This window comes from Mycobacteroides sp. H001 (genome assembly GCF_001440005.1).
GTDB lineage: Bacteria > Actinomycetota > Actinomycetes > Mycobacteriales > Mycobacteriaceae > Mycobacterium > Mycobacterium gwanakae.
Genome location: NZ_LJYH01000028.1, coordinates 1 through 115343, shown reverse-complemented (window position 1 = coordinate 115343; position 115343 = coordinate 1). Strand labels below are relative to the sequence as shown.

Below are 115343 nucleotides of genomic sequence, written 5' to 3'. Positions count from 1 at the left end.
CAGCCGTTCTTCACGGGGCGGATGTCGCTGTCAGGGGCTCGCGGTACCGGTCCAGTACCCTGACTGCACGTGACCGGAGAAAACCAGCAGTTCGACCTGATCGTTGTCGGATCCGGGTTTTTCGGCCTCACCATCGCTGAGCGCGCCGCGACCCAACTGAACAAGCGAGTCCTCGTCGTCGAGCGCCGTCATCACATCGGCGGTAACGCGTACTCCGAGCCCGAACCTCAGACGGGTATAGAGGTGCATAAGTACGGTGCGCACCTGTTCCATACCTCTAATAAGAGGGTCTGGGACTACGTGCGGCAGTTCACCGAGTTCACCGGGTACCAGCATCGCGTCTTCGCGATGCACAACGGGCAGTCCTATCAGTTCCCGATGGGCCTGGGGCTGGTGTCGCAGTTCTTCGGCCGCTACTTCACCCCCGACGAGGCGCGGGCGCTGATTGCCGAGCAGGCCGCCGAAATCGCCACCGAAGATGCCACCAACCTCGAGGAAAAGGCGATATCACTCATCGGGCGCCCGCTGTACGAGGCGTTCGTGAAGGCGTACACCGCCAAGCAGTGGCAGACCGACCCCAAGGAGCTGCCCGCGGGCAACATCACCCGCCTGCCGGTGCGCTACACCTTCGACAACCGGTACTTCAACGACACCTACGAAGGTCTGCCGGTCGACGGGTACACCGCCTGGCTGCAGAACATGGCCGCCGACGACCGTATCGAGGTGCGCTTGGACACCGACTGGTTCCAGGTGCGCGACGATCTTCGCGCCGCGAACCCGTCGGCCCCGGTCGTGTACACCGGCCCGCTGGATCGCTACTTCGACTATGCCGACGGCCGATTGGGCTGGCGCACACTTGATTTCGAGGTTGAGGTGCTCGAGACCGGAGACTTCCAGGGCACCCCGGTGATGAACTACAACGACGCCGACGTGCCATTTACCCGGATCCACGAGTTCCGTCACTTCCATCCGGAACGGGCTTACCCGACGGATAAGACCGTCATCATGAGGGAATTCTCGCGGTTCGCCGAGGGGAATGACGAGCCGTACTACCCGATCAACACCGAATCCGATCGGGCCACTCTGACCGCCTACCGCGCCCGCGCCAAGCAGGAGACAGCTTCATCGAAGGTGCTGTTCGGCGGACGGCTGGGTACCTATCAATATCTCGATATGCACATGGCGATCGCCAGTGCGCTGAGCATGTACGACAACGTGCTTGCGCCGCATCTGGCCGACGGTGCTCCCTTGTCCGGAGGTGACGAATAATGAGTGACATCCCATTCGGTCCCATCGATTCGACGGAATCGCATGCGGTGAGCCTGCTGTCCCGAGTGATCCTGCCCCGGCCGGGCGAGCCACTCGACGTGCGCAAGCTCTACATCGTCGAGTCCGAGACCAACGACCGGCGTGCACACGCACCCACCCGCACCACGCTGGAGATCGGCGCGGAGTCCGAGGTCTCGTTCGCCACCTATTTCAACGCGTTCCCGGCAAGCTACTGGCGGCGCTGGTCGACGCTGGAGAACGTCGTGCTGCACATCGAGCTGTCCGGTGCCGGCCGCGTCGACGTGTACCGGACCAAGGCCACCGGTGCGCGAATCACGGTGGGCGGCACTCAGTTCAGCGGTGCCAATGCGGTGATCGAATTCGAGATCGGCCTGGATGCGTTCGAAGACGGTGGCTGGATCTGGTTCGACGTCACCACCGACACCGAGGTGGCGGTGCACAACGCGGGCTGGTACGCCCCGACCGCCGCACCCGGCCGGGCCAGCATCACCGTCGGCATCCCCACCTTCAACCGGCCGAACGACTGCGTGAACGCGCTGAAGGCCCTTACCTCGGATCCTTTGGTGGACAAGGTGATCACCGCCGTCATCGTTCCCGACCAGGGCGCCAAGAAGGTCAAGGACCACCCGGAATGGGCGGCTGCCTCCGGTCCGCTGGAGGGCAGGCTGCGTGTGCATGACCAGCCCAACCTCGGCGGTTCGGGCGGCTACAGCCGGGTTATGTACGAGGCGCTCAAGAACACCGACTGCGAGCAGATCCTCTACATGGACGACGATATCCGCATCGAACCGGATTCGATCCTGCGGGCGCTGGCGCTGAGCCGATTTGCCAAGTCCCCCATGCTCGTCGGTGGCCAGATGCTCAACTTGCAGGAGCCCTCCCACCTGCATGTGATGGGTGAGATGGTCAACCGTGACAACTTCATGTGGAGCAAAGCGCCGTTCGCCGAATACGACCACGACTTCGCCAAGTTTGCGCTCGACGACATAGAACAAGACCGCAGCAAGCTGCTGCACCGCCGCATCGACGTCGACTTCAACGGCTGGTGGATGTGCATGATCCCCCGCGCTGTCGCTGAGGAGCTGGGCCAACCGTTGCCGCTGTTCATCAAGTGGGACGACGTCGAGTACGGGCTTCGCGCCAACGAGCACGGCTACGGCACGGCATCGATGCCGGGCACCGCGATCTGGCATATGGCCTGGAGCGACAAGGACGACGCCATCGACTGGCAGGCCTACTTCCACCTGCGTAACCGGCTGGTGGTGGCGGCTCTGCATTGGGACAACCCGATCCGCGGTCTGCTTGCCAGCTCGCTGAAGGCCACCCTCAAGCACTTACTGTGCTTGGAGTACTCGACCGTGGCCATCCAGAACCAGGCCATCGACGACTTCCTGGCAGGGCCTGAGCACATCGCGTCGATCCTCGAGTCGGCACTGCCCGACGTGCGCAAGATGCGTCAGCAGTTCCCGGACGCCGTCGTACTCCCGACAGCCACCTCGCTGCCCTCGCCTTCCGGGCGCCGCAAGGTGCACAAGCCGCCGGTTTCCTTGCCCGCCATCGGATTACGGCTCTCCCGCGGCGTGATTCATCAGCTGAAGAAGGAAAACCCCGAGCATCACGTGCGCCCGGAGCTGAACGTGGCGACCCAGGATGCCCGTTGGTTCCTGCTGTGCCGTGTCGACGGTGTCACCGTCACCACCGCCGACGGGCGTGGTGTGGTGTATCGCCAGCGCGATCGGGCCAAGATGTTCGAGTTGCTGCGCGCGTCGGCGCGTCGCCACCTGCAGCTGATGCGTAATTTCAACAAGATGCGCAAGACCTACCGCAACGCGCTGCCGACGCTGACCAGTAAAGAGCAGTGGGAGAACATCCTGGGCATTGGTAAGGACAATTCGGCGGCCCAGTCCGTGAATCCCGGGGTGAGTGCATGACCGGTCTGCTGCCGGGCGAGGTGACCGCGCCCCAGGGGGAGACCGCGGTTCTTGTCGCCGTGCAGTCGGCCCTCGCTGGTCGGCCCGGGGTGCTGAGCACCGCCCGCGGTCTGTCCCATTTCGGTGAGCACAGCATCGGCTGGGTGGCTGCGGCGCTGATCGGCGCCGCCATCAACAGGCGAGACAAGGCCCGTAGGCGCAGCTGGTTGGCCGCGGGTGCGGGCGCCTTTGGCGCCCACGCCGCGTCGGTGATCATCAAACGTGTGGTGCGCCGGCGTCGTCCCAGCCATGAGGCGGTGCGGGTGAACGTCGGTACCCCGAGCCGGTTGAGCTTCCCCTCCTCGCACGCGACCTCGACCGCGGCCGCCGCGGTGCTGTTGGCGCCGCTGACCGGATTGCCGTTGCCCGCGCTGCTGATTCCGCCGATGGCGTTGTCGCGGTTAGTTCTTGGCGTGCACTACCCCACAGATGTGGCCGCCGGCGCTGCCTTGGGCGCGCTGATCGGCACGGCCGTTCGCCGGGCGGACTCGCGCCTGGCGCTCAAGGAGGAACAGGTATGAGCGAGGAGCCGGCACCCACCGCAGGCCCGCCCAAGAATCTCGTCTCGGGGATCATCAAGGCGGTACGTCCGCGTCAATGGGTGAAGAATGTCCTGGTTTTCGCGGCGCCTTTGGCGGCGCTCGGCGACATTTCGCCGCACGACTACCGGGGTATTTTCATCCGGGTCGCTATCGCCTTTGTTGCCTTCAGCATGGCGGCGTCGTCGATCTACCTGATCAACGACGCCCGCGATGTCGAGGCCGACCGGCAGCACCCCACCAAGCGGTTCCGGCCGATCGCCGCAGGGGTCTTGCCGATACCCGCCGCGTACGGGCTTGCGGTCGTGTTGGTTGCCGGGTCATTGGGCATCGCCTCTCGGGTCAGCCTCAATCTGGTCATCGTGATAGCGATCTATATCGCCATCCAGCTGGCCTACTGTTTTGGCCTCAAACACCAGCCGGTCATCGACATCTGCATCGTCTCATCGGCGTATCTCATTCGGGCGATCGCCGGTGGTGTGGCCGCTGGCGTGTATCTGTCGCAGTGGTTCCTGCTGATCATGGCCTTCGGGTCGCTCATGATGACCGCGGGTAAGCGCTATGCCGAATTGCAGATCGTCGAGAAGACCGGCGCCAAGATCCGTAAGTCGCTCGAGGGATACACATCCAGTTACCTGCGGTTCGTCTGGACGCTGTCGGCCACCGCGATCGTGGTCTGCTACGGACTGTGGGCCTTCGAACGTGACCACCGCGCCGGATCCTGGTTTGTGGCATCGATGATCCCGTTCACCATCGCCATCCTGCGCTACGCGGTCGATGTCGACGGGGGCGAGGCAGGCGAGCCCGAGGAGATCGCTCTGGGGGACAGGGTGTTGCAATTCCTGTTCGTCGCATGGATCGGATCGCTCGGTGCGGCCTTCTACTTCTCATAACCCCCAACCCGGCCCGGGCGCGAATGGCCTGACCCGCTTCACGGTGTGGGTCAGCGTTCTCACCGTGACTGTGTTGTTCGGCTGGGGGGCCTGGCAGCGGCGCTGGATCGCCGATGACGGTCTCATCGTGCTGCGTACCGTGCGAAATCTGCTGGCGGGCAACGGACCCGTCTTCAACAAGGGAGAACGGGTAGAGGCCAACACCTCCACGGTGTGGACCTACCTGACATATCTGGGTGGCTGGGCCGGCGGAGGTATTCGCCTGGAGTACGTGGCGTTGGCCTTGTCGCTGGTGCTCAGCCTGGTCGGCGTCGCGCTGGCGATTCTGGGCACCGCCCGGTTGTATGCGCCGCTGCTTGCCGGACGTGCCGCGGTCATGGTGCCCGCCGGAATGCTGGTGTACATCGCGATCCCGCCGGCCCGTGATTTCGCCACCTCCGGCTTGGAAAACGGTTTGGTGCTGGCATATTTGGGCGGACTGTGGCTCATGATGGTGATCTGGGCGCAGGCCGTGCGCGCGCCCGTGACCCTTGATCGGCGCGGCGGCCCACACCAGCCGGTGGATCCACGGATCGTGCATGCCGGCCGTAAAGATCAGAAAGACGTTCTCAGTAGACGATTCACGATAGGGCTGGCCTTCATGGCCGGGCTGAGCGTGCTGATCCGTCCGGAGCTGGCTCTCGTCGGGGGTGGCTTCCTGGTGATGATGCTGATCGCCGCCCGCGGGTTCACCAGCCGGGTGTACATCGTGGCGGCCGGCGGAGCGCTGCCCGTGCTGTACCAGATTTTCCGGATGGGCTACTACGGCCTATTGGTGCCGAGTACAGCCATCGCGAAGGACGCGTCGGGCTCCAAATGGGGGCAGGGCTTCGTCTACCTGCAAAACATGAACTCCCCGTATCTCATATGGGTGCCGGCGGTGCTGCTCATCGCCCTCGGTGTGGCCGCCTACCAGGCCCGTCGCGGTCAATGGTGGGTGCGCCAGGTGGCCGCCCCGGGTTACGGGTGGCTGGCGCGGCTTGTCCAAAACCCCACCGCCGTAGTTATTTTCATGCTCGCCAGCGGATTCATCCAGGGCCTGTACTGGATACGCCAGGGTGGGGATTTCATGCACGCGCGTGTGCTGTTGACCCCGGTGTTCTGCATGCTGCTGCCCATCGCGGTGGTTCCGCTGGCAGCGCCGGACAGCGCGGCCTTTACGCCCAAGCAGGCTCGTCTGCTCACCGGGGCCACCATCGGACTTTTCGCGGGTATCGCCGGATGGGCATTGTGGGTGGCCAACTCGCCGGGAATGGGGGGTGACGGCACCAAGGTCACCTACAGCGGCATCGTCGACGAACGGCGCTTCTACGCGCAGGCGACCGGCATCGCGCATCCGCTGACCGCCGCGGACTACCTGAACTACCCGCGCATGCGCGCGGTGTTGGTGGCGATCGACAACACCCCGGATGGGGCGCTCCTATTGCCCTCGGGGAACTACGACCAGTGGGATGTGGTGCCGGCCATCCCACCGCCGCCCCCGATCCCGCACGATTACCGTGGGCCGCACGCGGTTCTGTTCACCAACTTGGGCATGCTCGGCATGAACCTGGGCCTGGATGTGCGGATTGTGGACCAGATCGGGTTGGCCAATCCGCTGGCCGCGCACACCACGCGCATCACGGATGGACGCATCGGCCACGACAAGGATCTGTTCCCGGAGTGGATGATTGCCGACGGACCCTGGCTTAAGCGCTACCCGTATATCCCGCGGTATCTCAGCCAGGACTGGGTCGCCGAGGCCGTGGAGGCACTCAAGTGTCCGCGGACCGAAGCGATGTTGGGTTCGATACGCCGGCCCCTCTCACCTCGGCTTTTCGTGTCGAACTTGCTGCACGCCGCCGAGTTCACCACCTACCGGTTCGACCGTGTGCCGCGTCTTGAGCTGGCCCGATGCGGTCTGCCGATGCCGAAGCTGGATACCCCCCCGTACACTGGGCTTCCGGCGACCGGTCCCTAGAGGAGCGTTCCCGTCCGGGTCCTCGACGTGATCGTGCATGCGGGCTTCTGTGTCCGAATCGAGATCCCAATTAGGTAACGCCGCGGCCCCGTCGTCGCGATACGAAGACGACCGTGTCAGACACTTCAGACGCAATGTTGCGTTACAGAAGTGACAGTTGTGACTTTCCCCAATGAAACGGATGGACCCCAGATGAGCGTGCGCGTGAGAGCCCGCCGCGTGCTGACGGCCCTGTTAGCGGCGTTTGTGATGCCCGTGGCGATGGCTGCGGGCTTGGCGGTCAACCCCGCCACCGCGCATGCTTTTTCGCGCGAGGGACTTCCGGTCGAATACCTGGACGTCTACTCCAATTCAATGGGACGCAACATCCGCGTCGAGTTCATGGGTGGGGGACCTAAGGCGGTTTACCTGCTCGACGGACTTCGCGCCCAAGACGACTTCAATGGCTGGGATATCAACACCGCGGCCTTCGAGTGGTTCTACCAATCGGGGATTTCGGTGGTCATGCCCGTAGGCGGCCAGTCGAGTTTCTACACCGACTGGTATTCGCCGTCGGCGCTCAATAAGCAGCCGTACACGTACAAGTGGGAAACGTTCCTCACTCAGGAATTGCCCGCCTATCTGGCCACCAATAAGCAAATATCGGCCACGGGTAATGGCGTGGTGGGACTCTCGATGAGTGGTGGCGCGGCATTGATCCTGGCCGCCTTTCACCCCGCGCAATTCAGATTCGCGGGCTCGCTTTCGGGGTTCCTCAATCCGTCGACCATCTTCATGACCAACGCGATCCGGGTCGCGATGCTCGACGCCGGTAGTTACAGCGTCGACAACATGTGGGGCCCGCCGTGGGATCCGGCGTGGCGGCGCAACGACCCCACCGTGCAGGTCCAGGCGTTGGTCGCGGCCGGGACTCGCCTCTACATCTACTGCGCTCCTGGTGGTTCGACACCCATCGACGAAAACGCCGATGCCGGTGTCGCGCTGAGCGCGAGCAGCTTGGAGTCGCTGGCAGTCAGCGGTAACAAGAGGTTCCAACAGGCGTATGCCGCAGCCGGCGGCAGCAACGCCACATTTGTCTTCCCCTCGTCCGGGAATCACTCCTGGCCGTATTGGGGACAGCAACTGCAGGCCCTCAAGGGTGATCTGATTGCCACGATCAATGGCTAGGGTCTCGGGGCACCTTGAGAAGGTCCGCAGGCGCACATAGTGATGGTGCTGCAGGTCCTTCAGATGTGGTTGACTACCGCGCGAGTATGCGATGGGCGTCCATCAAATCCCTTGACCTGCGCGTGGGAAATCGATTGAAACAGATGGGAAAACGAAGTAAATGAAGCTCTTTTCGAAGATGCGTGGTGCTACCGCGCGTCGGCTGGCTGTAGTTGCCACGGCCGCGGCCGTGCTGCCGGGTCTTGTCGGCGTCACCGGTGGTTCGGCGATTGCGGGCGCATTCTCGCGTCCCGGGCTTCCGGTCGAGTACCTGCAGGTGCCGTCGGCGTCGATGGGCCGCGAGATCAAGGTTCAGTTCCAGCCCGGTGGCACCAAGGCTGTCTACCTGCTGGACGGTCTGCGTGCGCGCGACGACTTCAGCGGCTGGGACATTGAGACCACCGCGTTCGAGGACTACTACCAGTCCGGTATCTCCATGGTCATGCCCGTCGGCGGACAGTCCAGCTTCTACACGGACTGGTACAACCCGGCCAAGGGCAAGGATGGTGTCTGGACCTACAAGTGGGAGACCTTCACCACTCAGGAGCTCCCGGCGTACCTGGCTGCGAACAAGGGCATCTCGCAGACCGGTAACGCTGTGGTCGGTCTCTCGATGGGTGCCTCGGCCGCGCTGACCCTGTCGATCTACCACCCGCAGCTGTTCGTCTACGCGGGTGCGCTGTCGGGCTTCCTGAACCCGTCGGACATGAAGTTCCAGATCGGTATGGCCATGGGCGACGCCGGTGGCTTCAGCGCATCGGACATGTGGGGCCCGGACAGCGATCCGGCCTGGCAGCGCAACGACCCGTTCCTGAACATCCAGAAGATCATCGACAACGGCACGCGCCTGTGGATCTACTGCGGCACCGGTGACTCCACCGACCTGGACGCCACCCGCAACGGTTTCGAGAACTTCACCGGTGGCTTCCTTGAGGGTATGGCCATCGGTTCGAACAAGAAGTTCGTCGAGGCCTACACCGCGGCCGGCGGCAAGAACGCCCACGTGGAGTTTCCTCCGGGCGGTATCCACAACTGGACCTACTGGGGCCAGCAGTTGCGGGCCATGAAGTCTGACATGGTCGCCTACCTGCAGAGCCACTAGGCGTAAGCAGTCAAAAGAGCGGTGGCCACCCTGTCTTTGGCAGGTGGCCACCGCTCTTTCGTCTTTTCGCCGGATTGTGTCTCAAGACCACATCGGTCCGGTTGCGGAGCACCAACAACCGTGACGGGATGTGTTGACAGCCGCCCTGATGTGGTTGACTACCTCGGGGACCCCACAGGATGTCTGTCGGCCTGACATGTAACGCCGACTGAAGCAGACGGGATACTGAGGTAATGAAGCTCTTTACACATATGCGTGGCGCGACTGCGCGTCGACTTGCGGCCGTGGCCGCCACTGCGGCTGTTCTACCAGGACTTATCGGCGTCGCCGGTGGTTCAGCGGTAGCGAATGCCTTCTCGCGTCCGGGTCTCCCTGTTGTAGACCTGCAGGTGCCGTCGGCATCCATGGGCCGCGACATCAAGATCCAATTCCAGGGAGGCGGCGCCAAGGCCCTCTACCTGCTGGATGGTCTGCGCGCACGCGACGACTTCAACGGCTGGGACATTGAGACCACTGCGTTCGAGGACTACTACCAGTCCGGTATCTCGCTGGTCATGCCCGTCGGTGGACAGTCCAGCTGGTACACCGACTGGTACCAGCCCGCCAAGGGCAAGGACGGCGTCTTCACCTACAAGTGGGAGACCTTCCTGACCCAGGAGCTGCCCGCGTACCTGGCTGCCAACAACGGTGTGTCCCGGACCGGTAACGCTGTCGTCGGCCTCTCGATGGGTGGCGCGTCCGCCCTCACGCTGGCCAACTACCACCCGCAGCAGTTCATCTACGCCGGTGCGCTCTCGGGCTTCCTGAACCCCTCGGACATGAAGGGTCAGGTCGGTATGGCCATGGGCGACGCCGGCGGCTTCAGCGCCCAGGACATGTGGGGCCCGGACAGCGACCCGGCGTGGGTCCGCAACGACCCGTTCCTCAACATCGACAAGACGGTGGCCAACGGCACCCGGCTGTGGATCTACTGCGGTAGCGGTGACGCGACCGACCTGGACGCCACTCGCAACGGTTTCGAGAACTTCACCGGTGGCTTCCTCGAGGGCATGGCCATCGGCATCAACAAGAAGTACGTCGATGCCTACACCGCCGCCGGCGGCAAGAACGCCCACGTGGAGTTCCCTCCGGGTGGTCTGCACAACTGGACCTACTGGGGCAACCAGCTCCGTGCCATGAAGTCCGACATGGTGAGCTACCTCGGTAGCCACTAGTCATCACTGACAATCGCAAAAGCGGCGGCCACTTCGGTGGTCGCCGCTTTTGTCGTTTCGGGATCGCCGACGGCCACAATCGAGTAACGAATTCTGTGCTGTGACGATCATTTGCGCAGGTGCGGGTGGCATCGGTTCGGTAGCCTCGCTCGGGGCTCCCGGTACCGTGGAGCAAGCTGCGAGACCGCACGTCACGAACGGCCAGGAGACACATGCCCAAGACCTCGAGTAGTAAACGGCACCGGATTCTCGGTTTGGCCGCGGCGCTGGCCGTTGCCGTCGTCGTCATCCTGGTGATCGCGATCATCGTGGTCATCGTCCGCAGGCCCGACGACGTCACGCCCCCCGCGGGGCAGGTGACGACGACGACACCCCCGCTGACGCGTCCCGGCCAGAAGCCGCGGCCGGCCTTCCAGAGCGCCGACTGCCCCGACGTGCAGGCGCTCATCATCCCGGGTACCTGGGAGTCGTCACGCACCGACGACCCACTCAATCCGACCGAGTTCCCGCGGTCACTGCTGCTGAACGTGTCCCGGCCGATCACCGAGAAGTTCGATAAAGCCCGGCTGGAGACGTGGACGGTGCCGTACACCGCCCAGTTCCACAACCCGTTCGCTAATGACAATCAGATGTCGTACAACGACAGCCGCAAGGAAGGCACCGACCGGGCGGTCAAGCAGCTCTCCGAGATGTACGACCGGTGCCCGCTCACCAGCTACGTTCTGGTTGGTTTCTCGCAGGGTGCGGTGATCGCCGGTGACATCGCCAACCAGATCGGAAACGGCGAGGGACCCGTCGATCAGGACCTGGTGCTCGGCGTGACATTGATCGCAGACGGCCGCCGCCAGGACGGGGTCGGGCTGTCGCCAGGGCCCAACCCGCCCGGACAGGGCGCCGAAGTCACCCTGGGCGATCTGGGGGTGTTGGATTCCTTCGGTCTGAAGATGTCGGGGCCGCGTCCCGGCGGATTTGGTGAGCTCAACGATCGCACCAACCAGATCTGTGGAACCGGGGATCTCATCTGCGCGGCGCCGCCGGACGCCTTCAATATCTCCAACCTGGGTAAGACGCTGGACATTCTGTCCGGGGGCGCAGGTGCCCCGGTACACGCGCTGTACGCCACGCCGGAGTTTTGGCAGATCGACGGCCAGCCGGCGACGGTATGGACCACCAACTGGGCCGAGGGGCTCATCGAGAAGGCGCCCCACCCCAAGCACGGCTGACAAGTGTCGATGTCATCTTCGCAACAGGGCGCCGAGATATTTGGCGGGCACGGTACGCTCGCCTAAGATTAAGAGAAAAATAAGACTGCAAGTCGTTCGTGAGGTTGAGTGATTTTGGCTGGCTGACGCTGACCGATAATCTCGTCGCGAATGGCCGCCTGAGCTGCCGTAGTACGCGATCGCCTCTCGGTAGGATCATCGAGGATTTGACGTTCGCGATGACGCGTGCTCGCGAATGCCTCAGGCCCGCGAAACGCGCATCATGCGCCGTCATAGGAGAGAAGCACACATGGCGTTCGACAACCCGTTCCTCGACTCGGCGGGCCACATCAAGTTCCCCGAGGACGGGAGCATCGTTGGCCACGTTGAGGGTTGGGCGGAGTCGCAGGGCGACAGCCTGGCCTACCGGTTCCTCGACTTCTCGACAGAGCGCGACGGTGCCTATATCGACATCACCTGGTCGCAGTTCGGCGCGCGCAACCGCGCCGTGGCGGCCCGCCTGCAGCAGGTGACCAAGCCGGGTGACCGTGTCGCCATCCTGGCCCCGCAGAGCCTCGACTACCTCGTCGCTCATTTCGGCGCGCTCTATGCCGGCGCGATCTCTGTGCCGTTGTTCGATCCCAGCGAGGCCGGCCATGCGGGCCGTCTGCACGCTGTCCTCGACGACTGCCAGCCGTCCGCGGTGCTCACCACGACCGATTGCGCCGAGGGCGTGCGCAAGTTCTTCCGGAATCGCCCGCCCAAGGAGCGTCCTCGCGTCATTGCCGTCGATGCGATTCCCGAAGACGTGGGTTCGACCTGGGTTGAACCGGTGGCCACCAAGGACACCATCGCCTACCTGCAGTACACCTCCGGCTCGACCCGCGCGCCCGCCGGTGTGCAGATCACGCACCTCGGCCTTGCGACCAACCTGCTGCAGCTGATCGACGCGTTGTCGGCCAAACAGGGACAACAAAGCCATGAAGATCTGCGCGGAACCACCTGGCTGCCGTTCTTCCATGACATGGGCCTGATCACGGTGATGGTGCCGTCGATGATCGGCCGGTACATGACGGTGATGAGCCCGGCGGCGTTCATCCGCCGCCCCCTGCGTTGGCTGCGCGAAATGGCCGTCAAGGGCGACGATCACGGTGGAACTTTCTCGGCGCTGCCCAACTTCGCCTTCGAGCATTGCGCATTGCGCGGTGTGCCTAAGGAGGGCGAGCCGCCGCTGGACCTGTCGAACGTGTACTCGATCATCAACGGTTCCGAGCCGGTGTCCACGGCCTCGATCAAGAAGTTCTGCGATGCCTTCGAGCCGTACGGCTTTGATCCCAGGGCGATTCACCCGTCGTACGGCATGGCCGAGGCCACTCTGTTCGTGACCTCGACCATTTGGAACACGGAGCGGGCGCGCGTGCTGCACGTGGACCGCACCGAACTCAACGCCGGGCGCATCGTGCAGGTGGAGCCGGGTGCCGACAACTCGGTGACTCAGGTGTCCAGCGGCCGGATGGCCCGGGATGAATGGGGCGTGATCGTCGACGGCGAGACCGCGTCGGAACTCCCCGACGGGCAGATCGGCGAGATCTGGTTGCACGGCAACAACATTGGGTCCGGCTACTGGGGCCGTCCGGAGGAGACCCGCGAAGCGTTCCACAACACGCTCAAGTCACGGATCTCCGAATCGCACGCCGAGGGCGTGCCCGATGACGCCAACTGGCTCAACACCGGCGACCTCGGAGTATGGGTCGACGGCGAGCTGTACATCACCGGCCGCGTCAAGGACCTCATCATCGTGGACGGACGTAACCACTACCCGCAGGATGTGGAGTTCACCGCGCAGGAGGCCAACAAGGCGCTGCGCCCGGGATACGTGGCCGCGTTCTCGGTACCGGCCAACCAGCTGCCGCAGGTGGTCTTCGACAATCCGCATGCCGGTCTGAAGTACGACCCGGAGGATTCCTCGGAGCAGCTGGTGATCGTGGGCGAGCGCAGCGTGGGCGGACACAAGTCGGACAACCAGGCGGTCGGCGACGATGTGCGCGCCGCCATCGCGGTGCGTCACGGCGTGACAGTGCGGGACGTGCTGCTGGTGCCCGCAGGCTCGATCGCCCGGACCTCCAGCGGCAAGATCGCCCGCCGCGCCGCCCGGACCAGCTATCTGGACGGCAGCCTGCGCGGCGGATACCAGCAGACCGCATTCCCCGACGACCGGCAGTAACCGTTCACACACGGTCGTCCGTACGCAACACCCCGGAGAGGGCTCGAACATGACTGATACGCAACAGGATTCGACACCAGAGACCGAACCCGAGGCTCCGGAGGCGACAGATGGCGGTGCCGGTTCGGACGCGCCTCCCGCGGGCGGGGCACCGCAGGGCGAGCTGACCATCCCGGAGATGCGCGCATGGCTGCGCGACTGGATCGCCAAGGCCACCGGGGTGAGCCCCGACCGTGTCGACGAGTCGGCGCCCATGGTGGAGATGGGCCTGTCCTCGCGCGACGCGGTGGCGATGGCTGCCGATATCGAGGACCTCACCGGGGTCACGCTGACGGCCACCGTCGCCTTCCAGCACCCCACCATCGAGTCACTGGCCACCCGGATCATCGAGGGTGAACCGGAGCTGCCGGACGCCGGTGAAGAGGACTGGTCACGCGATCCCAACGTTGCCGCAGGCGAATTCGACATAGCGGTGATCGGTCTGTCGACGCGCCTGCCCGGCGATGTGAACTCACCGGCGCAGCTGTGGGAGGCGCTGCTGGAAGGCCGCGACGCCATCACCGACCTGCCCGAGGGGCGTTGGGAAGAGTTCACCGTCGAGCCGCGCATCGCCGAACGCGTTGCGCAGGCCAGCACCCGTGGCGGATACCTCAAGGACATCAAGGGATTCGACGCCGAGTTCTTCACGCTGTCCAAGATGGAAGCCGACAACATGGATCCGCAGCAGCGGATCGCTCTCGAATTGACCTGGGAGGCACTGGAAAACGCCCGTATCCCGGCGTCTGCGCTCAAGGGTCAGAGTGTCGGTGTGTACATCGGCAGCTCCAACAACGACTACAGCTACCTGTCGGTGGCCGACCCCACCGTCACGCACCCGTACGCCATCACCGGCAACGCGAGTTCGATTATCGCGAACCGGGTTTCGTATTTCTATGACTTCCGCGGGCCAAGCGTCGCCGTCGACACCGCATGTTCTTCGTCGCTGGTCGCGGTGCACCAGGGGGTCAAGGCCCTGCGGTGCGGCGAGGCCGACGTGGTGGTGGCCGGTGGTGTCAACGCGCTCATCACCCCAGTGGTAACGGTCGGATTCGATGAGGTCGGCGGCGTGCTCGCGCCGGATGGCCGCATCAAGTCGTTCTCGCAGGATGCCAACGGCTACAGCCGTTCCGAGGGTGGCGGCATGCTGATACTCAAGCGGCTCTCTGATGCGCGGCGCGACGGTGACCCGATCATGGCGATCATCGCCGGGTCCGCGGTCAATCACGATGGCCGGTCCAACGGTCTGCTCGCGCCCAACCCGGATGCTCAGGCAGAGGTACTGCGCAAGGCCTACAAGGACGCCGGTATCGATCCGCGCACCGTCGACGTCATCGAAGCGCATGGCACCGGCACCATCCTCGGCGATCCGATCGAGGCAGACGGCCTGGGCCGGGTGGTGGGCCGTGGCCGCGACGCCGACAAGCCCGCGCTACTGGGCTCGGCGAAGTCGAACTTCGGGCACCTGGAGTCCGCGGCCGGCGCCGCGAGCTTGTCGAAGATCGTGTTGGCCTTGCAGAACAACAAGGTTCCGCCGTCGATCAATTACACCGGCCCCAACCCGTACATCGACTTCGACGCCATCCGCCTCAAGGTCGTCGATCAGGTTTCCGACTGGCCGCGCTACAGCGGCCACGCCATCGCGGGTGTCTCCGGTTTCGGATTCGGCGGCGCCAACGCCCACATCGTGGTGCGTGAGGTGCTGCCCATCGACCTGGTCGAACCGGCGGACCCGTCCGAATCCGATGAGGACGCCGACGTCAATGGCAAACACGCTGCGGCAGAGGAAGATACCGACGGCAGCGGTGACGACTCCGTTGCTACCCGCTTTGACGAGTACGGCGAGTTCCTGGGCGGGTACTCCGACGAGCCGGCAGAACTGCCCGGACTGACCGATGAGGCCAAGCGTCTCCGGGATGAGGCACTGGCCGCGCTGTCGAATGAAGAGCCGGTGACTCCCGTTGTGCCGCTGTTCATCTCAGGCTTCCTTTCCTCGCGCAAGAAGGCCGCTGCGGCGGCCCTGGCCGACTGGATGGAAACCGAAGAGGGGCAGTCGTACTCGCTGGAGTCCATCGGCCGTTCGCTCTCACGTCGCAACCACGGCCGCTCGCGCGCGGTGGTGCTGGCACACGACCACGAAGAGGCCGTCAAGGGACTGCGCGCCGTCGCCGAGGGCAAGCAGAAGCCCTATGTGTACTCCGCCGACGGACCCGTCAGCAGTGGCCCGGTGTGGGTGATGGCGGGATTCGGTGCGCAGCACCGGAAGATGGGCAAGAGCCTGTACCTGCGTGATCCGCTCTTCGCCGAGTGGATCAACAAGGTCGACTCCTACGTGCAGGACGAGCGGGGCTACTCCGTCGTCGAGCTGATCCTCGACGATTCGCATGAGTACGGCATCGAAACCAGCAACATCGCCATCTATGCCATCCAGATCGGGTTGGGCGAGGTGCTCAAGGCGCACGGCGCCAAGCCCACCGCAGTGATCGGGCAGTCGCTGGGCGAGCCCGCCTCGGCCTACTTCGCGGGTGGCTTGTCACTGGCTGACGCCACCCGGGTCATCTGCTCGCGTGCTCACCTGATGGGTGAGGGCGAGGCAATGCTGTTCGGCGAGTACATCCGGCTGATGGCTTTGGTCGAGTACTCGGCCGATGAGCTGAAGACGGTGTTCTCCGATTTCCCGGACCTCGAGGTGTGCGTGTACGCAGCCCCGTCGCAGACCGTCATCGGCGGTCCGCCCGCGCAGATCGACGCGATCGTGGCGCGCTGCGAGGCCGAGGGCAAGTTCGCCCGCAAGCTGCAGACCAAGGGCGCCGGCCATACCTCCCAGATGGACCCGCTGCTCGGCGAGTTCGCCGCAGAGTTACAGGGCATCGAGCCGACAACTCCGACCGTCGGGATCTTCTCGACGGTGCACGAGGGCAACTATTTCCGCCCCGGCGGTGAGCCGCTGCACGATGTCGATTACTGGAAAAAGGGAATGCGGCATTCGGTCTACTTCACCCACGGCACCCGCAATGCCGTCGAAGCCGGCCACACCACTTTCCTGGAGCTGGCGCCGAATCCTGTGGCGCTCATGCAGGTTGGTCTCACCACCATGGCGTCCGGTCTGCCCGACGCGCAGCTGATCGCGACCCTCGCCCGCAAGGAGGACGAGGTCGAGTCCCTGGTCAAGACCATGGCGCAGCTGTACGTGCACGGCCACGCCCTGGATCCGCGGACACTGTTCGACAAGGCCGCCAAGTCGTCGGACTACGCGCCGATTCCCGCCACAGAATTCAAGCGCAAGCCGCACTGGCTGCCCGCTCACTTCAGCGCCGACGGGTCGACCCGCATCCCGGGCACGCACGTCTCGCTGCCCGATGGCAAGCATGTCTGGGAGTGGAGCCCGCGAGAGACCGCCGGGGTCGATTTCGCCGAGCTGGTGAAAACGGCGGCGACATCGGTTATTTCGGGTGCACAGCTCACTGCCTTTGAACAGCGGGCCATCCCGGGCGAGGGATCCACGCTGGTGACCACGCTGTCGCGGCACCCGGGTGGTGCCACCGTGCAGGTACACGCCCGCATCGGTGAGTCGTTCACGCTCGTCTACGACGCAGTGGTCTCCCGTGCCGGTCAGGGCGGTGCCTTGCCGTTCGCGACCGCCGCGGGTGTGGCCACCAACGGTTCGGCGACGGTGACGGCTGCCCCGGCACAAGCGGTCGCGGTCGTGGAAGACGAAGTGCCCGAAGAGATTCACGACAACCTGCTCTCCGGGGCGGGCGCGGGCGCCGACTTCAAGAAGTGGAGCAAGGAGTCCGGCGAACCGGTTATCGAGCGCCTGGCCGCGATCGTGTCGCTGGCCATGGGCTACGAGCCCGAGGACGTGCCGCGTGAGGTGCCGTTGATCGAGCTGGGTCTGGATTCGTTGATGGCAGTGCGTATCAAGAACCGCGTCGAATTCGACTTCGACCTGCCGCCCATTCAGCTGCAGGCCGTGCGCGATGCCAACCTGCTCGATGTCGAGCGGCTGGTCATCTACGCGTTGGAGAACCCGGACGCCGTGCACGAGCTGCACGACTACCAGCAGACCGATGAGTTCAAGGAGGCCGCGCCGACAGGCGGCATGCTGTCAAAGGCTGATCTGGAGAAGGTGCTGGATGCGGTGCCGCAGCCGGCGGAGCCAGAATCCTCCAACGAAACGGTCGACAGCGCTCCCGCCGCGGAGTCGGCCCTTTCGGCGGAGACGTCGGAATTGGCCAAGGCCGCTGCCGCGATGAACCAGGAGGCGATCGCCGAGGCACTCAACGCTGATGTGCCGCCGCGTGATGCGGCCGAACGCGTGGCCTTCGCCACGTGGGCCATCGTTACCGGTGAGTCGCCGGGCAGCATCTTCAATGCGCTGCCCAAGATCGATGACGCAACGGCAGAGAAACTCGCTGAACGCCTTTCGCAGCGTGCGGACGGCGAGATCGGCGCCGAGGAAGTCAAGCTCGCGCCGACCATCGAGGCACTCGGCGAGGTTGTCCGCAGCCGCCTGGAGGCCGGCAAGATCGACGGTTTCGTGCGGACGCTTGCACCCCGGCAGGAGGGTTCCGCCACGGTTCCCGTCTTCGTGTTCCATCCTGCGGGTGGTTCGACAGTGGTCTACGAGCCACTGTTGAAGCGGCTGCCGGAGGGCACGCCGATGTTCGGCTTCGAACGTGTCGAAGGCACCATCGAGGAGCGGGCCGCCCAGTACGTGCCGAAGCTGCTGGAGTTGCACAAGGGCCCGTTCATCCTCGCCGGGTGGTCACTGGGTGCGGTACTGGCGTACGCCTGCGCGGTGGGTCTTAAGGAGGCCGGCGCCGAGGTCGCCTGGGTCGGCAATATCGATGGGGTGCGCCCCGGGACGCCGATCCTGACGACCACGGAGGAGACGCGCAAACGCTGGGATCGCTACGCGAAGTTCGCGGAGAAGACCTTCAACGTGCAGATCCCGGAGATCCCCTACGAGCAACTCGAGGAGCTTGACGACGAGGGGCAGGTGCGGTTCGTGCTGGAGGCCGTCAAGGCCGCCGGCGTGGAGATTCCGGGCGGCATCATCGAGCACCAGCGCACGTCCTACCTGGATCAACGGGCCATCGACACCTCGACGCCGGTGTCCTTCGACGGGCATATGACGCTGTACATGGCCGACCGGTATCACGATGACGCCATCACCTTCGAGCCCGCGTACGCGACTCGCCAGCCCGATGGTGGCTGGGGCGAGTTCGTCTCCGATCTCGAGGTGGTCCCGGTTGGCGGGGAGCACATCCAGATCATCGACGAACCGTTCATCGCTAAGGTCGGTGCTCATATGAGTCAGGCATTGCGTTCCATCAATGCGAAGAACCAGGAAGGCTAGACGTGTCACCACATACAACTGCGGAGAAGGTCGCCGACCTGCGTGAGCGGATTGCCCGCACACAAGAGCCGGGTGACGCCAAGGCCATCGCCAAGCGTGATGCCAAGGGCATCCCGAGTGCGCGTGCCCGCATCCACGCACTGCTCGACAAGGGCAGCTTCCTGGAGCTCGGCGCATTTGGGCGTACCCCAGGTGATCCGAATGCCCCGTACACCGACGGTGTGGTGACCGGATTGGGCCGCATCGACGACCGTCCGGTGGCAGTCTTCTCGCACGATCAGACGGTGTATCAGGGAAGCGTGGGCGAGATGTTCGGCCGCAAGGTCGCCAAGCTCATGGAGTGGGCGGCGACCAACGGCTGCCCGGTGATCGGTATCAACGACTCGGCGGGCGCCCGCATTCAAGACACCGCCACCTCGTTGGCCTGGTACGCCGAGCTGGGCCGTCGTCACGAGATGCTGCGCGGCATGGTTCCGGAGATCTCGTTGATCTTCGGCAAGTGTGCCGGCGGCGCGGTGTATTCGCCGATCCAGACCGACCTCGTGGTCGCGGTGCGCGATCAGGGCTACATGTTCATCACGGGCCCCGACGTCATCAAGGACGTCACCGGCGAGGACGTCACATTCGACGAACTCGGCGGCGCGGACGTGCAGGCTCAGCGTGGCAACATCCACAAGGTGGTCGAGGACGAAGCGGCCGCGTACCAGTACGTGCGCGACTACCTCAGTTTCTTGCCTTCCAACACGTTCGACTATCCGCCGATCGTGAATCCGGGCCTGGAGCCCGAGATCACCGAGGACGATCTGTACCTCGACACGATCATCCCGGATGCCGATAACCAGGGCTACGACATGCACGAGGTCCTGCTGCGGATCTTCGACGACGGCGACGTCTTCGAAATCGCCGACCAGCGCAGCCCGTCCATGATCACCGCGTTCGCCCGTGTCGATGGAAGCCCGGTCGGCGTCATCGCCAACCAGCCGATGCACATGTCCGGAGCGGTGGGCAACGAGGCCTCCGACAAGGCGGCCGGTTTTATCCGCTTCTGTGACTCGTTCAATCTTCCTTTGGTGTTCGTTGTCGACACCCCGGGCGCCATGCCGGGTGTGGAAGAGGAGACGAACGGCGTCATCAAGCGCGGCGGCAGGTTCTTCAATGCCGTGGTGGAGGCCGATGTGCCCAAGGTAACCATCATTACCCGCAAGGCCTATGGCGGCGGGTACGCGGTCATGGGCTCCAAGCAACTCTCAGCCGACTTGAACTTCGCCTGGCCCACAGCGCGTATCGCGGTGATCGGCGCCGAGGGTGCCGCGCAGCTGCTGGTGAAGCGATTCCCCGATCCGACGGCTCCAGAGGTGCGGAAGATCCGACAGGACTTCATCGACGGGTACAACAAAAACCTGGCCACGCCGTGGATCGCTGCCGAGCGTGGCTACATCGACGGCGTGATCGAGCCGCATCAGACGCGGCTGCTATTGCGTCAGTCGCTGAAGCTGTTGCGGGACAAGCAGAATCTCGGCAAGGTGCAGCGCAAGCACGGCCTCACCCCGATCTAACGATCCGCCATCAGAAGGCCCCCGCACGCGACGCGTGGCGGGGGCCTTCTGCTTGTCGGAGTTTTAGTCGCGCAGCACCAGGGCGCGGCTGCCCGCGTGCGCCCACACCATGGCGGCGGCGATCGATATCAGCATCGTCATCCAGGAAAACCAGGTGACGTCGATACGCGGACCGGAGATGAAGCTGTCTTGCACGGCCGGCCAGTACGTCGGCATGAGGTGGACATAACCGAGCCCGAGGACGCTGGCGGTGCCCACCACCACGGTGGCCTCCGGGGCGTGCTTGCGGTGGCGCAGGATCATCGTTACCGCAATCGCGATCAGCACTGCGTGCGTGGCCGAGAGGTACGTGAGCGTGGGCGGTGCCGCCGCGATACCGCGGCGCAGGTGGTCGATGAGGTCCAGTGCCCAGCCGATGATGAAAGCAACGGTGGCGACCCGCAAAAATCTGTCGGCGCGAGTGGTGAGCTCTGTCATCGCGACCTCCGTTGGTCTACTACAAACGATAGTAGATACCTAACCCTTGCCGGGCAACATGCTTTCGCCCGAGCGGTACGGCTCTCCATGGGGGTCGAGGCAGTGTGTGGAGGCCTCGGTGTCCTCGTGGTCGACCTGCAACGTGGTGTGGTCGATGTCGTACTGCGTATGGAGTAACCCTTCGATGTCGCGCCGTATTCCATGGCAGTCCGCATCGGGGGCCACCAGGATGTGGGCGGACAGTGCGGGCTGGCCGGAGGTGATCTGCCAGATGTGCAGATCGTGCACTTCGGCGACGGATGGCAACGCTGCGAGTTGGGTGCCGATGGCCTCGGGATCCATGTTCGCCGGTGCGGCTTCAAGGAAGATGCGGCCCGATTCACGCACCAGGCCCCAACCGGCCTTGAGCATGAGCGCGGCGACGACGAGGGCGGCAATGGCATCGGCCCGGGTGAACCCGGTGAGCCACACCACGGCACCGGCGACGGCGGTGGCGATGAAGGCGTACAGGTCGTTGAGGATGTGCTGGAAGGCCCCCTCGACATTGAGGCTGGACCGGTTGGCCTTGCTGATGCACCAGGTGGCTGCCACATTGACGGCGATACCCGCGAGCGCCGTGATGAACACAAGCAGCCCCGACACCTCGGGGGGAGTGATAAGGCGGCGGATGCCTTCGTAGATGAAGAAGGCGGCAAGCAGGAACAGGGTGACGCCGTTGGCCTGTGCCGACAGGATTTCGGCGCGTTTGAGTCCGTAGGTATAGCTGCCGCGAGCCGGGCGGGAGGCGAGGCGAATAGCAATGAGCGCCAACACGATCGATGCCGCGTCGGTCAGCATGTGCCCGGCATCGGAGATCAGCGCCAGCGACTGGGCGATCACACCGATGACGACCTCGATGGCCATGAATCCGCCGATCAGGATCAGGGCTATGGTCAGCCATTTCCGATCGGCGTCGGCACTCACGCCGTGGCTATGCGAGTGCCCGGCTCCGTGCTCGTGTGCGTCGGTGGACATGGCCACTTCCTTTCTTAGATTCATGCAAACATATGCATGCTAGCATGTGTCATGACAAACGTTCAGCCCTTGACCTGTCCCAAGTGTGAGTCGCAGATGCTCTCGACGAAATGGTTTGGTGTCCGCACATTCCAATGCACGGGCTGCGCCGCCGTGCTGGTGGAGCAGGAGAGTCTGCAGCAGTTCGTGGACGGCGCCGCACGCTTCGGCCCGTCGGCGCATATCGACCAGGCGCCCCCCGTGCAGCCGTATCCACCCGCCCCGCAACCGTATCCGCCCGCGCCACCGCAGCAGGACTACCGCGGCGTCATGGGTGGACTATTCGGTGGAGGAGGCCACGGCTATCGGCGACGGGGCCACCACTAGTCCCCTACGTGAGGTGGGTTAGGGCTTGATCCGGATCTTGTTCGGCTTCCACAGCCCGCTGTGTACCTCGGACCCGTACTCGATCTGGGCGGGTTGGGCGTCGACGAGGGTCTCGAACTTACGCAGCGAGCCCCAATCTCTGCCCCAGTCCTTGGACAGGTAGGTGGGCATCACATGCGCGCGCAGGAGCAGATCGCTGATCCCCAGCAGGCCGCCGTTCTCGCCGTCCTCCCAGGTATCGGTGTCCTTGCGCTTCTGGTCGTAGTCCGGGGTGATGCGGAACTCGGGGATCTCGGTGATCCCGTACTGGTGCAGCATCGGCTGCTGGCAGGGGAAGACGAGCCCCACGGTCCAGTCCATGAGCACCGGCCGCTCACTACCCACGTACTCCTGCAACGACTTCAGCTCGGGCACCCGCGGCGGGGCGAAGGCTAGCCAGTCGCCCGGACTCAGCGAGAGGTCAACGGCCACGATGCGTACGGCGGTGGCGGTATCCGGGATATCCGAACGCGCGAAGCGCAGATTGCGCCATGACGGCGCGGGGCCAAGGTCATAGGGCGTCAGCCGTCCGGCGGGTGCGAAGGTGCCGTCCGGTCCGGCCGTGCCGTACTCCAGTTCCAATGTCTGCCCGGCGACGGCGCCCTTGACGTTCTTGGCCGCAATCGTTCCGGCAGCTGTCACCACCACCAGCGGGTGGGCGGCGTCACGGGCCGGTAGCTCATACCAGTCGGAGGTCGCCTTTGCCTGCTGTTGCGGGCCGACCCGGTAGGTGCCCACGATCGGCACTCGCGCTGGGTCCAGCCCGTAGGGCAGGCGCACGGTGGAGCCATTGATTCCCGGAGTCTTGTTGCGGTCCTTGGAGTCCCAGTCGTAATCGGTGCCCGGGCGCGAGTCGTTCATCCGGATCGACTCGGCGACGATCTTGTCCGGTACTCCGTCGGGTGTGAATCCGGACGGACTCGCGCCGCCGAGCGGGCCCAGGGGGCCAGACGGTGCGCCAATGGCCTGCAGCAGACCGGCATTCGCGTCGGATTCGACCAGAACGTCGTCGGCCAGCCCGCATCCGCCGGCCAGTTCACGGATGTTGGCCCAGCCGTTGGAATACGACGGGTACTGACGAACGACACCGATCGCCAGCTGGCAGATGGACGTCAGCACCATGAACCCGGCCGCCCAGGCCACCGGGGCCGAGGTGATGGACCTGGTCACCCGGTTGTCCTCGTGCCGGGGTGAGAAGTGCAGCCATGCCGCGTAGGCCACAGCGAGCGCGAACAGCGCGAAAAATATTGTGCTGACGCTTATTCCGGCGACCTTCGGCATGCTGCTGTTGAAGGGCACGCCGAAACTCGAGACGTACCACCAGCCGGCCGCACTGGCCCAGCTCAGTGCCAGCACGAACAGCACGGTCGCTACGACCGCCATCCTGTTGCGGCTCCAGCGCAGTACCTGGGGCGATACCAGCACCGTGGCCAGCGCCGCCACCGCGGCTCCCAGGGCGGCGAAGAGCCCGAAGTGGTGCACCCACTTCGTCGGCGCGAACATCAGGAAGAAGATGGTGCCGAAGACGACGCCCAGCACGCGCCAGGCCGGTCCCCGGGCGACACCGGGAACCCGCTTGCGGCGCAACAGGATGAACATCGCGATGAACAGGCACGCGGCGATGAGCAGGAACCCGAAGCGTCGCGATACCGAGCCGTCCACGGTCGGCAGGAACATGTAGTAGTACCGCAGGTTGTCGGTGTACCACGCCTGGGACGGACCGATCGCGGTGCGAATCCGGGTGGCCTCGACGACCGTCGCCAGGGTCTGGTCGGAGAAGATCACAGGCAGGATAACTGTTCCCGCGGCCAGCATGGGCGACACCAACGGCCAGGTGCTCACCTGACGATGCTTCGTCACGATGATCCGCAGAATCGGCCGGCCACCGGCGAGCAGGGCGGCGACGGCGATCAGACCCGTCGGCTGGATCCCCAGGGTGAAGGCCGCGGTGACGATCGCCAGCGCGGCCGGGGTCAGCCGGCGCGAGGTGATGGCGCGTTCGATGAGCACCCAGGTGATCAGCGATCCGACGGCGATCTGGCCCTCGGGGCGCAGGCCATTGTTGAACGGGAACCACGATGCGAGCAGCACAAAGCCGGCTGCCCAGGCCGCGGGCTTGCTGCGGGCGACGGCGGGCCCCAAGCGGGGCAGCACTTCCCGGCTGATCAGCAGCCAGCAGACCAGTGAGGCCACGAGGTCGGGCAGCCGGATCCACAGGCTGATATCGCTGAACTTCGTCATGATGGCCAGCAGGTTGTAGTACCAGCCGAAGGGATCCTCGGGGCTGCCGAACCAGCGGAAGTAGTTGGCCATGTACCCGGCATGCTCGGCGGTACGCGCCATGCCCATCTGGTAGCCGTCGTCCGAAGATCCCGCGCCGATCACGTACCAGAGCACCAGGCTGCTCATGATGACGGTGTCGGTGAGATCGAAACGGCGCCATCGGGTGGGGATGACCCGCCGCATGCGATGACCGTCGGTCTGGTCGATTCGCCACAGGGCCAGCAGCGCGATGATCGTGGAGACGATCGCGCCCACCATCGCCGCCAGCTTGAGAAGCGTTGGGCTGGAGGAGAACCTGTTGTCGATATGGGCGGTGAGGCTCAGTCCTGCCGGAGCCGGACCGGTGAGCTGAGTGAAGACCCCGACGATCTGCGGGCGCAGATTGGGATCGGGGAATCCCGACTTGAGGTCAGTGCTCTTGTCGGCACCGTCGCCGCGCAGGCCCTCGAATGTCGCGTATGTGCCCTTGTCCGAGGAGGTGATGACGATCTGCCGGCACTCGGGCGAGGCCACCTTGGCGCGCGGAGCGGTCGCGATGACCACGTTGCGGTCGGTGATGTCGACGCGTTCCTTGGAGACCTTGACGAACAGGCCCTGTAACGCAGCCTCTTTGCCTTCGGGAGGTGCGGTACCCAGGATCACCGCGCCCTCGGCGGGTGCCGAGTTGATCACCGCGCACGGCACGGTCGCGGTCATGTCCATCGGTGTCTGCGCGATCAGCGGCGCGGTGACGTTGTTCAGCTGTCCCTGCTGCGGCCAGTTGAGGGTCGCGGTGGACACCTCGACCGGCAGTAGGGGGATGGAGACACTCAATACGAACCCGAGCAGGCCGAAAACGGTTGCCGTCCAGCGTGCGATGTTCAGCTTGCGGGCCTCAGGGGAGGGGTCTGTCACGGAATGCTGTGTCATGGCAGGGCTCGAATCGGTCCGTTGCGGGTCCAGCCGTTCACCACGACGGTGCCCTCAGTGAGTTGTGCGTTGGGTGCCAGATCTGCGGGGATGACGGGCTCGTACTTCTCGATCGAGCCCCAGTCGCGATACCAGTCATTACGCAGATAGGCCGGAACCGAGGAGGTCCGCAGCAGCGCGGTCGTGAACATGAACGGTCCGCCGTCCTCGGCCGACATCCACATATTCGACGACGTCGCGACCTGCTTGTGCTCGGGCATCACCCGGAACTTGGGCAGCTCGGCGACCCCGAGGCGCTCGCTGAACGGCCGCTGGCAGGGGAAGTTCTGCGCCACGGCCATATCCAGCAGCACCGGAGTGTCGGAGCCCAACAGATCCTGTGCGGTCTTGAGGGTGGGTACCCGGGGTGGGGTGAACGCCAACCACTGGTCGTTGGACAGGTTCGGGTCGTCGGCGACTATCCGAACCACGTTGGCCCCTGCAGGAGCGGTCTTGGTAGGGAACCGCAGATTGCGCCAGACTCGCTGCGGCCCAATGTCGATCGGGTAGTCCTGGCGAAGCGCACGGATGCCGCCGGGACTGCTCTGGTCGCGGATTCCCCACTCCAGCTTGAGTGACTGGCCGTAGTTGATCTCCGGACTGAAGGTTCCGTCTTGCTGGAACGACCAGATCGCTCCGGCGGCCGAGATCACCACCAGTGGGCGATCCGGGCTGGGCGGGGGAAGCTCGTACCACGAGGACTTCAGATGCGCGGCAATCGAATTCTCGCCGTAGCTACCCATCACCGGAGTGCGGGCGGGATCGAGTCCGAACGGCAGCAGTGCGTTGGAGCCGTTGATTCCGACGGGTCCGATACCGCCGGTGGTCCCGGCCGCATCGCTGACCTCCATGATCGGCGCGTTGGGTGAGGCATCGGAGTTCACCAGGCCCGGCTTGCCGATGACGGGCAGCGAGGTCATACCGGTCTCCACCGCATCGGGGGTGAAGCCGATGGGATCGGTGCCGCCGAGGGGTCCGTACTTGCCCGCCGGCTGGCCCGGAACGGGTTGCAACAGGCCCTCATTGGCGTCGGGTTCGACAAGGACGTCGTTGGCCATCGCGCACGGGCTGCCGGCCAGGGCCAGCAGATTGGCCTTGCCGGTGGTGTAGGTATCGCTGCGTGCGTAGACCCCCTTGGCCATGGAGGAGACCTCGAGTATCACCATGATCGCCGCCACGATCATCAGCGGTGTGGAGGCCAGAAGCCGGTTCCTGCGGGTGTTCTCGACCTCGGTGTGCCCGGCGTAGTCCAGGCGGAAGTGCAACCAACCGGCCAGCAGGGCGGTGACGATCGACAGCGCCAAGAAGATCGTGGTGACCGGTTGTCCGGCGATGACCGGTTGCTTGTCGAACCACGGCACGCCGTAGTTGCCGACGTAGAACCAGCCGTTGATGCCGGAGGTCGACCACGCCAGGATGAACAGCAGGGCCGTGACGTACAGCGCCAGGTTGCGTCGTGAGTGCAGTCCGACCCGGGCGAACGTGAAGGCCGCGACCGCGCCGAGTGCACCGGCCAGCCCGGCGAAGACGCCGAATTGGATCGCCCATTTGGTGGGGGTGAAGGTGAGTAACAGCAGCCCGATCGCGGTGCTGCCGAGGAGCCGCCACACCGGTCCGCTGGCCAGACCCGGAAGTACCCCGCGGCGCAGTAGCACCGCGAGTGTGCCGAAGAGGCAGAGCAGCAGGGTGAAGGCCGCGATGCGGCGTGTCAGCGAGCCGTCGACATTGGATTCGACGGTCAGGAAGTAGTAGCGCAGAAATTCCTGATACCAGGCGATTGTCGGGCCCACCACGTACTTGATGCGGGCGGATTCGGCGACCGTGGCCAGTGTCTGGTCCCGGAAGGTGAAGGCCAGCACGCCTGCGACCGATGCCGCCAGCACGGTGACGGGGGTGAATCGTCCGTACCGGACCCGCCGCACCGAGATCACGCGGGCAATGGCCCGTCCGCCGGCGAGTAGCGGTCCCAGCGCGATGAGGCCCTGCGGAGCAACGGTCGCGGTGAGCAGCGCCGTCACGATAGCCAGAGCGGCGGGGGATAGGCGCCGGGTCGCGATGGAGCGCTCCACCAGGATCCAGGTGACCACGGTGCCGAACACGATGATCGGTTCGGGCCGCAGGCCATTGTTGAAGGGCAGCCAGGCAGCCAGGAAGACCAGTGCCGCGGTCCATACCGCGGTGCGGCTCGCGGCGAGCTGCTCACCGAGGCGGGGCAGCATCTTCTTGCGCAGGATGTACCAGGTGCCGATACCCGCGAGAGTGGCCGGCACGCGCATCCAGACGCCCACCGTGCTGACTTGCGTAAGCCAGCTCAAAAGGGTTGCGTACCAATCGAATGGGGAGGCCGTGGCGCCAAAGTAGCGGTAGTACTCGGTGACGTATCCGGCCTGGTGGGCCACGCGCGCCTCGACCAGGACATTGCCGTCGTCGGAGGTGATGGCGCCGATGACATGCCAAAGAAGAAGTGTGCCAACGACTCCGACATCGGCGACGCCGTTGGTCAGCAGAGCCGCGCGGTCAGGCAGCTTGAACGAGCGCCGGGTGGGTCTACGTGCACCGCGGTCCAGTACGGCTAGTGCTCCGATGGCGATGGCCACCGCGGCAAGGCCGAGAATCAAGGCCGCGAGCTTCAAAGCGGTTGGGCTGGTGATGAACCGGGTGTCGACCACCACGTGGGCTGTCGGCCCGCCCGCTGCGGGCACCTTCAGGTCGGTGAACAGGCCGGTTACCTGAGGCTTTTTCTCGATGGGCAGGGTTCCGTTGGCGCCGGGGAGTCCGGCGAAGTTGGCACCCACACCGCCGGCATTGGCCCAGATGTCTAGCGAGGTGCAACCACCGGATTCCACCGCCTTGCGTGGGGCGACCGTCGCGACGTTATCGCGGAAGGCGACTACCACCAGGTCGGAGGTCGCACGGACGAACAACGCGTGCCGGCTTGCCTCGAGCCCGCCGTCGGGACTGGTCGACAGCACCACACCGCCGCTGGCGGGCAAGGTCGCGATGGCAGCGCAGGGGATGTGCGCCTCGAAGGACAGCGGTGCGCCCGACACCAGCGGTGCCGTGATGCTGGTGATATTCCCGTCGGCCGTGACTCCCTGAGGCCAGGTGATGTCGACGGTGGACTGGCGGACCGGCAGCAGGGGAACGAGCACGCACAACAGCACACCGATGGAGGCCGCAGCCAATGAAATCAGACGTGCCCGCTGGGCTGTACCTGCTGTCGCGGACTTTGAAAGCGGCGAAGGCACGAGGGCGATGGTATGTGACGAAGCTTCGGGCGCCTCAATGCAGCGCGCCCGGTTGGCCGGATTGAGACCGGACGCATCTGATACTTATTGATACCTTAGTAGGAGTATCAATAAGTATCCACGCTGTCGGACGCATCTGATACTTGTTGATACAAGTCAGCTCAGTATCGATAAGTATCAGGTGGAACACGTATGCAGCCCAGCCCGTACACACCAGGTCAGGTGGCGCGCGATGTGGTCGGGCGCACGGAACAGCTTGCCGAGATCGGTGAGCGGCTGATGTATATGACCGAGCTCGGCCGGCTGATCGGGCGCATCCGCGTCGACACCGGACCACGTGGGGTGGGAAAGACTTCCCTATTGCGCGAGGTGCAGCGCGATGCGGAGGCGCGCGGCGTGGTGACGGTGTGGGTCACTGCCGGAGGAGATGAGCCGCTCGCGTCGGCCATCGCGACGCAGATCCGCGTGCGGGGGGCGACGTGGAAGAAGAAGTCACGCGGCCGCCTGCTTCGCGTCATCGATCAGGTCAACTTCACGGCCGGCGTACCGGGTGTGGCCCAGATCGGTGCCACCGTCAAACCGGCGCAAGGCGGCCAGGCCGAGTCGTCGTTCAAGGAACTGATTGTCGAGACCGTTACGGCCGCCCGCGAGGAGGGACACCGCGGACTGGTGCTGCTGATCGACGAGATCCAGGACGCCGACCGGGCCGGGCTTCGTACGCTGGCCGTGACCTGGCAGGACCTGCAGGCCGAGGCCGCGGCGCTGCCCGCCGGGGTGTTCGCGGCGGGTTTACCGCAGACGCCCGAGATCATCAGTGCTGCGGCGACATTCAGTGAACGATTCGCCTATCGCACGCTGCAGCGTCTTGGCGCCGACGCGTCTCGGGTGGCGCTCGTCAAGCCGGCCGGGGGAGCGGGAGTCGGGTGGGCGCCGGATGCGCTCGATGCCGTTATCGCGCAGACGAGCGGGTATCCGTACACCCTGCAGCTGTACGCCGACGCCGCATGGGCGCGCGCCGGTTACCCGGATCCAGGGGGTCAGATCCGGATCGCCGACGTGGAGCACGCCGCCCGACAGGTCGCCGAGGATATGGACGCGCTGTTTCGCGCGCGCTGGAACAACGCCACACCGGTGCAGCGGCGCTTCCTGTCGGCGATGGCGCAGGCGTTGTCCGATGATCGCTCGGCCAGCCGGGCCGATATCGCGGCCGCCATGGGCCGGGATTCGCGGGCGATCAGCGCCGCCCGCGCCGCACTCATCGACAAGGGCTTGATCGCCGTCGCGGGCCACGGACTTCTCGAGTTCACCATCCCTGGCTTCGCGGGTTTTGTTCGCGCTCAAGAGGGCTGACGCAGCGTCGGCGAATTAATCGTTGTGCGGCGACTTCTCCCGGACCACGCCGGAGCGCTCGCACTTGGGATCGACCTTCACCGGGTGATACGGGCAGGGTTCACTGCCGGCTACGGCAGGGGAGGCCGCCATCAGGGACGTCGTCAAACACACGGCCATCGCGAACTGCCGGACCATCGCAGGAACCTTCCTCTGGGATCTCTTTGGAGACAACCCCATTGAAGTTGGTGAGCCCTGCTACTGGCTTCCGATAAGTTGCCAGTCTCTGTCGGAAATCGGCCAGGTTTCGGCGCTGATGCTGCGCGCTATCGACTCTTACGCAACGGCGCGGGTGTCCAGAGTCCGCTGTGCACAGCAGTTCCGAGCTGTAGCTGTGCCACGGTGGCGTTCCGGTAATACGGCGTAAACCGTTGCAACGCACCCCAGTCGCGGAACCAGTCGTTCTGCAGATAGGTCGGTACCGGAGTGGCCTTCAACAGCAGCTCGGTGATGCCCAGTGGGCCGCCACCGAGGTAGTCCATCACCGGTGAGTTGGCTTCCGCGCCGAAGCGGTCGGGGAGGATGCGCCACTTCGGGATCTCGATGACCCCGTTCTTGTGGTCGAACGGACGCTGGCAGGGGAAGGCAAGGCCCACAAGCCAATCCAGGAACACCGGATCGGCGCCCACAACGGCCTGCAGTGAACGCAACGACGGCACACGGGGCGGGGTGACCGCGATCCAATGTTGCGGTGCCAAGTCGTCATCGGTCACCAGTAACCGGATTCGGGTGGCGCTCGTCGGGATGGCATCGCGAGACATCCGTAGGTTTCGCCAAGCCGGGGAGGGGCCCAGGTCGGCAAATGAGATGGCGCCCATGACCTTTCCGTCCTCACCGGCGAACTGCACCTGCAGCTCTACCGGGTCGAACCGGCCCGCGGCCGCCAATACGACCAGCGGCTTGGTGGCGTCCTTGGGGGGCAGCCGGTACCACGCCGACTGCAGCCGGGCGGGACGTTGACTGCCGATCTGATAGCTGCCCATCACGGGCGTGGTCTCGGGCCTGAGGTCGAAGGGCAGGCGTGCCCGTGAACCGTTGACACCGGCGACGACGGTGGTGCCGCCCTCGGTGCCCTCCTGGCTGCCGTTGACGTTGTTACCGCTCTTGTCGCGTGCGACGAAGCTGTCCGAGGCCTGGGGGTTGTTCTCTTCGTCGGCCGAGACGTCCGAGGGAATCCCGTTGGGATCGAACATGATGTTGGTATCGGCGGCCAGTGCCTGCCCGATCGGGGCGTCGATCGGTTGCAGCATCCCGGCGTTCGGATCCTCCTCGACCAGCACGTCGTTGGCCAGCCCGCAGCCGTTTCCGCGCAGTGCGTCGAGGTTGGAACGTCCGACGGACCAGGCCGGGTACTGGTTGACCATGCCCGCGGTCAGCGAGAAGACCGACCAGATGACGACGATCCAGGTGCCGACGGCCAGAGGAGACTCGGCGATGCGTGCCAGCACCGGATGCACGGGTGTGCGGCCGGGGTGGTCTCGGCCGGTGAAGTGCATCCATGCCGCTGTCAGAATGGCGAGCACCGACAGTCCGAAGAAGACGGTGCTGATGCCGAAGTGCCATTGCGGGAAGGAGTTCGACCACGGCACGCCGAAGTTGGAGACGTACCACCACCCGTTCACGCTGGAGAACGAGAGGGAGAGGACGAACAGCACGATGGCGGCGTACAGCGTGCGGTTGCGTGGTGAGCGCATCGCTGCGGCGGTCACGGCTACGGCGGCCAGCGCGCCCAGTGATCCTGCCAGGCCCGCGAACACCCCGAAGTGGTGTGTCCACTTGGTGGGAGTGAACATGATCGCGATGAACGAGATCAGCGTGATGCCGATGATCCGCCGGCTGGGGCCGCTTGCGGTGCCGGGGATCTTGTTCTTGCGCAATGTCATCGCCACGGCCACGCCGAGCGCGATGAGCAGGGCCAGCACCGGGAATCGCCGGGAGATCGCGCCGTCTGTGGTGGGCAGGAACAGCCGTTCGTAGCGCACGTGTTCGTCGAACCAGTTCAACGACGGTCCCACGGCCGACTTGAGCGCGTTGGCCTGGATCTCACCGACCAGGGTTTGATCCCGGAAGATGACGATCAACGTGACCAGTCCGGCCGCCAGGATCGGTGCCAGCAGCGCGGCATAGCCGAATCGTTTGGCGCGCTTGCCCACGATGGTTCGTAGTGGTCCTATCGCGACCAACAACGCACCGATGGAGGCGATACCCGTTGGTCCGGAGAACAGGGTGAGCGCACCGATGATGCATGCGACCGCGGCGGGAAGGAGCCGGTTGGTGGCGATCGATCGTTCGACCGAGCACCACGTCAACAGGATGCCGACGGCGATGATCGGTTCGGGTCGCAGGCCGTTGTTGAACGGCAGCCAGAACGCCAGGAACATCGCGGCCGCCGTCCATGGCACCACCGGATTGGTGCGCGCGGCGTGGCCCAGTCGCGGGATCACCTCGCGGCTGATGACGGCCCAGCAGAGCACGCCCATGATCAGGGTGGGCAGCCGCATCCAGACGCTGGCGGTGCTGATGTGCGCCCAGAGGGTCAGCAGGTCGTAGTACCAGCCGAACGGCGACTCGGGGGTGCCGAACCAGCGGTAGTAGTTGGCCATGTAGCCCGAGTGCTCCGCGACGCGGGCCATGGTGAGGATGTAGCCGTCATCGGAGGTGTTGGCGCCCACGAAGTGCCACCACACCAGTACCGCGCCGACCAGCGCGTCGAGCGGTCTGGGCTTCCACCAGCCCTCGGGCATGAAGCGCTTGTGCTTGCGCCCGTCGGCCGTATCGAGAGTGTGCAGCGCGATCAGCGAGATGCCGGTCAGCAGGACGCCCAGGATCATCGCGATGAACTTGATGACGGTGGGGGAGCTGCTGTAGCGGGTGTCGACGGTGGCGGAGAGGTGCAGGCCTGCGGGGGCGGGTCCGGACAGGTCGGTGAACACGCCGACGATCTGGGGCCGGAAGTCGTACCCGCCGCGCTCCCCGGCGCGAGGCTGTCCGGGTTTGGCGTCCTTGGGACCTTGCGTCAGGCCGACGAACTGGCCGGTCACCTTGTCCGAATGCGCGATGACTTGGAGTTGTTGGCAGTTGGGGCCGGTGACCTCGGACAGGGGGGCAGAGACCACCGGCACATTGCGCACGATCACCACGAGGTCGCCGCCGATGCGCTGGATCAGCATGCCGCGGTCCACCGCGTTGGGCGCCTGCTTGGGCACGGTCGAGAGCAGCACGGTGTTGTGGCCCTCGAGCCCCTTGGCCGCCGCGCAGGGCACGGTGATCGTGAGGTCAGTGGGTACGTACCCGATGAGGGGCGCGTCAACACTGGTGAGGGTGCCGTTCTGCGGCCAGTTCAGCTCAGCGGTGTCCTGCCGGACCGGCAGCAGCGGAGTGGCAATGGCCAACACTGCGCCAAGAAAACCGGTGACGATCGCGATCAGCCGGGCCCTGCGGTAGTCGCCGTCGCCGTTGCCGGCGACCTTCTCCGTCGCGTTGCCCTGAACCGTCACGGAGGAAGATGTTAGTTGGCTACTTAGAGGGGACCCGCACAACCAGGACGAAGGGCCCTATGGTGCGCACGGTGAACCGCGGGTCGGCGAATAGCTGCTTATTCAGTGTGACGGTGTACCGCTTCACGTTCGGCTGGTTGGGGTAGACGTCCTTGGCGAGTCGCAGGGAGTAGTTGTCACCGGTTTGGCGCATGAGCAGCACGGTCGGTGCCCGCCAGGGCAGCGCGTCCAGTGCACGGATCATTTCGTCGGCGGTGTGCAGGTCTTCCCAGCTCTTGATAGCGGCCGCGCGCTTGTCGAACTGGGCCAGCGGATTCGCGTAGTGCGGGGTGAGCCCCTGGAAACCGTAGTAGGGGTAGAACGCCAGGAAGCTGTAGTCGGCGGTGAGCACCACGACCTCATCGCGCGGCTTGCCGGTGATCTCGGTGATCGCCTTGTCGATGGCGCCGTAGTGACTTTCCGGGCCGGGCGGGCGGCGGTCGGCGCGTTGTCCGGTGCCGTCGGTATCGGCATACGCGATGACGATGTCATTGCGGAGCACATTGGGGATGTCCTGGCTGAAAGCCAGCGCGCCGGCCAGGCCGATCACGGCGGCCACGATCGTCGCGGATTTGGCGCGCACCGCGGCCCAAGCGGCGACTTCGATGAAGGCGAACACGCCCGCCGCGGCGAGCAGCACAGTGAGGGTGGGCACGAGCCGGAAGGAGAGCAGGGTGGTCTTGGCGAGGGTGGCCAGCATCGAGAGCAGCGACCACAGATAGACAGACCCCACGCCAATGGCCAGCGCACCGGCCCGCGCCGAGGTTCGTGCCCGCACCACCAGCCAGACCGTTCCGAGCAGACACAGCCCGCCGAGCATGGTGGGCTGCAGCATCGGGAAGGCCAGTTCGGCACCGTCATTGGGCAAGTAGTGCTGTGCCGATGCCGCCTTTTCCAGAGAGGCCCGGGAGACCGCGATCAGGTAGGGGCCCCAGAACACCAGCGCCACCGCGATGGCGATGCCCGCGATGGCGAGCCAGCGCAGCAGGGGCTCCTTGACGGCGGGCCACCAACCGTCCCGCCGGATGCGGCTGATCGCCACTACCTTGGCGGCCACGGTGATGGCCAACGCGCCGTACGCGGTGAGCAGTGTGTAGAACAGCGCCGCGAACCCCAGGAATACGCCGACACCGGCCACCGCTGCCCAGCCGCTGCCTGCGGGTGCGCGTAATCCGCTGTAGCCGAGCACAAGTACCGGCGCCAGCAGCACCGTGATGATGGCGCCGTACGGCTCGGCGGACGTGTACGCGAGTGTGACGGCGGCCGTCGCAGTAGTCACGATGAGCGCGTACTCGAAGCGAATCATCTTGTTCCACAAAACGAATGCCGCACATACCGCGATCGCCAGCGAGGTGATGGCCCACGGCTTGTACATCTCCCAGCCTGCGGTGCCGGTGAGCGCCGCCAGGCGCCCGCCGATCCAGAACCAGCCTGCCGGATAGAACGGTGGCATGTCCGGGTAGGTCATATCGTGCAGCGCGGGCGAGTCGGTGAACCGTGTCAGGTACTCGGTGCGGAACTGCTGGTCCACCGAGACCCCGAACAGGTACAGCTTGGTGGCTCCCAGTGGCATCCCCAGCGTCACGACGGTGAACGTCGACAAGAAGAGCAGGGAAAGCATTTTCGCGAAGGCCTGGCGTCCTCTGCGCCAGAGAGCCCCGGCAAGTACCAGTCCGGCGATGGCGCCGAACTGCCCGACCGTGGTCAGGGCGTGCAGCTGGTTTGACGATCCGAAGGCCGGCCACTCCACCCGGGCGATCGCGAGGAGTGCGACGACACTGACCGCCGAGGCTGTGACGGCAGCAAGCGCCAGGTCCTTGGTGGTGTCTAAAACGTGCCGACGTGACGCCTCTGCTGTCTGGGCCGTCATCTCGCGCCTAGACAGGCAGCTTGCGGAAAATGGGGCGAGGAACGTGGCGCAGTACCGACATCACAAAGCGCCATTGACCGGGCGCCCAGATCAGCTCCTTGCCCGCGGCGGCCGAAGCCACCACCAGCTCGGCGATCTCTTCCTTGTCGACGGTGAACGGTGCCTCCTTGGCGCCGGTGGCCTTCCAGTGTTCGATCGTCGTGGTGGTACGCACTTGGCCCGGGCGTACCACCAGTACGCGAACACCGAACTCGCGCAGGGCTTCTCCGAGACCGAGGTAGAACCCGTCGAGCCCGGCCTTGGTTGAGCCGTAGACGAAGTTGGAGCGGCGCACTCGCTCACCGGCGACCGAGGACATCGCGATGACCTGACCGAAGCCCTGTGCCTTCATCTTCTGGCCGATCAGCACGCCGACGGAGACGGCGGCGGTGTAGTTGACCTGTGCGCTCAGCACCGCCTTGGCCTGGTTCTGCCAGAGTTCCTCGGCATCGCCGAGGACGCCGAAGGCGACAATGGCGACATCTACATCGCCCTGTGCCCAGGCGGATTCGATCAGAGCGGGGTGGCTGGCGGTATCGACGGCATCGAAGTCCAGGTACTCGACGGACTTTGCTCCGGCAGCCTCGATCTGTGCGATGGCGGCCGCGCGCTTGGGCGCGTTGGGCAGGTCGGCCAGGATGACGCGCGCGTGCGCGTTCTTGAGGTAGCGCTCGACGATGGCCAGGCCGATCTCCGAGGTGCCGCCGAGTAGCAGGATGGTCTGGGGGTTACCCGTTGCGTCAATCATTGTGGGGCGGAAGCCTTTCTAGAGCAGCTCGAGGCGGCGGGCCATATCGGAGGCGAACACGCCGTGGGGGTCGGCCTTGCGCCGGGTGGCGATCCACTCGTCGACGCGCGGGTACATCTTGTGGAACTTCTCGGCACTCACCCGGGAATCCTTGGCGGTGTAGACCCGGCCGCCGAACTCCATGGCGCGGGTGTCGAGCTCGTTGAGGAACTCGTTGACGCCGGGCTTGTTGGGGAAGTCCATCGCGACGTTCCAGCCCTTCATGGGGAAGCTCAGTGGCGCTTTGTTTCCCGGGCCGAACAGCTTGAAGACGTTGAGTGCCGAGTACTGGCCCTGGGTCTGGATCCACCGGATGATGCCCTTGAACTCATCGAGCGCATCGGGCGGAACCAGGAACTGATGTTGCGCGAAACCTGCTGGGCCGTAGGCGTATTGCCATCCGGTGGTGATGTCGAGCATGTGGTAGAACTGCGTCAGATTGACGATCTTGCCCTGGTAGTTGCCGCTCATCCGGTAGAACGCCTCGCCGATCGCCATGAGTGACGGTTTGATCATGAAGTTGACCGGGAAGAGGTCGGGGAAGCCGGGCAGTTGCGGCGCACTGAATTTCAGTGGATCCTTGGCCAGCTTCGGGGGCAGCTGATCCAGCTTCGCGAGACTGCCGCGGCTGACGGCCGCCCGGCCCAGCTTCGGTGCCGGATTGATCAGGTCGAACCACGCACTGGAATAGGTGTACTGGTCTTCGCTGCCGTCCTGGTGCACCGCGATGGTCTCGTCCAGGTCCCGGGTGGCGACGCCGTCGGCGATGAAGTAGGCGGTTTCGGTGCGCGTCATGGCGATGCGTGCGCGAACAACGATGCCCGTCAACCCGTTTCCGCCGACGGTGGCCCAGAACAGCTCGCTGTCGGGTCCGTCGGGGGTGATGGTGCGTACCTCGCCATCGGCCATCAGCAGGTCCAGAGACACCACGTGGTTTCCGAAGCTTCCGGCGCTGTGATGGTTCTTGCCGTGGATGTCCGAGCCGATGGCACCGCCCACGGTGACCTGGCGGGTACCGGGCAGCACCGGTACCCACAGGCCGAAGGGCAGCGCGGCCTTCATCAGCTGATCCAGGCTCACACCCGCATCGACATCCGCGATGGCGGTCTCGGCGCTGATCGAGTGCACCCTGTTCAGCGGAGTCATGTCGACGACGATTCCGCCACCGTTGCACGCGTGATCACCGTAGGAGCGGCCCAGGCCGCGCGCGACGATGCCACGACGCAGGTGCGCGGGGCTGGCGGCGCTGGCATCGGCGACCTGGCGTACCGCCTCGGCGATCACATCGACATCGGGAGTGGAGAGCACGTGCGCGACGGTGGGCGCGGTGCGACCGAACCCGGTCAGTGCGCGCTGGGTCAGCGGGAGGTCTGTAGACATATCAGTCAAAAAGCGTACTTGAGCCGATCGGACGGCAGGAGCGAAGCGACCGGCGGACGACTCAGCGCAGCCGGAAAATCACGGCGCGCTGGACGATGAAGTTGATGACAGTCGCGGTGCCCTGAGCGATGACAAAGGCCACGAGCACCGCGGTGGGCGTGTAGTTCAGCAGCCCCAGGAACAGATGGTTGAGGCCCACCTGGACGAAGAAGGTCGTCAGGTACAGCGCCCACACCGCGATCAGCCGGGCGGTGCTGGGCGGCGCCTGGAACGTCCAACGCCGGTTGATCAGGTAGGCCGTGGTGGTGCCAGCGATGAAGCCGATGGCCTTGGCGAGGTCGGGCTGCACCCCGGCGACCTTGTAGAGCAGCACATAGAGCCCGAAGTCGACGACGGCCGAAAGCCCACCGGTGATGACGAAACGGGTCGCTTGAGTGGTCAGCGACAGCGGAGCCTGCTCGGCTGGGACACCTGACACGGGCCAGAGCCTATGCCAGGTGCCTGGCCACAGCGCCAATCAACGGGCCCTGCGCACGACTTTCCGCGCGCGGGTAGGGTCCCAAAGGGTTCTCTAACAAGATTGCTGGAACATCGATGCGTGAGGGGCAACCATGACGACTCCAGAGCACGGAAGGCACGAGCGGGCCGAAGGCGAAGGACTTGATCCGCTGATCGACCTGTCGCGCGATCCCAACCCGGGAGTCCCCGACCACGCCAAAGACGACGAGTAAGCACTCACACTCGTTGCGGGACGAACGCCTCGATCTCCTTCACCATGAGCTCGGGCTGGTCCTCACTGACGAAGGTGTAGCTGTCCGGTACCTCGACGAGTCGTGCGTCGGGCAGTAGCTGCACCCATCGTTGCGCATGCGCGAACGGGAAGAATGGCAGCTTGCGCGGCCAGAGCAGCAGCACCGGTTTGTCGAAGGTGCGCAGTGTCTCGGCCGCGGCCAGCGTGTCGTGGTAGTCGATACCGCGCAGGAACGCCCGCACATCGCGCCGCACGGCCTTGTTCTGTAGCAAAACCCACTCGCCGAGCACATCCTCGGGGATGGAGTGCTTGGCAAGGGTGTTACCGAGAGCGCGTTGCGCGATCTTGAGCCGGAACGGGCGCAACACGAAATCGGTGCCGGGAATGCGTGCCCAGTACTGGAAGATGCGAATCGACATCGGCAGGAAGTTGTCGAACGAGTCGCAGGGGGTCAGCACCACCCGCCCGATCCGGTCGCAGCCGTCCGCGAGGAGCAGCTGTGTGATGGCGCCGCCGGTATCGGTCGCGACGATGGTGACGTTGTCGAGGCCGAGGGACTCGATCATTTCCCGGATCAGCCCCGCCACCGAGCGTGGGGTGAGGTTCGCGCTCGCGTTCATCGGAGTCGCGTGCGCGCCCAGGGGCAGATCCGGTGCGATGCATCGGAACCGTTGGCTCAGCGGTTCGGTGACCTTGCGCCACATGGTGCTGGTGACGAACAGTCCGTGTACGAAGACGATCGCAGGACCGTCGCCGTCATCGCGGTAGCGGATGGGGCCGGCGGAAGACTCGAAGATGGGCATGCCTCAACCATGGCGTTGACCTGCTGCCATGACGAGGCACGGCACTGCCAGACGGTGCCACTCGGATGTCTGCGCGCTAGAGGCCCGCGGCCGCCAGCACACCGCAGAGCGCGTCGACGGCCGGTGTGAAACCGTGATCGGCAGGTGTGCCGAAGCTGACGACCACCCCGTCCGGATCCGGGATATGCGGACCGGCCTGGGGGTGCCGCAGCCGCGACAGCCCGGCCAGCGCCACCCCCGCCTCTCCTGCTCGATACAGCACGTCGGGTTCGGCCCCGTCGGGCAGCGTCAGCAGCAGATGCAGTCCGGCCGAGAGTCCACGGACCCCGACGTGGTACTCCGAGAGTCGTGCGACGAGTTGGTCGCGCCGGCGCCGGTATCGGCCGCGCATCCGCCGGATGTGCCGGTCGTAGTGGCCACCGGCGATGAAGTCCGCCATGGTCAGTTGCGAGATGGCGTCGACGTACCACTGCCCGCCCCCGGCGGCCGCCACGGCGGCGTCCACCAGGTCCGGTGGCAGCACCATCCAGCCCAGGCGCAGCACCGGGGCCAGGCTCTTGCTCGCCGAGCCGAGGTAGACGACGCGATCGGGGTCGAGGCTTTGCAGCGCGCCGACGGGCTGCCGGTCGTACCGGAACTCGCCGTCGTAGTCGTCTTCCAGGACGTAGGAGTCGGTGCGGCGCGCCCAGTCCACCACTGCGGTGCGACGAGCCGGGTGCAGCGGCAGCCCGTGCGGAAAATGGTGGGCGGGGGTGATCATGGCGGCGCGCACGTCGAGGGTGTCAAGGTCGCTGACCACGGCGCCCTCCTCGTCGAATCCGATCGGGATGCTGGAGCCGCCCGTGGCTTCGATGCAGTCGCGAAAGATGAAGAGCCCGTATGCTTCCAGAGCGATCGGCTGGATCAGTCCATACATGCGGGTGAGGATCTCCACGGCATGACGGGTGCCCGCGCAGATGACGACCGAATCCGGTGAGGTTCGCACGCCCCGCACCCGGCCCACGTATTCGGCGACGGCAGAGCGCAATTCGGGACGTCCGCGTGGGTCGCCCGCACGCAGGGCCTCGTGGGGCGCGTTGCTCAGCGCCCGGCGCACGGAGGTGACCCAGTCGGTGCGGGGGAAGGCGGTGACGTCTCCGGAGCCGGGCATGAGGTTATGGGGCGGCGGAGAGCCCGCTCCGCGTGACCGCGGCGGCAACTGGTTCTGGACCCGATTGACCACCCGGGTACCCGAGCCCTGCCGCGATTCAAGCCAGCCTTCGGCGACAAGCTCCGCGTAGGCCTCGGCGACGGTGTTGCGCGCCAGTCCGAGATCGACTGCCAGGGTGCGGGAGGGCGGCAGCATCGCACCCACCGTCAGACGCCCGGACCGGACTGCCTCGCGGAGAGCGGTGATCAACACATCGCGGACGCCGCGGGTACCGGGGGTGATGGCGTGACGCAGGTCCAGATGCAGATCGTGGCTGAGGGGACGCGGTTCCGGTATTCCCGAATTGGCCCACGAACTCATGGTCAGATTGAACCATGAGTATGGGCCTTTCTGCTCCTACCGTTAAGGCATGACAAGCACCCTGAATGCCCCAAGAATCCGCATGGACAAGGTCTCGCCCGAGGTTTACGAGGCCATGATGGCGTTGAGCATCGCCTCGGCCAAGGACGTCGAGCCCAGCCTTGCCGAGCTGATCAAGATCCGCGCCTCCCAGCTCAACCACTGTGCGTTCTGTCTCGATATGCACACCCACGATGCCCGCAAGCAGGGAGAGACCGAGCAGCGCATCTACCTGCTGAATGCCTGGGCCGAGGCAGGCGACATCTACACCGAACGGGAGAAGGCCGCACTGGCCCTCACTGAGGAAGCCACTGTCCTTTCCGCTGGTGAGCACGTGTCCGATGCGACCTACGCGCGCGCAGCGGCGGTGTTCACCGAGCGGGAGCTGGGGCAGATCATCGGGATGATCCTGACGATCAACGCCTGGAATCGCATCGCTGTCACTACCCGCAACGCACCTCCGAAGCGTGGCTAGATTTGCCACATTCTTCGCCGTCGGCGTGACAGAAGCGTGATCGTTTCGTAATCTGACCGGGTGATCTCGGCGAGATGGCGTGCGAACGACGGTAGGAAGAGGCCCGCGATGCCGCTCTCTCGCGTCGCGGGCCTCGGCCTGTCACTCGTTGCCGGTGCCGCCGTGATGGGGGTAGTGAGCGAAGTCGGGAAGCCGGACGTCCAGCTTTCACTGAAGCCGGAAGAGAAGGCGATCGTCCTGATCGCCGACCTGCCGCGTGCGCAGCGGGACCGGCGCTATGTCTCGGCCGAGGCGCTGGCCCTGGAGGCCAGGGCCAGGGCCATCAAGCCATGCTCGACGGTGTTGGCAGGTGCACAACCGGCGGTGGCGCAAGCGGGCAATTTCTTGAAGACGATGTTCGGCATCGGTGACATCGGCGGTGCCAGCGGGCGTGGCGGCGGCGGTGACCATGGCCGCGGTCTGGCCCTGGACTTCATGACGAGCTCCAACACCACCGGTACGGCGCTTGCGAACTTCGTGCTTGCCAACCGTGATCGGTTGGGAGTGACGTACGTGATCTGGCAGCAGCGGTACAACGACGGCAATGGCTGGTCGATGATGGAGAACCGCGGCAGTCCGACCGCCAATCACATGGATCACGTACACGTCTCGTTCCGCGCAGACGCGAAACCGCCCGCGATCAGCTGCTGATATCAGCCACCCGCGATAGACAGCGCCGAGGGCCCGTGCGCAGATATGTTGAATTCCATGGGTTTCTTTCCATCTCGTAATTCCCTGCGCGGTCTGCGGCAGATTGGTGACGGTCTCGGCACACTCGACCGAGAAGTGTTCGAAGCGATTGCGGAGTCACCGAGTCCGCTGCTCGACACCGTCATGCCCCGGCTCACTCGCGCTGCCGACCATTCCAAACTGTGGATCGGGATCGGCGCCGGGCTGGCCATGTTCGGCAAGCCGGCAATGCAGCGCGGCGCCACGCGTGGCCTGTTGACACTGGCTGTGACGAGTGCGGTCACCAACCAGGTGGCCAAGCGGCTGCGGCGGCGCGCTCGTCCCAACCACCTCTCGGTGCCGCTGATGCGGCGCAGCAGGCGCATCCCCACGTCGTCATCACTGCCCTCGGGCCATTCGGCGAGTGCGGCGGCCTTCGCGGTGGGCGTTGGCCTCGAAAGTCCGCCGGTGGGCTTTGGGCTCTCGCTCCTTGCCGGATTGGTGGGTCTGTCGCGCGTGGCCACGGGTGTCCACTATCCCGGCGATGTGTTCGCCGGATTCGGGATCGGCGCGGGGATAGCAGTGCTGGGTGCACGGGTGGTGCCGCCCATCGCGCCGGCGACGGTGCGTGCGGCAGATCCGCTGCGGGTGGTGACTGCCGCACGGCCCGAGGGCGAGGGCGTGGTCTTGGTGGTCAACCCGGCCTCCGGTGACGGAACCGGGCAGCGGATCCTGGATCAGGTGCGGAAAGCCTTGCCGCGCGCTGAGATCGTCGAACTCGACAAAGACGATGACGTGATCGAGGTGATGCGCAGCGCGGCGGCCCGGGCCGAAGTGCTCGCGGTGGGCGGCGGTGACGGCACGGTGGCGTGCGCGGCCGGTGTTGCGGCTCAGACCGATACACCGCTGGCGGTTTTCCCCGGTGGCACGTTCAACCACTTCGCCAAGGACATCGGCTGTGACAGCGTGGCCAAGACGGTCGATGCCATCCGCAGGGGCAGCGCCAGCCGCGTCGATCTGGTCTACCTGAACGAAGACCAGGTGGTGATCAACACCGCCAGCATCGGTTCCTATCCGAAGTACGTACAGATCCGGGAGAAGCTCGAACGCCGGATTGGCAAGCCGCTGGCGAGTGTGTACGCGATGCTGCACATGCTGCGGCGCGATCATCCAGTACGTATCCGGTTCGATAACAAGACCATTCAGACATCACTGTTCTTCCTGGGCAACTCGGTCTACTTGCCGGCGGGTTTCGCCCCTTCACTGCGAAGCCGTCTGGATGACGGGTTGATCGACGTGCGCATCCTGGAGACCGGCCGCAGGTTCAGCAGCGTGCGAATCCTCTGCGCGCTGGCATTCGGCCGCTTGCAGCGTAGCCCGCTCTATCACGAGCTGCAGGTGCCGGAGTTCACGTTCACCGCGGTGGATGGTCCGACGGTGATTGCGCATGACGGTGAGGCCGGCGACAAATACCCGGAGGCGCGCTTCAAGGTCCGCTACCGGGCGCTGGCGGTGCTCCGCCCGCTGCCCTGAGGCCAGGGCGGCAGCACCAACAGGCAGGCAATGAAGTACGCGTATCCCAACGCCCACCCTGCCAGCACGTCCGAGGGGTTGTGGACGTTGAGCAGAACTCGGCTGACGCCGATCGCCAGAATCAGCACACCACCGAGCACCGCGAGCCAGGGGCGCAGCGCGGCAACCGCTTTCGGCAGGAAGACGGTGAGCAACGCCAGCACACCGACCATGACGCCCAGGGCATGTCCAGACGGGAACGAGGATCCGTACGCATCGACCAACCTGGTCGCCGGGCGCGGGCGGCCCGCGAGCAGTTTCGCCAACTCGGTCACCAGCGCGCTGAGTTCCACGGTGATCAGCAGGAACATCGCCGGGCGTCGCTGACGCTGCACCAGCAGCACGACGATGACGACGGCCACCGCGATGCGGAATGCCCCCGGACCCAAGGCGGTGGCGAACACGTCCCAGGCGGTGACCCAGCCGGGGTGCGCGATTCCGTAGTCATGCGCGGGGGCCAGTGCCGCGATGTCCAGTCGAGACAGCCAATCCCACTGCTGGGCATAGCCGATCCAGAGCAGTGCGAAGACGATGAAGGCGGCGCAGGCAGACACCGGCAGCCATCGGTGTTCCCGCGCGCTTATCTCTGGCATGACTAGACCCAGTATGGGACCCGGGCGCGGTACTGGCGCATCACCAGGATCGCGACGGTCCAACCGACGACGGTGATGGCGATCGCGATGATCCAGTGGTGCAGCTGCTGATCGAGCCCGAGCAGCGGATCGCGGATGATGGCCAGGAAATGCACGAACGGGTTGAGCTGCACCGCGGCGGCCAGTTTTCCGGCCCGCTCATTGAGCATGCTCTCGTTCCAGATGATCGGCGTCATGAAGAACAACAGCTGCACCAGGCTGCCCAGCAGTGGAGAGATATCTCGATAGCGGGTCGCCAGCACGCCGAAAACCAGTGAAACCCAAACACAATTCAGGGTGATCAGTATCAGCGCGGGAATGAAGCTGAGATCGGTGATATGCCAGTGCGGCGGATACACGGCCACGACGACGAGAAAGATGATGATGTTGTGGGCGAACAGCAGCAGCTGCCGCCAGACCAGTCGGTAGACGTGCACGCTCAGCGGTGTCGGCAGCTGCTTGATCAGTCCTTCGTTCGCGACGAAGACGTCCGAGCCCTCCAAGATCGCGGCATTGAACAGATTCCAGACAATCAAACCGATGGTCACGTAGGGCAGATGTTCGGCCAGCGGGAGTTTGAACAGCTGCGAATACAGCAGGCCCATCGCCAGGGCGGTCGAGCCGGTGGCAATGGTGATCCAGAACGGCCCCAGTACCGAGCGGCGGTAACGCTGCTTGATGTCCTGCCAGCCCAGCTGCAACCAGAGCTGCCGGTGCTCGAAGCCTTCCGACAGGTCACGCCATGCACGTTTGAAGGTGCGGGAGTCCGAGGCGAGGTCCTCAATCGTCATGTCGCTCCTGTACTGAGGGAGTCGGGTTGCCGGGCCGTCCGAACTGCTCACGTCGGCCCAAGCGCCGCAACGCGATCCAGTCGCGCAGTCCGGCAACGTCGCGGCGCGTGATCAGGAAGTACCACCCGAAGCGCACCCATTCCTGCGGCAGCAGCTTGCGCATGCCGGGCTGGGACATCAGGTACCCGCGGTTGCGGTAGGTGAAGTACCGCTTGGTGGCATCGTCTGGATACTGGGTGTGCATGCGCCCGCCCAGAATCGGCTTGAACTCGGCGGCGCCGTTGGGGTGCAGGTATGTCGTGTCCAGGCAGGTTCCGAACGGCAGACCCGAGCGCACGAGCCGCCGGTGTACGTCCACCTCGTCGCCGCGCACGAATAGGCGCAGATCAGGAACGCCTACGGCCTCCAGGGTTTCGGCGCGAAACAGTGCGCCGTTGAATAGCGAGGCGATGCCCGGCAACAGGTCTTGGCCCGCCTCGGTGCGCAGTTCCTCGACCCGTCGGCGCCACACCAGTCCGCGACGCAAAGGAAACGCCAGCCGGCCAGGGTCATCGATATCGCACACCACCGGTGACACCTCGGCGAGGCGATGCTTCCGGGCACAGGCCAGCAGTGTCTCGAGAACATCGGTGCTGCCCGGGCGGCCGTCGTCGTCGGCAAGCCATACCCAGGCAGCGCCGAGGGTGAGCGCATGCAACATGCCGAGCGCGAATCCTCCAGCGCCACCGAGGTTCCGGTGGGAACCCAGGTATGTGGTGGCGATGGGTTGGCTGTCGACCAGGGCCTTGACGGCGGGATCGTTGTCGTTGTCCACCACCACAAGATGGTTCGGCGGGACGGTCTGCGTCGTGACGATCTTGAGCGACTCGGCCAGTTCTGCGGCGCGTCGGTAGGTGACGACGACGGCGACAACACCGCCGGTCAAGTCACTCATGGACGTCTTCGGCCAGAATCTGGGCCACGTGATCGCCGGCCTCGTTGCCTTCGTAGGCGCGGACCACCTCTTCTATGCCGCCGCTCATCTTGATGGTGCCGTGGTCGATCCACATCGCCGTGTTACACAGTCGGGCCAGAAATTCGTTGGAATGACTGGCGAAGACGAGCATGCCGGACCGTTCCACTAACTGCTGCAACCGAATTCGGGCCTTTTTCATGAACTCGGCATCAACCGCTCCGATGCCCTCGTCGAGCAGCAGGATCTCCGGGTCGATGCTGGTGACCACGCCCATCGCCAGCCGGACGCGCATACCGGTGGAGTACGTGCGCAGCGGCATGGAGAGGTACTCGCCGAGTTCGGTGAAGTCGGCGATCTCGTCGACCTTGGCCTGCATCTGTTTACGGGTCTGCCCCAGGAACATGCCGCGGATGATGATGTTCTCGTACCCCGAGATCTCGGGGTCCATACCCACGCCCAGATCGAATACGGGCGCCACCCGCCCCTGGACGTACGAGCTGCCCCGGGTGGGTTCGTAGATTCCCGAAAGAAGCCGCAGCAGAGTCGATTTGCCCGCGCCGTTGTGGCCGACGAGCCCGACACGATCGCCCTCCTTGAGAGACAGCGTGATGTCTCGCAGCGCCTCGATGACCACGACGTTCGATTCGTTGCGGCCGATGGCGCCGCCTGCCTTGCCGAGAAACGCCTTCTTCAGCGAGCGCGATTTGGCGTCGAAAATCGGGAATTCCACCCACGCCTCGTGGGTCTGGATACGGACCATGTTCCCGGGGCTTACAGGTACTGGCCGGTGCCGCTGCCGCCGCCCTGCGCGGGTACGGAAAGACCGGGCGGCAGAACACCTTGACGCATCTGCTGTAGCTGCGCGCGCGCCGCCATCTGCTGAGCGAAGAGAGCGGTCTGGATGCCGTGGAACAGCCCCTCCAGCCAGCCCACCAACTGTGCCTGCGCGATACGCAGCTCGGCGTCGGAAGGAATGCTCTCCTCGTTGAACGGCAGGGCGAGGCGCTCCAGTTCCTCGCGGAGTTCGGGGGCCAATCCGTCTTCCAGCTCGGCGATGGAGGCGGCGTGGATCTCGCGCAGCCGGGAGCGGCTGGCATCGTCGAGGGGAGCAGCGCGCACCTCCTCGAGAAGCTGCTTGATCATCGTGCCGATGCGCATCACCTTGGCGGGTTGCTCGACGAGATCCGTGATGGACGGGTCGTCGTCGGCGCTGTCGGCGGCCTTGTCGGCATCGCCGGCGCCCAGAATGATCACCTGGTCGTCGTCATCGTCCTGACCGGGATGGGTCATCTGTCACCTTCCGCCTGTGGTTTCCGATCGCCGACCCACTCGTAGATCTGGGCGGCGCCGTTGTCGTACAGCTTTCTCCATGATCGGGATATGTCCAACGACCTTAGTCCGTCGGGAACCTTGAACCCCTGGACCACGGGAGTACTGGTCATGACGTAGCGAATGTTCAGCGCGTGCACAGCGTCGGTCACGCGCCGATCGGTATCGGCGTCGTCGGCGTAGGCCCAGAAGATGTACCGGTGATAGCCCGGACCCTGTTGCTGCGGGAAGTCGTAGTGCGTCCACAGCGGGTGCAGTCCCGCCACCGCGTACATCCAGCCCGAGCCGTCTACGTTTCCGTCGCCGATGGTGGTGTCTTTGGCACCCGGCAGGGTGGCCAGGTAGGCGAAGGCGTCGAGCTTCTTGGACCCGACCATCACCTGGTCGTGTTTGGCGCCCACGAGGTACTTGTGCGGCAAGAAGTAGTGCCGGGCGGAGAAGGCGCAGACCGCGGCCAACGCGATGGCCGTGGCCACGAGCGCCCATTGTCGGGTGCGTTCCCCTCGCAGCCTCGTCAGCACGGCGTAGGCCAGCGTGAACAAACCGATCCCGGCGGCCGGGGCCAGCAGCAGACACACGATGGCCGACAGCCTGCGCGGGTCGCTGTAGAAGGCATCGGAGAACAGGGCCACCGCGCGGCCGATGAAACCGCCAAAGGGTTTGGAGGAGTGGACAATTGCCACGATCAGCAGCAGCCAGACGGCAAGTGGCCAGTACACCCGCTTCACGATCAGTACGGCAGCGCCGAGAAGGGCCAGCCAGAACAGGGCAGACTGCACCGGGTAGTCGGCGAGGTGGCGGGTGTGCTGGGTGAGGGCGTCCAGCAGCGCACGCTTCTTTCCCCACGGAGTGGTGAATTGGTGTCCGGCGATGATCTCGGACAGCTGGAGCAGGGTGCGCAATTGCGGATAGAGCAGCACCAGAGAGACGACACCGGCAATGGCCAACGGCAAGAACCCATTTCCCACCCGGCGTCGGGGCTTGTGTTCCTTGCCGCGGTATCGGGACAGTGGTGCAAGGAGCCACCAGGCGGCCACGAAGACGACCGCCACGATGGCGCCCGAGGTGTGCACCGAGGCGATTCCCACGAATGCCAGCACCGCCACCGGTATGCGGCTGCGGTCGGCGACCACGCTCGTGACGGCGATTACCGTGGGACCCACCAGGGCGAAGGACATCAGGTTCGGCACGGCTGCCACGTAGAACTCCACGTAGGGCAGCGCCGTGAATGAGGCCGAGAGTGCAGCGGCGGTGGCGGCGCAACCGGCCTGGAAGGTGCGGCTGGCGCGGCCGCGCAGCATCTGCCAGGCCAGCGCCGCGGCGCTGAGCGGGAAGAGCAGCGACCCGGCCACCGCGTACAGCGTGTAACTCGTTGTGGGAGCCGCTCCGGTTAGTTGGCTCAGCACCGCGGCCAGCCCGTGGAAGGCCGACGGGTAGTAGAGCGTCGCGTGTGTCTCGACGTTGCGGAGGTCACCCATCCGGGTCGACGATGCTTGCCCGGTGTCGAGGATGTAGCGGATGGTGTTCCCGTGCCACATCGAGTCCCAGGTACTCGGGACCGATTGCCAGTTGGTCAGTCCACGCACGAATGCGTAGAAGATGAGCCCGGAGCCGATCGCGATGCCGAAGGCGACCGCGATCACTGCCGCACGACTTTGTGACGGGAATTGTTCGGCGTGCTCTTTTGGCCGCAGCCAACGCCACAGCAGCCGAGCGACGACGATCGCGCCCAGGAGCGCAAACCCGGCGGAGACTGAGTTCCACGGTATGCCGATTGAGCCGAAGGTGACGATGCACAGCCCAACTAGCCCATAGGTCAATGCAGGTGCGGTGACGGCGGCCGAATGTGTTGGTAGCCCGAAGGCTCGGCCAATCAGCCAGCCTGGGATGAACAGCAACAGCAGTGCCGTAGCCACCCCGAAAGCGAACGACATTGCTCTAGTATGACTACACGAGACGGCGCCGTTAACCGTCGTCCGTCGGGGCGTGGTGCAACGACGGGTTCAGCGCCGTGACCTGTGGTGAGCATCTAAGGTGTCTGGCATGGCTTATGACGTCGCCCGGGTGCGTGGTTTGCACCCGACCCTCGGCGACGGGTGGGTACATTTCGATACCCAAGCCGGGATGCTCATCCCCGATGCGGTTGCTACGACTGTATCCACAGCGTTCCGGGGATCCTTTTCCGACACGCGGGGTCCGCACCCCAGCGCACGGCGCAGCGCTGCCGTCCTCGAGGCCGCCCGGCACGCTGCCGCCGATCTGGTGGGTGCCGACGCGCGCGGGGTGGTGCTGGGCAGTGACCGCGCCGTTCTGCTCAACTCCCTGGCGGAGGGGTCGTCCTCCAAGGCGGGGCTCGGCTATGAGCTGGTGGTGTCCAGGCTCGACGAAGAGGCCAATGTGCAGCCGTGGCTGCGTTCGGCCAACCGATACGGCGCCAAGGTCAAGTGGGCCGAGGTCGATATCGAGTCCGGTGATCTGCCGTCCTGGCAGTGGGAGTCTTTGATTACCAAGCCGACCCGGCTGGTGGCGGTGACGGCCGCTTCTTCGACCCTGGGAACGGTGCCGGATCTGCAGCAGGCCACCAAGCTCGCGCACGCGGTTGGTGGCCTCGTGGTGATGGACTGTTCCAGCCTGGTGCCGTATCGCGCCTTTGATATCGAGGACCTGGACGCCGATGTCGTCGCCTTCAACGCGACGGCATGGGGTGGACCACCGGTGGGCGCGTTGGTCTTCCGGGATCCTGCGCTGCTGGATTCGATCAGTTCGATTTCGCTCAACCCGTTGGCTAGCGGGCCCGCGCGCCTGGAGCTGGGCGGGCATCAGTTCGCGATGCTGGCTGGCCTGGTTGCCAGCGTGGAGTATCTGGCCGGTTTGGACGAGTCCGCGTCGGGCACCCGGCGTGAGCGTCTGCTGACGTCCCTGACTTCGGCGGGCGCGTATCTGGATTGGCTGTTCCGGTATCTGGTGAGCGCTCTGCGGACTCTGCCACGGGTCATGGTCATCGGGGCTCCGGAGGACCGGATTCCCGCGCTCAGCTTCACTGTGATCGGGATTCCCGCGGATCGGGTGGTGCAGCGACTGGCCGACAACGGAGTGTGTGCGATCGCCAACACCAGCTCGCGGGTGCTCGACGCCATCGGTGTGAACGAGATCGGCGGCGCGATAACGGTTGGGTTGGGGCACTATTCGACGGCCGCCGAGGTCGACCAGCTGGTGCGCGCGGTCGCCTCGCTGGGCTGACCCGCCACCGGGTCAGAGCGTCAGTAGCACTTTTCCCACGATCTCTCCGCTCTCCAGCAGGCGGTGCGCCTCGCCCGCTTGGCTCACCGGGATCTCGGCGCCCACGATCGGCAGGACCTTTCCCGCCTCGACAAGCGGCCACAGGTCCTGGGTGACGGCATCGACGATCGCGGCCTTGCCGGACGGTCCGTCCAGTGGCCGTCCGCGCAGCGTGGTGGCGGTGATAGAGCCGCGTTTGGTGATCAGCTTGGCGATGTTCAGCTCGGCCACCGCGCCGCCTTGCATACCGATGATGACGAGATGTCCGTCATTGCCGAGAGCATCGACGTTCCGGTCCAGATACTTCGCTCCCATGATGTCCAGGATGAGGTCGACCCCGGCACCGTCGGTGAAGTTGTGAACTGCCTGTACAAAATCGGTGGCCCGGTAGTTGATGGCCAGATCGGCACCAAGATCACGACAGGCGTCGAGTTTGTCGGGGGTGCCTGCGGTAATCGCAACCCGAACGCCGAGCGCCTTGGCCACCTGAATGGCATGGGTGCCGATTCCGCTCGAGCCACCGTGAATCAGGATGGATTGTCCGGCAGCCATTCTCGCCGTCATCACCAGGTTCGACCACACGGTGCAGGCGACTTCGGGTAGCGCCGCCGCGACATCAAGGTTGATGTTTGAAGGAATCGGCAGTACCTGGCCGGCCGGTACCACCACCTTCTCGGCGTACCCGCCGCCGGAAAGCAGTGCACAAACAGCTTGTCCTACAGCCCATTCCGATACATCTGCGCCAACCTGGGCGATAACTCCCGAGCATTCGAGTCCCAAGATGTGACTCGCGCCGGGTGGCATCGGGTACAGGCCCTGGCGCTGTAGCAGATCCGCGCGGTTAACTGCGGCGGCCGTTACATCGATCAGTATTTCGCCTGGTCCCGGAGTTGGGTCGGGAACTTCGGTCCAGCACAGCGCTTCTGGCCCACCCGGCTGGTCAACGGTGATAGCGTGCATAGCATCCAGACTATGCCGAGCTATTGGTGGTCGCCGGGTTATCAGACAGTGCGGGTGGAGGCGCGGTCGAGGCCATGGCTTGGTCGACGGAGGGGGATGGTGCATGAGTACACGTTCGGAGAGCGAGGTCCCGGGACTTGACCTCGCCGAATTTCGTTCGTGGCAAAACTTTTGGATAGCGACTAACCGGTTGTATTTTTTGTTGAACCGTAAAATGGTTGCTTCGCACGGTATTTCGTTGACCGACTTTCAAGTGCTTCAGCAATTGTTGCGGTCAGCTAACGGTAGTTGCCGGATGGGGGATATCGCGACCAGTCTGTTGGCTTCGCGTAGCCGGATCACGCACCAGGTGCGCCGCCTTGAGGAACAGGGGCTGGTGAAGCGGGGGTCGATGCCCCAGGACCGCCGGGCGGTCTTGGCGGCGCTTACCGAGCAGGGCCGCACGCTGGGCGAGGCGGCGATGCGTACGTACTCCGAATGTGTCCGCGAGCACTATCTGACTCGCCTGACCCGGCCACAGCAGGCGGCCATCGCCGAGAGCTTCCGGCGAGTGGGTGAGGGGGCCGAAGATGCGCTCCACGACACCGAGAGCCGCGGCGGGGAGTAGATACGCTCGGCGGAGCCGCTAGGCTTGCCGACGGTGGCGTGGCAGAGCGGCCTAATGCACTCGCCTTGAAAGCGAGAGACGGCTAACACCGTCCGGGGGTTCAAATCCCTCCGCCACCGCTCTTCAGGGCGTATTTCCGGTATTGAGCCTGACGCCGGAAATCCCTGAAAGTTGCCACTTTTTGACACGTCCGCCGTGGAATCCTGCGGCGAGGAGTCGGCGTGTCGTCCCGCGAACCGGGTCTTTACCGGAACGCACGATGGGATTGACACATGGCACGGCTCCCCCGTTACATCACCCGCTGCGAAGGCAAGCGCGGCCCGACCTACGAGGCGCGTGTCAGCTACGTCGCGCCCGACGGCACCCGCGTACAGCCGAAGCGCAGGTTCAAGACGGTTGATGAGGCAAAGGACTGGTACTCGAAGACGACCTCCGAGCTGGCCGCAGGCACGCACACCGCGCCGAGTGACCTCAACGTTGGGCAGGCCGTCGAAGCCTGGCTCACCGCGAAGTCGGCACGGGTGAAGCCGACCACCGGCGATGCCTACAGCGCGGCGCTCGCTCCGGTGGTCGACAAGTACGGTGACGTGCTCGCGCAGAAGATCACCAAGCTCGATGTCGAGACGCTAATCACTGAGTTGCGAATGGGTTCCACGGATCGCGGCGTGTGGAAGCGCACCTCCATCAACCCGATGTTGGCCAGGTGGAAGACCGTGTGGGCCGACCTACACGCGCAAGGGGTGTTGGCACGCAACGTCGTCGCTCTTGTGGAACCGCTGCGGAAGCCGAGCGGGGAGCCTGCGATGAAGGTGGACGACAGCCTCACCGAGGAGGAAGTGGAGCAACTCTGCGTCGCCCACGCCGAAGGCGCCGACGAGTACGCGCGCAGGCGTGAGGCGTTCGTGCACTTGGCTCTACTGGGGCTGCGCCGCGCGGAACTGGCCGGGCTGCGTTGGTCTGCAGTCGATCTCGACGCCGAGGCTCCGACGCTCACCGTGCGTGCGACCCGGGTGGCCACGGCCGCGGGCACTGTCGAGCAGTCCGACGCGAAGACCATCTCGTCGGCGCGCACACTGCCTATCCCGCCGCACGTGGTTCCGGTCCTCCGCCGTGCTCGCGTCGAGCAGCTACACACCCAGCTCGCGTCGGGGAACAAGTGGGTCGGCCCAACCGACGGCTACGTCTTCTGCCACGACCTCGGTGCGCCGCTATCGCCGAGAACCTTGAACGCGTGGTGGAAGAAGAGCCTCGAGGATGCGGGCCTTCTGCATCGACGTCTGCACGCATCCCGGCACACGGCCGCGTCGCTGCTGAACCTGCGAGGAGCTCCGGTGACCATGATCGCCGCGTGGCTCGGCCATGCAGACGGTGGAGTCCTGGCGATGCGGGTCTACGTTCACACGCCGGGCGAGGTTCTCACTGAGACCGCTGCGCTGCTGAGTCGGGGAAGTGGAGCGTGTGACCGATCGCGCGGTACGCGCCGCGGCTGGGAAGATCCCATCACTGATTAGTCAGACTCAGCTCAGCGATCCGCGCAGCGCGATGAGTCGGGCGTGATCGTCGAACTCGGTCGTCGCGGAGTCGCCGGTCGCAGGGTCAGTGAGTTCCGCGCGGTCCCAGTTGTCTGTCCAGTCGATGTCCCACCCGGACATCGTGGCGAGACCGTGTACGGCGGCGCGCTGGTCGATGATCGTTCCCGCGCCAAACACCGCGGGCACCCATGTCATGAGTCGGTGGTCGATCCGCGGCTGGGCGAAGGCAAGGTTGTCTCCGAGTAGGAGTACCGCATGCGTGCCGCCGCCCCCAGGGGCGACAACGTAGGTAAGGCCACCGTCGGTCACGGTAGCGGTCACCGCGGCGATCTCGAGCGCGGCGTATAGCGCGGCGGCGTCGGGGTCGTCACCGACCGAGAAGGGCACCTCGTCGGCGAGCAGGCTGGGCAGTCCCTCGGCACGTCCGTGTTCCAGGAGCTTCTGTGCGCAAAACCGACCACCGTTGGGCAGCGCGCGGCCCCACACGATTGTCTGCGGATCGGGAGCCACACTCGCGATCAGCTCAACGGTGGTCTCGATCGCCGCGCCCGTGTTCAGGCCGGTGAAAGCGATGGAATCGGCGCCGAGGTCCACCGCGTAGTCGAAATCCCCGCCGAGCTGTTCCTCCATCCCTTCCTGCAGCAGCTGCTGGCTGAATGCCGCGTACAGCGCGCCGCGGTCGTGCAGCGGTTGCAGGTCTTCGAACGCTCCCATGCCCAGACAGTAATGGGCACAAGCATGCCCCCTCTGCGGCGGTGAGGGTCGCCGGACCGATGCGACTGCCTACCTGCGGCTCGCAAATCGGTGGTGTGAAGGATTTCGACACTATTCGTCGCACGCCGCGTTTCATGTCCACAGCAGAACCCACACGGGCCGGAAGTCCGAGGTCGCTAACAAAGGCCCATACGTAGCCGTCAGTTGACCCTGAAACTAGCCGATTTCGTTACCCAGTAGTCTGTCGGCTCTGGTTCGAAACTGGCTGAATCTATGGATTCGTCTCCGATTCGGAGAGATTCAGCGAGTGCTCCGACGGCCCTGATCGCCTCACGGCGGATTTCGGCGCTCGCGGTGTGTTTGAGGTGGATCTGGCGCGCGGGTTCTGTGAAGGATCAATCGCCAAACCGTGTGCTGTATTCGGGCTTATTCCGCATCGGAGTTGGTATCCGCGTCGTTGTCATCGACCGGGCCAGTTTCGGATTCGGAATCGGCTGCGGGCGAGTCGTCCTCGCCGAGTCCGAGTGCCTCGGACAGTGAGGCTACGGCTCTGATCGATTTGACGGCTCCGCGCAGGTCCTTCGCGCTTACGGCTACGGCGACGGCATAGCCACCGGACTGAAAGCCGGTGGCTATTACTGCGCGCACGTGCCCCTCTAAACCTTTGAGCCGTCGGCCACTGTCGATCTCAAACAGCAACTCTCTGGCCATCTGGAGAGCTGGCGCCGGGATCTCCTTCTGGACTACGGCGACTTCCATTCTCCTAGCGACCAATTGAGCGGTCAGCCGTTTTGCAGTCATCTTCATCGTCTCCAATCGTGGTCAGTCAGTTGCATGCCCTGAAATGCGAAAATGTAAAAATCAGCCAGTCTGGCTGGCATATTCGGCCACGCTGGTTCATTTGGACGTATCGGGTGTCTGAGCAGGGGCCTGAGCGATGTCTTGAGCGGCGCTTTGAGCGCAGGTTTGAGCGCGAGACGGTAGTAACGCCGAAACGCCCCGTGCGCACGCGCGTTGGGCATAAAAGTGTGTGTAGAAGAGCCTGCTCCCAGGGTCGTATCTGTCTGCTGATTGAGCGAGACCCGTGTCGCGGCAGTGTGAGCATCATTGGTTTCTGACTTCCCGTTCGGCGAGCGCTTGGACTACCAGCCGATCGACGGTCGATCGGCCTACTCCCATCGCCGAAGCCAGAGATCTGTGACTGGCGCCGGATTCGACCAGCAGCAACAGCATGGCGCCTTCGGCGTGCTCAATCCCAGCGCGTGCGCGGCGACTTCGCGCCAAGGCCGCAAGTGCCTCGCCGGGGGTACAGGCGGCTTCCAAGTTGTCCAGAAGTGCGACGGCAGCTTTGGTCCGTCCAGCGACGGTGCGGGCGGCCTGCGGTAAGGCCGCTGTCGCGCGCTGAGCTGCTAGATGATCGGTGACCGAGAATCGCGTTGCCACAGACCTACTTCCTTATGAAAAGCCGCGCGAAGATGCCGCGTCGTCGGCTATTTCGGGCCGCTTCGGCCCACGCGGTTTGCATCTCCCCAGACAGCTCAAGGAGCCGCTCTAAGGGATCGATTGCGGGCGTGAGATTGTCACGTCCCCGCGGGTTTGCACTCACTTCTGCGTGCTCTGATGCGCTCATGTGGACGATCGTAGACCCGGAAATTCGAATGATTCGGCACTTAATAGCTTGGTACGCAGAGTATTTGGGGATCAGCGCCGCCTGTTGCCGCTCGGTGCCGCTTCATACAAGGTACGGAGAAAATCTCCCAAAAGCCGCCTGAGACTGGAAGTCGCGCCGCGTGGTGCCGCCCCGTGCCGTGTGGTTCACCATATGCCGCACTACGCACGGAACCACCGTGCTAAGACATGGAAGGGAAAGACGATGGGTACTGCAATTCCCCCGGCGGGAGTCGCCAAGCAAGCTGAACACTTTGATTCAGCAGGCGTTCTCAGTCTTGCGCAGGCAGTGGAAAGGTCGACTTTCAGCGACCGGACGCTGCGCTCGGCGATCTCGGACGGGGAGTTGGTGGCATACCGTCGAGGCCGCAGAATCATCATCTGGGAACAGGACCTAATCCGGTGGCTGCGCGGGTTTGAAAAAGTTCAGGTGACCAGGTGAACGCCCGTTCCATGGATCCACACGAGGCCGGACGGGCAGCCCACGCTGACGTAGAGGCCCAGGCTCAAGCTGCTGCCCGAGCGGTCACACGCTGGCTCCTTGATGTCACTGACTTGTCCCCCGGCTTGACCTCAATCGTGTTGTGTTACGGAGCAATCTATGCGCGTGCGCGTGTGCGTTTCGGAGATGTTCACCGCCGCAACTACCGTTCTTGGTTACTCCTTTTGGAGGGCGAGCTAGTACTTGATCCTCGGGGTTTTGAGGCGGAGGAACGGATCACCCCTGCTGCCAGGGAGAAACTGCATCGGCTCATCGATCACGCGTGGACCGTGATCATGTCGAGCGTGAGCGAGCAGCACCGACAACTTACGGCCGAGGCGGTGCGGCGCGCGGCGCGCGAGCTGGCTTTTGATCGTGGTTATGGTCTCGCTGTGGCCCTGTACTGCGGGGCTGTTGCGGAGGCGCTCATCCGGGGTATCCCTGTCGCCGAGTTGATCCGCGGCGACAGCGCGCTGACACGGGCGCAGGCTGAAACCGAGGCTATCGAAGCTGGAAACACCGCGGCGTGTGAGCGCTGGATCGCTGGCGATGTGTGGACGGACATATGCGAGCGTGCAGGCAATCTGCTCCGTGCCAATGAAATCGGAGCTGCGCAATGAGCGCACGTGCATGGTTCGGATCGACGCTCCTGGCTTCGACCATGGTGAGCCTGGCCGGGAACATTGGCTACACGCTGATAGCCCGCCCTAATGCGCATACGGCCGTGTCCATCGCCGTGGCCGCAGTCGCGCCGCTGGGTCTGGCGGCGGCTGTCCACTCGGTTGGTGTCGCCGCTCGTGCTCGCGGAACGGTGCGGGCGGCGGTGCTGACAGCCGTAGCGGTGGTGGCCGTCTCGGCGTTCGTGTTGTCGTTCGAGGCCCTGGCCGGACTTGCCCGGTTGGTTGGACACACGGGGTGGACCGCGTATCTGCTGCCGGTGGTGGTCGATGTCATGGTGGCCGCCAGCACGACCGCACTTGTGCTGGAGCGACCACGGCAGCTGGCACGAGAAGCGGAGGCGATCACCCGGCCGGTCGCTGTTGACCAAGCACCGGCCGACGCGGTCGCTGTGCCGGCCCCGATGGCAGCTGATGTTCGTAAGTTGGCCGAAGATCAGATAAAGCCGCAGTTCAAGGCGGTGGACGGCCGGGCGGCCACCGCGGATCCGGTCGTGTTTCACTCGGCTAGCGCCGGGATGGTGCAGGACGGCCACCTGTCGGCCGCCGAACAACTGGTGGCGGCCGGGGCCGTCAAAGGCTCGGCGACAGACGTGGCCGTCGCGATGGCCGCGTTGGCCGCTGGCCAGTCGCAGCGCGCGGCGGCGGCCGCTTCAGGGCTCCATCGGACGACCGTGGCGCGACTCAAGAGCGAGGCGGCGAGGCGCTGAAGGAAAACTGTTGGCGGCTCACCATTCTCTAAAACAGAGAATGAAATCCATTGGGACGCTGCGCGACACGCCGAAAGTCGCGAGCATCGCGCAATTTGCATCCCGAGAAATCGGTGGTCTACTCAATTGAAAGCGAACACAATCCACCCAAATTCGAAAGGGCCACGCGATGTCTACTGAAAACGAAACAGAGACAGGGCATTCCAGCGTCAATGAAGTGCTGCGGCCCGACGCCGCAGCCAGAGAGCTCAAGATCAGTCTGCCGGTGCTGATGGATCTGATCAAATCCGGCGACCTACAAGCTGCCCGGGTTGGCCGTCAGTGGAGGATCCGACGTCGCTGGATCTACGAGTACCTCGACCGCGCAGCAGCGGTTGCCTGATCCCTGAGACGAGAAAACCCGGCGCAGGAACGCCGGGCCTCGTATTGAATTCATCCCCCTGCCAAGGAGATAGCCGTGAGTGTATCTGAACCGCCGATCCCCACTAGCGTTGCCGACAGCGACACTCCGACTTGGGGCGACATCGTAGACCCGTACATGACGCGGGTCACCGATTGCGATAGTGGTCAGGCTGTCAGAGTCGAATGCGGCTGCCCTGCATATGAGAGCTACCGCGATGAGCGCTTGGTCGTAGTGACCCACGACGCTGACACCTGCAATTGGGGTAGCGACGTCGCCGATGTTCACCGACGTCCCGACCGCTACGACGTGTACACGCATCCACCGGTACCTGTTGATGCTCCCATGCATCAGCTCAATCGAGCTGAACTGAACGCGATGCTCAGCCGTGTGCCCGTCGAACCTGATGACTCAACAGATCCCATATGGAAGAAGGGAGTTCAAGAAGGTCGAGCTGAGGGAGAGGCGCTTTTTGAAACGCTGCGACAGAACTTGACCGTGGCTGAGTATGACTCGCTGCTCGATGACCTCCCGCTCTCTGATCCAGATTTGGTGACCAAGCGGTTGAAGGCCAAGGTGGCGGAGATTGCAGCGAAGACAAACTACGCGGCTGTGCCGGCACCTGCGGTGCAGCAAGTCCGCCACCTTCTAACTGTGGGTCCGTCGAAGGTCGAGATACCTGCTACCGCCGACGCGTCGATCGGGATTGTTGGCGACCGTTACGTCGATGGAGGATCGTTCGTACTCGATATTCCGGACACAACACCCGCAATATGGGGATGCGGCGATGACGTGCTCTGGGCAGAGGGCGAAGGCGCGATGATCGCCGGGCCGCAGGGCGTCGGCAAGACCACGCTCGCTGGCCTGCTAGTACGTGGCCTTCTTGTTGGCGGCGAGGTGCTCGGCTACCAGGTTAAGGGCGGATACCGAGTGCTGTACTTGGCCATGGACCGCCCACGCCAGATTGCAAGAGCGCTGCGTCGTCAGCTTGGCGACCTCGACCGCGAGGTTCTGGCGGAAAAGCTCGTCGTATGGCAGGGGCCGCCACTGTCTGATCTGGCCAAGCAACCTCAGCTCCTCCTTGGCATGGCGTACTCCGCTCGCGCCAATGTGGTCGTAGTGGACAGCCTCAAGGACGCAGCTATCGGTCTGTCGAACGACGAGGTTGGAGCTGGTTGGAATCGGGCACGCCAGGCGTTAATAGCGGATGGCGGCCAAATTCTGGAGCTTCATCACACCCGAAAGTCAACGCCCGGTGGTGATTCGAGCTCGGCGGTCGACATGATTTATGGCAGCACCTGGCTGACCAGCGGTCTGGGCTCCATCATCCATCTGTCGGGAGAGCCGGGCGACCCGATTGTGAAGCTGCGCCACCTCAAACAACCGGCGAACGACGTCGGCCCGCTCGAAATCCTGCATGACGGATCCGCTGGCTCAATGAGCCTGCAGGGTGAAGTCGATCTGATTGCAATGGCGCGGGAGGCATATCACCAGCACGGCACGGGCATCGTCGCGGCTGCCGCGGCGGCACGCATGCACGAGACGGATCACCCGAACAAAAACGACATCGAGAAAGCCCGCCGCAAGCTTGAGGGCTACGTCAAATCTGGCCGTCTCCGCCGCAATGGTAAGCATTCCCAGACGGGTGCAGTGTTTTACGCGCCGACTGGTCCCACACCGCTTTAATGGGTCACGGCTGGGGTCACGAGAGCTTTTTCTCTATAACAGAGAACGTGACCCCCGTGACTCACAGCGTGACCCACTGAACTGCACTTTTGATCGCGGCGTGATCTGCCGTGACGTTACGCGTGAGGGGGTCACGCGCAGGCCCCCCTTTAAGAGGGGGCCTGCGTGACCCCTATGACTGGAAGAAAGAAATCAATACCTGCCTGGTGGTGTGCTGAGCTGCGATCCAAGCGGTGATATCACTTCACCTCGACGGGGACTGTCACATCCCTCGGTGAGGCGAGAGATCAGCTAGCTAGTCGCGTGCGAACAGCCGGGGACGCGGCGAGGTCTCCGGCCATTGCAAAATCGCCGAGAAGCCACTCGCCGCCGTAATAGCAGCGGGTAGGCCGCTGTCGGAGAATGGCATCGGTTGCTGAACCGCTACTCCCCAGGCGGGGATCCACAACACCCTTCAGGCGCCGCCGATACGCGATCGACACTCGGGCGAAAAGCTTGCGAATCTGGTTGCTGCACGGCAGTATCCATTGCGATGGCCGTCTTGGAGGCCTATCCCCGGTGCCGGGCCACCGCATTTACGGCGCAACACGGGGATCAAGCAGGTGTTTCGACTGCACCATTCGACAAGCATTCTGATCAAGGATTACGCCGGCAACCCAACGGCGCTTCGGTGGCAAGTGCCTGAAAAGGGATGACCGTGTCACACTTTCGTCGATCTTTGAAACAGCGGTGCCTACTCACCGGTGAATCGCCACGCCAGATCCTCCACAAACGCATCGGGAAGCAGTCCTCTCCACACGCTCTCATTCCATCAGCCGTCGGCGATCAGGCACTTCTCGAATCGTGGATGATGGCGCGCTTACAACGGGCGTCGTGGGGAGAGAAAACATATCCAATCGATGCTTGTCGTATCAGGATCCCCGGGCGTGGAACACCGGTCATCCACCTTGACGAACGTCCGACGACCAGCCGAGCAACCGCGCAACGGGTATGCGAAGTGCTGCTCCCGATCAGCGGACCTGAAGGCCCTGTTGAACACGGTGTACCGGGGCTGCGGCTGCTCGGTGTCTCGGGTAGAGACCTGACTGTTGGGCTTATCGGAACGCCAGCGGCAGTTACGATTCGGGCCGCAGTTTCTTAGCGTCCAGTGCTGTCGCTGAGGCAACGAGAACTGGAAGCCGATGGTTGTAGCCCACGCTGGGGTCCCGCGAGCCCGCAGGAATATGAGGACACCATTGTCGATATCCATGCCTGGTGTGCATCGCTGGGATCGGGGCTCCTGCGACGACTCGCCATCTTCCATAGCCTTGGGGCGCCGTACATCGTTGACGGCTGGATTAACCCCGGCACGTGGATACTCGAGTTGACGACCGATGATGTGTCGTCCTGCTCACCCAATCTTGCGACCCGGCATGACGAGTTCCTTGCCCTGCTCTGCGACGAGCACCTGGGGCTCCCGCTGCGCATAGACACCAAATATTGCATCTGTGAGCGGCCCTTCGGATTTAGCGCCGCCTGCACTTATACCCTGGTACCCCGCCACGGCCCGTCACGGCAGGAGCTACAAATCCGCTTCCGTTGGGTTCCTGGTCAGCGTGACTACCCGGAAGCCTTCCAAAGCGCGAGGAGGAATCGCGGGTGACCAGTTCGGCGCCCTCGCGGTGCCCCGCAGGACGCGCGTGATCGGCGTGGTCAGAGATTTGAGCGATATAGACGCCAGTGTCGCGTTGACAATCGTGACGATTGTCAACGGTTATTCTGTTGCAGTGCAGCGGTTCACGGCAACGGAACCGGCATTTTCTGAGGATCTCGAAGTCGTCGAGCGGCACCGCCCGTGTCAAGAGTTCGTCCAAGCAGCGCCCGCGCCCATTTCCTCCCGGGAATCCCGACAGACACGTGCAGCCGTGTGTAGCGTCAGTAATTCATGGCGACGAAGAAAATTTGGCTAGAGGGCCACCTGCTGGACCTCCAGTCTCTCGCGGACCTCCTGCCGGACGGTGACACTAGGGTGATACGCGAAGGCCACGAGTTTTATCTCACCGCGCCGTCCATCGATAACCCGTCAGTGGGCGTGGCCTACTACGACGCTGCAGACCGTCTTCTTGACACGCTCGTTGGACTAGCTCGGGTGAATAACCCTAATGTGCAGCCAGTTTCGGCCAGCGGTAGGTGCACTGAAGGTGACCTCCAGAGTTACGTCGTCAGGCCCAAGCCAGCAGAGATTCGCGTCGGCGGCGGAACACCGACCGTCACCGTCACCAACCCGGAAGGCAACGTCGTCAACGTCCCCGAGGTTCGCTCGCCGTGGCCTGGTTGGCTCGCTACTGCGCAGTCTCAACCTGAAATTGTTGAAGCACTTACGATTATGGCTCGACCAGCGCTGGAGTGGCCCGACCTTTACAACGTCTTTGAGATTATCCGCGCTTCTGTGGTTGATGTTCGTATTCTAGGTACAGCCACGAAACCCCAAGTGTCGAGGTTCACCGGTTCCGCTCAGCCACATCGCCACGCAGGGCGGCGGACAGACGTTCTCGCCAACCCGATGTGTCTCGCGGAGGGACGCGAGTTCGTGAGCAACCTGATGGCTGCCTGGCTAGCTAGTCGCACTGATCGGACTGACAGTTAGCCCACGCCAACACAAGTCGCGCTCAGAAGACTCGACTTCCAGATGCGGAGATAACGAACCCGTGAGTAACTGCGGGTGCGGTGTTCAAGTATTCCGATGACGCCTTGAACACGCATATCAGCGCTGCCGACGCAGGCACCCCACAGACGAACGACTGGGTGCTGGAGAAGGCCCAGAACACAAACTTGTGGCCGGTAGGCAGCAAGACCGGTACCTGCCCGCGGGTGTCCTCGAAAAACTGATCTGGATCAATCCACAGGAACTGGGCGGGACCGTTGGCCAAAGCATCGTAGGTTCCGTGCATGGCCACGGCTCGCGTCCCCGGCGGAGTCCCGGGCATATCTCCGGCACAGATCACCCCGGGAGCTTCCCGGACGACACTTTTCTTGCAGACGATGCCTGACGGGGTGGTGAACAGAAGGTTGGACGTCTGCATGAGCTCTGCGGCATCGCGGGGCAACGGACCACTGTCGTCAATCAACGAATCGACGTCCGGATAGTTGGGCTCCGCTCCGGCGGTCGGCAGCAGCCCAGTCAACACCATCAACGCGAGCACAGCGCCGACCAGGAATCGTCCTCCCACCGTCAAGGACGATGAGATGCCGCAATCGCCCTCACCGCTGCGCCGTTTGTCCTTCGTCATGTGTGACGCCCCCCTACCTGATCCCTTGGATCTCGAACTATGCCAGCTCGCCGCGGCTCTCCCTGCCGCAGCGGTCATCAGTCCTGGACAGCTATGTCACAAATGAGTTCACTGGTGTAGCTCATTCATGGACGGCCGGTGAAGCGTTCTCGCCGGTCCTCATGTTGTCGACAACTACGCAGTGAATGTGCCTTTGAGGTCCGCGCAGAGGTTGTTCCCGAACCGGTAGTCGAGCAGACGCCGCCGGTGCATCTGGTGCACGGCAACCCCCGGAGAGATCCCCACCTGCCTCGCAGCGCGCACGATGTCACCGTCCCGGGTGAGGCCTTGGAACGGTGCGATGCCGCTGGCGCCGAACAGCGTCTCGAAGGCGAACTGGTTCGCTCCCTTCTCGGCGGCACTGGTGCGCTTCTTCTCCGTCTTGAACTCCAGATGCATCTCGCCGCGGGGGTCGTTGAGCACGTGACCGAGTTCGTGGAACAAGGCCCAGATCACGAAGCCGTCCTTGCCCCAGCGACCCGTCTGCTGGATGACCGGCACCTGCTTGTCGATCCACCGTGTCATCCCGAGCAGCGGGAAGTTCTTCGGCGGCTCAACGACCATGAGGACGACGCCGATCTCCGCGAGCAGGCCCGCGATATCGCGGAGCATCGTCTTGTCCGGTCGGGCCGCCCGCGCTCGCAGCTCCGGCAGCGCCGCGCGCAACTGCACCTCGTCGTAGTCGTACTTCCGGCCGCGCTCAAACGGCTCGGTGAGCTCCGCGGCGCGAAGCCACGCAGTCAGAGCTGTCCGCGCTACGTCGGCGCCAGACTCCTTCAACGCCGCGAGCGCGTAGTCACCCTTCGACGCGGTCTCGTGAAGGTGCTGGTAGACCTCCCAGGTGCCGCAGCGATGGAAGGCGAGGAAGTCCGACACCAGGCGACCCGGATTGGCACGCGTCGCAGTCGTGGCGCCGAGGCTCCGCAGGTAGGTCGCGGCGTTCGAGTCGATGGCGTCAGCGTGCTCCGCGAGGTCCTCCTCCTCGGCGATGCGGCTCTGGTCCGCCCGGTATGCCGCCTCGTACCGCAGCCACGCGTCGGCGGGTATCCCGACCACGCGTTCCAATCGCCTCGCCGTGTCCGCGGTGATTGGGGCACGCCCGTGAACGATCTCGTTGACCTGCTTGCGACTGCACCCCAGCATCTCGGCCACGCGCTGCTGGGAGAAGCCCTGATCGTCGATCCACTCTTCCAGGTACTCCCCGGGGGCGACGGCGTAATTGGTTGTGGTCATTGGCTTCTCCTCTCAGTGGTAGTCGTTGATCTCAGTGACTGTCACGGTGACCGCGTCCCAGGGCTCAACCTCGCCTTCGGGCCGGATCAGCAGACGGTAGTTATCGCTGAGCTTCCCGGCCCACTCGCCGGCGCGGTCCTCATGAAGCTGGTGCCAATAGCCCAACGGGTCGATGGTGGCCAGTTCGCCCACCGTCTCGGCCGTGCGCAGCGCGTTGACCCGCAGGCGGAGTTTGTCGGCGATGTCCCCACGTTTCTTCCGCATCTCCCGCTCGTCCGTACACAGCTTCTGGACCTTCCGGTCCTCGTAAAACACTTTCACCAGGTGTCACCGATTTCGTTACAGTCTAACGTCGGCCAACCGCGCGTTATGCCGCATGTGACGAAGAAGGCCCACCGAGATTCGTCAGGCGGATGCCCGCCGGGATATCGGCCCACATCCGTGGAGATCCGAGCGTATCGACGTGGCACGACAGGATGGTGACGCCATGCCGGTAGTCCGTTCGGGCCACGGAGAGCAGTTCGGAATGCATCTACCAGCGCCGGCGCGGATAGGCGGACGCAGTGCCGGGGTGCGTGGCTCCGAGACGAAGTTGGTAACGGCGACAGGTGCACGTCCGTCCGCGCCTCAGCCTAAGTTTTTTCACGCCGCGTGATACACCGCCGCCTATGACCACCACATCACGCGGCCTGGAATGCCGCGCTTTCGGGCACAAGATCCCCAACGCTGAGGTCCGCCGGCACGTCGCCGTGCTGGTCGCCAGCGGCCAGCGGTTCGTTCCTGAGGCCGCCGCACGCTATGGCATCTCAACGGCCACCGTGCGGCGATACACCGCCGCCGAGTTCGGAGGCGACCGGTGAGCGAGGAACCGTTGGATGTGGAGACCGTCGATGAGACCGATGAGACGAAACCCGCAGCCGAACCGAAGGCAGCCGAGAAAGCCGATGGCGCGCAAAAGGCTGCATCGGTGAACGGCGAGGATGCGCACAAGGGCGGCGGTAGGAGCTGGACCCCTGGCCGGGTGGGTACCCAGATGGGTGTTCCACCGTCCGCATTGCGGAAATTCAAAACAGAGCCGGTCGCCGGCGTCAAAAATCTGGCGGCAGCACAGTGGAACGCTGGGCAACATTGGGCGGGCAAGCTGGGCGGCACGGTGGCCACGAAGATGCCGACTGCAGGTGGCAAGGCCGTGGCCAAGGTCCTGGCGCGGGCGATTCCTGGTGTCGGTTCGATTGTCGCTGGTTTCTCTGCGTGGAAGTCGTTCAAGGACGGCGATTATGTGGCAAGCGTGCTCAACCTGATCGGTGTGATCCCTGGTCCGATTGGCTGGCTCGGTATGGGTGCCGCCGCAGCCTGGGATTTGAGCGGTGTTGGGCACCCGGGCGTGTGGGAGGCCCCCGATGGTGTGTCGACGTTCATGCTGCCCGCCTCTGCAAAAGATTCTTCTGGTGTGAAGGAGCTGGATGCGTTGTTGCGTGAAGCTCAGCAGGAGAAGGTGTTTGGTTTCCAGGACGGCCCTGAAGGCACCGTGTGGAATGCAAGCCCACCGGTGGCTTTGAAGCTGGACACCCCGGAGGTAGAGAAGGCGTTCACTAACTGGCTTCGGGGCGTATCTGAATTGTTCGCCGAGGTAGACCGGACGATGAGCCAGTCCGATGAGCCGTACTTTCATCGGTACCGACAAGAACTCGCACCGCATCTGGCGGCGATGGCTGAACTCAAAAGCCAAGTCAAGCCGCTGATGACACAGTTGTCCGCAGTGAGCAAGAGCGGTGCCGCTATGTACCAGGCGGTACTGGATGCCAATAAGACTGCACGCCAACAGCTTGCCAATGACGGGCATCTGTCGGACCAAGGACCCGCGAGCGCGATGAAGGCAAAGTCCGCAGCCGCGCAGACTCAGCTCGAGGCCTCCAACGACAAGCTCAGTCAGCTCTTCGACACCGCACCGGCACCGATCTACACCGCGAAGTCACCGTCGCTAACTGCTCCAGCGGCTCCCAGCACCAAGCCCGCGCCGCTGCCGTTGTCGGCCACTGTTCCGCCTGTTCTTCCTCCACCGGAGAAGAAGCTCGAGTCCAAGGGCGACGATCTGGGCAAGCTGCTCTCGAGCCTGGGAAACAAAGGACTTGGCGGCACTCCTGGCGGATCGCCTTTGGGCGGAAGCCCACTCGGGGGTGGCCACGGTGGCGGTACTCCGCTGACATCCCCGACCTCCAAGCCGGCCGACACCGAGCCCAAGAAGCTCGTCGAGGACAAGAAGGACGACACCAAGAAGCGCGAGGAGAAGTCGCTTCCCAAGCCGTTGCCGACCAACAACCCGGTCGTTCCCGGGGCCCCGGCGCCCAACACGCCCGCGCCCGGCACTCCGGCACCGGGTGCGCCCAAACCCGCTGCGGGACCGCCGGACACGACCGTCGACGTCAAGGGCAAGAAGACTCACTTCCCCGACGCCAAGACCGCGAAGATGGCCAAGCTGCTCGCGGCAGCAGACCCGAACCACCCGATCTCGCTGGCCGACGCCGCGGCGCAGTCGGGGCTGACCCCGCCGGTGCCCGGCCAGGACCCCGGTAAGCAGATCGCGCCCGCCGAGGCCAAGCCCGGTGACTTCGTGGTCGCCGGCGACAAGCACTACATGGTGCTCGGCGACGGCAAGTTCTACGACCTGAGCCAGTACAAGAACGTCGATGCCTCTGAGCTGCCACATGACATGGGTTCGCGCGCAGGCTACTTCCGCCTCGGTGACCCCGGCGCCGCGGCTGCTGGCCAGGGCCCGGTGTCGGGCCCGACCTCCGGCGTGCCGTTCTCGGTGCCCGGAGCCACCGACGCACCCACGGCTCCAGCCGACGCCTCACCGGCAGCCGCTACCCCCGGGCAACCCACGGGCGCAGCGCATCCGCCAGCTGCACCGCCGCAGTCCGTGCCGTCGACCGGAAGCCCCGGTATTCCCAAGGCCGGTGGTTCGGCTCCGGCCAACGCGGCGGCCACGGACACCGGCGGCGGCTCGGCTGTGCCGTCATCGACGGTGCACAACCTCGACCCCGCAGCAGTGAAGTGACCATGACAAGGACACTTGCTGAGATATTCGCTGACATGGAGAACGTGTGGTCAGAGGCGGCGTTCGTTTCTGCTGAGGCCGTTGGCATCGCAATCGACGATCCAGATGACCCGCACGTCGCTGTAGCCGTGCAGGACCAGCAGATCGTCTACATCGGTATCAGTGACGGGATGCTGCGCATGCCGCTCGACCAGCTCCAGGACGTACTCAATGCCTGCATTTTCAACGCATTCAGCATGTGGCAGAAACAATCAAGCGGAGGGCTAGACAGTGCCGACGATTCCTAACGCAGGTCGTGAGATGCAGCTTTACCTGCACACTCTCGGGTCCTCTATCGCCTGCGCGACACAGACCAAGGCCGTCACGCTCGAGCTCGGCGATACGCGAGAGCCAAGCCCGGCAGCACAGAAGGCGAAGGTGTCGCGCCTACTTGATGAGGCAATGGCCTCGCTCGATGCCGTGATCCGGTCCAAAAAGCTCCCATCGACCGACATTCCGGCTGCCACGTTGGGCCGCCGGCTGATTGAACGAGGCGAGACCTACGACGCGGTCAATCGCACTTACACGCCGGGGCCTGGGTTCGCGGCTTACCTCGCCGCGCTGGTCACGGATGAAGTGGCCACCGCGCAGATACAGGCCACGCTCATGAAAGCGGACAGAGAGGGCTGCTAGCTTCTCGTCGAATAGCTTTGACGCATGACGACGCGGCTGCCGCGATCGACTGCAGCCAACCGCGGCGCCCAGTTTCCACATGAGTGCAGGCATCTACGTCCGCCGATGCATCGAGGTCCCTATCATGGCGCTTGCACGAGAGGGGTGGGGTCATGATCAAGGTTCTGCACGGATTACGCGCCAAACTGGTTTCCCTGCATCGGGAGATTGAGCGTGAATTGGGCCAGAAGCCGACAGGGTTAGCCGCTCGCGAGCTGCTGGACGCCTTGGATGCGCAGCTTCGAACGATCACAGACGCGGTTCCTGTCGATGCGCCTATGACGACAAGCATGCTGATGAATGATTCGGAGGACTGGATACGAGTCTCGGTGTTCGTGGAGACTGCGCTACGCGATTTGAGTCGTCTCATTCAGGAATGCGGCAACGTTGTTCACGAACGCAAACAACCGTTCCTACGGTTGATTCGGCGTATCGAGTCCGAAGGCTACGAAGTCGAGGGGACCAGGTTCACCCAGGTAAGTGATGGTCACGATTGGTCTGTTGACGAACTGGACAGCCCGGCGGTCCGGGTTCAGTTAGACGCGGAGCAGATCGCTCGCGCGGAACAAGCAGCCCAGTACCAGCAGCGGCTAGAACGCATGGATGCAGCTATCCAAGAGATCGAATTCGAGTACGCCGACCGCATCCGGAAACTGCCCAAAGCCGTACCTTCGCCGCCAGCGAGCGGTAACCAAATCAGCAGCCTCGAGTAAGACGATGAAATACCGGACCCGCTGCGCCACGCAGCCAAGCGGTGGGTGCTAGGTTGCTGCCTTCCTAGTTTGGAGTCGCGCTTTCGACAGCGGGCTCGTCTCCGATCAGGTTGCTTTCCTTGAATATCTGAAGTCCTGCGCTGTTCACCAGGTAGTAGTAGGTGGCCTCAGTGGTGTTGGTGACCAACCATCCATCGGTAGCGACTTTAACGTTGGACAGTGTGAGAGTGGCGTTATCGCTGAGCCGTAATCCACGGTACGACAGACTGCCAGAGGCGGATCTGCAGATAACTACCGCAGATTCTGTGGTCCGCAAGATGAACTCAGCCCGCGCCCCGGAAACGCACCGAGCGAGCCCGTTGTAGCCGGTAAATCCTCTTGTGTCGGCGTCCGGCAGGACCATTGTGGGTGCTTCGGGTGGCCGGCTCGATGAACGATACGGAGCCTGCGACGGCGTTGGCATGACTGAAACGACGTCGGTCACCATTGGCGCAGTTGGCGTTGACTCAACAGCCTGAGAGGTTTGACCTGCGTCGGATTGACGCATCAGCCATGCCGCGCCCACTACAAGGCATCCCAGAATCAGTGCGCCGCCAATGATGGCAGCGATGAGCGCAGTGTGTGAACCGGATTGCGCCGGGGCCGAACGGCCCTGGGAAGACACCAGGGGTTGCGCGAGCGGCCGAATCTGCGTGGGCAGAGGCCCGTATGCGCGCTGATTGGCCGGGTTGAGCTGTGTGTGGTTCATGTCGGTTGGCGCGTAGCCGGAACGAAGCTGCGTATCGGTATTGCCGGCCAACGCATCGGCAAATTGCCGACAGGTACTGAAACGATCGGCAGGATCGATCGACAGAGCTTTCGCCATGGCCGCGTCATACGCGACCAGTTCTGGTTTGACGTCCGAGAGTTTGGGCGCCGGAGTCCGGACACGCTGAATCAACATGGGAAGGCTGGGGCTCGACATGATCGCCGATCCGGTGAAAAGCTGAAATGCCGTGGCCGCCAACGCATACTGATCGGCGCGCCCATCCAACGTCTGTCCGGTGATTTGTTCAGGTGCCGCATAGCCAACAGTGCCGAGCACCATATTGGTGGCAGTCAGACTGCTCAGCAGATCATCCAGAGGGCGGGCAATGCCGAAGTCTGCAAGGAACATTGACTTCCGCCCTGTGCGGGCGTCGGTGGTCACTAAGATGTTTGCGGGCTTGACATCGCGGTGCAATAGGGATTGACCATGAGAGTAATCCAGCGCATCGGCAATCGCCGAAACGATCTGCAGTACTTCGATAGGCGCTAGGCCGTCTGAACCGCGTTCCTTCAACAGCTCAGTGCAATCAGCGCCGTCGATGTAGTCCATCGACATCCATAGCTGACCGTCATGATCGCCACTGTGGTGGACTTGCACGATGTTGGGGTGGCGCAACTTGGCTGCCAGCTTGATTTCACGCATGAATCGGTCGCGGTAGTCCTCATCTTCGCTGATCTGCATCCGCAGTACCTTCAGCGCTTCAAGACGGTCCAGTCGGGTGTTTCGGACCAGGTACACATCACCCATCCCGCCGCTGCCCAGGAGGGACTGAACGGCATAACCTTCGAAAGCTGTCCCGTTCTCCAAGACCACGGATAGGACAGTACGCAAAACAACCGGCAACGGCAGCGGTTACGGCGACCAGCGTCCCGAAACCGGGCTGCTATGGGCCGGCTCCGATAGGAGGAAGGGCATCTGCAGGGGACACACATAGGCTGAAACCATGTCCAGGAACTGTGCTGAGATCGCGGTGGTCGGGTTTTCGGGCGAGCGCTGTACAAGCGTCGCTTAACGATGCGGACAGTGTGCGCAGCTATCTATCAAACGGGCAGTATCGACGTCCGGGAGAGTTCCGCGGAGGTATCGATGAAGCGGAGTTGCCCAGCCTCGACGTCACATGCGCAATGCAGATAGCTAAGGCCGGAGCGGTGTTCAAGTTGAGTGGGGACCGCGACGATCTAGTTGACCAACTATGCAGGTTGTGCCCGAAGTGCGCGGAGATCGTTGGCGACAAGCGCTGCGTTCATTTCGCGATTGGGACGTCGATCGAATGTCACGGATTCACGTTGTCGGTCGCGGAGTACAACGTTCAGCGGAAACCGCCAGTCACGATTCCTCTAAAGACCAATTGCAACAATGATTTTGACGCAATTTTTCGTTGGTTTGTCGACGTGATGATAAAGACTGTCGATGTGAGTGCGCGCGGCCTATAGGAACACTTGTTGCGGCAGGTCATGGAAGCGGGCTAGCGAGCTTCATGTCGCAGATGCGCGATTGAGCAGTCCTCGAGGGCTCCCTGTTTCGTGCGCTTCATCGAAAGACTAGCCGCTGCATCGCGGCTTATGGCGCGGCTGCGTGCAAGTATCGATGCATGTGCAAACGCCGGTTCGCTCTGACAGCTATTGCAGCCTTGGCTGCGGTGGGTGTGTCGGCGTGCTCTACGACGGGCGTCGCCGGCGAGGCGGTGCCCGCGGCTGATTCGGCAATCACGCAGAAAGCTGCAACACTCGCGCCCGCCGCGCCGCGATACATCGACGTGAGCGGAAAGGTGGTGGTGCCCCGGGATTCGTATGGCAGCCAATACGGAGCCCAGCCATATCCCGGAATCGCCATCGGACAGCACCAGTCCGATGGGTCTACGAAAGACTGCACCCTGGGCCCCTTGGTCACCGGCGCGCGAGGGAAAGGCTTCATCACGGCCGGCCACTGCGACCAGACACCCGGCGGCGAAGTATTCGTCTTCGCCGATACCGATGCGGCCAAACCTGTTTCGATCGGAGTAATCACCGGGGCAGAAGACAAGCCGACCCCGCAGGGGTACAGCGACTCCGCGGTGATCTGGACCGGAAACGTTGATTCGTCTGCCACCAAGATCGCCGGACGTTGGCCTGTGGTCGGGGTGATGACAGCGTCCGAGGTCCGCAGATTGCCAGTAGGAACTCCGATTTGCATCAACGGAGCCTGGAGCGGTGTGGTGTGTAGTCCGCTGATCGCCGCGGACGATCAATATGTCCGCACCCCACGCCTGGCGCAAGGCGGAGACTCTGGCGCGGCCGTCTTTGTGGTCGACCAAAAGGGCGAAGCTCGTCTGGTCGGTATCCACAGCGGATTTGAGAACGGTCAGGACGAAGCAACTTTCCTTGAGCCTGCCCTACAACGACTGGGCGCAACGGCACTCACTGCTCCCTGATCGCGCCGCCTTCGGTCGAGCCTGTCCGCACAGCGCAACATGCCCGCATGACTACTGAAGAGCGTGGCGGCGAAGACACCGTCGCCATCCGCGACCCACAAGCCCTGGCAGAAACAATCGACGCCTTTGATGCCCTGGCCAAAGACGACCCCGCCCCGCGCATCCTCAAACTGCTGAAACTGCCGGCGGCCACCGACGGCTCGTCCACCAATACAGCTGTCATCGAAATCGTGAAAGAGATCGCCGACGAGGCCTCCGCCCGCACCAAGGAACTACGCGGGATCGTCGAGGAGCTGCGCGAGTGGGCCACCGCCGAGGTAGGCACTGATCAGCAGGCCAGCGCGGAAATCAAAGCGACGGAAGGCTGATCAGGCATGAGCGAAGACAAACCCACCGATCTGGGTTCGGCAAGCGCACATGCGGAAGCACTCGCACTCTCGCGCCGCGCTACCGAACAACGGCGTCGCTGCACCGAACTCTCGGGGGAAAACAAGGGCAAGACCATCAACAAGGCCTGCGAACGGCTCATCGCGCAAGCCCAGGCCAACGAGCAGAAGGCCGACCGTCTGAACCTGGTGTCCGAGGCGCTGAAAATGCGGGAGGATGCGGCTCGAATCTGGAACCGCAACGCCCCTCGCGATTCAGAGCTGGCCGACGCCCGAAAGGCGATAGGCGCGGCCAGCGAGGAACTCAAACGGGTAGAGGGGGTCGCGGTGATCGCTGCTGACGCGAAAATGAAAGCAGCGATACAGCATTCAGCTGGTCTGAACGAGCGCCGTAAGCAAGCCGACGAGGACTACGAGCGTGCCGAAAAGCGCGCCAGAGCCAAACTGTCAGAAGTTAAAGGCAAGAAGGGCAAAGACGGCGAGAATCACGGTAAGAAGACGCCCGGGCCCAACCCAACCTCTCAGACCAGATCCACGCCCGGACCCGCAGCGCCTGCTAAACCTTCAGCCGCCGCTCCCGCTCCGGCAACATCTACCAGCCGTGCGCTCAACGCCAGCGCCTCTGTTCCAGACAATTCGCTGAGTGATCTCCTTGTCCGAACGGGTCAGCTTCGGCCGCAGCGGGAAATGCAATCTCCTAATCAGACACCTTTTCAACAGCAGCCCCAGGTTGCCCCAGCGACAGCTGCTGCTGCACCCAGTGCGGTCGTGTCCGCTCGGCCAGACGGCCGGAAAGTCGACGAAGCGCTCAAGAGCAGTGACTTTCCCGATATGCCAGTTCCATTCGCGATGTCATCCTCGCCCGCGCCTTCAACAACTACCGTTGCCGGATCTGCAGCCGCGCAGCCAAGCGTCACCCCAGGAACATGTGCCTCAGGCATGAAGACCGAAAGCAACGTCAGTGGCCGACCAGATGGTCTTCGAGGTGCATTCAGTCCGTCCACGGCGACGTCAGCTGCAACGGCACGGCTTACCAACCTTCAAGGTTTCCAGGCAGCGCAGACGCAAGCCGGTACGGCACAGACGGGTGTGGGGCAGCCGGGAATGATTCCACCGATCGCAGCGGGTGGATCCGGGATTGGAGCGCGCAGGGAATCGCCGAAGATTTACGCCACCGTTGAGTGCACCTATGAGGAAGGCGTCGTACGCGGAGGCACTATCGCAGAGAACCGTCCTGACTTCGACGACAAATGAGCAAACGGTCCGTTCGACGTTGGGGCTACAGGTCAGTTAGTTAGGCCTTTTGGCACTCACGGCCGGAGTGCTCGGTCACGGAGGTGTGCCGGAGATCCGTTGTCGGCAAATCCCCGATATCGTGTTTTGGGTGCTCTCGGATGCGCAGTTGTTGGCCTCATATGTCGGAGGGGACGGGTCGGCGTTCGAGGAGCTATTTCGGCGTCATCACCGTCGTTTGTACCGAGTAGCCTGCACGTTAAGTGTGAATGCTCAGGACGCTGAGGATGCTTTGCAGGAAGCCATGATTTCTGCTTGTCGGGGTGCGTCGCGTTTTCGGCATGATGCGTCGGTTCTCACATGGCTGACTCGGATCCTGATCAACGCGTGTACTGAACGGATGCGCAAATCTCTCAAGGCGCAGACAGCCGACATCGCTGACCTCGCTGACGCGGACCTAGATACGGGTGGTCTGTCAGGGGAGCAGGACACCGCGGTGGTGATTAGCCGCGCTCTGCAGCGCCTACCAGTGGGGCAACGTGCGGCGGTCTTCCTTGTCGATATGCATGGCTACAGCGTCTCGCAGGCAGCCGCAATGCTGGGGGTCGCCGAGGGCACCATCAAAAGCCGTTGTGCACGCGGCCGTCTGTCGCTAGCGGCAGCACTGGGTTATCTCTGTCCGGCACGCGAGGTGTGAAGACTGAATCCAAGGGCGCATCGGCGCGAAATCGGGGCAACGTGCACGTAATCAGGACCATCTGGACGACGTGCCAGAGGCGACTTGTGTTCGGTTCTCAGTATTCGGAAGTAGTCGAGGCGATCGCATCACCACAGGTGCCACCCAATGGTTGGTGTTTGTGTGGGTGTGGCAGCTGGTTTGGACGGCATCGGTCAGCAGGCGCAGGTCGTTTCTGAGCGACGTGGTCAGCTGGGCTACCACGCGTGTGTGATCAATCATCGCGACATCGATGGTGTCCGCCAGGTCGCCGACAGGCAGCTGGTTGCGGACTGCTCTTGTGAACGATTCGCGTGCGGCATCAGCGAAACTGTCGCCGACCGCGCGTATGTGGCCAAGAAACTCTTTGGTGTAGTCGGCATCGATGTTCTCGTCGTTACCTAGTGGGCGCGCGGGCCGCGGCTCAATACACACGTCGGGGATTGGCATCGCTGGCGGTGCTAGGTTGGGTGGCTTGACCCATTTGCCAGTGGTCCCGAAAACTGTCCATGCCGCGGCCACAGCACCCACAGCGGATCTCATTTGTTGGCCCAGATGCTCAAACAAAGGCCGGTATGCAGCCATAATCGTGCCCGTACCTGCCAGCAACAGGTGCACAGCCACTTCGTTCGAGGCCTGATCGCGTGTTTGAATCACCGCCTGCAAGGCTCCGCCAGTCATTTCCCTGATAGAGACAGCAAGAGCATCCATGCGAGTGAGCATGAGGGTGACCACAGGATCCATGCTGGCGAAGACTTGTCCGTGGGGTGCGCCGACGAACTCACCGGAGAACGGATCATCCATCCGCCTGATTGTGCAGGACTCGATCCATGATCGCGACCCATGTGGATACGCATACTTCCAATACTTGCTATGTCGCGTTCTTCGGGCCACTATGGCGGTATGGAGGGATTCGCTGCTCCTCATCCACTCGATGAGTGCATCGGGGAGAACTGTGTGGTCCACAATCCCAGCAGCCACCACATGCGAGGCTGGCCGCAGCGGTGGCAGAACGATGGCGTCTTAAACCGGATCTGTCCGCATGGACAAGCCCACCCTGACCCGGATCAGTTCGGGCTATGGGTGGCCCAAGGCCGCGAGACAAAGGCAGTCCACGCATGTGACGGATGCTGTGCGTCTCCTCTGCAGCCGCAGACGTCTCATCGCACCGCAGCAGATGTTGAGGCCGAACTGTCAATGCTGCAAATGGTGCGAGACGTCCTCCATAACGGCGAAGCGTTAACCGTCCAGCCCACGGAACTGGACGCGACATTGCGTGCCGAACTCGCGCGCCTCCACCACCGCCGGGAGAAGTAAACCGCGCCAGAGGAAACCGGAGCCTCTGGGGCATCTGTCGGTCAATCCTGCCAGCGAGCTTGCGTCCATTCCATCGGGCGACACTCGATGCTCAACGTCCCTGTTTCCCGCGTTGCAGGGGGTCTGCCGCTGGATCCCATTCCTGACCGTCCGCGCCGACATCCCGACGCTTGACCGTCGGGGCCGGCGGCCGGATCAGTTTCTTCAACCCCGCCAGATCCGCGTATCCCGCCCGAAGTTCCTTCGCGCGCGCCGCCAACACGGCATCACCGGATACATCCGCAGCGATCCGCGCGAACACCATGTCCAACTGCCGCAACGCCTCTACATAGGCGTCCGCATACGCCCGCTCGATTGCGCGGCTCAGCGCCTCTGGTTCCACACTGGCTGCTTCCGCGTTCAAGTTCAGCTGCTGCAACTCGCCACGCACCGACACCGTCACCGTGCCGACACTTGCGGGCGGGGGACGCTGAATCTCGACCGTCCCGGCGACCTTGTCTACCCAGCTGCCCAACCACGCAACAAGATCATCACCAGCCAACTCATCGAAGCCCATGGGATACCTCCTCTGCCGAGCCGCTTGGTGTACGGGCCAATACCCGCAACTGATCGCAGTGCATAGCCGGTGCTAGGCCTTCACCAACTCATCCAAGGCATCGAGGGCCCGTCGCAGCTCGTCGACGAGCCAGCTGTCGGTTTTACGTCGGTACACATCAAGTAACGACCGGTAATACCAGAGGTGATCGCCCGGGTCCTTGACGCTGAAACGCTCCCACAACTCTGGCCCTATCTGCCGGAAGTCGCGCAGTATCGCCCGGGCGTTGTCCACCTTGTCGGCGAGCGAGACCAGGATGGTGTCATTGGATGCGTTATCCAGATGTCGGATATAGCTCGCCTTTCTTTCACGCCAAGGAGGTTTAGGGCTTTCAAATGTGTCGCTGCACTCGGCAACGATTCGTTCAACATCAGCTCCGAACCGTTCCCGAATCTCATGCAAGGTCTGCGTGCCGCCCTGATCTTCAGCGGCGTCGTGTAGAAGCGCTGCGATGGCTTGCTCCTCAGTGCCGCCAGCTTCGATCACCAATCCGGCGACGGACAGCAAGTGTCCAATATATGGAATCTCTCCGCCCTTGCGGGTTTGCGTTTGATGCTTGCCTGCCGAATATGTGAGTGCCTCATGGAATTTCGCTGTGAGGCGCGGTGCGCTGGCTTCTGTTGGCATGTCATCCTCTTTGACTGGTGCGATATAGGCGGTGAAGTGCAGTTTCTACGGATGTCTCAATCGTGTTGTGGCTGTCCGTATGACTGCGGCCCGTCCTTGGTGATGATCGACGGCATGGGACTTTCGTAATGAGATTCCGGAGCCGGGTAGTAGGGCGATGACCAGCCCACGTTTACCCCGTCATGGATGCCCCGATGAATCTGGAATCGATACCCGTCTGGGGTGTGCCCGTCCGCGACTCGTGTCTGGGAATCTGCGGGCTCTGCTGAGTCGATCCAACCCCAGCTGTCCCATACTTTGAGGAACGTGTCGAACACCTCATCACCGGTGAGGTCGCCGTATCCCCACACCCAATAGTGAACGAAGAATTCCCATTCGCCCTCGCTGGCCACGCCACTCCACGAGCGCCCGCGCGGGTTGCGACCTGGACGTTGAAACCCCACAATCCAGCCGTCGGGCAGCTGCTTGAGGGTGTGGACGACATGTTCGATAGTGCGTTGGCGCGCAAGGGCGTCGGTGAGCTTAGGGTCCTTTTTCCTGCGGTATTGCCTCGGCGCGCTGCCACCGCTCGATTTCGGCAGATCTCTATCCATCGAAATGCACCACGCAACAAGTGCCAGAACACCGACCAAACCCCACAGAAGGAGTAACCACCCGACCAATCCTCTTGGCACACCGACAACGATGATCAGCGGTACTAAAGATGCGAGATATCCAACGCCACAAGCTATCCCAATCCGGTGAACCATCAAGCGACGCCGCAGCGGAGCGCTGCGCGGGAGCACAAGGGTCTCAATCGTCCCGTCAACGCTGTCACCCATTGCCACCGCGCAAGTCAACAGCAGAACATCAGCCAACACGAATAACGGCCAGGCCGTCATCGGTGCCACGTAACCGCAATAAATGATCCACCCAAATACGAGTGCTGGCATCAACCCCAACGTCACCAGCGAAAAAATCACAGCGAAAAGCGCGTACCAGCCGCCGTACCGCAAACGCGCAGCAAGTGCCAGCGCCACAACAACCACCTGCGAGATCCCAAGCACTACACCGCCCCGCTCACTAGTTCACGAACGCCCAAAGAGAGCACCCGACGCCCGTCTAGGTGTCCCAAATAGCCGATATCTGCTCTGTCATGAATGCCTCAAGCACGATGCGGGTCGTCGTAAGACTGCGGGCCATCCTTGGTGATGATCGACGGCATGAGACCGTCATAACGAGATTCCGGAGCCGGGAAGTAGGGCGACGTCCAACTGGTGCCGACACCATCGTGTGCACCGCGCTGAATATCGAAGTGATACCCGTCTGGCGTGTGCCCATACGCGGCGCGTGTTAGCGAATCTGCAGACTCGGTTGATTCGATCCAACCCCACGAATCCCATACCTCGACAAAAGCTTCGAACACCTCGTCGCCTGAGAGGTCGCCATAACCCCACACCCAATAGCCAACGTCGAAGTTCCACTCCCCGTTGGGTCCGACCGCTCCGCTGCCCGCGCTGAGTGCGTTCCAGCCCGGTCGTTGAAATCCGACGATCCAGCCGTCAGGGAGCTGTTGCAGGGTGTGGACGATGTGCTCGATGGTGCGTTGGCGCGCGAGTTCGTCGGTGAGGTCGGGGTGGATCTGTGGTGCGGTCATGTCAATCACGCTGGGGCTGTTCATAAGACTGCGGCCCGTCCTTGGTGATAATCGACGGCATCACACCCCCGTAGGCAGAGCCCGAAGCGGGGTAGTACGGCGAAGTCCATGTCAATGCGACTCCGCCATGGATGCCCCGGTATATCTGGAATCGATACTCGTCTGGCGTGTGCCCGTACGCAGCCCTCGTCTGAGAATCTGCGGGCTCTGCCGAGTCGACCCAACCCCAGGAACTCCATAACTTGAGGAACGTATCGAACACCTGATCGCCGGTGAGATCGCCATCACGCCATACCCAATACCCAACGTCAAAGTTCCACTCCCCATTCGGGCCAACCGGTCCCGAGGATGCGCTAAGCGGGCGAAATCCTGGTGCCTGGAAACCCACGATCCAGCCATCGGGCAACTGCTGCAACGTGTGGACTATGTGCTCAACAGTGCGTTGGCGCGCAAGTTCGTCGGTCAGTTCGGGGTGGATCTGCGGTGCGGTCATGTCATTTCCCATGATAGTGATCTGCCTTCAATGGTTATCGCCTCATTCCCGCGATGATCTCGCCGATGATGCGCAGGCTCTTGCTGTCGTCCTCCCAGTAGGCGTGGGTGTGGGCCCGCTGGTCTTGGTTTTTGATCAGTAGCCCGGTTTTTTCTGCGATCTCTTCGGGATGTGCTCCAAAGTCTTCGCGGTGGGGCATGCGCCCGTGCGCAACCCGTTCGAAGTTTTCGAGGAATCGTATGGGGTCGTTGGGGTGGATCAGCGCCCATACTGGTGCCTTTCCGGCCTCTAGGTGGACCCCTTGGAGTATGAGTTCTTCGACGGTGCGCGCGTGCATGCCCGCACCGCCGAGAGTGACCAGCGAATGCGCGTTTAGTCCTGCTCCTTGGGCGGCTTCCCCAACCACAACCGCGCCGTAGGAATGTCCGATCACGGTGCGATGCGCGTCCGGTATCTGGTTGGTGTGGTCGAGGCGCTCGAGGAAGTCGCGCAGTCGCGGAGCCCCGGCCTCAGCGAAACTATTCCGCGCCGCGCCGGAGAGCCCCAGCGATTGTGGGGCAAGGTAGTTCTGCCAATCCACCACCGCTGCAGCGGCATTGACGTCGTGCCCTAACGCTATGTCAGTACTGCGCTGGAAGCGCTGGGCGACTTCCATGTAGCCAGTGTTTTCCGCGCTCGGGATGAGTTTGGTTGCGTCGGTGAATGTTCCGGGCACCAGCACGCCGGTGTGCGTGGCTAGGTCGGGGTTGCCTACCGAGGTGATCGAGCGTCCGTCGGTGGGTTCAAATCCCAGCAAGTACCGGCGCGGCATATCGGGGTGGTTCTGTATGGCTTGTTCGATGCTGCGATACAGCGGGTCGTCGGGTAACCGTTCCAGCCAATGACTCAGCGCGTCACGGGCGTACTCGTCACACAGGCTAACGGGTAGTCGGGCTTTGTCGCCGAACATCGGGTCTTGCCGGAACAGGTCCGTGCGTTGGGCAGGGTTGAGGTGGTCCCACAGTTCACGCATCCGGCCCGGATCGGTGGGGGCATCGGAGGCGCCGTCGATGAACTTCTGCACCCACTCAGGCCGCTCGCCAGGCGCTCCGAGAAGGGCTCCGTTGTCAGCGGGTGGTTTTGGTGGTTCACCGCCATCATGTGCACGCCCCGCGGCGGGTGCTGGCTCGGCTGGCCGCTCGGGGCCGGGTCGCACGCCAGCGGGGGAGCGTTCGGCGGGTGTGGGTTCGTGTGCGGCGCGGGCGGCTGCCGGGGTCGCTTCGCCCGGTGTGGCCTTGGCCAGGGAGGGTCTGGACTCCACCGGTGCAGGCGGATCGTGCAGCGGCCGGTTGGGGACAACAGGTTCGCGAATGGGTTCGCGCAGCGGTGTGATGGTGGACGGTTTAACGGGTTCCCCGTGCGCGGCTGGCGTGCTGGGTGCGTGAGGGGTGGCGGGTGACGTCGAATGCGGCGGTGCTGCCGGCCCGGCTGGTGCAGCGGGCCCGGTCGGTGTCGTTGCCGGGGGTGTGTGTTCGCCGGTCGCGGGGGTGTGGGCAGGGAGCGGTTCGCCACGCTCGGGCAGCGCGTTGTGTGGCGCGGGGCCGCGCTCGGACGACACCGGGCCGTCGAGAGGGCGCGGGGTCTCGGTCGGATGCGCTGGTGTGCGCGGGGTTTCCGGTTCGATCGGACGCTCACCGGGTGCCAGGGTCCGCTCACCGGGCGGGGTGCCGTGCTCGCCGGGTGGGGCTGGGCGCTCACCGGGCGGGTGGTCGGCGGATGCGGGGCCGCGTTCTGCGAATTGGGGTGTGGTGGTTTCCGATGGGCCGGGGCCGGGCCGATCCGGCGGTGTGGGATGCGCCGACGAGGGGGTGGGTGTGTGCTCGGCGGGTCCGGCGAGCGCGGGCTCGGCGGCGCGATCCCCCACCGGCACAGGGCGCTCAGCCACAGTGGGCACACCATGGCCCGGTGCTTCGCCATACGCGGGGCCGCTGCCGTGACCGAGCAGTGCGGCATCGTCGGCGGGCCTTGGTTCTGAGCGCTCCAGTGCGGGTGTGCCGTGATGTTCGGCCTGCACCGGGACGCCGCTGCCCTCGGAAACTGGTTGCGCAATCGTGGGTTTGGACTCGGCAGCCGGAACCGCGGGGTGCTCGATCGCGCCGGGTTTAGGTTCGCTGATGGTGGCCGTTGGTGGCGGGTGGATGTCGGTGGGCGGGCCGAGTTTGAGTTCACCCGGATTGATGCCCTCGGGTAGTTTCCCGAGTGTTTCGGTGATCTTGCCGGTCTGGGCCCCCACCTCGGCCACCGGATTGACAGCGGCCACCTCGCGTCCGAGAGCGGAGGTGGTCTTGGTCTCGAGGTTCGCCACGCCTTCGCCGACACGCGCCGCATCGGTGCCCACGGTCGCGGCTCTGGCTGCGCCGCCGCCGGGGACCAGGAACGTGGCGGCAGTGGTGAGGTTGTAGCCGACCGCCTCCCAGGGGTCGCCCTTCTTGACGTCTTCCCAATCCACCAGGGCTTTGACCGTTTCCAGGGTCTTGTCGGTCTGCCCACCGGGATCGGAAACCAGTTTGGAAATCTCGCGGGCGGTAGTGCCGACCGGGTCTAAAGCGCTGCCCACGGTTTTTGCCAGTCCGCCCCAGGCTTGTTGTGCGCCTTGGGTGTCGTAAGCGAATCGGGTGGGATCTAGCCCGGCCACGTATGCCAGCGGTCCGGTGAACATGCCGGTGATGTTTTTCAGCGCCCCGGCATCCATACTCACCAAAGCGTTGATGACCGGTGCCGCTGAGGGAAACTCTTTGGACACCCAGTCTTTGATCGAGTCCTTGGCCGCATCGATCTGCGCCCCGATACCGACCAGATCGGACTTGCGGGCCTCAACTTGCTGGCCGTGATTATCGAGCACGCCCTTGATGTCGCGGGCCACCGCCTTGATTTCGTCTAGGGGTGATTTGCCGTGAAATAGAAAGTCGCCCAACGTATCCAGGACATTCGAGGGCGACAACCGCCGCAACAAATCTCGCACACTGTCCTGGGCGTGCTGCACCTCATCGGCGAACCCCTCCAGCTCACTAGCGAGCTTGCCCGACAGCTGCGCCAGCTGGGTCAGCGAGGACGTGATGGTGTCGATCGCCTTACCGATGGTCTCGGCTTCGGGCATCGTCTGCGCCGACACCCCGGCCTTAGCGGCCTGCATTTGTGCGGCGACCCGAGGAAGCGCCTGCCACAACGCTTTCCACGGCGCCGCGACCGCCCTGGCCCCGTCCGGGTCGCCGTTGGGCCACACATCGCCGACAAAGAACTCGACCACCGACCACAACACCGGGGCCATGACACCGCCGCCATTGGCGGTGGAAATACTCACCGACACCTTCGGGTCATTGATTTTGGCCGGCATGCCGACGGAGGGGGCCGCTTGCGGGATGGTCGCTGCCGCCTCGGCGAGGGCGTAGTTGGCTGCTGAGACCCCGATGCCGTGGCCCACCGAACGCGCAGCGCCTAGCGTTTGGAAAACGGCACCGATGATCTGGTTGGCCTTTTGCACGTACTGTTCGCCGAAATTCTCTCCGGCATCGTCTTGGCCCGCATTGAAACTCAACGTCCCGCCCGAAAGGGCTTGCGTGGCAGCCAACAATCCATCGGCAGCGTGATCGACACTCTTGCCCGCTTCGGCCAGCTGCGGTGGGTCCACATCGAGCTGCGAGCCGCCACCCGCAGACCACATGTCGGCGTTGCGCTTAGTGGCCTGCACATAACCCTCTCGCGCCCCGTGCAGGTAGTCGACGATCTTGCCGAACATCTCCCCAAGCTCACCGTTGGAGCTCACCCACCGCCCGATTGCCTGATCAGCGCTGGTCGCGGTGCGGCCCTCCCAGGCGGCGGCCATCTTGTTCTGCCCGTCGCGGCCCTGCTCGACAGACTCGCCGATCAGCGTCCGCAAGGCTGCGACTGCCTCGGCCATATCGGCCATCGCAGCCGGATCAACCCGGAACCGTGCCCCCATTTAGAGGCGCTCGCTGGCCTCATGCAGTTGTTGCGCGCTACTACGTGCCCGTTCCGTGGTATTCGTCAGGGCCTTCGCCGAATCGGCGGCTTGCTCATGCCAGCTATCCCAGATCGGGGAAAACGAGGACGCCGCACCCCCAGACCAACCATGCCCCAACACTGAACGCACCCGCCCATCAGCGCCGCGCACCCCACCACCGAGCCGGTCGGCAACCCCGCTGAGGATCCCCAGCGCAGCAGAAAGGGCAGCGGCATCGATCCGCAACACCTCGTCAGAACCCGAAGGTCCAGCCATGGCTACACCCCCTACTGCGAAAGCTGGCCAAGGCTACTTTGCCAGCGACAAACCCCCATTAGCTGGCACACTACTACAGACTTAGTGGCTGACATACAGCCAACTGAAAACTGGGCTAAGTCATCACGCCGCGACGAACCTCGTTGTTCGCTTCCTGCAAGTTCACTTGGGCGTGTGAAGCCGAGAATCCCGCGATGATTGCCATCGAACGATCGGGATCCATAGCAGTGCGCAGGCAACTTTCACTGGTCGCCATCGTCTACAGATTTGCCCGTAGGCTGCCAGCATGGGTGTGGTCCACGAGTATTTCGTGCTGGACGATGATGAGCAGGCCGAGGGACTGATCGGTTCGTTCGGCGACGGTGTTCTCGGGGTCGAGGCAACTACCGAGCTGGTGTCTTTGGAAGCGCTGCTGCTGGGCCTGAGCCCACACTGGCCGGCGACCAAGGAACTGATGGACCGCCCGGATCATTCCGTGACGGTCGCGGCGGACGCTGAGGATCCTGCCGATGTCAATGTCGTGGTGTCTAAGGTGGCTGATCACACCACCGCGTTGATCGTCAATGCCACGCCGGAGCGGCTCGCTGCTGCGATGGATCCGTGGTCGCAGACCGAGGAATTCGCTGGTTACCTCTCGGCTGGTGATCTGGCAGAGATGATGGAGCAGGTGTTGCCGTTGTTTAAACAGGCTGCAGCGCAAGGCCAACATGTCTATGTGCGGACCAGCTGCTGATGAGCGAACCATCGGCAGATACGCCTGAGCCGCTGCCGACGGGGCCACTATGGTCGGGACGCGGTCTGTTGGCTGTCGGGCGGGCGACAGCCGAGCTGGCACAGCGTGCGGCTGGTCGGGGACATCAGCTGCTGAACAAGATTCGTTAAAGCGGTTAGTGGAGCGGCTCGTTTATCTGCGCCGGTTGTTGATGCCGGCCGGATCATGGCAAGACAGCGGATCTTTCATGGCCAGTGATCCGAATCCGCGTTGCTTTCTTGCGCTAGAGGTCGCGATCCGATCGCGGTTCGAGCCGAGACCTATAGGCTGGACTGGACCTCCTGCGCCAGATCAACACTGAACGAGACACGCATCGATAGCACCTCGATCGCGAAAATCGTTCCCGCGCAGTCGAAAGCTACCCGATTTCGAACTCGGCCCACAGTGGGTAGTGGTCGGAGATGCGCCATGAGAGTTCGTTCTTGGTGAGATTGGGATAGCAGTGGGGCACGAAGTCGAATGATCCGGCGCGTTTTGTGTAGGTCAGCGATTGCAGGAGCTGGGTGCCGGTGGGGGTGGAGAACCAGGCGATCTGGTCGTAGAAGTGGCGGGTGTGGTCGTTGTCAAAGATGGTGCGGCGGACGTCATTTAGTTCCGCTGGTGGCCACAGGCCGGTTGACAAGAATGCATCGAACAAGGGATCGCCCATGCGGTCGAGGTTGAAGTCGCCCAGTACCAGCAGGTTGGTGTTCCAGTCGGATTTGCGTTTGGCCCAGGCGAGCATCCACTGCGCGAAGGCGGTGAGTTCCGGCAGCCGGTCTTCGGGCGCATCGCCCCAGAGCACGTGGACCGTAGTCAGGATGAACTCGGTGTCGCCGCGCTGGAAGCTGGCAGCGTAGGGGGAGCGGGCGAACTGGCGCACCGGATGATCGCTGATATCAGGTAGTACCAGTTCGCCTACGAGCCCGGATGGTTGAACCCGTTCGGTGTTGTAGACGAAAGCCAACCGTTCATCGTTGCCGGTGTCACCTTCGGTGACATCGGAGACGATGACCCGCCACTCGGGCCCAAGGGTATTCAACAGGAAGCGCAATGCGGTGGGGTCGCGCCGGATTTCTTGCAACGCCACGACATCGCATCGCCGGATCACTTCGGCGATGAACGTGACGGCGCGCCAGTCACGCTTAGGTGAATCGCCTGCGCTGGCTTGCCAGGTCGGACTCAGGCCGCCAAAGGCTCGCAGGTTCCATGTTCCGATGATCAGGTTGGTGTCGGTCTGGGGCGGGATTGTGCCTGCGACGGCACTGCGTAGAGCGGTGCGCTGCGTCACGACATCCTGCGGCACGGAAGCCATGGATACATCGCAGCACAGAACGGGTCGCTCTCGGGCCTGAGTTGTCGATCTCGTCCAAATACTTGCTTGTAGCAAGTTTGAGGTTCGCCGCGGCCTTCTGGCGATCAGGTCGATCCAGCAGTCCGCCACAGCTGAAGTTGCTGTTCACGGCTCCTGGCAAAGATTATGGCATCGGATACCCGTAGGGAATCCGCGACAGTGGTGACACGTGACTCAATGTTTGCTATCTGCGTGGACAGCAGTCGGTGGATAGGCGTAATGTCACGTCCCTGAAGGCTTTGCGGAAGTTGACGGAGGCGATGTGTCGGGGAGCTAGCGATCAACTGAACCGCTGACAGCGGTGACAGAATGTCGCGTTTTGGCCCGTTCGGGTGCGGCGACGCGGGGAGTTGCCTACACGTGATTTTGATCTGCGGCCCGGTGTGGAAAACGATCTCGGTCGCCGGTTGGCCGCTTTCGCTGGCGGAGTTGCCTTGGTTGTCGGCGCGGTGTCGGTTACCCAATTGAAGCCGCTTTCAGGAGGCGTTCGGCATGTTCGTTTGCTGCGGTGGATGTGTGCGCACCTGCATCGAATGCTATCGACAACCACGCCGGGTCGGATTTGCTTACATCGACGTCTGTGAGGAATCGTTCAAGCTCTCCCAGTGTTACGGCGACGATTCCGAGTTCATCCAATGTCTTGATTAGCTCTTTGGCGCTGGCCTTGCCGGTTGAGAAGGCCGTCATGCCATGCTTTTTCAGCTTGTCCCAAGTTGATTTTGGCAGGGCCACCTCCTTCTTGATCCGCTTGGCAAGCTCGTCAGATAGCGGTCCGCTCGCATCATCTAGCAGCGCAATGATCTTTCCCTTGATGGAATTCACATCTGGTGCCGGAGGCGCTGCGGTGAACTGGCCGGTTGCCTTGTAGTAATGGGACTCGACGACAGACCACTCTCCATCATGTGCATTTACCAGAGAACTCAACACCGCTTTGTTGTTCAGTATGTCTAGGTCCGGGCAGCTGATCGTCCTGATGCCGAATCCCTTCAGTCGCCGAACGATTTTGGCAATATTTTGCTTACCGTTGGCCGCGAGGAACATCAGATTGTGGGCTGGGGAATCGGCATCACGAGATTCGTAGAGTGCGTCGATGGCGGCTTCGTAGAACCGTGAATCGCGATCAGCTTCCGTGACGATCACTGCGGAATGAAACAATCCATCAAGGGCGTTGCCGTACCGCAACATTGGGTCTTTCCATAGTTCCGCGACCTCGTCGGCTCGTAACAGGCGAGCGCTGGTTACGTCCCCATCTCGAGTTAGATGGAGTATGTCGACCGGTGTCTCGCTTTCGATTACGCCTTGCAAGATGTTTTTGTCGTGTGTGGCCAGAATGACTTGAGACTTGTTTAGTGCGGCAACGCGGCCGATCTCCGCCCCCATCAGCCGCGCCTGTGGCGGATGGAGATACGCCTCAGGTTCATCGATCAAAGTGATCGGAGAGGGGATAGTGACCATAGGCAAGAGCAGGCCTAGGGCCGAGCGGAAACCGGCGCCCTGTTCATGTAAGGAACGCAACGAACCCACGGCCTGGGCGTATTCGGGATTTAGGTCGTTCGCCACTGGCACGGCGACGTCAGGGTCCCCGATGCGGAATGATAACTCGCCGCTAACTGCATCGAGATATAGGTCGATTCCGAACATCTTGCGCGCCAAGGTGATTACGCTGTTCCGAACTTCCTTGTTGACTAGGACCACATGAAACGGATGAGTTGGCGGGTCGCTGATGGACTTTGGCCGTGTAACTGGCTGCACGTACATATCTCGATTGGTTGGTGGGATGCTGTCTACAAGCCACTCCGTCAGGTGCTCTAGCTTGTCCTGTTCCGTCAAATGCTTGAGCGCCTCGTCGAGGCGTGATCCAAGGCCCTTTCGACTCAGGTGGGTTTGTCCAATGTCGTGGTGGACACGGCAGTGAGCACGTAGCCACTCCTCGATGGCGGCCGGTGTGCTGGGCCACTTGGCATCCAGGCTGGAGAGTATCTGTGGTTTCGACCCCGGCGCAGGTACAGATCTGAGGTTAGTCAAGATCTGATCGATCAAGGTTGACTTGCCTACGTTGTTTGCCCCTACGACTGCAAGCACGCTTCCCGAACCCGAGAGCGTGTGGACTTCGTCGGCAATTGTGATGCTGTGAATGGCAAAGGCGGAATTCTCTGGTTGCGCGCAGTCATCAGGCGGGTTGCTCATCGGTCCACCGTAGGGCCCTCGGATCGAATCGGAAGCCGGTTGCTCCCACGGACCGATTGGTCAAACACCCGTTGGTACGGCCTGGAGGAGTGTCAGATGCCTAGGGCTCCGCGTCCGTCCCCAGTGCCCGGATGCCACAACTTAATCCGATTCACGCGCTACTGTCCCGATGACACCGAGGCCTGGAGTGGTCCACGCACAGCCTCCAGTGAGGTGACACGCCAGCGCCGACGGTGAGTGCTCGTCCCGAAGATCCTGGACCGAGACCACTACCGCTGCCGTATCCAGTACGAGGGCATCTACACAGGGCGAGCCACCGTAGTGGACAAGGAGCAGCCAGCATCGCGCCGGCCAGATCCTGGCGTTCGATCCGAAGAACCTGCGTGCTGCGTGCCAGCCATGCAATGACCACAAGGCCAGGATTGAGGACCGGGCTTAAGGAAACAGTGCTTGTCCAGCCATTCCGCTCTGGTCATCGAGAGGGATTGGCGAGAATCACTTAGTGTCAACAACGCCTCCGCCGCCTCCGCCACTTCCAACTGTGCTACCCGTGCCGACGCCATCGCCGTCACCAACTCAGGCGATTGTGGTGAATATTCCGCCTGAGGTTCTGGACCGAATGGCTCCGCACGAGACGTTATTGAGCCAGCCCGTCGCCACGGTGATAGCGGCGACTATCGCTCTTGCCGCAGCGGCCATTGCTCTCATCGGTGTGAGAATTCAAATCAGCTCGGCAGCACGAGAATCCCAGCGAGACCGCCGTGCAGCATTCGCGCGTGCTCGATCGGACAGACGTGCAGAAGCTGAACTGGCTCGTCAGAGTAGACAATCCGAGCTGGAACTGGCGCGCAATATAGAGCGCCAGAAGATCGTCGATCGCGCCGTTGAGTTGACCCACAGTGTTAACGCAATGTCCTTCTTCGGCCGCGGTGGATCTAATCGAAGACCTGAGTTCGTCAGCGAATACCAGCAGAAGTGCATGGAAGCGCTGCTGCTGCGGGATCAGATGCTTGTCGCCGATATGCATCGCGGCGCTACAGCCATGCGTGAGTTCCTGATTGCCGCTGATGGCCAGTACAACAACGGCGATCCAGACGCAGAGACGGTGGGGAACCTACGCATCAAGGTCCTCGCGCGTATGCGCCGAGACCTCGACACTGGAACGATCGATACGGGCGATGCAACGGCAGGCTGAGCCCGCGGAGACATCCTCTACCCGGGGGCGCCCCCTCCCCGGGCCTGCCTGGGCAGTCGAAACGCACTGTGAATTTCGCCGTGTACGGATCCTTATATTTTCCGGGTCTACTCAGGTCGCACACATTCGATTGTGGCGCAACGACATTCTCGACATAGGAGTCAATCATACTGACATAGGAGTTTGGCCATGTCACGTCAGCCTAAAGACCCCTTTCTACGTGCTCGGCGGAGCATGAAAACTACTCGTGCAGTACTCAAGCCGCGGGTCAACCCGAGCATCCCGGAGTTGCCCAAGGGCACGCGGCGGCATCGGCAGGTGCAGGACTGGTGGAGCCGCCGGCATCTACGGAAACAACGACAGCACCGTGCTGATTGCGTTCGAAAACTGTTGGGGTGGTTTGCTATACGTAACGCTAAGCATCAACCGACGCCATACCCCAGCAGCGCAACGGGCGTGCGTTAGAGGTGGGTGTGACGCAGAGCCCGCCGCCGAACCAGCCGAATTCGCCGGGCATGTTCGGGTACGAATACAGATTGCCGTACGGGTGCTGTGCGAGATGCTTTGTAGCGGTTCAGTCGGCGCGCAGTTGTTTCAGTATTCCGGGTCGGAGTTGGTCGGCGATACGCGCCCATGGCACCACTACGGGGGCGTAGTCACCGGCGACGTGCGCGACGGGCACGTAGACCTCCAGGCCGGCGGAGGTCGGTAGCCACGCATCGGCGAAGTGTGTGTCTGTGAGTTCGGCTGCATACACGCGTTTGGTGAGGTCCAGTTCGGGCAGCAGGCTGCGCAGGCGGTCCAGCGCGGCGGAACGGTCCAGGTACAGATCGTCGACGGTGACCGGTGCGGCCGTCGTGGTTGCGATCACCACAGTGCCCAGGCTGCGGTTAGGGTGCGCTGCGCCCTTGCCGTACCAGAGGAGCACGATCCGCCCCGCTATGGCACCGGCACCGATCCGGGTTACCCCGCTGCGATAGCCGCCGAGGAGCTCGGTGTCGCTGACGCTGGTTTCCTCCGAGGCCAGGGGCATCCCGGCGCGCGAGGCCCTCATCGACTCGTTGAACCTTTTCGTGACCGCGGGATCACCGCCCGAAAGCGTCGGTATGGAAACCTTCTGTCCCTCCGGTGATCCCGGGGTTGAAGTAAGCGACGGAGTGTACCCGTGGGTAGGGGAGGCGAGGGCTCCTGTGGGTGCCGGGCTGGTCCAGTGCGGCGATGATCCGGGTGTGGGGTATGCGGTGGGGGAGGAGGCCGAAGGCGATGCTGCATCCGAGGACGCTGCGGGCGTGGAACTCTGACCGCAAGCTGCAGCGGCGAGGAGCGCTGCGGCGGTGATTGCTGCCACGGCGATCCGCGGGCTCACGGGCGATTCTCCATGCCGGTGCGATACTGGTCGGGTTCAGGCCACGTTGTGTGCACGTAGCCCGCGAGTAGCTGGGCCCGAGCTTGCAGCAGCGGGGGGTAGAGCCACCAAAAAACTGCCATGCCCGTGAAGACGGCAGCGTTGAAGACGGTTGTAAAACTGATCGTCGCTCCGGTGGCTGAAATACCCACCTGGATAAGGACATTGACGGCCATGGATCCGATCAAGAACTTGCGCACCGCTGGCGACATCATGCGCAGCTGACGTTCAACGGCTCTCTGCGCCAAGCGAGCAGCAGCGCGCTGGATCGCCGGGTCGGCAGGTATCGGCCCCGACAGAACCGCCTTGGCGGCCTGCCGATACTGGGCCGGCGTCAGGCCGTCGAGGAGCTGGCGCAGCTGCGGCGCCCTGGACCGCGCGGCCAACGTCCACGCCAGCCCGACGACGAGCGCCACCACGGCGATACCCATCCACCAACCGAGCCATTGCCCCTGTTTGTCTTCGCGGTTGATGACGGCCACAGGAACGCCCGCTGCGATGAAAATCAGGGCCGAATACACGGGCCATTGTACCCACCACGGGGCAAGTGCAAGTCTTATCCACACCAGCACAGTGTAAGCAGACAGCAAACTGGTGAATGTGGGAGGATGAACCGAAGGTTGGGCGATTTACGGGGGGTCAGATGCGAATTGTTGGCGGTGGGGCGAAGCTTGTGTTCGCCGCTGTCGTGATGTGCGGCGCAGCGATGAGTGTGTTCGCGCTTCCGGCTCAGGCGCAGCCGGACGGGTTCCCCGATCTCAGTAAGTTCACCGCCGTATCGCCAGAGCCTTACATCACGCGGTGGTCCAAGGGCGGCACGGACATGAGTTTTCTGGCCTTTGTCACTCCCTACGACATCGGCTGCACATTTGGTGCCCCGAAGGAGCTTTCGGATTCTGGACAAGGCGTCAGGTGCGGAGGTGTACCTGCGGGAGTCGACAGCATCCCCACCACGGACCTAATGAAACGCGAGGTGGCGACTCCGAAATCTGGCGATTGTGTAGTCGGCTCGGTCGGGCCCGGCGACGACAGTGCCGGGGCGCCATATCAACTGTCGCATTACTTCTACGGAGGCTGCGACGGTAAGTCACCGGGACCGACCAACAGGGGATCTCTACTGGCAGTGGGGCAGAAGGTCTCATACGGCCACGTCACGTGTGCGGTCGATACCAATAGGACCGTGGCTTGCCCCGACGCCGTCAGTGGTGAGCATGGATTCGTTCTCAAACCTTCTGGCAGTTGGACATTTTGAGCACCAGAACCGTAGTCCTCACAGTCATGGCGTTCGCGGCAGGAATCGGGCTGAGCATGCTGCTGTGTTTCGTACTGGCGGTGGTCCTGTTCCAGTTCTTCTGGTCCGAGGGCCTTTACTTGGGATTCTGGATCACCTTCGGTATCAGCGCCATACTTGCGACCGTGGCTGGGGCCCGCAGGGTCCGGTTCAATGAACAACTCTGCTACTGGCACGCTGTCTTGGTCGGCCTGTGTTCCCTCACATGGTTCGTGGCAGTCGATACGGCCGTGGAGTACGGCTTGCGGACCCTGCGCCGTTGACGCCCTGAAGGTCTTCTGCGGTAACGGGTGACGCGTGCTTCAACGTAGATTTGCTCGCATGAATTGGTCACAGATTGTTCACTGGATTAGTGAGCATGCGGGTGTTGTATCGGTTGCTGGAATTTTCACTCTGTTCCTGTCGGCGTACTCCGCACATGTGCTAACGAAGGCCCGCGAGAGCCTTAAGCGGATCCGCGATTACGATTCTGTCACTCGAAAGACGATGGTGGACAGGTGTATCGGCCTGCTCAACGTGGCCGAAGAGGTGCGAGCTTGGGTGCCCGTCAGCCGCAAGCAGCTGGCTTGGATGGTGTCGAAAGGTGATGAGGACAAAGCAATCGAACTGATGCACCAGATTGATGCTGGCTTTACAACGCGGGTCTACAAAGTCCAGCATGCCGGTGAGCTCGCTAGAAATTCCTGTCCACCGGATCTCGCGGAGTATCCCGTTCAGCTAACGCTGGATCTTGTGAATCTCTTATCGGTCGCCACTGATCTTGAAGCTGACGACTTGGCTTCGGAGGCTGCAGCTGCTGTACAGGATAGCGTCGAGACGGTGTTTCTTCTTATTCGGGCGCTCTACAACCAAGAGATGTACGACAACCTTGATCCGAGACCGCTCCGGAACGCCATCAAAGTTGGGTTGACAGAGTCGCGTCGGCGTAGATACCGAAAGAGCTTGCCAGCCAAGGTCATCAGTGAGGTGTTGCGTTTGAGAGAGGCGAGGAACCCCAAGCTTGCTGAGCGCCTTGCCGGTGAGGTCTGATCCGACGCCGTACTGGGCCTTGAACAGCCCCTTTACGCCGTCAACTGGCGATTGGTAGAGGTCTTTGGACACTCCGGCGCCGACGGTGTTGGCGATCGCGCCTAGCTTGGGTGTGGGTTTGGTGGCTTCAGTTGTATCGGTCGCCGCGGCCTCCGGTGCTGACGAAGCCGGTGGTGCAGTCGGTTTGGTGTCGTCAGCGTTGGATGTCGATGACGCCGGGTCTGGGGCTTGCCCATGTCGATCCGTCTCAGATGCGTGTTCAGTCATGCTCAGCCTCCTAGGTGGTGGCCGCACATTGGCACGACGTTCACCGCGACATCGACCGCGGCGCGTTGGCTCGTCGTCTGTCCCGCAGTGCCTCCAAGAGCTCGTTCATCACTACGCGAGTGAGACGACCCCGCTTCTGGGCCGTAGCGCCTTCGCCTGCACGAGCATCTCGCTCCTGTGTGCCTGTGTGGCCGTAAAGGTCACGGCTAACAGCGAGGATCGTGGCCTCCTGCCCAGGCAGCTCAACCGCAACGCGGTCTTCTACTTGTCCCCAGCCGGGGTCTAGGCGTGGTTCATTGAATTCGCTTGGCGTGGAGCCAAGTACAGGTTCGCCGAGTAGAGCGCGACGTAATTCCATGACTTCGGGCTCGCCATTTTTTGGCAGTAGGTCTGCTAAACGGTGTGCCGCCCCTGTCAATTCACCCAACGCGGCAGCGAGGGCGCGCATCGTCACCAGGTCAGGTGCAGCATCGCCTGCTTCGACTTGGCCGAGGCGAGCGCGGGACCATCGCACCCCCGCGCGTGTGACCGCCCGCGCTAGCCGATCCTGACTCAACTCAGAGGCCTCACGCAGCGCCCGCACCTGGGCGCCGAAGGCGCTGTTCACGGGGTTGGCCACATTCAGATGATAGCGATCCTTGCAGGTGTCGATAGCTTGTGGCATTCTCATCACAGGTGCAAGAAAGTCTTGCCGATAATAGGGAGGGGTCACCATGAGTCATATCGCCACCGAGATCGAGGCACATCGACGCGAGAGCCGGATTGGCACCACCCAGAGGCACTTTCGCTTAGACCACCCGCTGTGCGGGGCCTCGGATGTGGTCCTAACCCCCGGTGCCGACCGCGTTCGTGTCTATGTCTTCCGCGCCGATCAAGACGGGGAGATCACCGATTTTGACGTCCTATCCACTGTGGATGGCACGACGGGTCCAGAGGACGCACTCGCTCGACTTGGCTACGCCGCCTGACTCATCCGCGCGCACCGACATGCACGTCGTTGCGCGCGTCTAGACCATGGAACGGGACATCTTGAATCCCATCGCTCACATAGTGGAGTTACTGGACTGTCCCTAGAAACAGAGCAACCCCGGCGCGCCGTAGCCATCAACCGGGGTCAGACGGATCGTGGGGCCGAAGCCGCAGAACCCGTACCTTGCTCACCGACGAGTATGCCACTTGCGCTGGGCATCTCGCCTTCTCGCCGCAGATTTTCGGTAAAATGCCGTACTGCGCGATTCTGGGCCCGAGTCTCGGACGCAAGGTCCCTCGGGAAACAGCTAGACCCCCGGATCCACAGGTGTGGGGGTCTGCACGTTCGGCATAACTCTGAATACGCAGAGTCGGGCACACCACTGGTTGGGCTGTGTACACCCGGACGCGGTTAGACGTCGCGATCGAGAATGGCCGCGACGGTTCCGACGACCGTTGTCAGCAGTCGATCTGATGCTGGTTGCCACACGTCGTGGCGTTTCTTCGGTGTGATGTCGACGGGGTCACCGTCGCGCGTGACTTGGCCCGTGGCGATGCTGATTCTGAATCCGTTGACCTCGACGTGTCGTTGGGCAATTCGAACCGGTTCTGCTGACTCCAGCTCGGCCAGGACATGTTCGAGGATTACGCGTCGTGTTGCGAGCACTCCCGCCGGTGACTGGGCGGAGAAGGAGGCGGATTCGGACGCACTCTCGATCGCGACTGTGGAGGCGCTGAGGATCAGGTCGGCCGAGCGGATGATCTCGGACACTGCGGGCAGGTCGTCGCATCCATCGGCAGTAATTGTGACGGAGCCGTCCGCGGCCACCCCCAGCGCTCCGACGCGCAGGCCTACCGCACTGCAAGTCTGTAGTCCCGAACCCGGGTATACCGAGCCGTCGAACCACATCTCCGCGCCTACCGCCCCCGCTCGTCGGCTGATGGTCTCGTGGCCTTCGGATGTCCACCCTTCTGCTCGATACAGACCGGTCAGCTGTCGCACGCTCAGAACCGCGTGACTCGTGACCAGCCGGTCCGCGTCGGCACTGGCGTAGTGCTCGCGGAACACTTGCGCGAACGGCTGCACCAGGTGGTGGTTTCGGACACGCAGGCGCCATGCGTCTCGTTCGCCGGGCGTTGCTGCTGCGGGATGCCACAGTCGGATCCTGGAGGTGGTCGAGACGGGGACCGGGTCTCCAGCAGAGTCGGCGAAGTCGCCCGGACTGCCGAGGAACGTCGGTCCGTCCACGACCTGCCAGACCAGATTGGCGCTGATCGGGGCGACTGGAACGGCGAACGCAGCATCGATCCAGGTCTGATACGGCCACGACGCGCAGGTGAGCCAGCCTGCCTCCAACGACTTGCTCCACGTGGTCAACTGCGCCTTGGTGGGCGAGGTTTCGAACGGCAGCCGCAAGGCGACGTCTGGGCGGCTGGCGAGGGCCCTCCGCGCCTCCTTGATGTACCTGGTGAACTTTTTCTTGATCCCCGCGTGCCGTACGTCCCGGGTCGTGTCCGCCAGACCCGCCACGCTCTCCGGAGTCGGCGCCACCATGATCGCGCGCGCAAGCGCGAAAGCCGCCGCCTGGGACGGAGCCGATTTCGCCGCCGTCTGGGGTGCGATGGCGGCTCGTCGCAGAATTCGAGGGATCGGTTCCGCCCAGTCGGCGTCCAGGCTGAGCGCAACCAGCGCGGCACGCTCGATCACCCGCGCATCATCGGCGCTGAAGGCTTTGTCCGCGATGAACGGCTCTGTTCCATCATGGATGGCCGTCAGACGTGAATCCGAGATCGTCAGAATCTGCCGCGCGAAGCCAAGGTACTCGGGATCCTTGCTGAGCTGCTCGATCAGCGCGCGCAGGACATGGTGGTCCTGCCCGATGAACACCCATCGATCGCGCAGCATCCCCAACGCATTCGCGGCGGGCAATCCGAGACGAACCTCGCCATGGGCTTCCAGTTCCTCGAGGAACCCGTCGGTCATGCTGGAGAGGGTACGGCTCGGCCTGACGGAGATGACGGCACACCATCGGGCGACGGTCATCGCCTGGACGGCCGTTCCTCGAACATGGTGCTGTCACCAGTCGATGACCGCGAGACCGCATTCGCACACCACCCCGCGAACTCGAGCCCGATTTGGGACCGACAACCTCGCTGAACTGTTCGCGGTGTCGCGGCCGCCGGCTTAAATGCTTGCCGCGGACAAGGTGATCCGCGGAGCGACCACTACGAACCCGTCGATGGGTATGCGATCGCCCACCACGCCGCTGTCGGCTCTTGTAGGCGACCCAGCACCACCGCCTCAGGCACGGATGTGTACCGCGCGAGGGCGCACAGATAGGTACGCATCGCAATCGCCGCATAAATGGTGGTTTGCGAGGTGATCTCTAACGTCACGTGCATCTCCGCTGTCGAAACGCCTCCCACTGAAGGGCCGGCAGCCGCGTACCCGATGAGCCCTGCCTGGCTAAAGCGACCGTGCGTCGCCGCGGACAGCAGCGAATACGGCATCCCCGCCAGCTCATCTTGCTGCAACCCCGACGCCAGGTAAAGGTCCTTCACCTGCTGTGTCTCTGGCGGCGGCGCGTCGTCGAGGCCTTGACCCGCACGAGCGAGGACCGGGGCGTCCCACGGCCGCGGTCTCTTGCGGTAGGCCGCTTCGAGCCCCGCCGTCGAGCCGACGGCCAGGTAGTCGGCGGTGCGGTCGTCGCGTTCAGTTGTAGCCTCTTTGTTGTCTGACGGGAACGGTAGGCCGTACAGCGCGGCCAGCTCCTCGTTCAGGTACCGCCGTAGCCGCTCTTCCTTGGACTCTGCGGTGAGGACGTACCACGCCTTGGCGGCCATGACGGCACATGTACGTGCCAATGGGAACGGGGCCAGGGTGACCCGGTCGGTGCGCAGCAGCCCGGCGACGCCGCGGAGAAGGTCGCACTGGTTATGGCCCGCGACGACCTGCTGCGTTGCCAGGGTCAGCAAGGTCTGTTTGGACCGCGTCCCTGGATGGTCATCGCGCGCGGCGGTGTCTCGCAGCGCCTCACTCCCGAAGTTGAACGGGTACGCCAGCTCCCTCTTGAGTAGGTCCTCTGCCGCGTCAGCGAACTGCATCACCACGTCGGCGAAGTGGTCGAACTCTGGCGGTGTCAGGCGCCCACTGAGGGGCGGTGGGATTGTCATCAGGCGCCTAGGTCCTGACCTCACGCACCGGTTGCGCTTGCGTGGCGGCCAGGGTGCGGGCCGGGTTCTGCACCAGCTCCGCCAGCGACCGGAACCGGTCGTGCACGTGCGCGGCGGTGCCGTGAATGCTGCGGACCGCATCCAGCAGCTTGTCGCGCGTCCGAAAGCCCACGGCGGGCGTGTGTTCCTGCTCCATCGCCTGGTTGTACCTACGCTGGGCCGCCCACATCGCCTGATCGCAGGCGTGGTTCGCCTTGGCGGTCGCCGCGGCCTCCGGGTTCCGCTGCGTCAACAGGTCGATGCGGCCTATTCCGTCAGTGCAGGGTCGCTGGGCTTCCACCTCTTCGAGCTCAGTGGTGTACCTAGCGAAGATCTCTCGCGAAGCGATCGACTCCTCCGTGTTCAGATTGAGCGGTATGGCGAGGGTCTGCACGTGCGTGATGACCGATGGCACCACCGCGAGCGAGATCGATCCGGGGTGCTCGTGCACGTTCACGTAGCGCACCACCCGGAACCCCCTCTCGGACAACAGACCGAGCCGGACGTTGCCCAGGAAGTCTGTCGGCTCCTCGCCGAGAGGGGACACCTCGGAGTCGGCACAAGTGATGTGAACCCGGTAGAGGTAGAACTGGCTCTCCGCGTCGGACTCGTGATCCATCCGGCGGAACATGTTCTCAATTGCGGACTCGAACGTCCCCAGGTGCGTCGCGTTCGCTTCGGGAGACTCGTCGGTCGGCGGCCAGTCCGTGCGAGTGGTGCTGTGGTACCAGGCCATCCGCTCGATCTGTGTGGGGTCGGTCGCGGGGTCGGATAGGTCTGTGAGCACCGGATACAGTTCTTGTGCGGAAACCTCTTGCTCGCAGCGACAGCTCCGGGATTCGCCTTTGATGCGGTCCTCGAACGTCATGACCACGCGGTGACCGCACTCGGGGCACTCGAACCAACAAGCGTCGTAGGAGAAGTCGACTGTCCTGTCGAACGTCGCCGTGCTGTCCTCGTTGTGGGTGCGCTTCATCGGTCTACCGGTTGGATGAACAGCGGGCGCCAACCGCCTTCGGGGTGGTTGAAGCGATCCCAGCCGAGGCGCGTCCAGAATTCGTCCGCGTTCTCGCTGTAGGCGAAGAGTCGGCGATCCCGGTGCCGCTTGGCGAGACCCCGCACCACGCGTGTGCCGATTCCCCGCCGACGGGCGGCGGTGGACACCTCGATGAACTGGATCTCTAGCTGGTCGTCCCCGAGCTCAGGTACGTCCGTGTACTTGGGGTTGATACCGCCGGGGTCGTCGAGTTCAACCCGGGCGACCTCCACGCCATCCTCGTCTACCACCTGAACGAACCACGGATCGTTGACGTAATACCGGACTTCGTCCCACCAGTGTGGGTGCTCGTAAGTGATTGCCGTGTCGAATCGAGGAGCCCACGAGTACTTGTCCGCGGAGCCTCGGCGATAGTCGACGAACTCCAGAACCATGGCGAGCAGCCTACGGCTGAACCCCGACGTGTGGGGCCCCGCACCCTTATCGGCGCAGCTCACAGGCCTGATTAAATCCCGATCCTGGTAACCAGACGAAACGCATGAGACCTTCATTCCGCCATTCGCCAGCCTCTCGATCTCCGCGTTTCTCTAGGTCGAATCCGGCTGTCTCACAGTTCATCACAGTCACGACACATCTCTGCGCGATGACCGACGAGAATTTCCATTCCCGCACTGAGTCTGTCGAAGGTGAACACGACAGGGGAGCGGTGCCGCCGTGGGAGGGGAATAGCATTGCCCCATGGGGGAGACTTCTATGGGCAGTGAAGAAGCAGTTTTGCTCGGTGACCAGATCAGTTCGCATTGTGGTCCGCTGATGAGAAACGTCTTCGATACCCGTCGGCCGATCGAAGAAACTATCGCCGACATCGAGCAGATCATTTGGCGCGTTGGATATTTGAAGCCGTACGCGCACCTTACAGACGAACTGGCGCGAACAGTTCGCCAAGAACGTCAGAAAGTGATGCAGTCCTCGGCGTTCTGTACCGTCACTGAATGGGGATTCAACGACAGAGCGGTCGTGTTGGTGTGTCACTGTCGCTCGGGCTTGAGGGTCAAGATGGATCTGGACACAAGCACCGCATTCGTTACGGCGGTGCTCGCCAAAGCCAGTAAAATCGAGCGCTCGAGAATCTGTGGTTCGCATGGTTGCGCGAACCCACCGGTGGGAGTTATTCAGGAAGACACTTCGCTGATTACTTCGCGATACGCTGGACTGGGGATTGGTGAGCGCCTCTATGACAAGGCCTATGCAGCCGTGTATGCGGCTCAAGTTGCAGCATCTGCGCGAAAGGCCGCAGATGCTATCGCGCCAGAGATGTACTCAGAAGCTGCAGAAGAGGCAGTGGAGGCGATGAGACTCGCGGATCAGGTACGCAGCCGAGCCGACAAAGGGGAGTTGGAGGTCTGGCTTTCAGCGGAGACGCTGCGGTTAGCGAGTGAGGCGGCAAAGGATGCTCGGCATGTTGCGGACTTGGCGCTAGTCAAGATTGAGACCCAGGAACGGCTCATAGAACGAGGGCCTCGCATATCTGGGCTACCAGGCACTACATACAGCAAACGTTTACGTGCCAAGTTGCATCGGCAGAACCCCTATATCTGGCAAGACTCCGGCTGCAAGATATGTAGCGAACCCAATCGGAGTTGGAAAGATGTCGAAGCCAACGACATCTTCAGAAGTCATGAGTGGTGAAGCTCGTGGATTTGATGCAGGCATATCGGTTCCTGATTACGGCCATTTCCACCTCTTCCCGAAAATTGCCGGTTCTTTTGCCGTAAACTATTGCAAGGCAACATAACCACCGTCGACAAGCCGTCGGGATGTCAGTGATACTGCACTTGTGTCGACTGATGAGGGCCAGCTCCATCACATCTGCGAGGTCTGCGGTCGTGACGAAGTATTGACCGCGGATGATGCGTTCGACGAGGGTTGGGATTACCCACCGCGCATAGGGCGGTTCGGTGTGGTCAGTGCACGCCTCTGCCCTAACTGCCCGGTGACAGCAACGGTGTGGGCAGCGATCATGCTCGACGGATACACGGCGGACATGCTCAACGAACGCCCGTGGGCGACGATCGCGCGCATCGAGGGCGAGCCGGATTCGATTCTGGTGCGGGAAGATTCACTATGAGCGAACCAGGCCCTGAACCGCATCGCTGGCCCGCGTGCTACTGGCCGGGCTGGGCATTGTTGTATGCGAACCTAATTCGTGACCTCCGCGTCATGGACCCCGATCTTTTCGTCGACAACGTATGGGACGGCGGGATGCTATTGATCGGTCATGTCGTGACCTCTAAGGAGGGTGATGCGGTGTTCGACCGGATCGAGAAGGCCGAACGCTTAGCGGAAATCAGCTGCGTGGTCTGCGGTGAGCTCAGCGACGGTTCTCGCGGTGTGTGGCCGCCGCTATGTGGTGGCCACGCTACAGAGGGGGAGTAGCCGTTTAGTTGCGGAGACTGTCATGGCGAGGTTCATGCGGCGCGGGCGGCGGCGACCACCCGCTCGATCTCCGCTGCCTCGACCAACGTGCGTCTACCAAATTTCACGACGGTCAGTTGGCCGCGCTGACGCATCCGATACAGATACTCTCTTGAGACGCGCAGGATCTCGGCTGTCTCCTCCATGGTGTACAACACCGGTCGCGAGGGAGTTGCATCGTTTTCGCTCATGACGAGTGATGATTTACGGAGTGCCGCGAATTCACGAGTGAGCCGTCACGACACGCCGAAGCAGATCGGTGTTTCGTCAGAAGGCTCGGTTTACGCGAGTGCACACAGTCGACTGCAGCGTCGGCGACCTCGGTGCCTTCGGCCAGACACTCGAAGTTGACACCGCTTTGACACAATCGCCACCTGCGGATGGTCGTCCGGGAAGGTCGCAGTGCACGTCAGTGCACACCGGGATTGTCAGCTACGATCCTGTTTACCCAGTTCGCGCTGACTTGAAAGCGAGAGACGGCTAACACCGTCCGGGGGTTCAAATCCCTCCGCCACCGCTCTTCAGGGCGTATTTCCGGTATTGAGCCTGACGCCGGAAAGCCTGAAATTGCCACACCTTGCGACGATGCCCGCCTTCTCGGTGATGATCGCGGTCCTAGTCGACGGCACCGGTGTTCCGGACACGTTGGTGGAGCATGCCGACGACGCAAACGCGGCGGCCAGTCTGCTAGTGAGCCGGTACGTCGTCACCACAACGCCATCGTTGTACGTCAGATGTATATGGGGTAGTTGCGCCGCTCAGGGGCGATCACGTGGATAGCCCGATACCCCATACTCCGAGCGTGGAGGTGAACCCGCCGTCCGGGGAATCGGGATGCCAGGCGCTGATGTGCACGGCCACTGGCACGAAGGATGCACCGTCGTATTCAGGGGTAGCCGAGTATTGCTCGACCGTTCCATCCAGGATGAGCGGACGGACAATGTTGAGATCGATGCCCGCCTTCGCCGAGGCCAACCAGGCAGGCACGTAAACCACGTTCTCGGGGATGTCCGGCCCACTGAATTCAGCGGGGAGCAGCAGCATGCGCACTAAAGAGCCCTGCGCACAAAGCTGCTGCGCCTTCTGCTCGGAATCGATCAAAGAGAAATCTGGACCCACACCGGAACTCTAGACGCTACGGCCGCTTCTCTGAACACTTCGCATACCCATGCACTACATGCGTTGTACAGTGACATCTATCTGTTAGCTGTGGGGAGGACAGTCGATGACGATCAGGGTCACACCGAGCGAATTGCGGGCGGGCGCGGACAAAATTGATGCAGAAAAAGCAGTAGTCGCGGGAATCACGGTGCCTGACGAGTCCGCAGCCAAAGCGGGGTTGGAAGGGTTTGTGACCGCCGCCAAGCTCTCGGCCGCCGACGATGCGGTGAAGTCAGCGTTGAAGATCGTTGGGGGGCGCGACGAAATCATGGCGAACCTGCTGCGCAACACCGGCAATACGTTCGAGTTGGTTTCCAGCACACTTGCTCCCGGCTTGCTGACACCGCCGTGGATGTCGCAGCAGGTCGCTACCGGGCTCACCGGCATGGGCGATATCAACTTGTCCCGCAAGTAGTCTCATGGGTCGCCCACAAAAGAGTCAGGTGTTCAAGGCCAACGTCAACGCCCTCGGCGATTTGGCCCAACCCCTGCGCGATGCTGCGTCCAAACTTGCCGAGTCAGGGCTGCGGGTGCACACCACGGTGAACAACTTCGACTGGGAAGGTAAGGCCCGCGAATCCGCTGTGGCCCGTAGTGACCGTGAACTGACCCAGAACCGTATCGTCGCCGCCGACCTGAACGCCCTGGCCGACGCGTACGAGAACGGCAAAAAGACCATGGGGCCGATGATTGATAGCCTCAAATCCAAAGCACAAGGCTTGGAAGGCAACAGCTTTGAGGTCACCGAAAACTGGGACGTGATCGACAAATACGACTATGCAGCCGCCCGGAAACTCGCCAAGATGATGGGCTTGGATGACTCCGCAATCACCGACCTGCAAAACCGACGTGCCAACGAGGCCAAAACCGAGGGCGGAAATCTAGGGCGGTTGGCCGACGAGTTGGGCGTCGCCGATGAGAACACCGCCACCGCGATCGGTAACGCTCTCGACGCGCTCGGGGGGGCTAACGGCCCCAAACTGGCACCCCCACCGCTGGCTCCTGGTCAAGTGACTAATCGCGGCGCTGTCGCGGGCACCGATAACCCCAACGCCATCCCTGGCATCAGAGCCGCCGATCTGGGGGAGGTCGTCCAACTCCCCAACGGGCAGTATGTCGCGGTATTCGGGGATTCCTATGGCAATCCTGAAGTAGGTGGGGAAGGCAATCCGCACTACTCCTCGGTGGCAGTGCCGGTCACTTTCGATGAAAAGGGACAACCCCATTTCGGTGCACCGCTGAACGGAACAACGCTCAACCCTGGTTTGCCCAACGAGGTGCAGGGTTCGAGCCCGTTGTTCCCGATGCCGCAAGCAGCTATCAACAACGGAGCCAATAACACGCTGCCCGCAGGCTCCATCACCACCCGCGACGGGCGCACTCTCATGATGGTGGTCGGCACCAATACTAGTGAGGGCCTAAACCCACGGGGTGGCTCTTGGCTAGTTGAAGTGAACAACGACCCCGCCAAAGGCTGGAAACCCATCGAAGGCAGCTACCGTGAATGGACACCCAACAGCGACCCCGGACCAGGCCACGCGGGCGTTGGCACCAGCACCGCCAGCCTCCCGACACAAGTCAGTGGCTATCAAGGTAGCGACGGCAAGGTCTATATCGCCGCCGACGCCTTCGACCGCAGCCAAGGCGTCTCCATGTATCGCGTGGACCCCGAACACATCGCAGACCGGGGCTCCTGGCAGCCCTATAACGGAAACAACACCTGGGGAACCGCCGGACAGCCAGCCACCACCACAATCACGCAGCAAGGCCAGAACTGGGGTGAAATCAGCTTCCGCGAGATCGACGGAAAACCCGTCCTTGCTGGAACAAACTTCAACAGCGAAAACGGCGGAACAGGTATCCCGACCGTCGAAGTTCGCGTCGGCGATAACCCCATCAGTGTTACTGGAGGCAACCCAACCGTAGTGATGAACAATGCCCCCGGGTCTGCGAACAATGTCCCAGCCCCTTACGGCGGCTATATCCTGCCAGGATCAACCCTCGACAACGTTGGGCTCTTCGGCAGCCAGTGGTTCCAGCCCAGAGACGGCCAGGGCCATCCCACAGGCCCGGTGCACTACGACGTACAAGACATCCGAGTCAACACCCAACCCGGACAAAGATGACCACCGATTGGACGGCACGATGATTCGTCTCATAACGGCCCTAATGCTCTTCGCCACAGCAGGGCTAGCGTCGGCCTGCACCGCCACCGCCGACCCACCCACACCAACCACGGATCCGCCCAAATCGGCCGATGCCGCACGGTTCCCGAACATGGACAACTACACCCGGGCCAACCCCGACGACTACACGCAAGAACTCGACAACCCCGGACGCCCCGAAAAACTAACCGTCTATCAATTCAATACTCCGGATGGAATAGCATGCGGTTTCGGACAACCCCCTTCTGCCGGTTGCAGTGGCAATAACTTGCCTGCCATCCCTCCGGCGACGTGCGACCCGGATACGCGGCGCTACAACTACAACTCGATAAGCACCAGTCAAGGCCTACGCCAATGGGCGGACTCGCTTCCAACGTGCCACACGAATACATCGGGCGCGAAGACTCTGCCGCCTTTTCACACCCTGACGGTGTATGGCGTGACCTGTGGGGTTGATGACAAGGCAACTACTGCGTGCAAGGACCCCCAGGGGCAGGCTTTTGTGTTGTCCCCGTCGTGGTCTGGCTGGATACCCAAAGTCTGAGCATGTCTGACATCGCGCATCTTCATCCGCTGATGCAACAAGCGCTGCGCACCGGTGCAGTGCCTTCGCGTGAAGAGTTGGCACGGTTGTTGGGCAAAAAGGTTGAGGACATCCCTGGTCCAGACAACTCGGATGAGAAGACCGCGATAGCGCCCGAGGAACATGACCAGGTGCGGTTCCGTGCCCGCTACCACGCGATGGTGGATGAGAGAATCGCGGACTGGTTAGCTGAACAGCAGGAACGTGATGCGGGTTCTTTATCTGACTTCGGCGACCGAACCGTTCCCGTCCATGTTCGCGAACAGATTGAACAGGACTGCCAACGCCGAATCCAGCAAGAGTGGCGCAGCGCCGTACATCAGCGCGATGATCCCGATGACGATGATGGTGGTAGTCCTACTTCGTGGATGCAATCGGTTTTGTAGGACGCCGTCCATCTCTGCGCGCCGACTGCTGCGCCTCGCTCGTGCGCTGTTCCTCAGACATCGAGCTCCCCATTCCGCGGCTCTGCCTGTCCGCTACCGGGAACCTGTTCCAGTGAAACGGATTTGATGCTTCAGCTGACCGGCGGATACCGGCACCACACCTCGCGTGTGGCGCAAATCACACACATGCATCTGCCTAATCCGTTGCCGACCCGATGCCGGTCGGCATTGACGAGTTCAGGAATGCAATCGGCGGCGGTTGCCGCCAGAGTTGCAGGGCCTGATGCCGGGTGTCGTTGCCGTGAAAACTGTTCCGCCGATGCAGGATTCGTCCGCCGTAGTAATGAAGGCACTTGTGCCGCTACGGATTACGGCACAGCATAGGCACATGACCGAGACTGACACCGGAATACTCACCGAGTACAACGCGATCCGTGACCGGCTCGAATTACTGGGACGTGTCGCTGCTGAAGCATGTAACGATGCCACACGACTCGACCGCGAGGACGCTGACTACCTCGGCATCGAGCTCAAACTCGCCATCAGTGAACGTATCTGGAACCGAGTCTTGGCCGATGTAATGAAACTTGATCGCTGATGCGCGTTGGAGGGCGAACCAATCACCAATCGCTATGTGCCGTGTGACCCGCTGCTCGACAAATCGACGTACTATGGAAATGGCGACCGAGGCAGCCTGACAGAAACGACCGGTTTAGTCACAGTCATCCATCCTCACAACTGCGCCGGTCGCACCTGTCACGACACGCCGAGACAGGCGGGTGGACTGTGGTTGTCGCGGTGGGACCTTGCCACACTCCTGCCACTATCGCGTCCGGCATACACCTTCAGCGGACGGCTGTAGCGCACGTCAGGACATCCCAAGCGACGCAACCTTACTGCGGGATACCCAGTTCGAGGTATCTTGAAAGCGAGAGACGGCTAACACCGTCCGGGGGTTCAAATCCCTCCGCCACCGCTCTTAACGCCGCAGCTGGACGGTGCGCAGCTGGGGGATCTTTCTGGGTCCCGGCCCGGCTCGAACGGGCTGCCTCCCTCGCCGGCTGCGGATGCAGCGGACCGCGCGTACCGGTTAGCGCGGTCTAGGGCGGGGCGCCGCCGATGCTGCCAGAGCGCGTGCGCGCCCGGCAACGGGTTTACGACCGCGGCCGCGTGATGAGTTGTGTACGTACTGGGGTGGAGCCGGTGGTCAGATCCAGCACCGGGCAGTGTGCGTCCACGGCCTCTTGCAGCTCGCGGTACCGCTCGTCGCTGTCCGGCCCCGAGACCGTCACGGTGACGCGGATCTGCTGGAATCCGGGCCGGACACTGTCGTCCAGGCCGAAGAACCCGCGTACATCGAGATCACCCTCGGCGCTGGCGCTGAGCGAATCGACTTGAACCCCTAGTCTTTCCGCCCAGAAGCGATAGGTCACCACCTGGCAGGACAGCAGCGATGCCAGGTAGTACTCGACGGGGTTGGGCGCGGTGTTCTGTCCGCCGAGGCCCGGTGGCTCGTCGACGTGCACGCGGTACTTGCCCAGGGCGACTGCGCTACCGACCGTGCCCTCCGGTTGGGCGGATGCCTTGAACACCACCGTTGCGGCGGCCGGGTTGTCGGCTACTGCCGCGCGGGTCGCATCGGTGATCGCGTTGAGGGATGTCGTCGAGGCAGTCACGCGCGGTCACGTTAGTGGGACCGGTGCCGCGCTGGGAGGTTTGCGTCCGCGGTGAATCCAACCGGCCATGGACGTAGGCCTATTTAAAAGGAGAAGTATCCTCTAAATTGGAGTCATGGCTGACAGAGAAACACTTCCGCTGGCTGGGCGCAGAGACGAAGATCTTCCCGGGCACTGGCTGTTGGCGCGGCTGGGCAAGCGCGTCCTGCGCCCGGGCGGCCTTGAACTGACCACGCGGCTGTTGGCCGCCGGGCAGGTGACTGATGCCGATGTGGTCGAACTCGGGCCGGGTCTTGGCCGGACCGCGCGCGACATCGTGGCGCTGCGCCCGCGGTCCTATGTCGGTGTGGACGACACCGCGGCGGCCACCCAATCGGTACGTGATGTGGTCGCACCCTGTGGTGGGCGCGTGATCGTCGCGGATGCCGCCAGCACGGGCCTGCCGGACGGTAGTGCCGACGTCGTCGTGGGCGAGGCGATGCTGACGATGCAGAACGACAAGGCCAAGCGGGCCATCGTGGACGAGGCCTATCGGGTGCTACGGCCGGGCGGCCGGTACGCGATTCACGAGCTCGGGCTCACGCCGGACTCCGTGGATACCGCCACCAAAGACGAAATTCGCCGTGCGCTGGCTCGTTCCATCAAGGTCAACGCTCGGCCGCTCACCGTGGCCGAGTGGAGCGAGCTGCTCAAGGCCTCGGGATTCGAGGTGGTGAGCACCGACCGGGCGCCGATGGCACTGCTCAACCCGCGTCGCGTCATCGCCGACGAGGGCGTATTCGGAGCCCTGCGTCTGCTGAAAAACGTTCTCCTGCATGGTGCGGCGCGCAAGCGAGTGCTCACCATGCGCCGTACGTTTCGTGAACACAGCGACGCGATGACAGCGGTCGCTTTGGTCGGTGTGCGGCCCGAATGATCGGGAGTCCACAGGTAAGGGAGGCAATCATGGATGTCATGTCGATAACAGACTTGGGGGATGCGCAGGTCGAAATAGCGCGAAGCGCGCATAGCGGCCGGGCTGCACATACCGTGCACGGCGGTAGCGGCAACGCGCTACGGCAGGTGGTCATGGCGCTGGCGGCGGGCCGAAAGCTTGCCGAACATGAGAATCCCGGTGAGACAACCCTGTTGGTGCTCAGTGGGAAGGTGGAGCTGACGGCGGTATCCACGAAGGCCGCGCTGGCCACCGGCGACTACGTGATCGTTCCGCCGGAGCGCCATGACCTCACGGCACTGGAAGACTCGGCGGTGTTGCTGACAATTGTGAGCCGCGCGAGCTGAGCCCGCCGAGCGCATACCAGGCGCAGGGTGTTTCGGTGAGACGCCTGCGTGCGGTATGCGCTCGGCGAACTGAGCCTTACGCCTTGGGCCCTCCGCTTTCGGCCAGCCGCCGCACCGCGTCGATGAAGACGTCGATCTCGTCGAAGGTGTTGTAGAACGCGAACGAGGGCCGCACCGTCTGTTCCAGTCCGAGCCTGCGCAAAATCGGCTGCGCGCAATGGTGTCCGGCACGCACCGCGATGCCGTCGGCGTTGAGCGCCTTACCGACCTCCACCGGATCGTGCCCGTCGAGCACGAACGACAGCACCGATGCCTTGTGGTCGGCCGTCCCCACCAGCCGCACACCGGGGATGGCAGCCAATTGCGGTGTCGCGTACTCCAGTAGCGCGTGCTCGTACTCGGCGATCCGGTCGATGCCGATGCGCTCGACATACCGCAGCGCCTCGCCCAGTCCCACGGCGTCGGCGATGTTTCCGGTGCCGGCCTCGAACTTGTTGGGCGGCCCCTGGAACACCGCGCGCTCCAGGGTGACATCGGCGATCATGTTGCCGCCGCCCTGCCACGGCGGCGTCTCCGCCAACGCGTCTTCGCTGCCGTAGAGCACGCCGATCCCGGTGGGGCCGTAGATCTTATGACCCGAAAAGACGAAGAAGTCGGCACCCAGCTCCTGCAGATTCACCGTGAGGTGCGGCACCGACTGCGCGCCGTCGATGAGCACGCGCGCGCCGTAGCGGTGCGCGATCTCGACGATCTGCTTGGCAGGCGTCACCGTCCCCAGCGCGTTGGAAACCTGGGTGGCTGCAACCAGTTTGGTGCGCGGACCGACCAGATCCTCGAGCTCGGAGAGCAGCAGATTGCCGGCGTCGTCCACCGGAGCCACCTTGATGACGGCGCCGGTCTTCTTCGCGATCAATTGCCACGGAACGATATTGGCGTGGTGCTCCAGGTGGGTGATGACGATTTCATCCCCGTGTCCCAGGTTCTTACTGCCCCAGGCATGCGCCACCAGGTTGATGGCCTCGGTGGCGCCGCGCACGAAGATGATGTTCTCGTCGGCCTCGGCGCCCAGGAACTTGCGGGCCGCGCCGCGCGCATCCTCGTATGCATCGGTGGCCCGTGCTGCCAATTCGTGTGCCGCACGGTGGATGTTCGAGTTCTCGTGCTGATAGAAGTGCACCAGGCGATCGATCACTGACTGCGGCTTCTGCGTGGTCGCGGCGTTGTCGAACCAGATCAGCGGCTTACCGTTGACGGTCTCGGACAGGATCGGAAAATCTGCCCGTATCGACGCGACGTCGAAGGCGCGTGCGTCTTCGTGGATCGGCGCCGCGGACGGCGCTCCACCCAGGAAGTAGTAGTTCGCCTCGTCGCCTCCCGTTGGTGCCACGGGGGGCGTCCACCCCAGATCCGGCACGGAAAGCGCCTGGGAGTGCGGAGCCACCCGGGGTGACGTGGTGGCGGGGCCCACCGAGTTCACCGAGGGGGTGGCGAGCACCCCGGGGATTGTCGGCACCAGCCCCGAGGGGACCGCGAAATCGGCGAGACCGGTTGTCGGATAACCCGTTGCGGCGGTGTGCGCCGCAGAGGCGCCCGATGTCAGGTCACCGCCACCGCCGCGAGGTGCCACCGGCACCGCTCCGGGAATCCCGTCGGGGGTCGCCGAGCTGAAAGCCGCGACCGGCGGGGCCACCGTTGCGGTCGACAGCGCGTCGGCGACGGGTGCGGGTGCGTATGGGCTGGCCAACGAGCCCGCCGTGGCCGCCGCGGAGGAACCGGCCGTCGCGTCGGGGACGTTGCCCCTGGGCGCGACAGGTACCGCCGGTCCTGGGGTGTCGATACCCGGTGCTCCGGTAGGTGTGGCCTCCCAAAACAACTGAGTGGCCAATGCCGACAGCTCCGCCGCAGAGGGGAAGCCCGGCGGGCTGTCGGTTACGGGAATCGCGTCACTTGTAGACATGGAACTTGTCCACCTGCACGTCGTCGAGAACGGCCAGTGCGTCATCAGTCAGCACGGCCAGCGACGAATACAGGGTGACGAGATATGAGGCGATGGCCGACCGGTTGATTCCGGTGAACCGCACCGACAATCCCGGTGCCTGCTCGCCGACCAAGCCGGGCTGGAACAGGCCGACAACGCCCTGGCGCTCCTCGCCGGTACGCACCAGCAGGATCTTGGTCTTGGCGTCCTTCACCGGAACCTTGTCCGACGGGATGATCGGGATGCCGCGCCAGGTGATGAACTGCGCACCGAACAGGCTCACGACAACTGGCGGCACGCCACGGCGGGTGGCCTCACGGCCGAACGCCGCCACACCCAGCGGATGGGTCAGGAAGAAACCGGGGGTCTTCCATACCTTGGTGATCAGGGCGTCCAGGTCATCCGGTGTGGGAGCGCCACCGAGGGTCTTGATGGTCTGCTCGGGTGTTGCCTGAGCCAGCAGGCCGTACTCGGCGTTGTTGATGAGCTCGCTTTCCTGACGCTCCTTGATGGACTCGATGGTCAGGCGCAGCTGCTGGGCGATCTGGTCGTGCGGGCTGGAGTACAGGTCCGAGACCCGGGTGTTGATGTCGAGCAGCGTCGAGATGGTGCGCAGCGTGTACTCGCGTGGGTTGGTCTCGTAGTCGACGTAGGTCTGCGGCAGCGGGGCCTCGTTCTCGCCCTGCTCCTCGCTGTGGATCGCCACCTTGTCGGGGTTGATGACGCGGTTCACGCGGTAAATGCCCGCCTCGACGGGTACCCAGTTCAGCAGATGCAGCAGCCACCGCGGGGTGATCGTCGACAGCTGGGGGACGGTCTTGGTGGCATTGGCTAGCTGCCGTGCGGCGAGATCGCCGAGGGCCTGGGATTCATTCTTGGCAGCGGGCACAGCGGTTTCCTCCTCAGCGAATGGGATCAAGACCTGATGTCTGAAATCCTAATCGCGATTGGGGCGGCGCATCAGGTAACGAACACCCGTGCGCCAAACTCCGGGCGGCCGGTTCAGGTGACCCGCTGGGTCGCCGTGAACCCGTATCGCATTCGCTCGCTCCGGGGAAGCGACGCCGGTGGAAATCCCGGCGCGCGGCCGGGGATCCGTAGACTGGATGCATGCAGCACGTCGCACAGTCGCACCGACTCCGGGCGATCAGCGCGCTGCGCGCCGACAGCTTCGGGGCGCGCAGCGCCGCCGTGTGTTGCTGTTGTTGTTGATTCCCTAACCCCGCCCCTGGCACCCGGGATCGCCGTCTACCGACGTTGACGCGCTCCTGGGTTGCAATCCGCCGGCACAAGGATCAACCAACCCATGACCACTCATTCTTTGCTATCGCTCGTCGAATGGCCGTCTGCCCGCATCACTGGCAGGCGTCACGGCCACCACGCCGAGGTGCTCCCGCAGCGCCTGACGAGGTACCGCGGGGGCACCTATTCGTCCACCGTGGACGAGGTTGTGTTCACTGACGGAACTTCTGCTCGCACAGATTTAATTCGCCTGAACCCCACTGTCGCCGCGTATTCACTCGATATTGCGGGGATCGCCCCCAACCTGCCCTCGGGCTACGCCGTGGCCGACTGGCTGTCGGTGGCGAACCTGCGGGCTCGCACCCGTGAATCTCAGGTGGCCTGGATCTTGGCTAACTCCTTCCCGGCGCTGTCGACGGCACAGCTGAGTCGCCGGTTGCGTGCGGCGGGGTATCTGGGCGAGGCGAACATCAAGGACCACGAGGCCATCGCGGGAACCCAGGCCGCCATCTGGTTCCTCACCAACGGGGTAGAGCTGGACACCGCAGCGCGCAATGTGCCCACCGCTACCCGAAAGTCGCCGTCTTTCATCGAGTTCGAATTCAAGGAGCGCCCACAGCTAGGCGGTCTGGCGGTGCGGACCAGCGCGGGGCAGCAGCCGGCCAGCGTACGGCTGCACGCATCCGTGAACGGGGCCGTGTGGCGCGAGGTGTCCTCCTCGGAATTGAACTTCACCGAAGGTGAGGCGCAGTACGTCAAGGCGTTGGGCGTCGGTGCGACAGTCGCCGAAACCCAGCACGGTGCACCGGATCTCGGATATCGCTTCTATCGCCTGTACGTGCAGGGCGGTACCGCAGATGTCGAAGGTGTCGAATTCTGGTTGCATGATGCGCGCAATCACCGCAATGCCGACCGGGTGGTGCAGCTGTACCGCTATCTGTTGGAGCAGTCGTTGATCGCCGCCGGTCGGGTGGATCAGGTGCCCGCGATCGATGATTCGCAGGCGGTGATGGCCGCGGGCCTGATGGGGCCGTTCGTCGTGGATTCGCAACGTCCGGTGTTGCTTTCGTTGTCCGAGGGTGCCAAGGCGATGGACATCTCCGGTGCGGAGCTCACCGGACTGGTGGACCCGGGCACCCGCTTTTACGTGCGTCCGGCGGAGTGCGTTGCGGCGGTGACGGTCTCGGTGGTCGACCCAGTGTCGACTGCCCGGGTACTCACCGGCGTGGCAGAGGGGCCGTTGACGCCACTGGCGCTCGTGCTGCCCGGTGCGCGCGAAGTTGTCGAACTCACCGTCGAGTGGGCCGAGACCACGCAACTGTCACGAGTGAGTTAACGCCAGGAGCGCGCGAACTCCAGGAATGCGTCGTTCTCTTCGGGTGCGCCGATGGTGACTCGCACGCCGTCGGCGCCGAAGGGGCGCACGATGATTCGGGCCTCGGCGGAGGCTTGTGCGAACTCCGACGAGCGACCGCCCAGCGGTAGCCACACGAAGTTGGCCTGCGATGGCGGCACCTGGTATCCCGCCTCCCGGAGTGCTTGGGCCACTCTTATGCGTTCGGCGACAACATCATTGGTCCGTGTGAGGAGTTCCTCTGCGGCGCCCAGCGAGGCCACCGCCGCAGCCTGAGCGAGGCTGGACGCGCTGAACGGCACGTACACCTTGCCCAGCGTGGTGATCACATCGGGATCGCCGATCGCGTAGCCCACCCGCAGGCCGGCCAGGCCATAGGCCTTTGAGAAGGTGCGTAACACAACAACATTGGGATGTTCGCGAACAAGGGCAATGCTGTCGGTGAAGTCTTCGCGCACATACTCGATGTATGCCTCGTCGATTGCGATGAGGATGTGGGGCGGTACCGCCTCGACGAACCGGCGCAGCTCGGCGGGTGGGACCACGGTGCCGGTGGGATTATTGGGATTGCAGACGAAGATCAGCCGGGTGGCGTCCGTCACCGCGGCGGCCATGGCCGCCAGGTCGTAGGTGTGGTCGGTCAGCGGCACCTGAACGGGGGTGGCCCCGGCGACCCGCACCACTAGCGGGTAGGTCTCGAAGGACCGCCAGCCGAACAGCACCTCGTCACCTACCGTGGCGGTGACCTGTACGAGCTGCTGGCACAGGCTCACCGATCCGCATCCGACCGCGATGTGTTCGGGCGGCATGTCCACGTGTTTGGCCAGGTGTGAGCGCAGCTCGGCGTAGCCGTTGTCCGGGTAACGGTTGATCTGCGCTGCTGCCTCGACGATGGCCGTGTGGACGCTGGGCAGTGGTCCGTGCACGGTCTCGTTACTGGCGAGCTTGATGGCACCGGGGACGTTGCGGCCGGGGGTGTACGCCGGCAGTTCGGTCAGCTCGGGGCGAAGTCGGGCAGGCACTGGAACAGACTATCTGTGCATGTTGGACCGGATGGCGACCAACGGCTTTGCCTTCCGGCCTCGCGGGCCTGTACTCTGTGCCCTCGGCGGTTCGGAATCCATTTATGGGTTCCGGTACCCTCGGGAAGTTCAGGAGGCGTGCCAGAGCGGCCGAATGGGACTCACTGCTAATGAGTTGTCCCCTTTACGGGGGACCGGAGGTTCAAATCCTCTCGCCTCCGCGTCGGTCTGCAGGCCAAACCTGTTGACCTGCAACAATTGAATAGCACGCGCCCGTAGCTCAACGGATAGAGCATCTGACTACGGATCAGAAGGTTAGGGGTTCGAATCCCTTCGGGCGCACCACACCATCGTTGCCGCTCGGGTCGTCGTTACCCGGAAGCTGGCGAACGCCAGTCGTGACGTAGCCAAACGAGATTCCAGCCGCCGCGCAGAAGTCGTCCAGCTCCCCGACTTTCCAGTCGGTAGCGCCCGTCATTCGACGCGAGACATACTGCTGAGCCAGTCCGTGCCTGCGGGCGACCTCGGACACTGATACGCCCTGCCTTGCCAGCTCTTCGCGGATACGCCGTACGACGGCCTTGGATCGGCATTCGCCTCGGCTCCCATCGACCAGCATCAATGTTGTCATAAGCGCGTATCTTACCTGCCTAGAGTGTGAAAGCAAGCGCTACGGGAGAGCATCGCCGCGAAATCCGAGTGAACGACCTGACTTCCATGCTTGTAATTCACTCTCTTGCGGTGTAGACCTATAGACCATGCACGGTGAATCACTCTCTGAGAGAGTTTCCGCGAATATCCGCGCCGAGATGGCTCGGGCCAAGCGCACTCAAGCCACACTTGCTCACGAGGTCGGCATGCGCCAGCAGGCACTCTCCCGCCGCATGGCGGGCCACGCACCGCTTTCTGTCGACGAGCTAGCGCGGATCGCCGAAGCTCTCGGCGTCCCGATCACAGCGCTGATCGGCTCCGAGCCCGCCGCCTCCAAGGCGGCGTCGTGAGCGCCGTTGCGCTGGTCGTTCTCGGCTCGTCGACCCTCACGGTTCTCATGTCGTGCGCATCGATCCACTTCTCGCGTCGCGCGCGGAAGAGCTGGGAACAGGCGGAAGCCGATTGGAAGCGGGCCGAGGCGAGCTGGCGGCAGCAGGCCGAACGACGCAATCGCTCGCACGTGGACTTCACCATCGGCGGAAACAAAAAAGCCTGAACCGTCATGCCCCACAACTGAATACAGCAGACGGTGGCGAGTGATTCATCTTGCCGGAAGCCTCACTCGCCACCGTTCCTACCAGCAATCCTACGAAAGGACTGCCATGTCGAACAATATCCCCGTCCCTGCTCAGCGTGTCGATCGTGCGGTGAGCTTCGTATCCAGAGCCGTCGGCGGCCCATCGCAAATTGTTGAACCGTTTCTCTATCACTGGAATGACATTCCCGGTCGCACATTCGCCGAGGTAGAAGCCGCATTCGAGCGCGCAATCACACTCGCCGAGGCGGGTGTCCGATGAGCAGCTACGACAAGATCACCGTCGCCCTGGCGGCTATCGCAGCACTGGCCGCGATGCTGCTCGCATCCCCCAACTCGCACGCCGACC

At 63.5% G+C, this 115343-nt stretch carries 100 protein-coding genes, 3 tRNA genes and 1 pseudogene; 56 read left to right on the top strand and 48 right to left on the bottom strand.

Translation table 11 applies throughout. The features are described from left to right. The first annotated feature begins 69 nt into the window (after window positions 1–69). From glf to AOT83_RS11180, 12 genes are all read left to right on the top strand, one after another. Window positions 70–1269: a UDP-galactopyranose mutase gene (glf, locus tag AOT83_RS11235; protein WP_057965356.1), complete on the top strand. Its 1200-nt coding sequence runs from the start codon at window positions 70–72 to the stop codon at window positions 1267–1269. Then, window positions 1269–3221 carry a glycosyltransferase gene (locus AOT83_RS11230; protein WP_057965355.1) on the top strand — a complete coding sequence of 651 codons (1953 nt, stop codon included), beginning with the start codon at window positions 1269–1271 and terminating at the stop codon, window positions 3219–3221. The genes glf and AOT83_RS11230 overlap by 1 nt, the downstream gene beginning before the upstream one ends. Further along, window positions 3218–3781, top strand: a complete 564-nt coding sequence (locus AOT83_RS11225; RefSeq protein WP_030096114.1) for a phosphatase PAP2 family protein — start codon at window positions 3218–3220, stop codon at window positions 3779–3781. The genes AOT83_RS11230 and AOT83_RS11225 overlap by 4 nt, the downstream gene beginning before the upstream one ends. Further along, on the top strand, window positions 3778–4692 hold the full coding sequence (locus AOT83_RS11220) for a decaprenyl-phosphate phosphoribosyltransferase (protein ID WP_046252141.1): 915 nt from the start codon (window positions 3778–3780) through the stop codon (window positions 4690–4692). Before AOT83_RS11225 ends, AOT83_RS11220 begins: the two co-directional genes overlap by 4 nt. 28 nt (window positions 4693–4720) lie before the next feature. Then, the gene (zomB, locus tag AOT83_RS11215; RefSeq protein WP_165592878.1) at window positions 4721–6691 is read left to right on the top strand and encodes a flagellar motor control protein ZomB; all 1971 of its coding nucleotides are present in this window, start codon (window positions 4721–4723) and stop codon (window positions 6689–6691) included. 192 nt (window positions 6692–6883) lie between these two features. Further along, window positions 6884–7858: an alpha/beta hydrolase family protein gene (locus tag AOT83_RS11210; RefSeq protein ID WP_030096111.1), complete on the top strand. Its 975-nt coding sequence runs from the start codon at window positions 6884–6886 to the stop codon at window positions 7856–7858. A gap of 160 nt (window positions 7859–8018) precedes the next feature. Next, complete coding sequence (locus AOT83_RS11205) at window positions 8019–8999, top strand: alpha/beta hydrolase family protein (RefSeq protein WP_057965353.1); 981 nt, start codon at window positions 8019–8021, stop codon at window positions 8997–8999. Window positions 9000–9232: 233 nt separating this feature from the next. Further along, window positions 9233–10213, top strand: a complete 981-nt coding sequence (locus AOT83_RS11200; protein WP_030096109.1) for an alpha/beta hydrolase family protein — start codon at window positions 9233–9235, stop codon at window positions 10211–10213. 212 nt (window positions 10214–10425) lie between these two features. Further along, window positions 10426–11436 carry a cutinase family protein gene (locus AOT83_RS11195; protein ID WP_057965352.1) on the top strand — a complete coding sequence of 337 codons (1011 nt, stop codon included), beginning with the start codon at window positions 10426–10428 and terminating at the stop codon, window positions 11434–11436. Between the two features lie 289 nt (window positions 11437–11725). Further along, window positions 11726–13639 carry a long-chain-fatty-acid--AMP ligase FadD32 gene (gene fadD32, locus AOT83_RS11190; RefSeq protein ID WP_057965351.1) on the top strand — a complete coding sequence of 638 codons (1914 nt, stop codon included), beginning with the start codon at window positions 11726–11728 and terminating at the stop codon, window positions 13637–13639. Between the two features lie 49 nt (window positions 13640–13688). Beyond that, window positions 13689–19037 carry a polyketide synthase Pks13 gene (pks13, locus tag AOT83_RS11185; RefSeq protein ID WP_057965350.1) on the top strand — a complete coding sequence of 1783 codons (5349 nt, stop codon included), beginning with the start codon at window positions 13689–13691 and terminating at the stop codon, window positions 19035–19037. A 2-nt stretch (window positions 19038–19039) separates the two neighbouring features. Beyond that, window positions 19040–20593, top strand: coding sequence for an acyl-CoA carboxylase subunit beta (locus tag AOT83_RS11180; RefSeq protein WP_057965349.1), 1554 nt, complete (start codon window positions 19040–19042; stop codon window positions 20591–20593). A gap of 63 nt (window positions 20594–20656) precedes the next feature. On the opposite strand, the gene AOT83_RS11175 is transcribed toward AOT83_RS11180, so the two are convergent. Together AOT83_RS11175 and AOT83_RS11170 are read right to left on the bottom strand one after the other, a co-directional pair. After that, complete coding sequence (locus tag AOT83_RS11175; RefSeq protein WP_030096104.1) at window positions 20657–21070, bottom strand: hypothetical protein; 414 nt, start codon at window positions 21068–21070, stop codon at window positions 20657–20659. Window positions 21071–21109: 39 nt separating this feature from the next. After that, the gene (locus AOT83_RS11170) at window positions 21110–22084 is read right to left on the bottom strand and encodes a cation diffusion facilitator family transporter (protein ID WP_030096103.1); all 975 of its coding nucleotides are present in this window, start codon (window positions 22082–22084) and stop codon (window positions 21110–21112) included. A 96-nt stretch (window positions 22085–22180) separates the two neighbouring features. Here AOT83_RS11170 and AOT83_RS11165 point away from each other — a divergent pair, with 96 nt between their 5' ends. Next, window positions 22181–22450: a hypothetical protein gene (locus AOT83_RS11165; RefSeq protein ID WP_057965348.1), complete on the top strand. Its 270-nt coding sequence runs from the start codon at window positions 22181–22183 to the stop codon at window positions 22448–22450. 18 nt (window positions 22451–22468) lie between these two features. Here AOT83_RS11165 and AOT83_RS11160 read toward each other — a convergent pair whose 3' ends face one another. Both AOT83_RS11160 and AOT83_RS11155 read right to left on the bottom strand, forming a co-directional pair. Next, window positions 22469–25681 (bottom strand): arabinosyltransferase domain-containing protein, encoded by a 3213-nt coding sequence (locus AOT83_RS11160; RefSeq protein ID WP_057965347.1) that lies wholly within the window; start codon window positions 25679–25681, stop codon window positions 22469–22471. Then, a complete protein-coding gene (locus AOT83_RS11155) occupies window positions 25678–28968 on the bottom strand; it encodes an arabinosyltransferase domain-containing protein (RefSeq protein ID WP_057965346.1) in 3291 nt (1096 codons plus the stop codon). Before AOT83_RS11155 ends, AOT83_RS11160 begins: the two co-directional genes overlap by 4 nt. 192 nt (window positions 28969–29160) lie before the next feature. Between AOT83_RS11155 and AOT83_RS11150 the strand changes: the two genes are divergently transcribed. Continuing rightward, window positions 29161–30318, top strand: coding sequence for an ATP-binding protein (locus AOT83_RS11150; RefSeq protein WP_057965345.1), 1158 nt, complete (start codon window positions 29161–29163; stop codon window positions 30316–30318). A 15-nt stretch (window positions 30319–30333) separates the two neighbouring features. Here the strand turns inward: AOT83_RS11150 and AOT83_RS27350 are convergent, their stop codons facing one another. The 8 genes from AOT83_RS27350 to AOT83_RS11115 all read right to left on the bottom strand — a co-directional run bounded on the left by AOT83_RS27350 (window position 30334) and on the right by AOT83_RS11115 (window position 41033). Continuing rightward, window positions 30334–30495 carry a hypothetical protein gene (locus AOT83_RS27350; protein ID WP_232784570.1) on the bottom strand — a complete coding sequence of 54 codons (162 nt, stop codon included), beginning with the start codon at window positions 30493–30495 and terminating at the stop codon, window positions 30334–30336. A 128-nt stretch (window positions 30496–30623) separates the two neighbouring features. Further along, complete coding sequence (locus AOT83_RS11145; protein ID WP_057965344.1) at window positions 30624–33854, bottom strand: arabinosyltransferase domain-containing protein; 3231 nt, start codon at window positions 33852–33854, stop codon at window positions 30624–30626. Between the two features lie 19 nt (window positions 33855–33873). Next, window positions 33874–35763, bottom strand: coding sequence for a galactan 5-O-arabinofuranosyltransferase (locus AOT83_RS11140; RefSeq protein ID WP_057965343.1), 1890 nt, complete (start codon window positions 35761–35763; stop codon window positions 33874–33876). Between the two features lie 7 nt (window positions 35764–35770). Then, window positions 35771–36550, bottom strand: a complete 780-nt coding sequence (locus tag AOT83_RS11135) for a decaprenylphospho-beta-D-erythro-pentofuranosid-2-ulose 2-reductase (protein ID WP_030096096.1) — start codon at window positions 36548–36550, stop codon at window positions 35771–35773. Window positions 36551–36568: 18 nt separating this feature from the next. Then, a complete protein-coding gene (locus AOT83_RS11130; RefSeq protein ID WP_044104914.1) occupies window positions 36569–37969 on the bottom strand; it encodes an FAD-binding oxidoreductase in 1401 nt (466 codons plus the stop codon). A gap of 61 nt (window positions 37970–38030) precedes the next feature. Then, window positions 38031–38447, bottom strand: a complete 417-nt coding sequence (locus AOT83_RS11125; protein WP_030096094.1) for a GtrA family protein — start codon at window positions 38445–38447, stop codon at window positions 38031–38033. A gap of 257 nt (window positions 38448–38704) precedes the next feature. Beyond that, window positions 38705–39523, bottom strand: a complete 819-nt coding sequence (locus tag AOT83_RS11120) for an alpha/beta hydrolase (protein WP_057965342.1) — start codon at window positions 39521–39523, stop codon at window positions 38705–38707. A gap of 76 nt (window positions 39524–39599) precedes the next feature. After that, a complete protein-coding gene (locus AOT83_RS11115; protein WP_057965341.1) occupies window positions 39600–41033 on the bottom strand; it encodes a PLP-dependent aminotransferase family protein in 1434 nt (477 codons plus the stop codon). A 49-nt stretch (window positions 41034–41082) separates the two neighbouring features. Here AOT83_RS11115 and AOT83_RS11110 point away from each other — a divergent pair, with 49 nt between their 5' ends. The 3 genes from AOT83_RS11110 (at window position 41083) to AOT83_RS11100 (ending at window position 43788) form a co-directional block, all read left to right on the top strand. After that, window positions 41083–41547: a carboxymuconolactone decarboxylase family protein gene (locus AOT83_RS11110; protein ID WP_030096091.1), complete on the top strand. Its 465-nt coding sequence runs from the start codon at window positions 41083–41085 to the stop codon at window positions 41545–41547. Between the two features lie 108 nt (window positions 41548–41655). Then, window positions 41656–42237 (top strand): hypothetical protein, encoded by a 582-nt coding sequence (locus tag AOT83_RS11105; RefSeq protein ID WP_057965340.1) that lies wholly within the window; start codon window positions 41656–41658, stop codon window positions 42235–42237. Between the two features lie 57 nt (window positions 42238–42294). Beyond that, window positions 42295–43788, top strand: a complete 1494-nt coding sequence (locus AOT83_RS11100) for a bifunctional phosphatase PAP2/diacylglycerol kinase family protein (RefSeq protein WP_057965339.1) — start codon at window positions 42295–42297, stop codon at window positions 43786–43788. Here the strand turns inward: AOT83_RS11100 and AOT83_RS11095 are convergent. The 6 genes and pseudogenes from AOT83_RS11095 to AOT83_RS11070 all read right to left on the bottom strand — a co-directional run bounded on the left by AOT83_RS11095 (window position 43742) and on the right by AOT83_RS11070 (window position 49468). Then, window positions 43742–44420 (bottom strand): annotated as a pseudogene (locus tag AOT83_RS11095) (phosphatase PAP2 family protein). The gene AOT83_RS11100 and the pseudogene AOT83_RS11095 overlap by 47 nt on opposite strands. 2 nt (window positions 44421–44422) lie before the next feature. Beyond that, a complete protein-coding gene (locus AOT83_RS11090; protein ID WP_057965337.1) occupies window positions 44423–45250 on the bottom strand; it encodes an ABC transporter permease in 828 nt (275 codons plus the stop codon). Continuing rightward, window positions 45240–46184 carry a glycosyltransferase family 2 protein gene (locus AOT83_RS11085; protein WP_057965336.1) on the bottom strand — a complete coding sequence of 315 codons (945 nt, stop codon included), beginning with the start codon at window positions 46182–46184 and terminating at the stop codon, window positions 45240–45242. Before AOT83_RS11085 ends, AOT83_RS11090 begins: the two co-directional genes overlap by 11 nt. After that, entirely contained in the window at window positions 46177–46965 is a 789-nt protein-coding gene (locus AOT83_RS11080; RefSeq protein ID WP_057965335.1) for an ABC transporter ATP-binding protein, read from the bottom strand. Before AOT83_RS11080 ends, AOT83_RS11085 begins: the two co-directional genes overlap by 8 nt. Window positions 46966–46976: 11 nt before the next feature. Continuing rightward, the gene (locus tag AOT83_RS11075) at window positions 46977–47495 is read right to left on the bottom strand and encodes a bacterial proteasome activator family protein (protein ID WP_057965334.1); all 519 of its coding nucleotides are present in this window, start codon (window positions 47493–47495) and stop codon (window positions 46977–46979) included. Then, window positions 47492–49468, bottom strand: coding sequence for a DUF6541 family protein (locus AOT83_RS11070; RefSeq protein WP_057965333.1), 1977 nt, complete (start codon window positions 49466–49468; stop codon window positions 47492–47494). Before AOT83_RS11070 ends, AOT83_RS11075 begins: the two co-directional genes overlap by 4 nt. A 109-nt stretch (window positions 49469–49577) precedes the next feature. Between AOT83_RS11070 and AOT83_RS11065 the strand changes: the two genes are divergently transcribed. Beyond that, entirely contained in the window at window positions 49578–50774 is a 1197-nt protein-coding gene (locus AOT83_RS11065) for a cysteine desulfurase-like protein (protein ID WP_030096083.1), read from the top strand. Window positions 50775–50786: 12 nt separating this feature from the next. On the opposite strand, the gene AOT83_RS11060 is transcribed toward AOT83_RS11065, so the two are convergent. Further along, window positions 50787–51773: an NAD(P)H-quinone oxidoreductase gene (locus AOT83_RS11060; RefSeq protein ID WP_057965332.1), complete on the bottom strand. Its 987-nt coding sequence runs from the start codon at window positions 51771–51773 to the stop codon at window positions 50787–50789. Window positions 51774–51876: 103 nt separating this feature from the next. Here AOT83_RS11060 and AOT83_RS11055 point away from each other — a divergent pair, with 103 nt between their 5' ends. The 3 genes from AOT83_RS11055 (at window position 51877) to AOT83_RS11045 (ending at window position 53891) form a co-directional block, all read left to right on the top strand. Then, on the top strand, window positions 51877–52380 hold the full coding sequence (locus tag AOT83_RS11055) for a MarR family transcriptional regulator (protein WP_057965331.1): 504 nt from the start codon (window positions 51877–51879) through the stop codon (window positions 52378–52380). A 32-nt stretch (window positions 52381–52412) separates the two neighbouring features. Then, window positions 52413–52499: transfer RNA gene (locus tag AOT83_RS11050), tRNA-Ser, on the top strand. A gap of 153 nt (window positions 52500–52652) precedes the next feature. Beyond that, window positions 52653–53891 carry a site-specific integrase gene (locus tag AOT83_RS11045; protein WP_057965330.1) on the top strand — a complete coding sequence of 413 codons (1239 nt, stop codon included), beginning with the start codon at window positions 52653–52655 and terminating at the stop codon, window positions 53889–53891. A 6-nt stretch (window positions 53892–53897) separates the two neighbouring features. Here AOT83_RS11045 and AOT83_RS11040 read toward each other — a convergent pair whose 3' ends face one another. From AOT83_RS11040 to AOT83_RS11030, 3 genes are all read right to left on the bottom strand, one after another. Beyond that, the gene (locus tag AOT83_RS11040; protein ID WP_057965329.1) at window positions 53898–54626 is read right to left on the bottom strand and encodes a DUF6882 domain-containing protein; all 729 of its coding nucleotides are present in this window, start codon (window positions 54624–54626) and stop codon (window positions 53898–53900) included. Between the two features lie 426 nt (window positions 54627–55052). After that, window positions 55053–55433: a hypothetical protein gene (locus tag AOT83_RS11035; RefSeq protein ID WP_057965328.1), complete on the bottom strand. Its 381-nt coding sequence runs from the start codon at window positions 55431–55433 to the stop codon at window positions 55053–55055. A 297-nt stretch (window positions 55434–55730) separates the two neighbouring features. Beyond that, window positions 55731–56069 carry a hypothetical protein gene (locus tag AOT83_RS11030; RefSeq protein WP_057965327.1) on the bottom strand — a complete coding sequence of 113 codons (339 nt, stop codon included), beginning with the start codon at window positions 56067–56069 and terminating at the stop codon, window positions 55731–55733. A gap of 663 nt (window positions 56070–56732) precedes the next feature. Between AOT83_RS11030 and AOT83_RS11025 the strand changes: the two genes are divergently transcribed. The 5 genes from AOT83_RS11025 to AOT83_RS11005 all read left to right on the top strand — a co-directional run bounded on the left by AOT83_RS11025 (window position 56733) and on the right by AOT83_RS11005 (window position 62874). Then, window positions 56733–57395 carry a hypothetical protein gene (locus AOT83_RS11025; protein WP_057979750.1) on the top strand — a complete coding sequence of 221 codons (663 nt, stop codon included), beginning with the start codon at window positions 56733–56735 and terminating at the stop codon, window positions 57393–57395. Beyond that, complete coding sequence (locus AOT83_RS11020) at window positions 57392–58162, top strand: DUF2637 domain-containing protein (protein ID WP_057965325.1); 771 nt, start codon at window positions 57392–57394, stop codon at window positions 58160–58162. The genes AOT83_RS11025 and AOT83_RS11020 overlap by 4 nt, the downstream gene beginning before the upstream one ends. Before the next feature lie 169 nt (window positions 58163–58331). Further along, window positions 58332–58544 carry a helix-turn-helix domain-containing protein gene (locus AOT83_RS26805; RefSeq protein WP_081343813.1) on the top strand — a complete coding sequence of 71 codons (213 nt, stop codon included), beginning with the start codon at window positions 58332–58334 and terminating at the stop codon, window positions 58542–58544. A gap of 75 nt (window positions 58545–58619) precedes the next feature. After that, window positions 58620–60248: an AAA family ATPase gene (locus AOT83_RS11015; protein WP_082632796.1), complete on the top strand. Its 1629-nt coding sequence runs from the start codon at window positions 58620–58622 to the stop codon at window positions 60246–60248. Between the two features lie 1924 nt (window positions 60249–62172). After that, window positions 62173–62874, top strand: coding sequence for a hypothetical protein (locus tag AOT83_RS11005; protein ID WP_057965322.1), 702 nt, complete (start codon window positions 62173–62175; stop codon window positions 62872–62874). A 22-nt stretch (window positions 62875–62896) separates the two neighbouring features. On the opposite strand, the gene AOT83_RS11000 is transcribed toward AOT83_RS11005, so the two are convergent. The 3 genes from AOT83_RS11000 to AOT83_RS10990 all read right to left on the bottom strand — a co-directional run bounded on the left by AOT83_RS11000 (window position 62897) and on the right by AOT83_RS10990 (window position 65104). Further along, on the bottom strand, window positions 62897–63517 hold the full coding sequence (locus AOT83_RS11000) for a hypothetical protein (protein WP_057965321.1): 621 nt from the start codon (window positions 63515–63517) through the stop codon (window positions 62897–62899). A gap of 174 nt (window positions 63518–63691) precedes the next feature. Next, a complete protein-coding gene (locus AOT83_RS10995; protein ID WP_057965320.1) occupies window positions 63692–64789 on the bottom strand; it encodes a HigA family addiction module antitoxin in 1098 nt (365 codons plus the stop codon). A gap of 12 nt (window positions 64790–64801) precedes the next feature. Further along, entirely contained in the window at window positions 64802–65104 is a 303-nt protein-coding gene (locus AOT83_RS10990) for a type II toxin-antitoxin system RelE/ParE family toxin (protein WP_267888689.1), read from the bottom strand. A gap of 353 nt (window positions 65105–65457) precedes the next feature. On the opposite strand from AOT83_RS10990, the gene AOT83_RS10985 reads away from it, so the two are divergent. From AOT83_RS10985 to AOT83_RS10965, 5 genes are all read left to right on the top strand, one after another. Next, entirely contained in the window at window positions 65458–65649 is a 192-nt protein-coding gene (locus AOT83_RS10985) for a hypothetical protein (protein WP_057965318.1), read from the top strand. Then, window positions 65646–67847, top strand: coding sequence for a hypothetical protein (locus tag AOT83_RS27345; protein ID WP_057965317.1), 2202 nt, complete (start codon window positions 65646–65648; stop codon window positions 67845–67847). Before AOT83_RS10985 ends, AOT83_RS27345 begins: the two co-directional genes overlap by 4 nt. 35 nt (window positions 67848–67882) lie before the next feature. Further along, a complete protein-coding gene (locus AOT83_RS10975) occupies window positions 67883–68134 on the top strand; it encodes a hypothetical protein (protein ID WP_234797724.1) in 252 nt (83 codons plus the stop codon). A 13-nt stretch (window positions 68135–68147) separates the two neighbouring features. After that, on the top strand, window positions 68148–68519 hold the full coding sequence (locus AOT83_RS10970) for a hypothetical protein (RefSeq protein ID WP_057965315.1): 372 nt from the start codon (window positions 68148–68150) through the stop codon (window positions 68517–68519). Between the two features lie 152 nt (window positions 68520–68671). Beyond that, window positions 68672–69271, top strand: coding sequence for a hypothetical protein (locus AOT83_RS10965; protein ID WP_057965314.1), 600 nt, complete (start codon window positions 68672–68674; stop codon window positions 69269–69271). A gap of 64 nt (window positions 69272–69335) precedes the next feature. Here AOT83_RS10965 and AOT83_RS26790 read toward each other — a convergent pair whose 3' ends face one another. Further along, entirely contained in the window at window positions 69336–70892 is a 1557-nt protein-coding gene (locus tag AOT83_RS26790) for a serine/threonine-protein kinase (RefSeq protein ID WP_082628290.1), read from the bottom strand. A gap of 778 nt (window positions 70893–71670) precedes the next feature. On the opposite strand from AOT83_RS26790, the gene AOT83_RS10950 reads away from it, so the two are divergent. The 4 genes from AOT83_RS10950 to sigM all read left to right on the top strand — a co-directional run bounded on the left by AOT83_RS10950 (window position 71671) and on the right by sigM (window position 74805). Next, window positions 71671–72489, top strand: coding sequence for a S1 family peptidase (locus AOT83_RS10950; protein WP_234797723.1), 819 nt, complete (start codon window positions 71671–71673; stop codon window positions 72487–72489). Window positions 72490–72536: 47 nt separating this feature from the next. Next, complete coding sequence (locus tag AOT83_RS10945; RefSeq protein WP_057965311.1) at window positions 72537–72857, top strand: hypothetical protein; 321 nt, start codon at window positions 72537–72539, stop codon at window positions 72855–72857. Window positions 72858–72863: 6 nt separating this feature from the next. Then, entirely contained in the window at window positions 72864–74129 is a 1266-nt protein-coding gene (locus AOT83_RS10940; protein ID WP_057965310.1) for a hypothetical protein, read from the top strand. Between the two features lie 109 nt (window positions 74130–74238). Next, window positions 74239–74805, top strand: a complete 567-nt coding sequence (sigM, locus tag AOT83_RS10935; RefSeq protein WP_057965416.1) for an RNA polymerase sigma factor SigM — start codon at window positions 74239–74241, stop codon at window positions 74803–74805. Between the two features lie 51 nt (window positions 74806–74856). Here sigM and AOT83_RS10930 read toward each other — a convergent pair whose 3' ends face one another. From AOT83_RS10930 to AOT83_RS10895, 8 genes are all read right to left on the bottom strand, one after another. Continuing rightward, window positions 74857–75627: a hypothetical protein gene (locus AOT83_RS10930; RefSeq protein WP_057965309.1), complete on the bottom strand. Its 771-nt coding sequence runs from the start codon at window positions 75625–75627 to the stop codon at window positions 74857–74859. Between the two features lie 604 nt (window positions 75628–76231). Then, window positions 76232–76696: a hypothetical protein gene (locus AOT83_RS10925; RefSeq protein WP_057965308.1), complete on the bottom strand. Its 465-nt coding sequence runs from the start codon at window positions 76694–76696 to the stop codon at window positions 76232–76234. A gap of 72 nt (window positions 76697–76768) precedes the next feature. Continuing rightward, window positions 76769–77362, bottom strand: coding sequence for an HD domain-containing protein (locus AOT83_RS10920; protein ID WP_057965307.1), 594 nt, complete (start codon window positions 77360–77362; stop codon window positions 76769–76771). Between the two features lie 56 nt (window positions 77363–77418). Continuing rightward, complete coding sequence (locus AOT83_RS10915; RefSeq protein WP_057965415.1) at window positions 77419–77955, bottom strand: hypothetical protein; 537 nt, start codon at window positions 77953–77955, stop codon at window positions 77419–77421. Between the two features lie 551 nt (window positions 77956–78506). Next, a complete protein-coding gene (locus AOT83_RS10910) occupies window positions 78507–78998 on the bottom strand; it encodes a hypothetical protein (protein WP_234797722.1) in 492 nt (163 codons plus the stop codon). Window position 78999: 1 nt separating this feature from the next. Next, a complete protein-coding gene (locus AOT83_RS10905) occupies window positions 79000–79491 on the bottom strand; it encodes a hypothetical protein (RefSeq protein ID WP_234797721.1) in 492 nt (163 codons plus the stop codon). A 34-nt stretch (window positions 79492–79525) separates the two neighbouring features. Further along, window positions 79526–83470: an alpha/beta hydrolase gene (locus tag AOT83_RS10900; protein ID WP_057979749.1), complete on the bottom strand. Its 3945-nt coding sequence runs from the start codon at window positions 83468–83470 to the stop codon at window positions 79526–79528. Further along, window positions 83471–83767, bottom strand: a complete 297-nt coding sequence (locus AOT83_RS10895) for a WXG100 family type VII secretion target (RefSeq protein ID WP_070943223.1) — start codon at window positions 83765–83767, stop codon at window positions 83471–83473. It lies immediately after the preceding gene. A gap of 286 nt (window positions 83768–84053) precedes the next feature. Between AOT83_RS10895 and AOT83_RS10890 the strand changes: the two genes are divergently transcribed. After that, a complete protein-coding gene (locus AOT83_RS10890; protein ID WP_057966322.1) occupies window positions 84054–84500 on the top strand; it encodes a hypothetical protein in 447 nt (148 codons plus the stop codon). A 397-nt stretch (window positions 84501–84897) separates the two neighbouring features. On the opposite strand, the gene AOT83_RS10885 is transcribed toward AOT83_RS10890, so the two are convergent. Both AOT83_RS10885 and AOT83_RS10880 read right to left on the bottom strand, forming a co-directional pair. Next, window positions 84898–85833 carry an endonuclease/exonuclease/phosphatase family protein gene (locus AOT83_RS10885; protein WP_057966323.1) on the bottom strand — a complete coding sequence of 312 codons (936 nt, stop codon included), beginning with the start codon at window positions 85831–85833 and terminating at the stop codon, window positions 84898–84900. Between the two features lie 495 nt (window positions 85834–86328). After that, window positions 86329–88059: an AAA family ATPase gene (locus AOT83_RS10880; protein ID WP_057966324.1), complete on the bottom strand. Its 1731-nt coding sequence runs from the start codon at window positions 88057–88059 to the stop codon at window positions 86329–86331. Between the two features lie 550 nt (window positions 88060–88609). Here AOT83_RS10880 and AOT83_RS10875 point away from each other — a divergent pair. After that, a complete protein-coding gene (locus AOT83_RS10875; RefSeq protein ID WP_131726924.1) occupies window positions 88610–89254 on the top strand; it encodes a hypothetical protein in 645 nt (214 codons plus the stop codon). A 574-nt stretch (window positions 89255–89828) separates the two neighbouring features. On the opposite strand, the gene AOT83_RS10870 is transcribed toward AOT83_RS10875, so the two are convergent. After that, the gene (locus AOT83_RS10870) at window positions 89829–90308 is read right to left on the bottom strand and encodes a hypothetical protein (protein WP_234797720.1); all 480 of its coding nucleotides are present in this window, start codon (window positions 90306–90308) and stop codon (window positions 89829–89831) included. A gap of 19 nt (window positions 90309–90327) precedes the next feature. On the opposite strand from AOT83_RS10870, the gene AOT83_RS10865 reads away from it, so the two are divergent. Continuing rightward, a complete protein-coding gene (locus tag AOT83_RS10865) occupies window positions 90328–90555 on the top strand; it encodes a hypothetical protein (protein ID WP_131726923.1) in 228 nt (75 codons plus the stop codon). A 61-nt stretch (window positions 90556–90616) separates the two neighbouring features. On the opposite strand, the gene AOT83_RS28160 is transcribed toward AOT83_RS10865, so the two are convergent. Then, window positions 90617–91180: a hypothetical protein gene (locus AOT83_RS28160; RefSeq protein WP_057966327.1), complete on the bottom strand. Its 564-nt coding sequence runs from the start codon at window positions 91178–91180 to the stop codon at window positions 90617–90619. 122 nt (window positions 91181–91302) lie between these two features. Here AOT83_RS28160 and AOT83_RS10855 point away from each other — a divergent pair, with 122 nt between their 5' ends. The 4 genes from AOT83_RS10855 to AOT83_RS10835 all read left to right on the top strand — a co-directional run bounded on the left by AOT83_RS10855 (window position 91303) and on the right by AOT83_RS10835 (window position 94214). Then, complete coding sequence (locus AOT83_RS10855; protein ID WP_234797718.1) at window positions 91303–91911, top strand: hypothetical protein; 609 nt, start codon at window positions 91303–91305, stop codon at window positions 91909–91911. Between the two features lie 26 nt (window positions 91912–91937). Next, complete coding sequence (locus AOT83_RS10850) at window positions 91938–92213, top strand: hypothetical protein (protein ID WP_057966329.1); 276 nt, start codon at window positions 91938–91940, stop codon at window positions 92211–92213. Between the two features lie 58 nt (window positions 92214–92271). Then, window positions 92272–92979, top strand: coding sequence for a hypothetical protein (locus tag AOT83_RS27840; RefSeq protein ID WP_057966330.1), 708 nt, complete (start codon window positions 92272–92274; stop codon window positions 92977–92979). Between the two features lie 980 nt (window positions 92980–93959). Then, the gene (locus tag AOT83_RS10835) at window positions 93960–94214 is read left to right on the top strand and encodes a hypothetical protein (RefSeq protein WP_057966332.1); all 255 of its coding nucleotides are present in this window, start codon (window positions 93960–93962) and stop codon (window positions 94212–94214) included. Window positions 94215–94627: 413 nt separating this feature from the next. On the opposite strand, the gene AOT83_RS10830 is transcribed toward AOT83_RS10835, so the two are convergent. From AOT83_RS10830 to AOT83_RS10815, 4 genes are all read right to left on the bottom strand, one after another. Next, on the bottom strand, window positions 94628–96199 hold the full coding sequence (locus tag AOT83_RS10830) for a DUF4132 domain-containing protein (RefSeq protein WP_057980027.1): 1572 nt from the start codon (window positions 96197–96199) through the stop codon (window positions 94628–94630). Between the two features lie 242 nt (window positions 96200–96441). Then, a complete protein-coding gene (locus tag AOT83_RS10825; protein ID WP_057966334.1) occupies window positions 96442–97389 on the bottom strand; it encodes a hypothetical protein in 948 nt (315 codons plus the stop codon). Window positions 97390–97396: 7 nt separating this feature from the next. Continuing rightward, entirely contained in the window at window positions 97397–98404 is a 1008-nt protein-coding gene (locus AOT83_RS10820; RefSeq protein WP_057966335.1) for a hypothetical protein, read from the bottom strand. Then, window positions 98401–98859 (bottom strand): GNAT family N-acetyltransferase, encoded by a 459-nt coding sequence (locus AOT83_RS10815; RefSeq protein WP_057966354.1) that lies wholly within the window; start codon window positions 98857–98859, stop codon window positions 98401–98403. The genes AOT83_RS10820 and AOT83_RS10815 overlap by 4 nt, the downstream gene beginning before the upstream one ends. A 319-nt stretch (window positions 98860–99178) precedes the next feature. On the opposite strand from AOT83_RS10815, the gene AOT83_RS10810 reads away from it, so the two are divergent. The 3 genes from AOT83_RS10810 to AOT83_RS10800 all read left to right on the top strand — a co-directional run bounded on the left by AOT83_RS10810 (window position 99179) and on the right by AOT83_RS10800 (window position 100861). Further along, window positions 99179–100114: a hypothetical protein gene (locus AOT83_RS10810; RefSeq protein ID WP_131726922.1), complete on the top strand. Its 936-nt coding sequence runs from the start codon at window positions 99179–99181 to the stop codon at window positions 100112–100114. 148 nt (window positions 100115–100262) lie between these two features. Beyond that, a complete protein-coding gene (locus AOT83_RS10805; RefSeq protein ID WP_057966337.1) occupies window positions 100263–100553 on the top strand; it encodes a hypothetical protein in 291 nt (96 codons plus the stop codon). 92 nt (window positions 100554–100645) lie between these two features. Then, window positions 100646–100861 (top strand): hypothetical protein, encoded by a 216-nt coding sequence (locus AOT83_RS10800; protein ID WP_057966338.1) that lies wholly within the window; start codon window positions 100646–100648, stop codon window positions 100859–100861. A 32-nt stretch (window positions 100862–100893) separates the two neighbouring features. On the opposite strand, the gene AOT83_RS26775 is transcribed toward AOT83_RS10800, so the two are convergent. Continuing rightward, window positions 100894–101091 carry a helix-turn-helix domain-containing protein gene (locus tag AOT83_RS26775; protein ID WP_057966339.1) on the bottom strand — a complete coding sequence of 66 codons (198 nt, stop codon included), beginning with the start codon at window positions 101089–101091 and terminating at the stop codon, window positions 100894–100896. A 577-nt stretch (window positions 101092–101668) separates the two neighbouring features. Further along, window positions 101669–102019, bottom strand: a complete 351-nt coding sequence (locus AOT83_RS10795) for a hypothetical protein (RefSeq protein WP_057966340.1) — start codon at window positions 102017–102019, stop codon at window positions 101669–101671. Between the two features lie 106 nt (window positions 102020–102125). On the opposite strand from AOT83_RS10795, the gene AOT83_RS10790 reads away from it, so the two are divergent. The 4 genes from AOT83_RS10790 to AOT83_RS10775 all read left to right on the top strand — a co-directional run bounded on the left by AOT83_RS10790 (window position 102126) and on the right by AOT83_RS10775 (window position 105793). Then, a complete protein-coding gene (locus tag AOT83_RS10790; RefSeq protein ID WP_057966341.1) occupies window positions 102126–102476 on the top strand; it encodes a hypothetical protein in 351 nt (116 codons plus the stop codon). A gap of 127 nt (window positions 102477–102603) precedes the next feature. After that, entirely contained in the window at window positions 102604–104187 is a 1584-nt protein-coding gene (locus tag AOT83_RS10785) for a DUF4185 domain-containing protein (protein WP_157858368.1), read from the top strand. 585 nt (window positions 104188–104772) lie between these two features. Beyond that, entirely contained in the window at window positions 104773–105195 is a 423-nt protein-coding gene (locus AOT83_RS10780; RefSeq protein ID WP_057966343.1) for a hypothetical protein, read from the top strand. A 388-nt stretch (window positions 105196–105583) separates the two neighbouring features. After that, window positions 105584–105793, top strand: a complete 210-nt coding sequence (locus tag AOT83_RS10775) for a hypothetical protein (protein ID WP_057966344.1) — start codon at window positions 105584–105586, stop codon at window positions 105791–105793. A gap of 556 nt (window positions 105794–106349) precedes the next feature. Here the strand turns inward: AOT83_RS10775 and AOT83_RS10770 are convergent. Further along, complete coding sequence (locus AOT83_RS10770; RefSeq protein WP_057966345.1) at window positions 106350–106871, bottom strand: OsmC family protein; 522 nt, start codon at window positions 106869–106871, stop codon at window positions 106350–106352. A gap of 115 nt (window positions 106872–106986) precedes the next feature. On the opposite strand from AOT83_RS10770, the gene AOT83_RS10765 reads away from it, so the two are divergent. Together AOT83_RS10765 and AOT83_RS10760 are read left to right on the top strand one after the other, a co-directional pair. Beyond that, the gene (locus AOT83_RS10765) at window positions 106987–107787 is read left to right on the top strand and encodes a class I SAM-dependent methyltransferase (RefSeq protein WP_057966346.1); all 801 of its coding nucleotides are present in this window, start codon (window positions 106987–106989) and stop codon (window positions 107785–107787) included. Window positions 107788–107816: 29 nt separating this feature from the next. After that, complete coding sequence (locus AOT83_RS10760) at window positions 107817–108152, top strand: cupin domain-containing protein (RefSeq protein WP_057966347.1); 336 nt, start codon at window positions 107817–107819, stop codon at window positions 108150–108152. 76 nt (window positions 108153–108228) lie between these two features. On the opposite strand, the gene AOT83_RS10755 is transcribed toward AOT83_RS10760, so the two are convergent. Both AOT83_RS10755 and AOT83_RS10750 read right to left on the bottom strand, forming a co-directional pair. Then, the gene (locus tag AOT83_RS10755; protein ID WP_057966348.1) at window positions 108229–110109 is read right to left on the bottom strand and encodes a family 2A encapsulin nanocompartment cargo protein cysteine desulfurase; all 1881 of its coding nucleotides are present in this window, start codon (window positions 110107–110109) and stop codon (window positions 108229–108231) included. After that, window positions 110096–111019, bottom strand: a complete 924-nt coding sequence (locus AOT83_RS10750) for a family 2A encapsulin nanocompartment shell protein (RefSeq protein WP_030096076.1) — start codon at window positions 111017–111019, stop codon at window positions 110096–110098. The genes AOT83_RS10755 and AOT83_RS10750 overlap by 14 nt, the downstream gene beginning before the upstream one ends. A gap of 417 nt (window positions 111020–111436) precedes the next feature. Between AOT83_RS10750 and AOT83_RS10745 the strand changes: the two genes are divergently transcribed. After that, window positions 111437–112708 (top strand): thioester domain-containing protein, encoded by a 1272-nt coding sequence (locus AOT83_RS10745; protein WP_057966349.1) that lies wholly within the window; start codon window positions 111437–111439, stop codon window positions 112706–112708. Here the strand turns inward: AOT83_RS10745 and hisC are convergent. Then, on the bottom strand, window positions 112705–113748 hold the full coding sequence (gene hisC, locus AOT83_RS10740; RefSeq protein ID WP_057966350.1) for a histidinol-phosphate transaminase: 1044 nt from the start codon (window positions 113746–113748) through the stop codon (window positions 112705–112707). The two genes, AOT83_RS10745 and hisC, sit on opposite strands and share 4 nt — an antisense overlap. Window positions 113749–113880: 132 nt before the next feature. On the opposite strand from hisC, the gene AOT83_RS10735 reads away from it, so the two are divergent. From AOT83_RS10735 to AOT83_RS10720, 4 genes are all read left to right on the top strand, one after another. Continuing rightward, window positions 113881–113969, top strand: a tRNA-Ser gene (locus AOT83_RS10735). A 48-nt stretch (window positions 113970–114017) separates the two neighbouring features. Beyond that, window positions 114018–114093, top strand: a tRNA-Arg gene (locus tag AOT83_RS10730). Window positions 114094–114506: 413 nt separating this feature from the next. Then, the gene (locus tag AOT83_RS10725; RefSeq protein ID WP_057966351.1) at window positions 114507–114749 is read left to right on the top strand and encodes a helix-turn-helix transcriptional regulator; all 243 of its coding nucleotides are present in this window, start codon (window positions 114507–114509) and stop codon (window positions 114747–114749) included. Then, a complete protein-coding gene (locus tag AOT83_RS10720; protein WP_057966352.1) occupies window positions 114746–114955 on the top strand; it encodes a hypothetical protein in 210 nt (69 codons plus the stop codon). The genes AOT83_RS10725 and AOT83_RS10720 overlap by 4 nt, the downstream gene beginning before the upstream one ends. The last annotated feature ends 388 nt before the right edge of the window (window positions 114956–115343 follow it).

Bases quoted from the DNA above. Each gene is read 5' to 3' on its own strand.
- AOT83_RS11000 (WP_057965321.1), bottom strand. From the start codon at position 63,517: ATGACGAAGGACAAACGGCGCAGCGGTGAGGGCGATTGCGGCATCTCA.
- AOT83_RS11110 (WP_030096091.1), top strand. From the start codon at position 41,083: ATGACAAGCACCCTGAATGCCCCAAGAATCCGCATGGACAAGGTCTCG.
- AOT83_RS10890 (WP_057966322.1), top strand. From the start codon at position 84,054: ATGGGTGTGGTCCACGAGTATTTCGTGCTGGACGATGATGAGCAGGCC.
- AOT83_RS10755 (WP_057966348.1), bottom strand. From the start codon at position 110,109: ATGTCTACAAGTGACGCGATTCCCGTAACCGACAGCCCGCCGGGCTTC.
- AOT83_RS11005 (WP_057965322.1), top strand. From the start codon at position 62,173: ATGGCGACGAAGAAAATTTGGCTAGAGGGCCACCTGCTGGACCTCCAG.
- AOT83_RS26775 (WP_057966339.1), bottom strand. From the start codon at position 101,091: ATGAGCGAAAACGATGCAACTCCCTCGCGACCGGTGTTGTACACCATG.
- AOT83_RS10835 (WP_057966332.1), top strand. From the start codon at position 93,960: ATGAGTCATATCGCCACCGAGATCGAGGCACATCGACGCGAGAGCCGG.
- AOT83_RS11130 (WP_044104914.1), bottom strand. From the start codon at position 37,969: ATGTCTACAGACCTCCCGCTGACCCAGCGCGCACTGACCGGGTTCGGT.
- AOT83_RS10925 (WP_057965308.1), bottom strand. From the start codon at position 76,696: ATGGGCTTCGATGAGTTGGCTGGTGATGATCTTGTTGCGTGGTTGGGC.
- AOT83_RS11075 (WP_057965334.1), bottom strand. From the start codon at position 47,495: ATGACCCATCCCGGTCAGGACGATGACGACGACCAGGTGATCATTCTG.
- AOT83_RS11205 (WP_057965353.1), top strand. From the start codon at position 8,019: ATGAAGCTCTTTTCGAAGATGCGTGGTGCTACCGCGCGTCGGCTGGCT.
- AOT83_RS11105 (WP_057965340.1), top strand. From the start codon at position 41,656: ATGCCGCTCTCTCGCGTCGCGGGCCTCGGCCTGTCACTCGTTGCCGGT.
- AOT83_RS11055 (WP_057965331.1), top strand. From the start codon at position 51,877: ATGAGTACACGTTCGGAGAGCGAGGTCCCGGGACTTGACCTCGCCGAA.
- AOT83_RS11170 (WP_030096103.1), bottom strand. From the start codon at position 22,084: ATGTCCACCGACGCACACGAGCACGGAGCCGGGCACTCGCATAGCCAC.
- AOT83_RS10850 (WP_057966329.1), top strand. From the start codon at position 91,938: ATGGCGTTCGCGGCAGGAATCGGGCTGAGCATGCTGCTGTGTTTCGTA.
- AOT83_RS11200 (WP_030096109.1), top strand. From the start codon at position 9,233: ATGAAGCTCTTTACACATATGCGTGGCGCGACTGCGCGTCGACTTGCG.
- AOT83_RS11175 (WP_030096104.1), bottom strand. From the start codon at position 21,070: ATGACAGAGCTCACCACTCGCGCCGACAGATTTTTGCGGGTCGCCACC.
- AOT83_RS10930 (WP_057965309.1), bottom strand. From the start codon at position 75,627: ATGGATGATCCGTTCTCCGGTGAGTTCGTCGGCGCACCCCACGGACAA.
- AOT83_RS10985 (WP_057965318.1), top strand. From the start codon at position 65,458: ATGACCACCACATCACGCGGCCTGGAATGCCGCGCTTTCGGGCACAAG.
- AOT83_RS27840 (WP_057966330.1), top strand. From the start codon at position 92,272: ATGAATTGGTCACAGATTGTTCACTGGATTAGTGAGCATGCGGGTGTT.
- AOT83_RS10765 (WP_057966346.1), top strand. From the start codon at position 106,987: ATGGCTGACAGAGAAACACTTCCGCTGGCTGGGCGCAGAGACGAAGAT.
- AOT83_RS11035 (WP_057965328.1), bottom strand. From the start codon at position 55,433: ATGAAGATGACTGCAAAACGGCTGACCGCTCAATTGGTCGCTAGGAGA.
- AOT83_RS11160 (WP_057965347.1), bottom strand. From the start codon at position 25,681: ATGACACAGCATTCCGTGACAGACCCCTCCCCTGAGGCCCGCAAGCTG.
- AOT83_RS10800 (WP_057966338.1), top strand. From the start codon at position 100,646: ATGGACCCCGATCTTTTCGTCGACAACGTATGGGACGGCGGGATGCTA.
- AOT83_RS11210 (WP_030096111.1), top strand. From the start codon at position 6,884: ATGAGCGTGCGCGTGAGAGCCCGCCGCGTGCTGACGGCCCTGTTAGCG.
- AOT83_RS11230 (WP_057965355.1), top strand. From the start codon at position 1,269: ATGAGTGACATCCCATTCGGTCCCATCGATTCGACGGAATCGCATGCG.
- AOT83_RS26805 (WP_081343813.1), top strand. From the start codon at position 58,332: ATGTCTACTGAAAACGAAACAGAGACAGGGCATTCCAGCGTCAATGAA.
- AOT83_RS11140 (WP_057965343.1), bottom strand. From the start codon at position 35,763: ATGACGGCCCAGACAGCAGAGGCGTCACGTCGGCACGTTTTAGACACC.
- AOT83_RS10760 (WP_057966347.1), top strand. From the start codon at position 107,817: ATGGATGTCATGTCGATAACAGACTTGGGGGATGCGCAGGTCGAAATA.
- AOT83_RS11220 (WP_046252141.1), top strand. From the start codon at position 3,778: ATGAGCGAGGAGCCGGCACCCACCGCAGGCCCGCCCAAGAATCTCGTC.
- AOT83_RS10830 (WP_057980027.1), bottom strand. From the start codon at position 96,199: ATGACCGACGGGTTCCTCGAGGAACTGGAAGCCCATGGCGAGGTTCGT.
- AOT83_RS11100 (WP_057965339.1), top strand. From the start codon at position 42,295: ATGGGTTTCTTTCCATCTCGTAATTCCCTGCGCGGTCTGCGGCAGATT.
- AOT83_RS11135 (WP_030096096.1), bottom strand. From the start codon at position 36,550: ATGATTGACGCAACGGGTAACCCCCAGACCATCCTGCTACTCGGCGGC.
- AOT83_RS10810 (WP_131726922.1), top strand. From the start codon at position 99,179: ATGGGCAGTGAAGAAGCAGTTTTGCTCGGTGACCAGATCAGTTCGCAT.
- AOT83_RS10870 (WP_234797720.1), bottom strand. From the start codon at position 90,308: ATGAGGGCCTCGCGCGCCGGGATGCCCCTGGCCTCGGAGGAAACCAGC.
- AOT83_RS11060 (WP_057965332.1), bottom strand. From the start codon at position 51,773: ATGCACGCTATCACCGTTGACCAGCCGGGTGGGCCAGAAGCGCTGTGC.
- AOT83_RS10895 (WP_070943223.1), bottom strand. From the start codon at position 83,767: ATGGCTGGACCTTCGGGTTCTGACGAGGTGTTGCGGATCGATGCCGCT.
- AOT83_RS10920 (WP_057965307.1), bottom strand. From the start codon at position 77,362: ATGCCAACAGAAGCCAGCGCACCGCGCCTCACAGCGAAATTCCATGAG.
- AOT83_RS11165 (WP_057965348.1), top strand. From the start codon at position 22,181: ATGCTCTCGACGAAATGGTTTGGTGTCCGCACATTCCAATGCACGGGC.
- AOT83_RS10790 (WP_057966341.1), top strand. From the start codon at position 102,126: ATGACGATCAGGGTCACACCGAGCGAATTGCGGGCGGGCGCGGACAAA.
- AOT83_RS10950 (WP_234797723.1), top strand. From the start codon at position 71,671: ATGTGCAAACGCCGGTTCGCTCTGACAGCTATTGCAGCCTTGGCTGCG.
- AOT83_RS10775 (WP_057966344.1), top strand. From the start codon at position 105,584: ATGACCGAGACTGACACCGGAATACTCACCGAGTACAACGCGATCCGT.
- AOT83_RS10820 (WP_057966335.1), bottom strand. From the start codon at position 98,404: ATGAAGCGCACCCACAACGAGGACAGCACGGCGACGTTCGACAGGACA.
- AOT83_RS10910 (WP_234797722.1), bottom strand. From the start codon at position 78,998: ATGACCGCACCACAGATCCACCCCGACCTCACCGACGAACTCGCGCGC.
- AOT83_RS10745 (WP_057966349.1), top strand. From the start codon at position 111,437: ATGACCACTCATTCTTTGCTATCGCTCGTCGAATGGCCGTCTGCCCGC.
- AOT83_RS10965 (WP_057965314.1), top strand. From the start codon at position 68,672: ATGATCAAGGTTCTGCACGGATTACGCGCCAAACTGGTTTCCCTGCAT.
- AOT83_RS11120 (WP_057965342.1), bottom strand. From the start codon at position 39,523: ATGCCCATCTTCGAGTCTTCCGCCGGCCCCATCCGCTACCGCGATGAC.
- AOT83_RS10940 (WP_057965310.1), top strand. From the start codon at position 72,864: ATGAGCGAAGACAAACCCACCGATCTGGGTTCGGCAAGCGCACATGCG.
- AOT83_RS11045 (WP_057965330.1), top strand. From the start codon at position 52,653: ATGGCACGGCTCCCCCGTTACATCACCCGCTGCGAAGGCAAGCGCGGC.
- AOT83_RS10815 (WP_057966354.1), bottom strand. From the start codon at position 98,859: ATGGTTCTGGAGTTCGTCGACTATCGCCGAGGCTCCGCGGACAAGTAC.
- AOT83_RS10945 (WP_057965311.1), top strand. From the start codon at position 72,537: ATGACTACTGAAGAGCGTGGCGGCGAAGACACCGTCGCCATCCGCGAC.
- AOT83_RS10825 (WP_057966334.1), bottom strand. From the start codon at position 97,389: ATGACAATCCCACCGCCCCTCAGTGGGCGCCTGACACCGCCAGAGTTC.
- AOT83_RS10995 (WP_057965320.1), bottom strand. From the start codon at position 64,789: ATGACCACAACCAATTACGCCGTCGCCCCCGGGGAGTACCTGGAAGAG.
- AOT83_RS10880 (WP_057966324.1), bottom strand. From the start codon at position 88,059: ATGAGCAACCCGCCTGATGACTGCGCGCAACCAGAGAATTCCGCCTTT.
- AOT83_RS10970 (WP_057965315.1), top strand. From the start codon at position 68,148: ATGCAGCTTTACCTGCACACTCTCGGGTCCTCTATCGCCTGCGCGACA.
- AOT83_RS10725 (WP_057966351.1), top strand. From the start codon at position 114,507: ATGCACGGTGAATCACTCTCTGAGAGAGTTTCCGCGAATATCCGCGCC.
- AOT83_RS11195 (WP_057965352.1), top strand. From the start codon at position 10,426: ATGCCCAAGACCTCGAGTAGTAAACGGCACCGGATTCTCGGTTTGGCC.
- AOT83_RS10975 (WP_234797724.1), top strand. From the start codon at position 67,883: ATGGAGAACGTGTGGTCAGAGGCGGCGTTCGTTTCTGCTGAGGCCGTT.
- AOT83_RS11065 (WP_030096083.1), top strand. From the start codon at position 49,578: ATGGCTTATGACGTCGCCCGGGTGCGTGGTTTGCACCCGACCCTCGGC.
- AOT83_RS10855 (WP_234797718.1), top strand. From the start codon at position 91,303: ATGCGAATTGTTGGCGGTGGGGCGAAGCTTGTGTTCGCCGCTGTCGTG.
- AOT83_RS10905 (WP_234797721.1), bottom strand. From the start codon at position 79,491: ATGACCGCACCGCAGATCCACCCCGAACTGACCGACGAACTTGCGCGC.
- AOT83_RS10885 (WP_057966323.1), bottom strand. From the start codon at position 85,833: ATGGCTTCCGTGCCGCAGGATGTCGTGACGCAGCGCACCGCTCTACGC.
- AOT83_RS11085 (WP_057965336.1), bottom strand. From the start codon at position 46,184: ATGAGTGACTTGACCGGCGGTGTTGTCGCCGTCGTCGTCACCTACCGA.
- pks13 (WP_057965350.1), top strand. From the start codon at position 13,689: ATGACTGATACGCAACAGGATTCGACACCAGAGACCGAACCCGAGGCT.
- AOT83_RS11080 (WP_057965335.1), bottom strand. From the start codon at position 46,965: ATGGTCCGTATCCAGACCCACGAGGCGTGGGTGGAATTCCCGATTTTC.
- AOT83_RS10900 (WP_057979749.1), bottom strand. From the start codon at position 83,470: ATGGGGGCACGGTTCCGGGTTGATCCGGCTGCGATGGCCGATATGGCC.
- AOT83_RS11150 (WP_057965345.1), top strand. From the start codon at position 29,161: ATGCAGCCCAGCCCGTACACACCAGGTCAGGTGGCGCGCGATGTGGTC.
- AOT83_RS11070 (WP_057965333.1), bottom strand. From the start codon at position 49,468: ATGTCGTTCGCTTTCGGGGTGGCTACGGCACTGCTGTTGCTGTTCATC.
- AOT83_RS11115 (WP_057965341.1), bottom strand. From the start codon at position 41,033: ATGAGTTCGTGGGCCAATTCGGGAATACCGGAACCGCGTCCCCTCAGC.
- AOT83_RS10915 (WP_057965415.1), bottom strand. From the start codon at position 77,955: ATGGATAGAGATCTGCCGAAATCGAGCGGTGGCAGCGCGCCGAGGCAA.
- AOT83_RS11040 (WP_057965329.1), bottom strand. From the start codon at position 54,626: ATGGGAGCGTTCGAAGACCTGCAACCGCTGCACGACCGCGGCGCGCTG.
- AOT83_RS10780 (WP_057966343.1), top strand. From the start codon at position 104,773: ATGTCTGACATCGCGCATCTTCATCCGCTGATGCAACAAGCGCTGCGC.
- AOT83_RS27350 (WP_232784570.1), bottom strand. From the start codon at position 30,495: ATGGTCCGGCAGTTCGCGATGGCCGTGTGTTTGACGACGTCCCTGATG.
- AOT83_RS11020 (WP_057965325.1), top strand. From the start codon at position 57,392: ATGAGCGCACGTGCATGGTTCGGATCGACGCTCCTGGCTTCGACCATG.
- fadD32 (WP_057965351.1), top strand. From the start codon at position 11,726: ATGGCGTTCGACAACCCGTTCCTCGACTCGGCGGGCCACATCAAGTTC.
- AOT83_RS11225 (WP_030096114.1), top strand. From the start codon at position 3,218: ATGACCGGTCTGCTGCCGGGCGAGGTGACCGCGCCCCAGGGGGAGACC.
- AOT83_RS11090 (WP_057965337.1), bottom strand. From the start codon at position 45,250: ATGACGATTGAGGACCTCGCCTCGGACTCCCGCACCTTCAAACGTGCA.